The organism is Bacteroides faecium (assembly GCF_012113595.1).
GTDB classification, from domain to species: Bacteria; Bacteroidota; Bacteroidia; order Bacteroidales; family Bacteroidaceae; genus Bacteroides; species Bacteroides faecium.
Genome location: NZ_CP050831.1, coordinates 2,941,239 through 3,056,581, shown reverse-complemented (window position 1 = coordinate 3,056,581; position 115,343 = coordinate 2,941,239). Strand labels below are relative to the sequence as shown.

The 115,343-nt window shown below is 43.7% G+C and carries 67 protein-coding genes and 2 pseudogenes (2 of these 69 cut by a window edge); 26 read left to right on the top strand and 43 right to left on the bottom strand.

Annotated features, from left to right (window positions below; all coding sequences use genetic code 11):
- From BacF7301_RS10790 to BacF7301_RS10780, 3 genes are all read left to right on the top strand, one after another.
- A protein-coding gene (locus BacF7301_RS10790) for a S9 family peptidase (RefSeq protein WP_167962661.1) crosses the window boundary here: on the top strand, positions 1-1,860 show its 3' portion. 351 nt of this gene lie to the left of the window's left edge; only the last 1,860 of its 2,211 coding nucleotides appear in the window; the start codon falls outside the window, past its left edge; its stop codon occupies positions 1,858-1,860.
- A complete protein-coding gene (gene lipA / locus BacF7301_RS10785) occupies positions 1,860-2,708 on the top strand; it encodes a lipoyl synthase (protein WP_167962659.1) in 849 nt (282 codons plus the stop codon). The genes BacF7301_RS10790 and lipA overlap by 1 nt, the downstream gene beginning before the upstream one ends.
- Positions 2,709-2,770: 62 nt before the next feature.
- Positions 2,771-3,889 carry a hypothetical protein gene (locus BacF7301_RS10780; RefSeq protein WP_167962657.1) on the top strand — a complete coding sequence of 373 codons (1,119 nt, stop codon included), beginning with the start codon at positions 2,771-2,773 and terminating at the stop codon, positions 3,887-3,889.
- Here the strand turns inward: BacF7301_RS10780 and BacF7301_RS10775 are convergent.
- The 3 genes from BacF7301_RS10775 to BacF7301_RS10765 are packed head-to-tail and all read right to left on the bottom strand — an operon-like array spanning position 3,855 to position 6,485.
- Positions 3,855-4,559 carry an SAM-dependent methyltransferase gene (locus BacF7301_RS10775; protein WP_167962655.1) on the bottom strand — a complete coding sequence of 235 codons (705 nt, stop codon included), beginning with the start codon at positions 4,557-4,559 and terminating at the stop codon, positions 3,855-3,857. The two genes, BacF7301_RS10780 and BacF7301_RS10775, sit on opposite strands and share 35 nt — an antisense overlap.
- A 54-nt stretch (positions 4,560-4,613) precedes the next feature.
- On the bottom strand, positions 4,614-5,621 hold the full coding sequence (locus BacF7301_RS10770) for a gliding motility protein GldB-related protein (RefSeq protein WP_167962654.1): 1,008 nt from the start codon (positions 5,619-5,621) through the stop codon (positions 4,614-4,616).
- Between the two features lie 6 nt (positions 5,622-5,627).
- Positions 5,628-6,485, bottom strand: a complete 858-nt coding sequence (locus BacF7301_RS10765) for an enoyl-ACP reductase FabI (protein WP_167962652.1) — start codon at positions 6,483-6,485, stop codon at positions 5,628-5,630.
- 353 nt (positions 6,486-6,838) lie between these two features.
- Between BacF7301_RS10765 and BacF7301_RS10760 the strand changes: the two genes are divergently transcribed.
- From BacF7301_RS10760 to BacF7301_RS10745, 4 genes are all read left to right on the top strand, one after another.
- The gene (locus tag BacF7301_RS10760; protein ID WP_167962650.1) at positions 6,839-8,455 is read left to right on the top strand and encodes a glycoside hydrolase family 28 protein; all 1,617 of its coding nucleotides are present in this window, start codon (positions 6,839-6,841) and stop codon (positions 8,453-8,455) included.
- Positions 8,456-8,605: 150 nt separating this feature from the next.
- Positions 8,606-9,847 (top strand): DUF4861 domain-containing protein, encoded by a 1,242-nt coding sequence (locus BacF7301_RS10755; protein WP_167962648.1) that lies wholly within the window; start codon positions 8,606-8,608, stop codon positions 9,845-9,847.
- A 184-nt stretch (positions 9,848-10,031) separates the two neighbouring features.
- Entirely contained in the window at positions 10,032-11,708 is a 1,677-nt protein-coding gene (locus tag BacF7301_RS10750; protein ID WP_167962646.1) for a glycoside hydrolase family 43 protein, read from the top strand.
- 131 nt (positions 11,709-11,839) lie between these two features.
- Positions 11,840-12,490 carry an HAD family hydrolase gene (locus BacF7301_RS10745; RefSeq protein WP_167962644.1) on the top strand — a complete coding sequence of 217 codons (651 nt, stop codon included), beginning with the start codon at positions 11,840-11,842 and terminating at the stop codon, positions 12,488-12,490.
- Positions 12,491-12,752: 262 nt separating this feature from the next.
- Here the strand turns inward: BacF7301_RS10745 and BacF7301_RS10735 are convergent, their stop codons facing one another.
- The 11 genes and pseudogenes from BacF7301_RS10735 to BacF7301_RS10685 form a co-directional block, all read right to left on the bottom strand.
- Positions 12,753-13,076, bottom strand: a complete 324-nt coding sequence (locus BacF7301_RS10735) for a nucleotidyltransferase domain-containing protein (RefSeq protein ID WP_167962642.1) — start codon at positions 13,074-13,076, stop codon at positions 12,753-12,755.
- A 101-nt stretch (positions 13,077-13,177) separates the two neighbouring features.
- A complete protein-coding gene (locus tag BacF7301_RS10730) occupies positions 13,178-13,426 on the bottom strand; it encodes a hypothetical protein (protein WP_167962640.1) in 249 nt (82 codons plus the stop codon).
- 1,098 nt (positions 13,427-14,524) lie between these two features.
- A complete protein-coding gene (locus BacF7301_RS10725) occupies positions 14,525-15,655 on the bottom strand; it encodes an AAA family ATPase (RefSeq protein ID WP_167962638.1) in 1,131 nt (376 codons plus the stop codon).
- A 248-nt stretch (positions 15,656-15,903) separates the two neighbouring features.
- Positions 15,904-16,156: pseudogene (locus tag BacF7301_RS26155) on the bottom strand (AAA family ATPase); the annotation flags it as partial.
- Between the two features lie 142 nt (positions 16,157-16,298).
- Complete coding sequence (locus BacF7301_RS10715; protein WP_167962636.1) at positions 16,299-16,721, bottom strand: hypothetical protein; 423 nt, start codon at positions 16,719-16,721, stop codon at positions 16,299-16,301.
- A gap of 33 nt (positions 16,722-16,754) precedes the next feature.
- Positions 16,755-18,296 carry a right-handed parallel beta-helix repeat-containing protein gene (locus tag BacF7301_RS10710; RefSeq protein WP_167962634.1) on the bottom strand — a complete coding sequence of 514 codons (1,542 nt, stop codon included), beginning with the start codon at positions 18,294-18,296 and terminating at the stop codon, positions 16,755-16,757.
- 155 nt (positions 18,297-18,451) lie between these two features.
- A complete protein-coding gene (locus BacF7301_RS10705; protein ID WP_167962632.1) occupies positions 18,452-19,060 on the bottom strand; it encodes a WG repeat-containing protein in 609 nt (202 codons plus the stop codon).
- 7 nt (positions 19,061-19,067) lie between these two features.
- Positions 19,068-20,450 (bottom strand): T6SS effector amidase Tae4 family protein, encoded by a 1,383-nt coding sequence (locus BacF7301_RS10700; RefSeq protein ID WP_167962630.1) that lies wholly within the window; start codon positions 20,448-20,450, stop codon positions 19,068-19,070.
- A complete protein-coding gene (locus BacF7301_RS10695) occupies positions 20,437-22,236 on the bottom strand; it encodes an O-antigen ligase family protein (protein WP_167962628.1) in 1,800 nt (599 codons plus the stop codon). Before BacF7301_RS10695 ends, BacF7301_RS10700 begins: the two co-directional genes overlap by 14 nt.
- Positions 22,237-22,251: 15 nt before the next feature.
- The gene (locus tag BacF7301_RS10690) at positions 22,252-24,426 is read right to left on the bottom strand and encodes a discoidin domain-containing protein (RefSeq protein ID WP_167962626.1); all 2,175 of its coding nucleotides are present in this window, start codon (positions 24,424-24,426) and stop codon (positions 22,252-22,254) included.
- A gap of 533 nt (positions 24,427-24,959) precedes the next feature.
- Positions 24,960-26,423 carry a glycoside hydrolase family 28 protein gene (locus BacF7301_RS10685; protein WP_167962624.1) on the bottom strand — a complete coding sequence of 488 codons (1,464 nt, stop codon included), beginning with the start codon at positions 26,421-26,423 and terminating at the stop codon, positions 24,960-24,962.
- Between the two features lie 227 nt (positions 26,424-26,650).
- Here BacF7301_RS10685 and BacF7301_RS10680 point away from each other — a divergent pair, with 227 nt between their 5' ends.
- From BacF7301_RS10680 to BacF7301_RS10650, 7 genes are all read left to right on the top strand, one after another.
- The gene (locus BacF7301_RS10680; RefSeq protein WP_167962623.1) at positions 26,651-28,552 is read left to right on the top strand and encodes a rhamnogalacturonan lyase; all 1,902 of its coding nucleotides are present in this window, start codon (positions 26,651-26,653) and stop codon (positions 28,550-28,552) included.
- A 247-nt stretch (positions 28,553-28,799) separates the two neighbouring features.
- Entirely contained in the window at positions 28,800-33,146 is a 4,347-nt protein-coding gene (locus tag BacF7301_RS10675) for a hybrid sensor histidine kinase/response regulator transcription factor (protein ID WP_167962621.1), read from the top strand.
- 202 nt (positions 33,147-33,348) lie between these two features.
- Complete coding sequence (locus BacF7301_RS10670) at positions 33,349-36,312, top strand: glycoside hydrolase family 2 protein (protein WP_167962619.1); 2,964 nt, start codon at positions 33,349-33,351, stop codon at positions 36,310-36,312.
- A gap of 67 nt (positions 36,313-36,379) precedes the next feature.
- Positions 36,380-37,258 carry a sialate O-acetylesterase gene (locus tag BacF7301_RS10665; RefSeq protein WP_167962617.1) on the top strand — a complete coding sequence of 293 codons (879 nt, stop codon included), beginning with the start codon at positions 36,380-36,382 and terminating at the stop codon, positions 37,256-37,258.
- A gap of 205 nt (positions 37,259-37,463) precedes the next feature.
- Positions 37,464-40,595, top strand: a complete 3,132-nt coding sequence (locus BacF7301_RS10660; protein WP_167962616.1) for a SusC/RagA family TonB-linked outer membrane protein — start codon at positions 37,464-37,466, stop codon at positions 40,593-40,595.
- A gap of 15 nt (positions 40,596-40,610) precedes the next feature.
- On the top strand, positions 40,611-42,215 hold the full coding sequence (locus tag BacF7301_RS10655) for a RagB/SusD family nutrient uptake outer membrane protein (protein WP_167962614.1): 1,605 nt from the start codon (positions 40,611-40,613) through the stop codon (positions 42,213-42,215).
- A 256-nt stretch (positions 42,216-42,471) separates the two neighbouring features.
- A complete protein-coding gene (locus BacF7301_RS10650) occupies positions 42,472-42,672 on the top strand; it encodes a DUF3791 domain-containing protein (RefSeq protein WP_167967171.1) in 201 nt (66 codons plus the stop codon).
- A gap of 106 nt (positions 42,673-42,778) precedes the next feature.
- Here BacF7301_RS10650 and BacF7301_RS10645 read toward each other — a convergent pair whose 3' ends face one another.
- The 11 genes from BacF7301_RS10645 to BacF7301_RS10595 all read right to left on the bottom strand — a co-directional run bounded on the left by BacF7301_RS10645 (position 42,779) and on the right by BacF7301_RS10595 (position 58,883).
- The gene (locus BacF7301_RS10645) at positions 42,779-43,552 is read right to left on the bottom strand and encodes a hypothetical protein (protein ID WP_167962612.1); all 774 of its coding nucleotides are present in this window, start codon (positions 43,550-43,552) and stop codon (positions 42,779-42,781) included.
- Positions 43,553-43,594: 42 nt separating this feature from the next.
- Positions 43,595-44,875 carry a rhamnogalacturonan acetylesterase gene (locus tag BacF7301_RS10640; RefSeq protein WP_167962610.1) on the bottom strand — a complete coding sequence of 427 codons (1,281 nt, stop codon included), beginning with the start codon at positions 44,873-44,875 and terminating at the stop codon, positions 43,595-43,597.
- A 17-nt stretch (positions 44,876-44,892) separates the two neighbouring features.
- Positions 44,893-46,512: a fimbrillin family protein gene (locus tag BacF7301_RS10635; protein WP_167962608.1), complete on the bottom strand. Its 1,620-nt coding sequence runs from the start codon at positions 46,510-46,512 to the stop codon at positions 44,893-44,895.
- Between the two features lie 21 nt (positions 46,513-46,533).
- The gene (locus tag BacF7301_RS10630) at positions 46,534-47,421 is read right to left on the bottom strand and encodes a fimbrillin family protein (protein WP_167962606.1); all 888 of its coding nucleotides are present in this window, start codon (positions 47,419-47,421) and stop codon (positions 46,534-46,536) included.
- A gap of 30 nt (positions 47,422-47,451) precedes the next feature.
- Positions 47,452-48,402, bottom strand: coding sequence for a fimbrillin family protein (locus BacF7301_RS10625; RefSeq protein ID WP_167962605.1), 951 nt, complete (start codon positions 48,400-48,402; stop codon positions 47,452-47,454).
- A 172-nt stretch (positions 48,403-48,574) separates the two neighbouring features.
- Complete coding sequence (locus BacF7301_RS10620; RefSeq protein ID WP_369805648.1) at positions 48,575-49,711, bottom strand: glycoside hydrolase family 88/105 protein; 1,137 nt, start codon at positions 49,709-49,711, stop codon at positions 48,575-48,577.
- Positions 49,712-49,718: 7 nt separating this feature from the next.
- Positions 49,719-50,690 carry a polysaccharide deacetylase family protein gene (locus BacF7301_RS10615; protein ID WP_167962601.1) on the bottom strand — a complete coding sequence of 324 codons (972 nt, stop codon included), beginning with the start codon at positions 50,688-50,690 and terminating at the stop codon, positions 49,719-49,721.
- A gap of 143 nt (positions 50,691-50,833) precedes the next feature.
- Positions 50,834-55,138, bottom strand: coding sequence for a hybrid sensor histidine kinase/response regulator transcription factor (locus tag BacF7301_RS10610; protein ID WP_167962599.1), 4,305 nt, complete (start codon positions 55,136-55,138; stop codon positions 50,834-50,836).
- 155 nt (positions 55,139-55,293) lie between these two features.
- A complete protein-coding gene (gene rhaM / locus BacF7301_RS10605) occupies positions 55,294-55,608 on the bottom strand; it encodes an L-rhamnose mutarotase (protein ID WP_022138180.1) in 315 nt (104 codons plus the stop codon).
- A gap of 23 nt (positions 55,609-55,631) precedes the next feature.
- The gene (locus BacF7301_RS10600) at positions 55,632-57,038 is read right to left on the bottom strand and encodes a glycoside hydrolase family 88/105 protein (protein WP_167962597.1); all 1,407 of its coding nucleotides are present in this window, start codon (positions 57,036-57,038) and stop codon (positions 55,632-55,634) included.
- 3 nt (positions 57,039-57,041) lie between these two features.
- Positions 57,042-58,883 (bottom strand): rhamnogalacturonan lyase, encoded by a 1,842-nt coding sequence (locus BacF7301_RS10595; protein WP_167962595.1) that lies wholly within the window; start codon positions 58,881-58,883, stop codon positions 57,042-57,044.
- 233 nt (positions 58,884-59,116) lie between these two features.
- On the opposite strand from BacF7301_RS10595, the gene BacF7301_RS10590 reads away from it, so the two are divergent.
- From BacF7301_RS10590 to BacF7301_RS10580, 3 genes and pseudogenes are all read left to right on the top strand, one after another.
- Positions 59,117-60,259 (top strand): glycoside hydrolase family 88/105 protein, encoded by a 1,143-nt coding sequence (locus BacF7301_RS10590; RefSeq protein WP_167962593.1) that lies wholly within the window; start codon positions 59,117-59,119, stop codon positions 60,257-60,259.
- A gap of 123 nt (positions 60,260-60,382) precedes the next feature.
- Positions 60,383-62,017, top strand: a complete 1,635-nt coding sequence (locus BacF7301_RS10585; protein WP_167962591.1) for a rhamnogalacturonan acetylesterase — start codon at positions 60,383-60,385, stop codon at positions 62,015-62,017.
- Between the two features lie 410 nt (positions 62,018-62,427).
- A pseudogene (locus BacF7301_RS10580) lies at positions 62,428-63,487 on the top strand (AAA family ATPase).
- A 45-nt stretch (positions 63,488-63,532) separates the two neighbouring features.
- On the opposite strand, the gene BacF7301_RS10575 reads toward BacF7301_RS10580, so the two are convergent.
- From BacF7301_RS10575 to BacF7301_RS10545, 7 genes are all read right to left on the bottom strand, one after another.
- Positions 63,533-65,641, bottom strand: coding sequence for a rhamnogalacturonan lyase family protein (locus BacF7301_RS10575; protein WP_167962589.1), 2,109 nt, complete (start codon positions 65,639-65,641; stop codon positions 63,533-63,535).
- 48 nt (positions 65,642-65,689) lie between these two features.
- Complete coding sequence (locus BacF7301_RS10570; RefSeq protein ID WP_167962587.1) at positions 65,690-67,420, bottom strand: RagB/SusD family nutrient uptake outer membrane protein; 1,731 nt, start codon at positions 67,418-67,420, stop codon at positions 65,690-65,692.
- Positions 67,421-67,441: 21 nt separating this feature from the next.
- Positions 67,442-70,306, bottom strand: a complete 2,865-nt coding sequence (locus BacF7301_RS10565; protein WP_167962585.1) for a SusC/RagA family TonB-linked outer membrane protein — start codon at positions 70,304-70,306, stop codon at positions 67,442-67,444.
- Positions 70,307-70,343: 37 nt separating this feature from the next.
- Positions 70,344-72,359 (bottom strand): RagB/SusD family nutrient uptake outer membrane protein, encoded by a 2,016-nt coding sequence (locus BacF7301_RS10560; protein ID WP_167962583.1) that lies wholly within the window; start codon positions 72,357-72,359, stop codon positions 70,344-70,346.
- Positions 72,360-72,383: 24 nt separating this feature from the next.
- Positions 72,384-75,602, bottom strand: coding sequence for a SusC/RagA family TonB-linked outer membrane protein (locus tag BacF7301_RS10555; RefSeq protein ID WP_044655842.1), 3,219 nt, complete (start codon positions 75,600-75,602; stop codon positions 72,384-72,386).
- A gap of 82 nt (positions 75,603-75,684) precedes the next feature.
- Positions 75,685-77,310, bottom strand: coding sequence for a fimbrillin family protein (locus BacF7301_RS10550; protein WP_167962581.1), 1,626 nt, complete (start codon positions 77,308-77,310; stop codon positions 75,685-75,687).
- Positions 77,311-77,378: 68 nt separating this feature from the next.
- Positions 77,379-78,392 carry a fimbrillin family protein gene (locus BacF7301_RS10545; protein WP_167962579.1) on the bottom strand — a complete coding sequence of 338 codons (1,014 nt, stop codon included), beginning with the start codon at positions 78,390-78,392 and terminating at the stop codon, positions 77,379-77,381.
- 393 nt (positions 78,393-78,785) lie between these two features.
- Between BacF7301_RS10545 and BacF7301_RS10540 the strand changes: the two genes are divergently transcribed.
- From BacF7301_RS10540 to BacF7301_RS10530, 3 genes are all read left to right on the top strand, one after another.
- On the top strand, positions 78,786-79,964 hold the full coding sequence (locus tag BacF7301_RS10540) for a tyrosine-type recombinase/integrase (protein WP_167962577.1): 1,179 nt from the start codon (positions 78,786-78,788) through the stop codon (positions 79,962-79,964).
- 189 nt (positions 79,965-80,153) lie between these two features.
- Positions 80,154-83,285: a SusC/RagA family TonB-linked outer membrane protein gene (locus tag BacF7301_RS10535; protein WP_167962575.1), complete on the top strand. Its 3,132-nt coding sequence runs from the start codon at positions 80,154-80,156 to the stop codon at positions 83,283-83,285.
- 24 nt (positions 83,286-83,309) lie between these two features.
- Positions 83,310-85,394 carry a RagB/SusD family nutrient uptake outer membrane protein gene (locus BacF7301_RS10530; protein WP_167962574.1) on the top strand — a complete coding sequence of 695 codons (2,085 nt, stop codon included), beginning with the start codon at positions 83,310-83,312 and terminating at the stop codon, positions 85,392-85,394.
- Between the two features lie 503 nt (positions 85,395-85,897).
- Here BacF7301_RS10530 and BacF7301_RS10525 read toward each other — a convergent pair.
- Both BacF7301_RS10525 and BacF7301_RS10520 read right to left on the bottom strand, forming a co-directional pair.
- Positions 85,898-87,988: a beta-galactosidase gene (locus BacF7301_RS10525; RefSeq protein ID WP_167962573.1), complete on the bottom strand. Its 2,091-nt coding sequence runs from the start codon at positions 87,986-87,988 to the stop codon at positions 85,898-85,900.
- A 150-nt stretch (positions 87,989-88,138) separates the two neighbouring features.
- Positions 88,139-90,541: a family 43 glycosylhydrolase gene (locus BacF7301_RS10520; RefSeq protein WP_167962572.1), complete on the bottom strand. Its 2,403-nt coding sequence runs from the start codon at positions 90,539-90,541 to the stop codon at positions 88,139-88,141.
- A 242-nt stretch (positions 90,542-90,783) separates the two neighbouring features.
- Between BacF7301_RS10520 and BacF7301_RS10515 the strand changes: the two genes are divergently transcribed.
- The 6 genes from BacF7301_RS10515 (at position 90,784) to BacF7301_RS10490 (ending at position 101,268) form a co-directional block, all read left to right on the top strand.
- Positions 90,784-93,660 (top strand): exo-beta-1,4-galactosidase, encoded by a 2,877-nt coding sequence (locus tag BacF7301_RS10515; protein WP_167962571.1) that lies wholly within the window; start codon positions 90,784-90,786, stop codon positions 93,658-93,660.
- 133 nt (positions 93,661-93,793) lie between these two features.
- On the top strand, positions 93,794-95,032 hold the full coding sequence (locus BacF7301_RS10510; protein ID WP_167962569.1) for a rhamnogalacturonan acetylesterase: 1,239 nt from the start codon (positions 93,794-93,796) through the stop codon (positions 95,030-95,032).
- A gap of 21 nt (positions 95,033-95,053) precedes the next feature.
- Positions 95,054-96,577 carry a glycoside hydrolase family 28 protein gene (locus tag BacF7301_RS10505; protein ID WP_167962567.1) on the top strand — a complete coding sequence of 508 codons (1,524 nt, stop codon included), beginning with the start codon at positions 95,054-95,056 and terminating at the stop codon, positions 96,575-96,577.
- Positions 96,528-97,103 (top strand): DUF4450 domain-containing protein, encoded by a 576-nt coding sequence (locus BacF7301_RS10500; protein WP_167962565.1) that lies wholly within the window; start codon positions 96,528-96,530, stop codon positions 97,101-97,103. The genes BacF7301_RS10505 and BacF7301_RS10500 overlap by 50 nt, the downstream gene beginning before the upstream one ends.
- Complete coding sequence (locus BacF7301_RS10495) at positions 97,100-98,503, top strand: rhamnogalacturonidase (protein WP_167962563.1); 1,404 nt, start codon at positions 97,100-97,102, stop codon at positions 98,501-98,503. The genes BacF7301_RS10500 and BacF7301_RS10495 overlap by 4 nt, the downstream gene beginning before the upstream one ends.
- Positions 98,503-101,268, top strand: coding sequence for an alpha-L-rhamnosidase (locus BacF7301_RS10490; RefSeq protein ID WP_167967170.1), 2,766 nt, complete (start codon positions 98,503-98,505; stop codon positions 101,266-101,268). Before BacF7301_RS10495 ends, BacF7301_RS10490 begins: the two co-directional genes overlap by 1 nt.
- Before the next feature lie 286 nt (positions 101,269-101,554).
- On the opposite strand, the gene BacF7301_RS10485 is transcribed toward BacF7301_RS10490, so the two are convergent.
- The 9 genes from BacF7301_RS10485 to BacF7301_RS10445 form a co-directional block, all read right to left on the bottom strand.
- Positions 101,555-102,727: a MalY/PatB family protein gene (locus BacF7301_RS10485; RefSeq protein WP_167962561.1), complete on the bottom strand. Its 1,173-nt coding sequence runs from the start codon at positions 102,725-102,727 to the stop codon at positions 101,555-101,557.
- Positions 102,728-102,910: 183 nt separating this feature from the next.
- Positions 102,911-104,182, bottom strand: a complete 1,272-nt coding sequence (locus BacF7301_RS10480; protein ID WP_167962559.1) for a hypothetical protein — start codon at positions 104,180-104,182, stop codon at positions 102,911-102,913.
- Positions 104,183-104,306: 124 nt separating this feature from the next.
- Positions 104,307-105,980 (bottom strand): RagB/SusD family nutrient uptake outer membrane protein, encoded by a 1,674-nt coding sequence (locus BacF7301_RS10475; RefSeq protein WP_167962557.1) that lies wholly within the window; start codon positions 105,978-105,980, stop codon positions 104,307-104,309.
- A 29-nt stretch (positions 105,981-106,009) separates the two neighbouring features.
- Entirely contained in the window at positions 106,010-109,195 is a 3,186-nt protein-coding gene (locus BacF7301_RS10470; RefSeq protein ID WP_167962555.1) for a SusC/RagA family TonB-linked outer membrane protein, read from the bottom strand.
- A gap of 133 nt (positions 109,196-109,328) precedes the next feature.
- Positions 109,329-110,981, bottom strand: coding sequence for a GxGYxYP domain-containing protein (locus BacF7301_RS10465; RefSeq protein ID WP_245208435.1), 1,653 nt, complete (start codon positions 110,979-110,981; stop codon positions 109,329-109,331).
- A gap of 34 nt (positions 110,982-111,015) precedes the next feature.
- Positions 111,016-111,882 (bottom strand): hypothetical protein, encoded by an 867-nt coding sequence (locus tag BacF7301_RS10460; protein ID WP_167959397.1) that lies wholly within the window; start codon positions 111,880-111,882, stop codon positions 111,016-111,018.
- A gap of 56 nt (positions 111,883-111,938) precedes the next feature.
- Positions 111,939-114,215, bottom strand: a complete 2,277-nt coding sequence (locus BacF7301_RS10455; RefSeq protein ID WP_167962553.1) for a GH92 family glycosyl hydrolase — start codon at positions 114,213-114,215, stop codon at positions 111,939-111,941.
- A 27-nt stretch (positions 114,216-114,242) separates the two neighbouring features.
- Complete coding sequence (locus BacF7301_RS10450; protein ID WP_167962551.1) at positions 114,243-114,938, bottom strand: SGNH/GDSL hydrolase family protein; 696 nt, start codon at positions 114,936-114,938, stop codon at positions 114,243-114,245.
- Positions 114,939-114,946: 8 nt separating this feature from the next.
- Positions 114,947-115,343, bottom strand: the 3' portion of a protein-coding gene (locus tag BacF7301_RS10445; protein WP_044653449.1) for an FAD-dependent oxidoreductase. 1,061 nt of this gene lie beyond the right edge of the window; the window shows 397 of its 1,458 coding nt (coding positions 1,062-1,458); the start codon falls outside the window, past its right edge; its stop codon occupies positions 114,947-114,949.

The following is a 115,343-nucleotide window of genomic DNA, read 5'->3' as shown; positions in this document are numbered from 1 at the left end:
GCTGTACATTATATATACCCTTTGAAACGAAATGATAAGGGCGTTACGACAAACAACATTATTGAACGGCTGTCTGACGGCGGACCTCAACAGGTCCCCGTCTTTTCACCGGACGGCACAATGATTGCTTTTGTCCGTGACAATAACATCTTCCTTGTCAAGCTGCTCTATGGCAACAGTGAAAGCCAGGTGACTGAAGATGGCAAACAAAACTCTATCATCAATGGTATCCCCGACTGGGTGTACGAAGAAGAGTTCAGCTTCAACCGTGCTTTGGAATTCAGCGCTGACAATACGCAGATTGCCTTTATCCGTTTCGATGAATCGGCAGTCCCTTCCTACTCTTTCCCGGTATTTGCCGGAGAAGCTCCCCGCATAGACGCTCTCAAGGATTATCCGGGAGAATATACGTATAAGTATCCGAAGGCCGGCTACCCGAACTCAAAAGTAGAAGTACGCACGTATGATATCAAATCACGCGTTACCCGCACCATGAAACTTCCGCTGGATGCAGATGGATATATCCCCCGCATCCGCTTTACCAAAGATGCCAACAAACTGGCAATCATGACGCTGAACCGTCATCAAGACCGTTTCGACCTTTACTTTGCCGACCCTCGTTCCACGCTTTGCAAACTGGTATTGCGTGACGAATCTCCTTATTATATTAAAGAGAACACCTTCGATAACATCGAATTCTACCCCGAATACTTCAGCCTGCTCAGTGAGCGCGATGGTTATAGCCACCTTTACTGGTATAGCATGGGGGGCAATCTTATCAAAAAGGTGACGAACGGAAAGTTTGAAGTAAAAGACTTCCTGGGATATGACGAGGAAGATGGTTCTTTCTACTACACCAGCAATGAAGAAAGCCCGCTTCGCAAAGCTGTCTACAAGACAGACAAGAAAGGCAAAAAGATAAAACTGTCTCAACAAGTGGGAACGAACACCCCGCTTTTCAGCAAATCAATGAAGTATTATATGAACAAGTTCACCAACCTGAATAATCCGATGGTGGTAACATTGAACGATAACTCGGGCAAAACGCTCAAGACATTGATTACAAATGACAAGCTGAAAGAGACTTTATCAGGATATGCAGTACCGCAGAAAGAATTCTTCACCTTCCAGACTACGGATGGTGTAACCTTGAACGGTTGGATGATGAAACCCGTAGATTTCTCCGCATCGAAGAAATATCCGGTACTGATGTATCAATACAGTGGTCCCGGTTCACAGCAAGTATTGGACAACTGGGGCATTAGCTGGGAAACCTATATGGCAAGCCGCGGATTCATTGTTGTATGCGTGGATGGTCGCGGAACAGGTGGTCGTGGAGAAGCCTTTGAAAAATGCACATATCTGAAAATTGGCGTGAAAGAAGCCAAAGACCAGGTAGAAACCGCTCTTTACCTCGGCAAACAACCTTATGTAGACAAAGACCGCATCGGTATTTGGGGATGGAGCTACGGCGGATACATGACTCTTATGAGCATGAGTGAAGGAACTCCCGTATTCAAAGCAGGAGTAGCCGTTGCCGCACCGACCGACTGGCGTTTCTATGATACGGTTTATACCGAACGTTTCATGCGCACTCCGAAAGAAAACGCGGAAGGCTACAAAGCATCCTCCGCTTTCACCCGTGCCGACAAACTGCATGGTAACTTGTTGCTCGTACACGGTATGGCAGATGATAATGTACACTTCCAGAACTGTACCGAGTATGCCGAACACCTGGTTCAACTCGGAAAACAATTCGATATGCAAGTATATACCAACCGCAATCATGGAATATACGGTGGCAATACCCGCCAACACCTGTACACACGGTTGACTAACTTCTTCTTGAATAATTTGTAATGGCGGATAGAGTACGTAAGCCCGAATGGCTGAAAATCAATATCGGTGCCAACGAACGATACACCGAAACAAAACGAATCGTCGACTCCCATTGCCTGCATACCATATGCAGCAGTGGGCGTTGCCCTAATATGGGGGAATGTTGGGGAAAAGGCACTGCCACCTTTATGATTGGCGGTGACATCTGTACCCGCAGTTGCAAGTTCTGCAACACGCAGACCGGACGCCCTCATCCACTGGATATCAATGAACCTGCCCATGTAGCGGAATCCATTGCATTGATGAAGCTGGACCATGCCGTTATCACTTCCGTAGACCGGGACGACCTTCCCGATTTGGGAGCGGAACATTGGGCACGCACCATCCGCGAAATCAAACGCCTGAACCCTCAGACTACCATCGAAGTACTGATACCCGATTTTCAGGGCAGGATGGAATTGGTAGACCTCGTGATAGAAGCCTGCCCCGACATCATCTCACATAATATGGAAACCGTCCGCCGCATCAGTCCGCTGGTACGTAGCGCGGCCAACTATGATACGAGCCTGCAAGTGATCGGACGTATCTCCGCCAAAGGAGTCAAATCCAAAAGCGGTATCATGGTCGGGCTGGGAGAAACTCCCGAAGAAGTAAAAATGTTGATGGACGATCTATTAGCAGTCGGCTGCCAAATTCTTACTATAGGACAATACCTGCAACCCAGTCACCGTCATTATCCCGTAGCGGAATATGTGACTCCACAACAATTCGCAAAATACAAGACCATCGGTTTAGAAAAAGGATTTAACATCGTAGAGAGCGCCCCCCTTGTTCGTTCATCCTACCATGCAGAGAAACATACCCGTTAGCAAACAAAACACAGACACTATTTGTTTTATAAGTAGAACCGACAAATAAACATAAAGTAGAGATGGATCATAAAGGAATACTTTCTTCCGCATTCAACATGTCACTGGGATTTATCCCCGTTATTATTTCCATTTTATTGTGTGAACTTATAACGCAAGACACGGCCATTTATATCGGTACAGGTATAGGTATCGTAGGTATATATCTTTCCCACCAACGAAAGGGAATACTAATTCCTAACTTTATCCTATATATTGCGACCGGAATACTGGCACTAGTATCATTAGCCGCACTTATTCCCGGTGATTATGTTCCGGCTGGCGCACTTCCCATTACATTGGAAGTCAGCATCCTCATTCCCATGCTGATACTTTATATGCACAAGAAAAGGTTTATCAACCACTTCCTGAAGCAGATAGGTTCCTGTAACAAACGCCTGTACGCACAAGGAGCGGAAGCTGCCATCGTATCGGCACGCATCGCTTTAATCTTCGGCGTACTGCATTTTATCATTATCAGCATCGTTGTTGTCTTCCAAGACCCGCTGGGACAGACAAGCGTGCTTATTCTCTATAAGATACTGCCCCCTGCTATCTTTATACTAAGCATCCTGTTCAATCAGATTGCTATCCGTTTCTTTAATCACCTGATGTCTCACACGGAATACGTGCCGATCGTCAATACCAAAGGAGATGTGATTGGAAAAACACCTGCCATTGAAGCAATCAATTACAAGAATGCCTATATCAATCCGGTGATAAGAATCGCCGTGTCTACACACGGTATGTTATTCCTTTGTGACAGACCGTCAACAGCCATCCTGGACAAGAATAAGGTGGATATTCCAATGGAATGTTATCTCCGTTACGGAGAATCCCTGACAGCAGGCGCTACCCGTCTGATGAACAACGCACTCCCCCATGTCGAAGACATAAAACCGGAGTTCAACATCGCCTATCACTTCGAAAACGAAGTGACGAACCGCCTTATCTACTTGTTCATAGTCGATCTGGACGACGATTCCGTTCTCTGTACGCCCCGTTTTAAGAACAGCAAGTTGTGGAATTTCAAGCAGATAGAGGAGAACTTAGGCAAAAACTTCTTCAGCAGTTGCTTTGAAGACGAATACGAACATCTGAAAAATGTTATTTGTATAAGAGAAAAATACAAGGAATCTTAGACAAATCGGGCACGTGTCCTTTCCAGTCTTTCACCGTACGCGTCTGTATATATTCTCCTTCGCAAGTGATATTGGCAGCAATACACAGCTTTGTCTGCGGACGACAGCTCTGTAGGATATCTTCCACCATTTTATGATTCCGGTAAGGTGTCTCTATAAAGAGTTGCGTCTGATTCTCGGCATACACACGCTGTTCCAATGCCTTTAACTTCTTACCACGTTCTCCCGGTTCAATCGGCAGATAACCGTGAAACGCGAAACTCTGACCATTAAAGCCCGAGCCCATCACGGAAAGAATAATAGAAGAGGGTCCGACCAACGGAACCACCTTCAGCTTTTTGCGCTGCGCAATAGCCACTACATCCGCACCCGGATCGGCAACAGCCGGACAACCCGCTTCGGATATAACTCCCATAGAAGCACCATTCACCAAAGGTTTCAGATAACCGGAAATATCTTCGGGCGAAGTATGCTTGTTCAACGGATAGAACGTCAGCGCATCAATATCAATCTCCCTGTCCACCTTCTTCAGGAAGCGGCGGGCTGAACGGACATCTTCGACAATAAAATAACGGATACCGGAGATAATCTCCTTATTATAAGAAGGCAATACCTTTTCAACAGACGTATCACCCAAAGTCACGGGCAACAAATAAAGGGCAGTTTCCACTTTTTAAATTGAGAATTGAGAATTAAAAATTGAGAAATAAGAAAGAGAAACGATTCAGGAAGCCAAATAGTTGGATTCACTCAGCATTGTATGATAGTCCGTAAATTCCAGAAGGTCTTTCAGCTTCATGTCTTTATGCTTTTTCATATATGAAGCGACGATTCTCGCGCCTACCCACGTACCTATCAATGCAGGAGCCTGGCTACCTAACATTTCAACAGCCGGAGCAGGTTTCATATAATAACGAAACACCATCGGGTCGCGTGCGTTCAAATGGTCATTTGAGCAGATATAATCCCAAATCGCCTGTTCATTTTCCTTGCACCAGGCATTCTCTTCTTTCGAATACCCCATCGCTTCACCTATATTATTATATCCTAATAAGCTCTGCACCACATAATTGATTTTTCCGGAGTGCATCATCAGGTCGACAAGACAAGTCCCTTCATGGTAATTCATACCATAACGGCTCAAAAGATAAAAAGCGAAACAATCCGGCACAATTCGCTCAGGACGCATGGAGCGGCATTGGTAATCGTAATAAAAACGCTTGTAAAGAGGATAATCCTCTCCCATATATTTATCAAGGCTGATACCGAGCAAGGAATCAACCAGGATAATAGATTCGTTGAACGCAGATACCTGCGAATAGATAAACGGCACTTTCGTATCGGGAACTTCCTTCTTCAGTTTCTTGAACCCCTTGGTCAGTCCCTTTTCCACTTCATCCAAATTAGGGAATTTAGCTTCCACGTCCCCCATCAGACGAACCAGTGTCGTATCCGAATAGAATTTTTGCAGCCGTTGGGAGATAGTATCATCCTTCACCGTACCGATGGCCAACACATCTTCAATCAGAATCTTTGTCGGCATACGATAATCCATCGTCAACTTCTGCATAGCAGAAAAGCTGTTGGAGCGAACATATTCGCCCAACAGCTTATCGTATCTTAGAACAGAAATCTCCTCTTCCTTCTGCTCCGTACCGTTTCCTGTGCTTAACCCACAGGAGGTGAAAAGCATACTTATTACTATTATAAGAAGAGAAATCTGTAGTTTCATAATGTATTAACCGTAAATGATGTTACCATTTTCGTCCATGTACTCATCGAGTCCTTTCTCGTAAGTAGCCATCGCACGAAGACTCATACCTACGCTGGAGAATCCGCCGTCGTGGAAGAGGTTCTGCATGGTCACCTTGCGGGTGAGGTCGGAGAACATCACGATGCAATAATCGGCACATTCGTCGGCAGTCGCGTTTCCAAGCGGAGACATACGGTTGGAGAAGTCGAACAGTTTGTCCATACCCTTCACACCCGAACCGGCTGTTGTAAATGTAGGTGATTGTGAAATAGTGTTCACACGTACGCTACGTTCGCGTCCGTAGATATAACCGAAGCTACGTGCAATAGATTCCAGCAATGCCTTCGCATCCGCCATATCATTGTAGCCGTAGAAAGTACGTTGAGCAGCGACATAGCTCAATGCAACGATTGAACCGTAATCTGCAATAGCATTCAGTTTCTTGGCAGACTGAATCATTTTGTGGAATGAAACAGCCGAAATATCTAATGTCTTATCCAACATTCCATAGTCAAGGTCATCGTAAGTACGTTTCTTGCGCACGTTGGGAGACATACCGATAGAATGGAGCACAAAGTCTATTTGTCCACCCAGTATATCCATTGAGGTTTTGAATACATTCATCAGGTCCTCTACGCTGGTAGCGTCTGCCGGAACAATCTGGCAATTCAGTTTTTCGGCCAAAGCATCGACTTCACCCATACGGATAGCCATCGGAGTATTTGATAATGTAATAGTCGCACCTTCTTCTACAGCACGTTCAGCCACTTTCCAAGCAATGGACTGGTCATTCAACGCACCGAAGATAATACCTCTTTTTCCTTTCAACAAGTTGTAACTCATATCTTTTAATAGTTAAATTTTGTGCAAAGATAGCATCTTTCTGCATAAAATCATGAGAAGTGTGCAAATAATAGACAGAAATGACAAAAAATACACGTATTCTATCAATTAGTCCACATCCCTTTGGGGGTTCGCTCCTATCTTTGCATTCGATAATTAAGAGGTTTTTTCATAATATTTATTTAAGGTTAGAATTAGGTTAACATGAATTCGTCTTATTCCTCTCCTGCAGGCCGCCTGCGACAGATAGCCTGCGGAAGGACATAAGAATTATGAAAGACACCCTCATTAATATCCACGAAATACCATTGAAAACAATAAATGTATAACCCTATAGAAAATTAGATTACTAAATGAACACATTGACAAAAAGACTCCTCTGGATGACCGTATGTTGTTTGCCGTTCGTCGCAGGATGCCAATCCGGCGAAAAGGCAGTAAGCGAAAGCACAATAGACGATGCCATTTATCAGAACTTACCTTTCGAAATGCCGAAAGTACAACAACCGGCTTTCCCTGCCTACGAGGTAAGCATTGCAGACTTCGGAGCCAAAGGGGACGGCTTGTTCCTGAATACGAAAGCTATCAACGATGCTATCAAGGACGTGAACCAACACGGCGGGGGGAAAGTGATTATCCCGGAAGGTATCTGGCTGACAGGCCCCATCGAACTGCTGAGTAATGTAAATCTTTATACAGAGCAGAACTCACTGGTGCTCTTCACCGGAGATTTCGAAGCATATCCTATCATCGCCACTTCTTTTGAAGGGCTCGAAACCCGTCGTTGCCAGTCACCGATTTCGGCACGCGACGCGGAGAATATCGCTATCACGGGATACGGCACATTCGACGGAAACGGTGATGCATGGCGTCCGGTGAAAAAAGGGAAACTGACAGCTTCGCAATGGAAGAAATTAGTAAATTCAGGCGGTGTTCTCGATGAGAAGCAAGAGATATGGTATCCCACAGCGGGTTCGCTGAAAGGAGCTATGGCTTGTAAAGACTTTAACGTGCCCGAAGGCATCAATACGGATGAAGAATGGGCTGAAATCCGTCCATGGCTGCGCCCGGTGCTGCTCAGTATCGTAAAAAGCAAGAAAGTATTGCTGGAAGGCGTGACTTTCAAAAACTCTCCGAGCTGGTGTCTGCACCCGTTGTCCTGCGAAGATTTCACCGTAAATAATATCATGGTTATCAATCCCTGGTATTCTCAGAATGGTGATGCCATCGACTTGGAATCTTGCAAGAACGCGCTGATTATCAACAGTGTGTTTGATGCGGGAGACGATGCCATCTGTATCAAATCGGGTAAGGACGAAGACGGTCGCCGTCGCGGCGAACCTTGCCAGAATGTGATTGTGAAGAATAATACGGTGTTGCACGGGCATGGCGGATTCGTTGTAGGCAGCGAAATGTCCGGCGGCGTGAAGAATATCTATGTGGAAGATTGTACATTCATGGGGACTGATGTAGGCTTGCGCTTCAAGAGTACCCGCGGACGTGGCGGTGTAGTGGAAAACATCTACATCAATAACATCAATATGATTAACATCCCGAACGAACCGTTATTGTTCGACCTCTTCTATGGTGGAAAAGGCGCAGGTGAAGAATCGGAAGAAGATTTGCTGAACCGTATGAAAACAGCCATCCCACCGGTAACGGAAGAGACTCCGGCGTTCCGCAATATACATATTTCAAATATTGTGTGCAGAGGTTCGGGACGTGCGATGTTCTTCAACGGTCTGCCGGAAATGCCGATTAGCAATATCACCGTTAAAAACGTTGTGATGACGGAAGCTACGGATGGAGTTGTCATCAGCCAGGTAGACGGAGTCACTTTGGAGAATATTCATGTAGAGTCTTCAAAAGGCAACAATATCCTGAATGTCAAGAATGCAAAGAACCTGACCGTAGATGGAAAGGTTTATGAAGAATTAGGAGCAAAAGGCGAGATTTTAAGTCTCAAATAAAGTTCAGTGAGAAAAGAAAACCACAATATCATTATATAGAGTAAAAAGCTCAAATAGCAGACTATTTTATCTTCAAAAGATAGACAGTCTGCTTTTTTTTCAGTTACTTTTGCAGGGAGAAATACGACGTATAATATCAGTCTTAGAATCATGAAGAAGAATCTTTTTATATTTGCTTTCCTTTTAGGAAGTTTTAGCCTGCCGACTTGGGCTCAGAAACAGGAGAAGACCATTACAGTAGAGGTACACAACAATTGGAACCAGGCAAAAACGGATGCTCCGGTTGTCATCAATCTACACGAACTGCACGCAGGTTTCAAAATCAAGTCTGCCGTTGTCATGGAAGGGACGAATGAGATACCATGTCAATTGGACGACTTGAACAGGGACAAAAAGATGGATGAACTCGCCTTCGTAACCAATCTTCCCGCCCGTGGCAAAAAGACTTTCCAAGTGACGCTTTCTTCGGAAAAGAGTACAAAGACTTATCCTGAACGGGTATATGCCGATATGTTCATTGCTGATTTCCGAAAAGGAAAACATCAACGTGTACAGGCAATTACCGTTCCCGGAACCAGTAATATATACAGCATGGTACGTCCTCACGGTCCGGTTTTGGAATCGGAACTGGTAGGTTATCGTCTCTACTTCAATGAGAAACAGACACCTGATATTTACGGTAAATTCAATAAAGGGTTGGAAATCAAAGAATCGCAGTTCTATCCTACGGATGCACAGTTAGCCAAAGGATTTGGTGACGATGTGCTTCGTGTGTTCGACAGTTGCGGCCCGGGTGCGTTGAAAGGTTGGGACGGACAGAAAGCAACCCATATCACCCCGGTAGAAACCCGTACGGAACGTATCATCTCTTACGGGCCGGTGCGTGCGATTGCTGAAATTGAAGTAACCGGATGGCAGTATCAGGGTGCAGAACTCGATATGATGACGCGTTACACGCTTTATGCCGGACATCGTGACCTTCACATCGAAACATTCTTCGACGAGCCGCTCGATAAAGAGATTTTCTGCACAGGGGTACAGGATATTGTAGGTGCTTCCAAATCATTCTCCGACCATAAAGGCTTGGTAGGAAGCTGGGGTACGGACTGGCCTGTAAACGACACGGTGAAGTACGCAAAAGAAACCGTAGGGTTGGGAACTTGTATCCCTCAGCGTTATGTGAAATCTGAGGAAAAAGACAAGGCAAACTTCCTCTATACAATCACCGCTCCGGGAAACAATTACTTCCAATATCATACGACTTTCACTTCCATGAAGGAAACCTTCGGATATAAGACACCGGAAGCATGGTTCGCATATCTTCGCGAATGGAAAGAAGAACTGGCTCATCCTGTGACAGTGAAAGTAAAAGACAACCACGCTGCCAAATAAAGATAACCACACCACTAAATAAGGTAGAATACAAATACAACTAAACAAAAATTACGAGGTTTCTACCAATTTTTATACGACTCTGCACAATTATTACTCCCTGTGCAGAGTCTTTTTTTCTACCTTTGCCATCGTAAGACAAGCCAACGAATCATTTATATAAAACTATTAATCGACCTATATCATGAAACGATTGACACAGACTTTAGTTCTCTGCCTGCTGACTGCCTTTCCGGCATTGGCACAGAATAACTATGTATCCGAAGTATGGGTTTCCGACCTCGGAAACGGCAAATACAAAAATCCGGTTCTTTATGCCGACTACTCCGACCCCGACGCTTGCCGCGTGGGTGATGATTTCTATATGACTTCATCCAGTTTCAACTGTCTGCCGGGATTACAGATACTACATTCCAAAGATTTGGTGAACTGGACGATTATCGGCGCGGCAGTGCCTAACGCCCTCACTCCTATCGAAACGCCGGAACGCCCGGAACACGGTAATCGTGTATGGGCTCCCGCCATCCGCCATCACGACGGTGAATTCTATATCTTTTGGGGTGACCCCGACCAGGGAGCTTTCATGGTGAAAGCCAAAGACCCGAAAGGGCCGTGGAGCGAACCAGTCTTGGTTAAAGCCGGAAAAGGAATCATCGACACCTGTCCGTTTTGGGATGAGGACGGAAAAGTATATATGGTACACGCATACGCAGGAAGCCGTGCCGGACTGAAAAGTGTAATCACCATCTGCGAACTGAACGCAGAGGCTACGAAAGCTATCACTCCTTCACGTATCATATTCGACGGTCACGAAGCGCATCAGACTTGCGAAGGCCCCAAAATGTATAAGAGAAATGACTATTACTATATTTTCCATCCGGCAGGTGGTGTACCGACTGGCTGGCAGGTGGTTTTACGTTCCAAGAACATTTACGGCCCTTACGAATGGAAAACTGTACTCGCACAAGGCAACTCTCCCGTCAACGGTCCCCATCAGGGAGCATGGGTAGACACTCCTACGGGCGAAGACTGGTTCCTTCACTTTCAAGATGTAGGCGCTTACGGCCGTATCATGCACTTGCAACCGATGAAATGGGTGAACGACTGGCCCGTTATCGGCATTGATAAAGACGGTGACGGCTGCGGTGAACCTGTATTGACTTACAAGAAACCGAATGTAGGTAAAACATATCCTATCTGTACTCCGCAGGAAAGCGATGAATTCGACGGCTACACGTTGTCCCCACAGTGGCAATGGCACGCCAACATTAATGAAAAATGGGCATATTATGCAGGAGACAAGAGTTATGTCAGATTATACTCTTATCCGGTGGTAGAAGATTATAAGAACCTGTGGGATGTAGCTAACCTCTTATTACAGAAAACTCCTTCCGACAATTTCACCGCAACAATGAAACTCACGTTCACTCCTAATCAAAAGAATAAAGGCGAGCGAACCGGACTGGTCGTTATGGGCAGGGATTATGCCGGACTGGTTTTAGAAAATACAGACAAAGGGCTTGTTTTGTCGCAAGTAGAGTGTAAAAGGGCGGACAAGGGAAAACCGGAAGAAGTGAAAGCTGCCGTTGACCTTTCCCAGAACACGGTTTATCTGAAAGTACGTTTCAGTTGTGACGGAAAGAAAATCAAAGCCAGCGAAGGCGGACACGACCTTATTGTAATGTGTAATTTCAGTTATAGTCTTGACGGAAAGAAATTCGAATCACTCGGTGCTCCTTTCCAGGCAAGAGAAGGACAATGGATTGGCGCTAAAGTTGGTATGTTCTGCACGCGTCCGGCTATTAAAACGAATGACGGCGGTTGGGCAGACGTGGATTGGTTCCGCATTACGAAGAGGTAAAAAAGAGTAACCAAATACTAAAAAGACGTCCCTGCACCATGAAAATCTTGCAGGGGCGTCTTTTCTTTTCTACCTTTGTAAACGAAGAGATTTTGAATTACAGGATTAACAATAAAATAATAAAGAGCTCAATGAAGAAACTAGCAATATTCGATTTGGATGGTACATTATTAAATACTATCGCCGACTTGGCACACAGTACCAACTATGCTTTAAATAAATTAGGATACCCCACACACGATGTGGAAAAGTATAATTTCATGGTAGGAAATGGTATCAACAAACTCTTTGAACGTGCATTGCCCGAAGGAGAAAAGACAGAAGAGAATGTACTCCGGGTTAGAAAAGAGTTCGTTCCTTACTATGATGTCCACAATGCAGATGACAGCCATCCTTATCCGGGTATCTCAGAACTTTTATCCTATTTACAATCCGCAGGTATCCAACTTGCCGTAGCTTCCAACAAGTATCAAGCAGCTACCGAGAAACTGGTTGCCCATTATTTCCCCGAAATCCGCTTCACTGCCGTTTTCGGCCAACGGGAAGGGGTAAATGTCAAGCCTGACCCAACAATCGTCTTTGATATTTTGAAATTAGCGAATGTAGAAAAAGAAGATATCCTCTATGTCGGTGATTCGGGAGTCGATATGCAAACAGCAGCTAATTCAGGTGTGACAGCTTGTGGCGTAACATGGGGCTTCCGCCCACGGACAGAATTGGAAGAGTTTAGTCCGGCATATATAGTGGATACAGCCGAAGAGATTAAAAAATTAATTCTTTAATACCAAATAGTTTAACAAAAACAATTATGATTCGGCAAGCAGAACTTCAATAGTCTCAATAAGTTCTCTTGCCGGTTTTTTTATTGTACTAATTTCATCCTCTGATATTGAATAAATACAATTATAATCCCCTTTCTGCCGCAATTGTTCCATACGCGCCAAAAAGCTTCCTAAATGTGCACTTATTTTACCTGTTTTAGAAATACTTTAGCTTTCTCCAATTGTAATACCACTAAAGAATTACGTTCTTCCTCTGTCAATTTCATACTAATTTAATTCCCTCCTGTTCGACATTTTTATAAAATGGTGTAATACAACTTGCAGCCCATTCTTTCATGGTATACATAATCGGATTAATCCGCGCTCCCAAGTCCCATCCCAACATAGTTAAAGGGAAACTTACCTTATCATAATCTTCAGGCTCCAGTTTTTCTTTATCGAGAATAATCAAAATATCCCAATCAGAATCAACCCGTGCATCCCCACGAGCTTGAGAGCCAAACAACAAAGCCTTTCCTCCTTTTGGCAAATGCTCCGTTAATGCCTGCTTAATAGATTCTAATACTTTATTTGCATGACTTTTCATATTCGTTTCTCCTTTACTTTTCTACAAATATACGATAAATATCAATTCAACGAATATGAGCTACGAAGAAATCGCTCTTGCAAATAACTCATACTTGGTTATTATCTATGATGAATCTGAATAAAATGATATTTCTTTTCGGATTTTCGCTTATTAGGGTATTCATCTATTTTAGTATTGTATTGGTTATCATCAATATACTTTAATGTATCAATATCTTCATTCTGCTGTGCAATAATCAATGACAGTACGAATATTACGAAAATTAATATTATGTAGCCCAATGCTATTAAATAAGCAAGCATTTTGTGCCAATAGAGAAACATTTTAAAATCATCAATTATGCCCATATTCTCAATTTTAGATAATTTATTGGTTTCCCGCAGCACCAATAAAAAAGGCGCGGAAACTATTACGATATTATCCTCTCAAAGGCTCTGGTAAGCCCGCACTTGAATAATAAGCAATAGCTCCGCGCCCATTGAGATATATAACAAAATTATATATAACATGGACGCGAAGACAAGTTACTTATTATCCGCAAGTGCAAAAATTTACCAGATTTATGAGAGCAGATAATAAAACACCGTCTTCAATATTTAAAAAATAAAAGCATCTTCCTTCGAAGACACACCACAAATATAAGTATATTTTTTCATTATAGATATTACTTTCTACTATTATTTAATGCAGATTATTTCATTCGGTTCTAGAATAAAAAAAACAAAATCATTTCTCATATTCTCATAGAAAAGCATATCCATTTGATTACTAACGACATAAAGCATGAGAATAAAAATATTTACATGCATTTCTCATACATATATAAAGAAAACGCACTTAAAACAATGCATTTCTCATACTATTATTGGCATTTCTCATACATCAAAAACATTATTCTCATAGTCTAATCATTAACGCTTAATGAACTGTAATAAAGCCACCGCTCATTTTCGTTATAACTAGCTGACAATCAAAGATTATACTACTATAATCAATAGATTTTCAATAAGACATCCCCATCGTTGCACTCTAGTGAACAGGCTTATGCACTCTAGTGCACAAGTCTATCCACTCGAGTGCAACGGTCTGTTCACTAGAGTGGAATAATACGGATGAAAGCAAAAAAACACAATAATGTCAGTTATGAAAGATATGTTATCTAGCGACTTAACATACAAACTACGCTTATATTAACCTATACATATTAGTTTCTTGAAACAAAAACAAGCATAATATGCAGCATGAGAAATACAAAATAAAGTATGAGAAATACCTTCTTTAAAGGCATTTTATAGCTATAAGCTATGAGAAATGCATGTAAACATTTTAATTCTCATAGTCTATATATCTAATTATCAACAAAATGCAATTATTTATGAGAATATGAGAAATGATTTTGCGAAATCGTTTCTAGTATATCCTAAGCCGCTGAATAAAACCCCAATTTATCCTCTTCCCAATCGCTGTCGAAGCCACATACTTAAAAAACGGTCACTAATAGAATAAAGTCCATTATTCTCTATAGTAATCAAATCATTATCCAACAATCTCTTAGCCGCTGATTGTACAGAACTGGCTGAAGGCAAATTATATTTCTTAATAAATACTCCAGACTGTATTTTATCGAATTTCCCTTCACAAGCCAAAGCCTTTAGTAATTCACGTTGCTTTTCAGGTATACCATAATAAATGGCTTCGTAGATTTCTCCATTGTCATCCAACTTCTTTTGGATAGCTTTCTGAATAATCTCACAGGTACAAACATCTATCGTCATATAATATGCCAAATAGAATACACTTTGCATATACCAAGTATGCCCCTCAAACAACTCATAAACATACTCAATGTCTTTCGCTGCAATCTGCTTACCGGCTTCATTAAAATGCCGAATAACAAATTCACTATACTTTTCCAAAGGAATAGGTTTCAGGCTCATTACGGAAGCACTATGATAGAATGGCTTCGAAGCACTGAAAAACATATTTTGCAACATATGCCTCTGACTGCCTGCAAAAATAAATGAAGCATTGGTACAATGCTGCACATGTGTACGTAACAAAGCCTCAGTATGAGTTTCAGGATACTTGCTTATTTGTTGAAACTCATCTATCGCAACGACACATCTTTTCTCCGAACTATTGATATAAGAGAATATTTCGTCCAATGTCCGCTGGGGATCTTTGATATCCCCAAGACCAAAAGAGGCTTCCAACTGTCCTAATGAATCAAAACTAATACGAAATTCCAAAGAACGAACTATCCGACAAAACGCTTCTATAGCATTCTTTCCTTTTGGCTTCAACACCTCGCAGATTTTATTGCCTAAAAGTACAACAAAATCCGATAAATTCAATGTGGGATAGATATCAATAAAAAAGCAATAATAGTTGTCACGAAGTTCCGGCTGGTTAAAACAGTGAAGTATCAATCCTGTTTTTCCCATACGGCGGGGAGAAATCAAAACCTTATTATTCCTACCCTCCACATCCATTATAACTTCTGCACTTTCTTGCTCTCTATCACAAAAATACTCCGAAGACACATAGCCCGAAGTGACAAAAGGATTCTGATTCATAAAGATAATGTTTATTCTTTGCCTCAAAGATAGCTATTTCTTCATTATCATGCAAAAAGAATGATGCAAAAAGAATGATAACCTATAATCGACAGGATATTATCTTCTACCATATCCCGTGGCGCCCTACCACTCTTAATATAGTTTTTCACAAAATAGAGCACCATATTAGAGTTATACATCGTGGTATCACCGTAACATTCTTGAGCAAAACAATAGTTGTCATACCACGGCTTCATTATTCCTATCATATATAAGTCTCCGAAGAGTTCATCAAATTTGTCTTTAGTACGTACATCGTAATAATGTTATAACAGATTCAGCGTCAGGCTTTTTTCGAAACGTCGGGGGGCGCATAAAGAAAAAGAAACGGTCTGCCTGTTCTATCAGAGGTATGAAATGGGTTTTGTCAACATAATAATAGTCTTCACGGCGAATTAATGCGAAGTTCATCATACCGTAGGGAATGCACTTTCTGTCCGGAAATAAATATTTTTCCATTACTTTATACTTTAAAGAAATGAGTACTCTGTAAATGACAGAAACAAAGATAATCTCTTTCTGCCATTCTCACAAACAAAAGCACTTCCTTTTTGGGATACTCTTTCACAAAGGGAAGGATTATCCCTCACATGATTTGTTTTTATTTCGTAAACACAATCTCCCCTTTACGTCCCCCACCACGAAGAAACAGTTCATAAATATTATTACCTGAATCTTTTACTTCAAGAATATCCAGTTCTGTTGTTTTAGTTTGTTCACCACGGACAATCGTCTTAAGGATAGCTTCCGACTTCTTTCCGGTCGAAAGTCCGCCTTTCCATGTCAACAGATATTGTTTGCCTTCGGCAATATTGGTTATGGCAACTTTCTCAGAAAATGCAGTTACAGACCAGTTATTCGGCTGTTCCAGTTCCACCGTAATGTCCCAGGTGAAATGGGGATTTGCATCTGTGTCTGTTCCTTCCGTTAGAAGTTCCTCTTTACTGCATGATGTGATAAAAACACATAGCAACAGTATGGCGGTTATTGTTCTCCAAAGCATATTCAATTGTACGGTCATCATCGTTTTACTATTTTTATAAGTCTGTATATTCCATTATCTGACTATTTTCAGTTTAGCAATTCCACCATTATCTGATGTCGCTTTTAAGTCTATCTCCCCGCTATATGAGGACAAGTCTATCTGCCCTTCGGATAATGAGCACTCTTTTCCATTGACATAAAACCGGGTGAATGCTTCTGCTCCGATACCTACTACCCTGGCTATATTTCCTTCAACAAGGATAGCGGCTTCTTCCAGCCAGTCGTAAGCAGTATCTTCATTTCCTTTTCCTGCAAAACAGCCGAGCCCGGCATTATACAATTTACCATTCGCCTTTAACCGCAGAAAATCTATCTCCGGGAGACTTCCGTCTGCTTTACGTGAAAAGGTAAGTTGACCAGCGTCCAAACTGATAAAATCATCATCTGTCACAGTCATTTCTACCGGAAGAAAAGAGTTATTGGTAATCTCACATTCCGCCTGATTGACATCTACGATATGTTTCCCCGATGACCTCGGTTTATGAGACAAGTTGTTCTTTATAATATGTCCATATCCCGGCACGTCAACAGCTTCCGATACAGTCTTCCTGTTCAGCATACAGAAATTAGAAGGGTTCTGATACCCTGTATTATTATGCCAGGCTATTCCGCCCAAATGATGATTCGCATAAAAACCTTTATTCTTGTTCATATACGCCAGGCAGTACTGAACCACATGCATAGGAATCACACTCGGAGCTTTCGGACTATCACTCATACCATAACCGCCCGACTTAAATCCGGTGCCGTCGCCCGCCTTTATTCCCTCTTTCGTATATCCATTCAAGAAAGACCAGCAATTCTCGATTGTAAAAGGCGCCTGACAGTTTATCAAATCAAATCCGTCATCGCTATTATACCAAGCACGGCATCCTCGAAACACATTGCCTGTATATTGGGGAGAAGTGAGATGTCCACCGAATCCGTCGACGTTTCCACCTTTACCGCCGTCGGATATAGGGTCATAATTATTATATGCATCACAATTCAGTATCAGATTATCTTTGCCTGTCACTATATAAAAACCGATAGCCATGCCGTCATGCATCGACAAATGCTCATAAATATTATTGCTTCCGCCTTCATTACGAAAACATTCGGACTGGGTATGACCTACGATAGTCACTTGCGTACCTATGACTTCTATATTTCTGAAATGCAGATAAGAGCCACTCACATAAAACACAATGACACGCTCATTTTCCGGTTTTACCCCTGAAAGGTCAAATACGGGACGTTCATTCTTATAACCGGAATAACAGATACGCTTATCAACCCCTGTCCCACTCTTCGACATCTTAAATACCCGGCTCCAAATCGTGCTGCCTGCCGTATAATGTTCCATTATTTCGGCTTCCGAAACTTTGTATGTCCCTTGCCGGATATAAACCGTATCTCCGGCTACAACTTTCGATTGAGCTTTGCCCAACGTGACAAAGGGTTTGTCAATCGTTCCGCTGTTCGAATCGCTTCCATTAGTGGCTACAAAATAGTTCGTAGCCGAAAGAGAAGATAGATACCCTATGAAAAAAAGAAAAAGAGTGATGCGTTTCATGGTATATTAAGTATTGTGTAGCGGCAAAGCTACTGTTTTTTATACCATAAGAACTGTAATATCGTACGCAAAGAATAGAAAATTGTCTCTAACAACATACTAAAAAACCTAGAGTGTACATTCAAGCACACTCTAGGTATCTCACTATTGCATAATTACTTCAAAATTAATTCACCTGCACTATTTAATCTATACCGTTTACCATCTTTCTTAAGATAATTTTCCGAACCACCGTCATAAACAGGAGAAATAATAACTGTTCCTTTTCTATCAATAGCTCCCCATTTCCCTTTTAACACGAGATGTTCATTATCCAATTTAGTCCAGATTCCATTCTCACAAAATATCGCATATCCATTTTTCTGAAACGGGTATACAAATTTATATTGAGGTTTAATCACAATCTGTCCATCCATATTAGCAAACCCCATTTTATCATTTTCTATAATTCGAAATAATCCATTAGTTATTTTATCCGGAAATACCTCATAATTATAAACCTGAAATAAAATCTGCTCATTTCTATCTATTGCATATATTCCTTGCCTACCTCTAATAGACACAAATGCTATTTTATCAAATTCATCAGTAAAGATATCAGCATATTTCCCCGCAGGTATTATTATTTTTCCATTCACATCCATAAAACCCGATAATGATTCATCCTTTATGAAGTCAGGATAATACTTATACAACTTAGAATCTTGAGCATATACACATGCTGAAAGACATAATAATACTATTAAAACAGTTTTCGTTTTCATATTTTAATCATTTAAATTCCCAAAAATATAAAGTTTCACATTCTGGATAAAGACGATCTGCTGATACTGTATTTGCATCATCCCAAATATCAACATGTCCTCCACCACCCCAGCCTTCACAATCTACCTGTCCAACAATTCCTTTTTTATCTTGAATCTCATCAACTGTTACAACTTCATGGATACCATATTTTTGATCAAGATAATCTATCATATCAACAACTTTATAATAATACCACTCTCTAGAGCCATCACGATCAGCATCACCAGAGCCTGTTTTTCCACTTGAATACGGTATTCGATGACTTCCCCCACACATATTCAAAGCATAACTAAGCCTCAGCGTACATGCATTCACATATGCAGGATTACTTAAATAATTTTGGTAAACTTTACCTCCTATTAGTTCATATACTTTTGGAGCTTCCATTTTTGCCACTACACCAAACTTAATATCAACCGTACTAAACGGTGGTAAATCTATTTGAGGAACTATACTAGGATCAACATCACCACCAATATCATCACCATCACCTATACCACTATCACCACTATCTTCATCTTCCTCCCACTCTTCTTCACAGACTTGATATTCAACGGGTGTCCATACATCATTACAGATATAATCGACACCACCACCTACACCCCATTCCTCGTCCTCATATCCAAAACCTTCCTCATAACATTCCTGAGAATATTCAAGAACAGTCTCTGTATAACATTCTGTGACCCAACCACGAGTAATAAGAAATTTAGCATCTTCACTTAATGGCATTATTTTAGCAACAATTTTACCATTACGATATTTCCAACCATTAATTAATCCACCATTAGGTTCAAAGAACAATACCTTACCGTCAAAATCTGGCTCTCTATATAAATATGAGTTACGTCCCATCTTCTTACTCTTCTTCATATACTCCAAAGAACCGACAAAAACAGTAATAAAACTTCTAATCTCTCCAGTCTTCAGGTCTTTCCGAATTACCATTCGAGCAGCGTTACGAAGATATTTCTGTCCGCGTATTTTTTCAAACTCACTTTGAGTCTCCGCATCAACAAACATTCTCCTGCCACGTGTTAGAATAGGGGTCTGAACAACTTCATACTTTCCACGATTAGCCTCATAAGCATCTTCCCATTTAGGTTTCACCATAGCAGCTTGTACATCTTTAGCTTCAGATGAACGCATAGTAACAACCGGAGTCATGTTAGCCTCAAACCATTGACGAGCTATCACTGTAGTCAACTCCTTGTTTTTCTTTTTTGATTTACCCGAACGACTTGATTTACCACTTGGGAAATCCACACCATCATAGCAGGCGTAAATGCATAAGCACAACACCGCTAAGATAATAAACATGAGACGGTTTCCTTTAATTTTTCTCATAAGCTTTACTTTTTTTAATTAAACTTTTAGTTAACTGTTCACTAAATACTTCTTTCAGTTTAAGGTGCAAATCATGTGTTGCAAAACCATAGACTTTAACCTTTTCTGTTAATAATTCATTTGCTAATAAAAGTGCCTCTTGCTTTCTTCCTGTTTCTTGATATAAAAAAGCAAGCTTTCCTCTGGGAGTTTGAAGTGTAGGCATCATCCAATGAGCCATTTTATATGATTCTTCTGCTTCGATAAATTCCTTTAATCGTTTGTGTACATCTCCTTTCAACACAAATACTGTCGGTGAAGGAAAACGGGATGTCAGAAAAGACAATTTTTCTTTTAGAAGTTCATCCTTTCTATATCTATTTAAAGTCAAACAATAGTGATAGTAAAAACCTATTTCGTCTGTCATCCGATGTTCCAATTTATTGTATTCACCAAGTACTTTTTCAGACATCATATTCGGAGAAGAATGAGCTAAAAGATACAGTTGATGATAATCCGGCAACATATTTGAAATACCATCACCCAATAGCAATACTAAAAATAAAAAGGTAACTTTGATAACTACAAAGCAACGAGAAGTTAAAAGTACTTTTTTCCGCTTTACTTTATCCAACCTGACCAACAATGCCAAAGCCAACACCGTAAACAGAATAATAGGAAATACACGATTAGGATAAGCGAAAAGTCCCCAAATAAGAATAGCCATCAACAACATCTGTGATAACCTAATAATCAAATGATTCCTCCTTGATTGCAAAATATAATATATCAAAATGACATAAATCAACAGCCCTGCAATGCCATATTCAACCAGTAATCTCAATGGTTCATTAAAAGCTAAATGAGTGCTTCCTGCCAAATATTTTTCATGTTCTGTTCCTTTTTCTTTCAAATAACGGGCTTGATAATACATATAATTTGCAGCAAATCCTCCTGCACCAAATCCTGTTAGAGGTTTATTTTTTATCATTTCAAGACCCACTTTTCCTATTAGTATTCGCCCATCTACTGAATCAGGTCTATATTTATAAAGACCATAAGAAGCCAACAAACTCAATGCAAAAAGAAGAACAAGCATCACTGGAACATAAGATTTATACAACATCCTTATCTGAAGTCTATATATTCTCAATATGCCCCAACATACACTTACAATTAAAGCTACCCATGCCGCCCTTGAATCAGCACAAATAAAAACCGGAAAACAAAAAACACAAAGGCAATATGATATATTTCGTATTTTCCTATAAAACGAATATCTAAAAGTATAGATAATAAATCCTACTATCACACAAAGAAGTAAAGACATAACACCTGCATAAACAGCCGGATTATGATAATAACCAGTGATAGAGAAATGAGAATTACCAGACGGCAAAATCTTGAAGAGTTGCAAATAGCCTATAGTAGCAAGCAAAAAGGCTGCCAGCATTACTCCTATATAAATCACAACATAATTTATTTTTCTAATCAATCGTAAAATACAATAGAGAATGAGTACACATAAACAACCAAGTTGCCACAAGTCACTATTCCCCAACAAATAATCTACTATCATACAAGTTATTCCCGCTCCTACCATTAAATCAATCCAATGGAGTTGCAAAAAAGACGCTATACGGGTGAATAGAGCAGAAAAGACCAAAATACCGCCAACCACTAATGTACCCAAAACAGGAAAAACAACAGATGCATTGTAAATTTCTGTAAAACAATTAATAACTAAAGAAATTATTAATATTCCCATCAAAGATGAAAATACCGTATTCCTGTCTAAATTAAACATAGAAAAAGAATATTTTTAATATATGGATTCGTTTATTGTGTCTGTGTGAAGGAAGTATTGTTTACCATTAGAATAGAAGAATGGAAGTTCTTCTTTTCCTGTTGTTAGATTCCGTAACCAATAAAGCGTAGCATACGGTACATCTTTAAAATCCAAATAACTATTTTCTGCATAAAGTATTTTAAACTCCTTCCAACCATTGGCATAATAAAAAAGAGCATAACTATCCCCCGGAACAATCCCATTATTCGCTGTTCGTGGAACAAACCGAATACGATTGATTTGTACAGGAGTTCCAAAATCCATACCTACCGAAGAAGTTGTCACATAGGTATCATAGTTTCCGTCAAAAGCATCCGCAGCATTATGTCCGGTATTAAGAGGAATTCCATTAATCCGATATAAGAATTGATTCTTATCTTCCGGTTGTTCCTTAGAAAAGACAGGTAGAGGTGTTGGAGAAGAGCATTTATGATTTCGTGAATATCTCCCCAAAAACTCCATATGAGCAATATTAACACCTTTTTTATCGGGATTTCGAAAGCGATAATATCGGTACTTCTTGTCATTTTTAAATTCGACTTCTTGGAAATATGGACATGGGACATAATCTAAGATATAAAGTGTGTCAAAATTCCGTTTTTCTTTATTACTTCCCAAGATATAAGAACCCTTAATCCTTTCCTGCAATGCTTTCAGCCTTTGCTTTTCCGGATATTTACGTAAAAGATGTAACGTTTCTTTTTTAGTTGTATCACATTTCAAAGTGACATATTTCATACCCGAAGACTGTTTATTTTCGCCTGTAACAAACAACTTTCCGTTTACCAAAGATATATCGAGCTTCTTTTTTTGCTGCTCATTAACCGTAAGAGGTTCTGGTATATCTTTCCTAAGTCGTGAAGATAATATCATAAACGGCTCATTGATTTCAAGCATTGTTTCTCCATCAAAAATAACGGGAAAGAACAAAGTATTTAAAGGTATCTGTTCAAAAATGATTTCACTTTTTCGATGATCGATTTTGCCCCAGCCTACAGGCGTAAGCCCTTTAGTAGTGAACATGCAGATATAAGCAATATTATTATCAATATTATCCAGTAATGGTAACCGTAAAGTTATGGTTTGATGATAACGGAAAGTCTGATCACTTAACAAAGGAGTACTAAAGTGTTCAGGAACAAATTCATCTTCTGCTGCCATAAAATAAGGAGTATTATATTGTACTCCAAAAGTTTTTCTATATACCTTCCCACAATATTTAATATTACTATCCCAATCTTCACGCAAGTTATTACCTGGTGCTGTATAAGGCTGAATTATTCCCGTCGAATCAGGAGAATTACACCAATAATGTTTGCTATCCCTATCCAACCATTTTGGAGTAAATTCATAAACAGCAGGGATACCACATGCCCGTAAGACATTACAACTCCAGTTCGTCATATTATGGCAATCCATTTTAAATCTAGGAACAAACAAATCATAAATCCCCATGTGTTCTTTAGGCTTTACATATTTATTCAGCCACCTACATTTATCAACATATATCTTATACCATTCCACAGATTCGTGTATAGTACCCAATAAAGAGTCCAATAATATCTTTTCATACATTTTCCGGATTTGACTACGTTTCATTAAAGGATATTCATTGGTAGTCCGATATGGTAAAATAAACTCTTTGAAAAAGTCAAAGTCTTCATCTGTTTTATAACCTTTTTCATTCCAGATTCTCAATGCTGATTCTATATTATCAACTAAGAAATCAGATTTTATGATTTGAATATCAGTCTTATCAACATTTAAGATTTTAGGAGCAACGAAACTATTAAAATTTTCAGCTAATGATATGCATAGTGAATCATGCTTTTTCTTTTTATATGGACGGATTTCTTCAATAGTCATATTGGAGAACAATTGAGAATAGATAGAATCAACCTTCTCAAAATAGGAATTGTATGCAGAATCAAGCAAAATCGTCTCTTTAGACTGATGATATGGCATATTCTCTATTAAAAAACAAGCTGACTGATAAGGTATTTTTCCTTGTTTTCTAAAATGTTCCAACACTTTTTCCAATTCCTTACGATTATCACCAGCCTGTTCTAATGCTTGTTCAACAGCATCAGGATACTTATGACAAGACATAAATAGACACATAAAACCTAAAAATAAGAGTATTCTCATATAGTATATGATTTATTAAATTACCATTCTATGAATTCCGAAGCAAAATTAGGCTATTTTAGATGTACAGTCCCTGTACGATTGTACGTAAAAGATAGAAATTTGTTACATTCACGTATATATCATTTACTTTTCATCAAGAATCTCCCATAAAGGGCATTTCATCCAATAACAAGGAAGAAAAAAGCAGACTCTTCTTTCATAAACAATCTTCAAGTTTTTAATAAACTATTGAAGAGTTTATTATAAACGGTATCCAAGTTTATTATAAACTATAAATTCGGGGATTAAGGATAGAATACTGATTTTTTGCAACAAAAAAAACTGCAAACCCTATAAAGATTCGCAGCCTTTAGCTTATACGGTAGTCCTCACAGCTTAACTACTGTAAGGGAGTCCTGCTATTTTGTTATAATATTGCACTATTTTCTTTTTCATTCTTTTTAAGTTCGTTCTTTATCCATCGATATTTGCGTCTACAAATATACAAAATAAAAAAGGCTTTGTCAAGAGTATCCTGCCTATAAGAAAGATTACTTGTAATTAATCTCAATCTTACTGTCTATATTATCCGTTTGCTGCAATCTGCTCTTATCTTTCACGGTCAACCGGATATCCTGCAACTGGAAATTCTTTCCATACGTTATTTTTCCGACAGATTCGACTTCTGCGTCAATGTTGGACAGATAGAAGTTCTCGATACGATGATTTTCATTCCAGCCTGATGCAGAGATGAAACGTTTCGCTCCGTCCGCTTTCACATGCGAGAAATATACATTGCGGAAATAAGGATAGCCTTTTTCTTTCGGTTCAACAGGAGTCAGCATCGTAGTCCAGTGTGCGGGGATTTCTTTTCCTTCATACTCTTTGGGTAAGGCGGAATAGCTATATTTCGGGTTCCAGTTCAAGTCGACAGCCAGGATACGGGTTACGCTATCAGCCTCAACACGCGTCATATAAATATTCTCAACCGTTCCGCCGCGGTTCATGGATGATTTCAAGCGTAAGGCAGTGCCCGTGCCACAGGCTTTGAGGTCATATGCCAGTACGTTGCGGATAGAGCCGGAAGTTTCACTTCCGCAAGTCAGCAATCCTGCACCTTTGCGGGCGATGCAGTTGCGGACTACCACATTCTCCGTCGGACGGTTTACACGCAGTCCGTCCGCGTCACGACCTGCCTTGATACAGATATTGTCGTCGTTGCAATCTACGTCACAGTTTTCTATCAGAATATTGGTGGACGAGTCAATGTCGATGCCGTCCGTGCTCGGGCCGTGTCCACCCACATTATTATTAATGGTAAGTCCGCTCACCGAACAATGGTCTGAATAGAGTATCTGGCAAGCCCAAAATCCGGTACGTACCAATGTAAAGTCTTTCAGAGTGATATGCTTGCTGTTGGAAACAAGGATTCCCCGTACCCGCTTGCAATCGTAGTCCACAATCCAGCGCAAGTTCTTTTTTTCGTACTCTTCGCGCATTGCCCAGTATTTGTCCCAAAACACCTTTCCACGGCAATCAATAAAGCCTTCGCCCGTCAAGGCGGCATTTTCCGCATCCATAATATTGATAACAGCCGAAGGCCAGGTCATCTCAATACCGGCGATACGGGAAGGAAATTCCGGATAATCCTCTATATCCTCACTTGCGAGTAAGGTTGTGCCTTTGCTAAGATGCAGGTTTACTCCGCTCTTGATAAACAGGGCGCCTATCTTATAATATCCCGGGGCAATAGTCACCGTTCCCCCGCCCTGCCGGTGACAAGCGTCAATGGCAGCTTGAATGGCGCGGGTGCTAAACGTAGAGGTGTCATTCCGCAGTCCGAACTTCCCGGCATCCCATGCTGTGTTTCCCGGAGTTGTCTGCGCTCCTACCTGATTAGCCCACGACAAATCCGGTTTGGCGGACACACTTCCCCAATCATAAGCGGGAGCTGTCTTTTTCGGAGCCGTAAAGCCAATCAATGCAACTAGTACAATAGATAAAAGATATTTCATAATTACTGCTTTTTGTTCACGTTGCAAAATTATCGCATATCACACAAGAGGACATGGACGGATGTACGTAAAAGATAGAAATTTATGTAGAGTGGACAATTAATAGGAACGGATGCACAATTGTATATAGTCTTTGTACATTTCTCCATTACATACATTTAAAAAAGGAGTAATTTTGCAAGAGAATAAAAAGAATAATAGGAAAAGTCCAAACCGATAAGACAAATATGAGAAAAATTACAATCTATCTATTGTGCCTGTTCCTGTCAGTCCCTATGATGACAATGACGGCACAGCCCGGTTATAACTACTCTAAGTTACAGCGGGAAAAACTGAACCGTGGCGTAATTGCTATCCGTGAAAACCCTTCGGAAGTAGTCGTTTCATGGAGATACCTGTCTTCCGACCCGATAAAGAGCGGATTCAATGTGTATAGGGACGGGAAGAAAATAACAGATACGCCTGTCACGGTGAGCACGATGTTTCGCGACAAGAACAGTAGCCGGAAAGCGGCTGTTTACGAAGTACGCCCTGTGGTAAAAGGAAAGGAGACGCATCATATTGACGGCAAATATACGCTTCCGGCGGACGCACCGCTCGGATATCTGAATATTCCTTTGCAAAAGCCGGAAGACGGGACGACACCGGTGGGAGACACTTACTCTTACACTCCCAACGACGCTTCTATCGGCGACGTGGATGGTGACGGTGAATACGAGATTATCCTGAAATGGGACCCGAGCAATTCGCATGACAATTCGCACGATGGTTATACCGGTGAAGTATATATAGATTGTTACCGTCTCAACGGCGAACGTTTGTGGCGTATCAACTTAGGCAAGAATATACGTGCCGGAGCCCACTATACCCAATTTATGGTATATGACCTTGACGGTGACGGCAAAGCGGAAATTGTGATGCGCACGTCAGACGGGACAATCGACGGAAAATGGAAAATGATAGGAAATCCCGATGCGGATTATCGCGAAGCGGGCACTTTTGATAAAAAAAGAGACAGGCTCGTCAATCAAGGACGTATTTTGACAGGCAAGGAATACTTAACCGTATTCTCCGGTCTTACAGGGGAAGCGCTGCACACCGTTGATTATATTCCCGAACGCGGCAATCCGAAAGACTGGGGAGATAACCGTGCCAATCGCAGCGACCGTTTCCTGGCTTGCGTGGCTTATCTGGACGGGATTCATCCGAGTGTGGTGATGTGCCGCGGATATTATACCCGTACCGTACTGGCTGCTTTCGACTGGAACGGGAAAGAGCTGAAAAACCGTTGGGTATTTGACAGCAACAATCCCGGATGCGAAGATTATGCCGGACAGGGAAACCATAACTTGCGGGCAGGCGACGTGGACGGTGACGGATGCGATGAGATTATCTACGGTTCATGCGCCATCGACCACGACGGCAAAGGGCTTTACTCTACCAAAATGGGGCACGGAGACGCCATTCACCTGACGCATTTCGACCCTTCACGCAAAGGTCTGCAAGTGTGGGACTGCCACGAGAACAAACGGGATGGAAGCACATACAGGGATGCGGCAACCGGAGAAATATTGCTGCAAATAAAGAGTAACACCGATGTAGGGCGTTGCATGGCGGCTGACATCGACCCGACGCATCCGGGCGTAGAAATGTGGTCGGGAGATTCGCAAGGAATCCGGAATGTAAAAGGAGAAATCATTGCTCCTAGAATGAGAAATATGCCGATGAATATGGCAGTATGGTGGGATGGAGACTTGCTGCGTGAGATGCTGGATAAAAACGTTATCACCAAATACGACTGGAAAAATAAGAAGTTTGTCCAGCTTGCCAAATTCGAAGGAGCCCTTTCCAACAATGGAACCAAGGCAAACCCGTGCCTGCAAGGGGATATTATAGGCGACTGGCGGGAAGAAGTATTACTCCGTTCCGAGGACAATACTTCACTACGGTTGTATGTATCGACTATCCCGACCGAATACCGGTTCCACACTTTCCTTGAAGAACCGATATACCGAATCAGTATCGCTACCCAAAACGTAGGTTACAACCAACCGACGCAGCCAGGATTCTATTTCGGCCCGGAACTGATAAAGATGAAAGGTACTTTCAGAGGTTATCAGTTTAAATAAGAGCCGCACCATGAACTAAAAAATGATAACTTAGAGTTCACCACAGATTACACAGATTCACACAGATTAAACAAAATAGATTAAATAAATATGTATATCGGTGCCCTAATTCACTATAGAGTATGCAATGAAAATAATCTGTGTGAATCTGTGTAATCTGTGGTGTCTCCCTGATACAAAGGGCAAATTTGTTTAAAATCCAAAGAAATAGCTATCTTTGCCTGCATATAACACATATAAATCCACTATGAAAAAGAATACATGGCTTATATTCTCGCTTTTATTTCTTTATCTGTACCCGCTGTCCGCTTCTGTCGAAATCCGTTCGAACAAGCTGACTACCGGAGACGGATTGGCTAATAATTCTATCCGCTACATGATGCAGGATAGTAAAGGATTTATCTGGTTGGGGACTCTCAACGGATTAAGTTATTATGACGGCAATTCTTTCGTCAATATCTATCCGGACATCAATAATCCGCTTTCCCTCGCCGACTCCCGCATCCGCAGCATGGAAGAAGACCCGAACGGCTTTATGTGGATTTCAACGATTTCCTCTTTTATCAGTTGCTATGATTTGCGTCACGGCTGTTTCGTTGACTTCACAGGCAAGGGGGAGTATAAAGAAAATTATTCCAAATTCATCATCGCTTCCGACAATTCCATCTGGTTATGGCACAATCAGAACGGATGCCGCCGAATCGTTTATCAGGATGGCAAATTTTCATCGCAAGCGTACAAAAAAGAATCGGGCACTCTGCCATCGGACAGGGTACAATTCGTTTTGGAAAGTGCCAAAGGAGAGGTCTGGATTGGCACTAACAAAGGATTATTGAAATATCAAAACGGGCGGATAGACAATCTCGACCCGCAGGAACAAAGTTGGGAGCATATCAACTCATATGACAAATATACCTGTATCATCACCAATAAGAATGAAATCTACCGTCACACCTATTCTGCGGACAAACTGGAAAAGGTAGCGTCGCTGGCGGAAAGTTTCGATGATATGAGTCATGTCACGGGAAACTTCCTCTTACAAGACAAATGGGTGTTGTTCACAGCCAACGGCAGCTATATATTGGATATTCCCACCGGAAAACTAAGCCGCTATTCCGAACTGAACATCAAGAACGGTGCCGTCACCCGCGACAACAAGAAAAACGTATGGGTGCACAACTATACCGGAGATATCTGGTATGTCAACATAACCACCGGGGAAATCAAGCCTTTCCGGTTCCTTTCTTCCAAACATATCGGGTACATTGACGTGGAACGTTACAGCATCGTGCATGACTCACGGGATATTCTTTGGATATCGACTTACGGCAACGGGCTGTATGCTTATGAGTTATCGACCGGCAATCTGCAGCACTTCACGTTTGAAGTCAACCAGTCCAGTCATATCAACTCCAATTATCTCCAGTTTGTAATGGAAGACCGTTCCGGCGGCATTTGGGTAAGCTCCGAGTTTTCGGGATTATCCCATCTGGAGATTCTGAACAAAGGCACGCAACGCCTTCACCCTAGCGGCGAAAACAGTTCCGACCGCTCCAATACCATCCGTATGCTCTTCCAGGCTCAAAACGGTAGTATCTACATGGCAAACCGCATGGGCAGCCTTTACGAATACAACCCTACCCTGACCAAGATAATCCGGCAGGAAGACTTCACACACAATGTATATAGCATGAATGAGGACTCCGAAGGCAATTTATGGTTGGGAATGAGAGGAATAGGACTCCGTATCGGCGCAAACAAGTGGTACAGGAACGACAGCAAAGACCCTCATTCACTATCCAACGACCAGGTTTACTCTATCTATCGGGACAAAAAAGGGCGTATGTGGCTGGGCACTTTCGGCGGCGGACTGAATCTGGCGGTAAAGACAGCCGATGGTTATGAGTTCAAGCATTTCTTGCAGGATAATTACGGCGAAAAGCGTATCCGCGTCATCGAAGAGGACAAGAACGGGCGCATGTGGGTAGGAACCAATAACGGCATCTACATCTTCCACCCCGATTCACTGATTGCTTCGCCCAAGAATTATGTGATATACAATCATGCCAACGGCACATTCCCCAGCAACGAGATACGTTGCCTGATGAACGACGACAAAGGCAATATGTGGATTGGGACTTCCGGCGCCGGATTTGCGGTCTGCCATCCGGGAGAGAATTATCAACATCTGACGTTCGACTGTTATGATATAAAAGACGGATTATCCAATGCCGTGGTGCAGTCTATTGTCCAGGACAAGGACAATAAGATGTGGATTGCCACCGAATACGGAATCTCCCGCTTCACTCCGGCAACCAAACAAATCGAGAATCATTTCTTTTCCTCTTATACTTTAGGAAATGTATATAGCGAGAACACTGCCTGCGTCAGCGACGACGGCAATCTGCTGTTCGGGACGAACTACGGACTGGTGGTGCTGGATGCCAACAAAATAGAGAACCTGGACAAACCTGCTTCCATCATCTTCACCGGACTTCAAATCAACGGCGCACATATGCTTCCGGGCGTAGAAGATTCGCCTTTGCAGGAAGCAATGCCTTATATCAACGAACTGAATCTGAAATATTATCAGAGTTCGTTCGTTATCTCTTTCTCCACTTTCAACTATCTCGACGGCGTATCCAAATACTCTTACAGCCTTCCGCCCTACGACACGGAATGGAGTTCGCCTTCCAGCCTGAACTTTGCCGGTTACCGGAACTTGCCGCCGGGCAAATACGAACTTCATGTGAGAGCCTGCAATGCCGCCGGTATTTGGGGAGAAGAAAATATCATGGAGATTGTGATAGCACCACCCTTCTGGAAGACCGGTTGGGCATATCTGATTTATGCGATTCTGATTGTCATAGCAGGTTATTTCAGTTTCCGCATTATCCGGAACTTCAATGCCTTGCGCAACCGTATTGCCGTAGAGAACCAGTTGACGGAATACAAGTTGGAGTTCTTCACCAACATTTCCCACGAGTTCCGCACGCCGCTGACACTGATTCAGGGTGCTTTGGAGAGAATCGTCAATATGGGGAATCATTCCAAGGATATGCAGCACTCGCTAAAAATTATGGACAAGAGCACAAAACGAATGTTGCGGCTTATCAACCAGCTACTGGAGTTTAGGAAGATGCAGAAAAACAAGCTCGCCCTTTCACTGGAAGAGACGGATATTATCGCTTTCTGCTATGAGATATTCCTTAGTTTCAAGGACGTAAGCGAATCCAAAAACATGGATTTCCGTTTCGAGCCTTCACAGAACTCTTATAAGATGCCTGTCGATAAGGGAAATCTCGACAAGGTGATTTATAACCTGCTCTCCAATGCCTTTAAATATACTCCTTCCAACGGCAAGATTGTATTCAAGGTAGACGTGCAGGAACAGAAAAAACAGCTCTGCATCCAGGTTATAGATACAGGACTGGGCATTCCGAAAGAGAAACGTGCGGAACTGTTCAATCGTTTTATGCAAAGCAGTTTCTCACACAGCAGTGTGGGCGTAGGTCTGCATCTGACCTACGGGTTGGTCAATATGCACAAAGGAACGATTTCTTATAATGAGAACGAAGGCGGCGGCTCTATCTTCACAGTCGAACTGCCAACCGATGCCGGTGTCTACGAAGAAAAGGATTTCCTTGTCCCCAACCAGCTATTGATTGAGGAAGAAGAACAACGCCACAAAGAACTTGCCACAGACGAAAAGGCGGACGAAAAGACAGGCGAAGAGCCGGCTACTCCTGCTGAACCATTGAACAAGCGGAAAGTATTAATCATTGAAGATGACAACGACGTCCGCGAGTTCTTGAAAGAGGAAATCGGACAGTATTTCGAAGTAGTGGCGGAAGCGGACGGTATCAGCGGATTCGAGCGTGCGCAGACTTACGATGCGGACTTGATTATCTGTGATGTATTGATGCCGGGCATGACCGGATTCGAAGTGACCAAGAAACTAAAGAACGAGTTTGCCACCAGCCACATCCCTATCATTCTGCTTACTGCGCTCAATATGGAAGAAAAGTACCTGGAAGGTATTGAATCCGGTGCGGACGCTTATATTACCAAGCCGTTCAGCATCTCTCTGCTACTGACGAGAATCTCCAAACTGATAGAGCAACGGGACAAGCTACGCGAGAAATTCTCCAACGAACCGGGAATGGTTCATGCGGCTATCTGTACGAACAACAAGGACAGCAAATTCCTTGCGAAGCTGAATGATATGCTGAACGAGCATATGGTAGAAACGGAATTTTCCGTGGATGACTATGCCAATCTTATGGGATTGGGACGTACCGTGTTTTATAAAAAAGTACGCGGTGTCACGGGATATTCGCCGAACGAATACCTGCGCGTCATCCGCATGAAGAAAGCTGCAGAGTTATTGTTGACCGAGGATTTGACCGTTTCCGAGATTTCATACAAGGTAGGTATCAACGACCCTTATTATTTCAGCAAGTGTTTCAAGAACCAGTTCGGGATTGCTCCCTCTGTTTATCAGAAGAACGGCGGTAAAGCCCCGGCTTCTACTGATACATCGGACGATACGGAGCAATCTGCCAAGGAAGAGAACAATGAAACGGATGCCTGAAAAAATACGCGATAACCGGCACATAATAGTATTCCATTCCCCTTTTCAACGGGGAATGTGTACTATTATCCGAAATTGTGTACAAATGCCCGTCCCGCTTTTTTCACCGGAAGATAAAAATTACATCCTTTCCGTACGGTAGTATAGGCGTGTTTTCTTTCAATGTACTTCCTTTGCAGCAGAACATTTTTAATTGATTATCATGAAACACAAATTATCTCTTTTTGTATTTCTGCTGGCTGCACTGCCTTTCATCAACGGACAGGCATCCGAACGCAAGAAATACAATTTCAATAGCGAATGGAAGTTACAGGTAGGAGACTTTCAGAAGGCTAAAAACGCTAAATTTGACGACAGTAAATGGAAACAAGTAACTTTGCCTCATGCCTTCAATGAAGATGAAGCATTCAAGCTTTCCATCGAACAACTGACGGATACGGTGGTGTGGTATCGTAAAAGTTTCCGGATACCGGAGCTGAAAAGTAACCAAAAGGTATTCATCGAATTCGAGGGAGTACGCCAGCGCGGAGACTTTTATCTGAACGGGCATAACCTGGGCAGACACGAAAACGGTGTAATGGCGGTAGGGTTCGACCTGACTCCGTACATCAAAGAGGGGGAAAATGTGATTGCCGTACGCACCGATAATAATTGGATGTACAGGGAAGAGGGTACAAACTCCAAATTCCAGTGGAACGACCGTAACTTCAATGCCAATTACGGCGGTATCCCCAAGAATGTATTTCTTTATGTGACTGATAATGTGTATCAGACTCTTCCTTTATACAGTAATCTGAAAACGACGGGGGTGTATGTATATGCCAGGGACATCGACGTAAAAGGACGCAAGGCGACGATTCATGCCGAGTCGGAAGTAAGAAATGACAGCAAGGCACCCCGGCAGTTCAGTTATCAAGTGACGGTACTTGATGCGGACGGCAAACTAATGAAAACTTTCCAAGGGGATAAGGTGACTTTGAAAGCCGGAGAGACAAAGACGGTAAAAGCTTCCGCACCTGTCGGCGGACTTCATTTCTGGAGTTGGGGATACGGTTATCTGTACACGGTAAAAACAGCATTGAAAGATGAAAACAACCAAGTATTCGATGAAGTAAGTACCCGTACTGGATTCCGTAAGACACGCTTTGCCGAGGGTAAGATTTGGCTGAACGACCGTATTATCCAAATGAAAGGATATGCGCAACGCACCAGCAACGAATGGCCGGCAGTAGGTTTGTCCGTACCTGCCTGGTTGAGCGATTACTCCAATGACTTGATGGTGAAAAGCAACGCGAATCTGGTTCGCTGGATGCACGTCACCCCGTGGAAACAGGATGTGGAATCTTGCGACCGTGTGGGACTGATACAGGCAATGCCTGCCGGAGACGCAGAAAAAGACCGTGAAGGACGCCAATGGGAACAACGGGTGGAGCTGATGCGCGACGCGATTATCTACAACCGTAACAATCCGAGTATCCTGTTCTACGAATGTGGCAACAAAGCTATCAGTCGCGAGCACATGATAGAAATGAAGGCTGTCCGTGACAAGTATGACCCATTCGGCGGACGTGCTATCGGTTCGCGCGAAATGCTGGATATCCGCGAAGCGGAATATGGCGGCGAGATGTTGTATATCAACAGAAGTGAGCATCATCCGATGTGGGCGACCGAATATTGCCGCGACGAAGGTCTGAGAAAATACTGGGACGAATACAGCTATCCTTTCCACAAGGAAGGTGACGGCCCGCTTTATAAAGGCAAACCGGCTACCGACTACAACCGTAACCAGGACGAACTTGCCATTACCATGATAGCACGTTGGTATGATTACTGGCGCGAACGTCCCGGAACAGGCAACAGAGTCAGCTCCGGTGGTACTAAGATTATCTTCTCCGATACCAACACCCATTACCGGGGTGCGGAAAACTACCGCAGAAGCGGAGTGACGGACGCTATGCGCATCGAGAAAGACGCTTTCTTCGCACATCAGGTAATGTGGAACGGCTGGGTGGATACGGAAGCAGACCAGACATACATCATCGGTCACTGGAACTATCCCGGCAATACGGTAAAACCCGTACATGTAGTATCTACCGGAGAAGAGGTGGAACTTTTCCTGAACGGTGAATCACTGGGTAAAGGCAAACGGCAATATAATTTCCTCTTCACTTTCGATAAAGTTCCTTTCAAACCGGGCAAACTGGAAGCTGTCAGTTATAACAAGGCAGGAAAAGAAATCAGCCGTTATGCAATTCAGACAGCCGGCGAAGCTGCCAAATTAAAACTTACCGCTATCCAAAACCCCGAAGGGTTCCATGCAGACGGTGCGGATATGGCATTGATACAGGTGGAAGTGGTGGATAAAGACGGAAGACGTTGCCCGCTGGATAACCGTACGGTTCAGTTCACGCTCGGCGGCAATGCCGAATGGCGCGGCGGTATTGCGCAAGGCGAAAACAATCATATCCTCGATACGAATCTTCCGGTAGAATGTGGCATCAACCGTGCACTCATCCGCAGTACGACCACTGCCGGAAAGGTGACTCTGACCGCACAAGCGGAAGGACTTCCCGCCGCTACCCTCACTTTGGAAACGGTGCCCGTGAAAGTGACTGAAGGTTTAAGCGGTTATCTTCCTCAGGCTACATTGAAAGGCAGACTGGATAGAGGTGAAACACCTTCTACTCCTTCCTATAAAGACAGTAAAAAGGGAGTACGCATCGTTTCGGCAAAAGCGGGAGCCAACAACCGGGATGCGGAAAAGAGCTTCGACGACATCGAACTGACCGAATGGAAGAATGACGGCAAACTCAGCACTGCATGGATTACCTATACACTGGAAAGAGAAGCTGAAATAGATGATATATGTATCAAGCTGCAAGGGTGGCGCTCACGCAGTTATCCGCTGGAAGTGTACGCAGGAAATACTCTGATTTGGAGCGGTAACACGGAAAAGAGCCTGGGATATATTCATCTCGATGTAGAAAAACCGGTACGCGCCAATACGATTACCATTCGTCTGAAAGGAAATACGAGTGATAAAGACGCTTTCGGACAGATAATCGAAGTGGAAGCCAAAGCCGCCAATAAAATGGAACTGGAAAAGAGCAGTAGCAGAAACCAGTTAAGAATCATCGAGGTAGAGTTTCTCGAAACTATCAGATAAATCAGTTTTCAACAGGTATTAGTTTTTTCAACAGGTATTAGTTTTTCCAACATATCATATTTCTATCATGAAGAATTTTATAATCCTTTTAATATTTGCATGCAGTTGTAACTGCATGGCAGGCAATAATGAGCCTGCGCACGTGATTATCACTGCCGGACAATCGAACACGGACGGACGCGTACCCAACGACCGCTTGCCGGATTATATCAAAGCTATGGCAACGGACACGGCTTTCACGACCGGCGCTTACAAGTATTGCAGAATTGCGCAGAACCGTACAGACGGAAAGTTCCGCCCTTTTTGGCCTAAAAGTAAAAGAAGAGCCAAGCCTACCACTTGGGGATATGACGCTATCACTTATTATTGGCTGGAACAACTGTGGCAGGAACCTTTCTACGTTATCAAATGGGCTATCGGCGGAACTTCCATCGAGCCTTCCACTACTTCGGACAAATCAGTCCACTGGTCGGCAAATCCTGAATGGTTGGCGAATAACGTGGCGACCAGCCAGAAAGGGCGTTCATTGCTCCTGTCTTTTATCAATGACATAGACGGTTGCATCGACCATACATTATCCAAGTTGAAAAACGGTTATCAGATTGACGCATTCCTGTGGCACCAGGGAGAAAGTGACCATGCTTATGGAGATAAATATTACGAGAACCTGAAAGCGGTAGTGACCTATGTGCGCAATCATTTAAGCGAAAAGACCGGAAAAGATTATTCCAAGCTTCCGTTTATCTTCGGTACGGTAGCCAGGAAGAACAAGCAGTATGGCAGTGAGGTGGAAGACGCCATGAAACGCTTTGCCAAAGAGGATAAGAATGCCTATCTGATAGACATGTCCGACGCGGAATTAATGGGCGACCGTTTGCATTTCAACCAAAATTCGGCCGAATATTTGGGCAAGCAGATGTACGAACGGATAAAGGCACTTCGCTGAAATGGCTATATTGTACTTTCATAGGGGGTAGCGTACAAATACCGGGTGTGTTTTTCTGCAATCAGTATGAAAATACATCTTTTCCGTACGAATACTTGAGCGTAATTTCTTCTAATACGCTTCCTTTGCAGAGGAAGTCAGACAAACAGTAAACCGTGTCTGCATCTTCCATTATTTACTAATTTAATCACTTAGAGATATTAACATGAAAAACATTTTGCATGGAAATGGCAGTTTGGGAAGAAAGATACAATATCTTCTTCTGACAACTCTGTTCGTAGTACAATCTACCCTGTCGTTCGCACAGAACCGGACAGTGACAGGTGTAGTGGTAGATGAGAAAGATGAACCGATTATCGGTGCAAACGTCATGGTGAAAGGAACCGCCAAAGGTACCATTACCGATTTAGACGGAAAATTCGTACTCTCCGCTCCCAAAGGTTCCAAACTGCTGGAAGTATCCTTTATCGGATATAATACTCAAACTGTAACAATCACTGATAAAACGCTCCAAATCAAGCTGACGGAATCTGCTATCGCGTTGGACGAGGTTGTGGCTATCGGATACGGTAGCGCCAAGAAAGGAAACGTGACCGGTGCTATCGCCAAAGTGAACGCCGAAAAGCTGGAAGACCGGGCATCGACAAACATCGCTGCTTCCCTACAAGGACAACTGGCAGGTGTGGAAGTGCGCAGCACGACCGGCGAACCGGGTTCCGAATTGCAGATTCGTGTGCGTGGAGCCGCTTCTATCAATGCGGACGCCACTCCTTTATATGTAGTGGACGGTATTCCCGTTGATGACCTCGGCAGCCTCAACCCCGGAGATATACAATCTATCGAAGTCTTGAAAGATGCTTCGTCATCCGCTATTTATGGTTCGCGTGGTGCCAACGGTGTAGTTTTGATTACTACCAAGCAAGCCGGTGCGGATGATAAGGTCAGAGTGCAGTTCCAGGCTTCATTCGGTATCCAGTCATTGGAGAGAAAAGTAGATGTGCTGTCACCGGAAGAATGGATTGAGTTCCGTACCGCTTATAATAATAACAGATATATTTCCCAATATGGAAGTAAGGGGGCAACTGTTGATGATGATTTTGCCACCCGCCTGGCAATAATGGGTGGGAAAGGTAACACTTACTACTTGAATGACCCTCGATGGTCAGAACCCGGCTACGGAAATCTTCAGTTAATTGACTGGCAGGACGAATTCTTCCGCCTGGCTCCGATACAGAATTATCAATTATCTCTTTCCAGCGGTCGTGGTAACACAAAGTATCGTGTATCTTTAGGATACACAGACCAACAAGGTATTGCTATCGAAAGCAATTACAAACGTCTGAACTTCCGCGCTAATGTAGAGTCTAAAATATCCAACCGGATTACTGTCGGAGTGAACTTGGCTCCTTCAGCCAACTGGAGCGAAGGCGGACGTGTAGACGGTAAAGACCGCCAAGCTACCAACGTATTGACTATGGCTCCGCTAGCTGAACCGGAAGACGGCATCCATACAGGTTCAGGTTCACACGGCTATTATTGGTGGACTAGCTCCAGTAAGATTAGCCCGATTGCTTATATGGAAGAAGTGACCAATCACGGTGAAAGTGTCCGGCTCAATTCGGCAGCCTATGTCAAAGCGGACATATGGAACGGACTCAAAGCCGAAGTCACCGGTTCATATAATTTCAGCAGTACTCAAAGCCGTTCGTTTATTCCAAGCAGTGTCACCAAATACAGAGCCGACAGTGAAGGATACAAAACAACCGCAAGCCGCTCCGAATCACGCAGCAACAAATTCCTTCTTCAGTCTATTCTGCATTATGACAAAACATTCGGCAAGCATACTGTCGGTGCAATGGCAGGTTACTCAATGGAAAGCTCCAGCGGTTCTTCCAGCAAATTAAGTGCCACCCAATTTCCTGACAACTCGTTGGAAGTATTCGATATGGCAGATGTTGTATTGACAGCCGCCTCTGCATCGCTATCTACTCCTTCCCGACTAATGTCTTACTTCGGACGTGTACAATACGAATATGACGACCGTTACCTGTTGACGGCAAGCATCCGCCGCGATGGTTCTTCCCGTTTCGGCAAAGCGAACCGTTGGGGTGTATTCCCTGCCGTTTCCGGTGCTTACCGTATTTCAAACGAGAAGTTCTGGCCGAAAGATTTCGTTATGAACTCATTGAAGTTGCGTGCCAGTTGGGGAGCAAATGGTAATAACTCCATCCCGACAAATACAGCCCTTGCTAAATTAAGCAGCGCCAATTATTCATCCGGTACCATCATCAACGGTTTTGCGCCGACCTCACTCGCCAATCCCGACCTCGGCTGGGAAAAGACTGAAAGTTGGAACGTTGCTTTCGATATGGGATTATTCAAAAACCGTATCTTTATCTCTGCCGACTATTATGTAAAGACAACCAAAGACCTGCTGTATCAAGTGACTGTTCCCGCATTGCTCGGCTTCACCAAAGCATGGGGAAACATCGGTTCTATCCGCAACAAGGGTTTCGAACTGGAAGTGACAACACAGAATCTTACAGGAAAATTGAAGTGGACTACTTCTCTGAACGTTTCTTACAATCAGAATAAAGTACTTAGTTTGGGAGATGATAACAGTACTGTATTTACAGGATACGACAGTACGACACAGGTATTTATGGTGGGAGAACCTTTAAGGTCTTTCTTCATGTATGATGCTGTCGGGGTTTACCAGACACAGGCTGACTTAAAGAAATATCCTGTAATGCAAAACACCAAAGTGGGTGACGTTCGCTATCGGGACGCAAACGGTGACGGAGTTATCAATGACGGCGACCGTACCTTAATGGGTAAACCCGACCCGGACTATACTTTCGGTATGACAAACACCTTCAAGTACAAGAACTTTGACCTATCTATCCTGATTACAGGACAAACGGGCGGACATATCTACGGAGTACTGGGACGTGCAATGGACAGACCGGGTATGGGAGCCAACGGCAACGTACTTTCACACTGGAAAAACATGTGGAAATCGGAAGCTGAACCGGGTGACGGTAAAACTCCGGGTATCGACAATGCCAATACAGGACAGTTCTATGACAGCCGTTGGTTATATAGTACCGACTTCATCAAAATAAAGAACATCACATTAGGCTATCGCCTTCCATTCAAAAAGAAGTTCATACAGAATGCACGTGTTTACTTATCAGGCGAAAATCTACTGATGTGGGACAAGTACGACGGTGGTTTCTCACCGGAAGCGAACAACGCCGGTTCGAGCGGTGACTATGATTACGGTTCATATCCGCAAGCACGGGTTATTACTTTAGGAGTTAATGTTACATTCTAATAAAAGAAAGAAACTATGAAACTATATAAATATCTTATAAGTGGGGGATTGGCTCTGACATTAGCACTGTCCTCATGTGAAAGCTGGTTGGAAGTAGAGCCTAACGACACGCGTACCACGGATTACTTCTATTCAACTCCAGGTGAAATGGAACAAGCACTGATTGGTATCTACAACGGCCTGCTCCCTATTTCGGACTATTCCTGGCTTATGTCCGAAGTTCGTTCGGACAATGCATGGACGGATAAAACAACGGATAAGCAACGTGACTATATTGATATAGGAACATTCAATCCGAATATTTCTACTTTAAGTACTCTTTCGGGTGCTTGGAATGATTTATACGAGATTGTAGCGCGTGCGAATATGTTCCTTAGCAAAACAGAAGAGGTAGCTTTCTCTTCAGAAGATATTAAAAACCAATTTATCGGTGAGGCCAAATTCCTGAGAGCACTCGCTTATTTCGACTTAGTACGTTACTTCGGACGTATCCCTATCGTGCTGGAGCCGGTATCTGTCAATGAAGCAATGGCTATCAAGCAGTCCGAACCCGTAGACGTCTATGAAACAGCAATTGTTCCGGACTTGGAAGATGCAGTAAAGAAACTGGTAGATACTCCACTGAATTATTTAGGAAACGGTGCTTCAGCCGGACGCGCTACACTGGCTGCCGCAAAATCCTTATTAGGTCGTGTCTACTTGACAATGGCGGGATACCCCGTACAGGATACATCTAAAAAAGCATTAGCCGAAGAATTATTCAGTGAAGTGATTGACTATGCCTTTGCCAATAATAAATATTGGGCTAGTACGTCCGATGAATGGATTAAGATATGGATTAGCGACAATGATAATAAATATCATATTTTCGAAATCCAGTATATTGCAGCCAAAAACTACGGCAATCCTATGGTCTTCAATTCCGTACCGGCAGTTAACGACTCATACACGAATATAGCAATGTCTGGAAACAGAATATGGTGTGAAAACCAATTGGATGCTATCTTCAAGCAAACCAACGAAGAGGGAGCGTTCATTGACAAGCGTTGTGCCGGAACTATCAATACAACAGAATTCATAGATGAAGACGGAACTCCCTATACCGGTGGTGATTTCTTCCTTAAATTCTTCGAGCATAAGATGAAACGTAAACTTTTGGGATATGAGGATATCGACGGCCAGATTGCCGACCGTACTTATTTCCCTATCAATTATCCGCTCATCCGCCTAGAAGACGTAATGTTGATGTATGCTGAAATCGCAGGGCCTACCGGCAAAGGCAAAGAAATGGTGAACAAGATTCGGACACGTGCCGGATTGGATGCTTTGGATGATGATATTACAATTGAGAATTTCGCAGATTCTGTAGATATTGAACGCCGCCGTGAACTGGCATCCGAAGGAATTCGCTGGCATGACCTGGTACGTCAAAACCGATATGTATCCGTATTACAGGATATGTTCAAACGCAATGGTTCTGATGCAAATGACGTTATTACCAAACCGGAGACATACGAAATGTACAAACAGGTCACTAAAGACTCATACATCTATCCGATACCCGATTCACAGATGAAGGTAAAAGAAGGACTGTATGAACAGAACAAAGGATATAATTAAGCGTGACAGATTACTATTTATAAATTTGTTTGAAGGTTAGTAGTAAAAGTCCTCGGGCGGTAGCTTTGAGGACTTTTACTTGTATATACAAGTAAAAGTTCCGGCAATGTTGTTTATTTCCTGCCATCAAGTATCTTTGTTCATAAACTGAATTTTAACGCTTATGTATAAACAACCGGATATCCTAGAAAGTGGAAAGATTCACTTTGCAGTCATGGCAATAGAAGCTGGAGCACGAGAAATGGGAATTTCTCCTATGGAAATGCGCCGACGTTTAGAGAGCCGCATCATCCTATTATTATCAACCCGATTGGAGATAAGCCCGGAACGGGCATTAAATCTGTTTTATGAAACAAATGTATGCGCCATGTTACACGATTCCCGCTACGGTCTGCATCTAATGAGTGACACCTATATTATAAATGATGTATTACGTGAATTGCAAGATAGGCAGTAGTCTTAATGTATATGGAAAATAAAAAGTCTGCCATTATTCAAAGAGGGGGAAAGTTGCCTGCAATGCAACTTTCCCCCTCTTCTTTTTAACAGATTTATCTATCCTATTATTTTCCTATAGCACCAGCCCAGTCTTTCGCAAAGCGAAAACTACCGATATTTCCCTTGAAACCACTACGGTTTCTAAATGAGATAGCTTTCAGACCAGCTTTCAAAGCACCTTCTTCACCAACTGCCACTGCATCGGCTTTCGGTTCATTCTGACCTAATTCGGGGTCAACGAATAAAGAAACCTCGTTCTTGTCATAATCAACTTTCAATACGAGCAGATGCGTTGTATTATAATCATATACCATAGGAGCCTCGTTACGTTCTTTCAGCAAGCCGACAGCAAATTTGATTTTATCATTTCCTTCGCGTCTGACATATACCTGTCCACGATTTCCGCCACCGACATAACTGGCACTTGCTGCCAAAAAGTCCGCCAAATTGCTTGAACCGACCTTAGCAAAATTCACCAAACAAGCCAGATAATAAGTTCCTTTGGAATACACTTTCCCAGATTCAACTAAGGAATACGCACTGATGCGGGAACCTTTCACACCTTGTGGAAAACCAAAATTAATAGATAATCCCGCTTCATTATACCCTGCATAAGACAGAGCCTTTCCGACAGTAGGACTTACCACTCCTTCGACCGGTTTGGCTGTAAAGCCGCCGCACCAGGTATCTACGTTAATAGGAGCCCGTTTATCATCATAAACCGTTTTCTCCAAAGTATCACCTACCTTATAACCTTTCAACAGGTCATTCTTCAAAACTTGCGCCTGGCTTCCCAATGCAAGTACCGCCAACGCCATTGATACAAATACTTTTCTCATAATTCCTCTTCTATTTTATGTTTTTAATCCGCGTTATTTATATTAATTACCGTCCGGTTTATCTATCTCCGTAAACGGGCAAAGATTCCATTTGAAGTCTTCGAATCTGTCGGGACGAGCAGGATTGAATCCTTTATAATCCTTTTTCAAGAACTTCACCGCATCCAAATCAGCTTTCTTCATACCTTCAATAATACATTTAGCCAGTTCATAAGCACCGAAAGTATTGGAGTGGGAATTATCTTTCAGTTCCTTTGTCTGTCCCGGATAAGTATTGGCAGGATAATGCACGAACGCATGTTTAGAGCCGTCTTCGCCCATTGCCTCATAAAGTGTACGACTGATTTCATTCAAATCAATCAAAGGTACGTTTTCTTTTTCTGCCAACCAACGAATCGCATCGGGATAATCAAGGTGAGTGTTCATTATCTTGCCATTCTTGTCGAAGCGACGGCGTTGCGTCGGAGTCACTAATACAGGATACGCACCTCTGGAACGTGCTTCATCAATATAAATTTTCAGATTATACATGAAAGAATAGAAAGCTCCTTTACCGGGGCCTTTCTGCTTCTGGTCGTTGTGCCCGAACTCCATAAAGAGATAATCGCCTTTCTTCATCTGTGTCAGGGCTTTTTTCAAACGTCCGGCACCAATAAAGGTATTAGCGGATTCTCCGGATTCGGCATAATTGGCAATAGCTATCCCGTCGGTGAACCAACGTGGGAACATTTGTCCCCAGGCAGCCCAAGGTTCGTTGTCATAATCCACTACGGTGGAGTTGCCGCAAAGGAAAATGGTGGGAACTTTATCTGTACGTTCAATAACTAAGGAAGTTATGCGTGGAGCATCACCGTTAAATTCGAGTGTCAGCTTTTCATCCCAGTTCAATTTATTCTTTTCACGCGGTTTGATTTTGACTTTTTGCTTCCCGTTGATATACATATTCCGTTTGTTGACAGTGAAAGATTCAACAAGCGTTTCTCCTTTCTTAGTTGGAAGATTCTCTATAAACAGACGGCGGGATTCGGCACGTACCGTAGTATTTCCGGCTGAGTCCTTACTGCCAAGAGTGACGGTTACTTTATAGTTACCGTCGGGAACATTGACGGAGAAGAAAAAAGGTTGGTTGCTTTTTCCGTCCCATGCCGGTTGCAGGTCGTATCCGTAACCTTGTTCTTCGTTGAACAAGGTTTCAGATGTCACTTTAGTATATCCCTCTTTTACTTTCTTGTCGGAAGTAAAGTCGAATTTATAGACTTGTGCCTGTGTATAAAAAGTACTTGCACACAATAATAATCCAAGAGTACAAACTAATTTTCTCATTTTAATAACCGATTATATTAAAAGGCTAAAACAAATCGATAAGCCCTGGCATCCACTTTCTTTCCACCTGTATTAACCGAAGAAGAAGTTGCAGTATAAGAGACATAATACATATTACTTGCATTCCGTTCCGTACTCGACCAATATTGAGTACCAATCTCAATAGATGCGCCTTGCACCTTAGCAATCTGATTGTTCAAAGTTGTCAATAATCCATTTTTATCCTGCATATTTCTCAATTCCTGAACAGAAGGTAAAAACCAATTAGTACTGATAGCAGGCGCAACTACCGTTTTCCGATAAGCATCCAAGACCTGCAAAACTTGTAAATCAGACGAGTTAGCATCATTATATGCTTCAATCACTCTTGTATTATTATATCCTAATATCCTATCCCGCTCGGCAACTGTTGTAGATGTAGTCTTGCTTCCGTCATAAAAATTGCCGGACAAGTCTATAAAATTGGCTGCATCTGTAAAGTTCTTCCTATACCATATTCTCATCTCGGCAGCAGTACCATTCACAAATTTATCATTAACAGTATTCAAAGATACTACCAAGCCATTCACACAATTAGGATGTTCCCTTGACAAAACATCTTGCGCAGACGTATATCCATCCTTTTCTGCAGCATACAATACCGACGGCTGAGGATTACCTACCCAACAAACAACCCCGATACATCTATCCGATTCAATATCCGCTTCTTTCGCATCTTTGGATATAAGGCTACCATCTGCATTATATAAATCACCCACCTGCAAATAGTGTGTCACCTCTTTATATCCACCATCAACAACAAAACGTTTGTACTTTCCTTCTTTCATCTTTTCCGCCGTATCAAGCGTACATTGCTTGTCATTGTAATGACCGATAATCTGATTCTCCGATGACGGTTTTCTTAATAAACGGTATTCATCCTGCTTTGCATCATAATAAGGAGCTATTTTATTTCCTTCGCCCACATTGTCAAGATAGAAAGCTACATCAACAGGCATGGCAACATAAGGAGTTTCTTCCGGCATTGCCACTCCTTCGGCATCCGTAAAGATATAACGGGTAGAAGGCAGCTTCACAACAACCAGACTCATACGGTGCGTCAACTGAAAGCTTAATGTGTAGTTGCCGTTCTCGCCAATCAACGCAGTTGCATTTGAGGTCATCAAATCCTGTTTCGCATACGCTTTTTGGTCACTCTGCTCCGTAGTCAGTTCCCAGGCGGCTACCAAAGGAGCAAAGAAATCATCGCCTGCCAAATCTGTTTTACCGCTCATATCCGGTTGATAAGGATAATAAGCATAGAAAGTCACTCCCGCCAGGCGCTCATCATACAATATCGGTTTGCCCGACCAGCTTGAACCATTGAAAGTAAAAGGCATATTATTGATTTCGTCCAATATCGCACCGTCCTTCACGGCAAACAATCCGATTTGGTCACCCTGAGTAAAGGTCGTGACGAATCCCGTATCTTCCGTACGTGTAGACGGTTCATTGCTAATCAGACCTGTGTCAGTCACATTCAGTACAATTCCGTTCCGTGCATTTCCCGGAACTTCTTCTTCATTCTGAGAACAACCAGCCCAACCGAACAACAGGATTGCCAGCAAAGCTACTTGTATAAGTTTATATTGTTTCATCTTCGCTTCAAATTTTGAATATTATTCCTTATCAGTTCCTTCCACTTCCTCATCATCACCATCCCACGAAACAGAATCTTTCTCTATGGTCACTTTCAGTCCCGGCTTACCAACTCCTACATTGTATGTATATTGGTGTCCGCCTTCCAAAATTCCCTCTCCATTGCCCGGTGTATGCCCGAAAGTCCTGCCGTCTTTCAACACAACCTTAAAGAACAATTTACCGGACATATCTTGTGGAATCGTCAACAACTGGAAAGAATAGGCATATCCCTCTCTAGCGTTTAACAGATAAGGTTTCATCACTGTCGTTCCGGCACCTGCGACCGATTGCAATTTACCCTCTGTCATTGTCCCCTTTGTCACTGCATTTACAGTAAAGACAACGCCATTCAAATCTTCTTCGGACACCGTATCGCCGTCACCCTTCACGTTGATAATCAGCTTCACCGTTCCATGACGGAATTTAAGCTTCCGTTCGCTACGGAATTTCATCTTCTCATAGGCATAAAGAAAATCCGAGTTTTGATAGGCTTCATCAGTAGTCTGGTCAGCGGCTACCGCCCATTCAGTCAATAAGGTTTCCGAAGAAGGATACCAGGCAAACAACGTTTCTTCCTCTGTGGTCGTGTACCAATAAAGAGGGTCGTTATTCTTGGCACTCATTTCTCCCGACTGAGAAACCTCATACAGTTTTTGTGAGAAACCGTCATAAAGGGAAACAGATTCTCCCCCGTTCCACTCAGTCTTTTCACCGATGCCGCGTGTGAAAGTCATACCGGACTTTTCCGCTGTCAACTCCAGCGGATATTTATTATTCTGAAACTCGTCTTCCACTACATTGGTACATGCTCCGAAGAAGCCTGCCACCGCCAATAAGCTGCCGAGCCATAAGTCTTGTCTTTTCATATCGTTCCTTTTTGAATCCTTATCACTCGTTTATTCAGTAACCGAAGCTGTCACATCTTTATCATCTTCGACTATCCAATCTTCAATCTCCGCTTTGGTGATTGTCATTGCCGGATTTTCGAATGTCACATTATAAGGATAAGCATGTCCACTCTCCAAATTCTGAACAGGCATATATTGAGTATATGTCTCATCATTCATCCTTACTTCCAGCAATACTTCCGCCGGCATATCCTGCGGGAAGAGAATAATAGACGCAGTCATTTCACCTTCTGCCGGTTTAGTAATATCCATACTCAATTCAGAGTTAGGGGTAGCGACGCCCTTGGCAACAGCCTCACCGGTAGTCACGTTGAAAGTTCCTTCGAGTTGCAGGCTTTTCAGATAGACTTTCATATTGTTCAGTGTGGCACCGTTGGTTGCCTTGAACTTCAGTATTATCTTGGTCATTTTGTGTGAGAAGTCAAATGTAACGGGAGCTTCGGCACGAATCCCGGTAGCCTTCGCGAATAAGAAGTCTATTTGAGGCTGTTTGTCCGCAGTCTGGTCTGAGCCGCTTATCGTTTTTGCTATCACACCTTCCGTACCCGGCAAAGTTCCATTCTCACCCTGATAAGGATAATAAGCATTCAAGGTAAACTCACCTTCTCCTTTCAAACGGATATTATTGTCTGTCGAACCTTCGTTCACAACACGAAACGCATTTCCGTTTTCATTGCGGTACTGGATATTAATATAGGTGTCCACTGCGTTAAGCGTCGCATTATCCTCGTCCGCTTCAACAGTCACTCCGATACGGTCGTCCGTCCCCCACGCCGCGCCGACAGCACGGGATTTCTGAACATTGTCCAACACTTCGTCGATATTTCCAAAAATTTCGATGGGCTTATAAGCGCGGTCTGCTTTTCCCGATTCTTCGTCACTGCAAGCTGAGAAAGCTAATGACACTAGCATAGCGGCTGCTAAATACATGTTTTTCATTGATGTCTTCATTTTAAGTTATTGTTCTTTTGATTTTTTACTTCCGCAAATGTAGACGTACTTATTGAAGTATACAATGGACGATTGTACGCAAATACCTTGGCAATTATCCATTCAAGGGAAGTAAGCCCGCCGGAGTATAATTACCTAGGGAGAAGTGTATATTATTCTATTATTTCAGCTTGTACACTTCCGTCCCGGCAAGCAGGAAACAACCTACACCGTAATCCTCAAAGTCGGGTACACTCTTATAAGTAACAGGCTGACCGTCTTTAGGCTCCTTACCCGTGCCTTGTACATATCCCAGGAATCCGTTCGGATGAACGGCATCTTTCACCATTGCATTCCATGCCTTTAAAGCAACCGGAAGATACTCCTTGCGGTCGAGCAGTCCGTCGCGGACTCCCCAAACCATTCCGTAGACAAACAGTGCCGTGCCGGAAGTCTCTTTCCCGCCGAAGTTCGTAGGGTCATGAAGGCTGACATTCCAGAAACCGTCTTCACGCTGGCACTTCTTCAATGCCTTGCTCATGGTCAGGAAGTCGTTAATATAGTCCTGACGGTGTTTCTCGTCAGCAGGGATTTCATCCAGTACCCGTACCAAGGCGGCATATACCCAGCCGTTTCCGCGGCTCCAGTAACAATCCTCGCCATTCGGCTCCTTATATGGCGGGTTAAAATCCTGGTCGCGCCACCACAGACCGTCTTTCTGATTGAACATACCCGTCTCGTCGTGCTGGCTGCGTGTATAATAATACATATCCCACATCTTGTCGTAGTATTTCTGCTCTCCGGTCATTTTGCCGAACTTGGCGAAGATAGGCATTGCCATTTGTACGGCGTCAATCCACCACCAGTCATTTACTTGCGGAGTGTTCACCACCATGTCGATGCTCGCCTTGATATTCCGAATCATGTTCGGGTCGGACGGACATATATTATACAGGTCGATATAAGTTTGTCCGCAGCAGTGGTCGTCCGCGTTGCGGGTGGTGTTGCCGTTTCTCATTCCCCATTTGTGGAAGTCCGCCCAGTCATAGGCATAGCGATAATAATCTTCGTGCGGATAAATGCCATATAAAGACATCAGTCCTTCATAATATACACCGCGTGTCCATATGTTGCTGGGGCGTACACGGCCATAAAAACTGGGGATAGTATAGTCAGCATACTTCTTCATAAAGTAACCGTTCACTTTCTTCATTACCGCCAACGTTTCTTTTTGGTCGGGTAATGTCTGAGCATTCACACTGACAGAACCTGTCAAGATGAAAAAGAATAATAGTACGAAAATATTCCTCATGTACATTCTTGGATTATTTATATTTAAAACTTACTTTAATTTTCCCTGCATACGGATTGAAATCGAAAAGGACTTTCTCTCCTGAGATATGTGCCGGCAGAGGCTTCCTGCCTTGTTTCACGGATACTTCCCCTACTCCTTTACATTCAATCACCATTGTCAACGGTTCTGTAAACAGTTTCTTGTCTACTGTCATTTCAGGAGTAATCGTCAAGCCTTTCTTTGTTTCCGATACTTTCAACCGAATATCGTCTCTCTCCCTTATATAAGCGGCCACTTCACGGAACGTACCTACCCAAATCTTATCTTCCAGGCTTTTCACCTTGTCCAAATGTTCCCAAAACAAGGACGGTTCCTTAAAAGCATCATATCCGTAATTGATTCCATGCGTCATGCCTACTCCCCATTCCCCTTTTTTCATCAAATCATCCAGCCATTTGGCAAATCGTTGGGGAGTCGATTTGCTACCGATTGAAATTTGCCTGGTACGTGTTCCTACTCTGTTTTTGGAAGCCAGTTCTACGATTTCATCGGTTTTATAATTATAGGGATAGCAGTAAGTGACGGGCATCACACCTATATTGGCAAAAATCGCACTGTCATTCTTTTCTATTTCCGTCTTCACCTGTTCCAGCGTCAGACGTTTCGCATTCTTATGTGTCCAGCTATGGTTGGAAATCTCGTGTCCGTTCTTTGCCATTTTCCTCAGTTCGCCCCAAGTCATCCGGGGTAATTTGGACGACGCCCCTTGTTCCGTATAATAGCCGCATATCCAAAATGTACCCCTAAAGCCACGCTTTTCCAATTCCGGCGCAGCTACCGTGGAATGTTCCGCCAAGCCGTCATCAAAAGTATAGGAGATAGCGCAAGCCTTGTCCTGCCTGTATTTGGCGACATAGACTTTCCAGTCCGCTGCCGACAAGGTGGTACCGGTACAGAAAATGCAGAAGAAAGAAGCTAGGATAAAGAAAGAAAGAGTTTTCATGGTTCTATCAGATGATTAAATATATGGATACAAAAATCTAGTGACGCACTATTTACTTTGCAAAAATAGGCGTACTTCCTCTCTTGTACAATAGACTATTGTACACAAATACAAGGAAAATTATCCAATATGTAATATTATCGCTATGAATCCGATTCCTGTGGCTCCGAAGAAGCAGCATCCGTATTCACCCCACGCTGATAAACAGACGGTGCCACGCCGAACTGCGCCTTAAAACATTTGCTGAAATAGAACGGGTCGCTGATACCAACTTTATAGGATACTTCCGCAACAGTCAGGTTATCTTCCGAGAGCAGCAGTTCCGCTGCTTTCTTCATCCGCACCACACGCAGGTATTCATTAGGCGAATATCCGGTCACGCCGCGCAGCTTCCGGTAGAATACCGTTCGTCCCAACTTCATAAGCTGCGCAAACTCGTCAATAGAAAATTCAGGGCGGGCGAGGTTCTGTTCAAGGATAGCAGCCAACCGGTCGGCAAATTCCTTATCCCGGTCGGTAGTGCACATGGCAGGACGCACGATACCCGGTTCGCTGGAGAACTTCTCACGCAGTTTGTCGCGTTGTTCTATCAAACGGAACACACGTGCCAATAGCAGTTTCACGCTGAACGGCTTTGCGATATAGGCGTCCGCCCCCGCTTCGATACCTTCCAAATGTTTTTCCGGTGAGCTTAATGCAGTCAGCAGGATGATAGGGATATGGCTTGTATCGAAATCCGATTTCAGTTTCCGGGTTACTTCAAATCCTGTCATTCCCGGCATAAGCACATCGCAGATTATCAGGTCTGCTTCGGACGTACGCGCTTTCTCAAAGCCGGATGTTCCGTCGGCAGCCACTTCTACTTCAAAATAGGCTCCCACTTCTTCTTTCAGGAATTCACGAATATCGTTGTCGTCCTCAATAATCAGGACTTTCCGTTTGTTCAAAGGAGCAGGTAGCTTTTCCGGGTCGGGAAGCTCTTCCGAGAGTTGCAACAAATGATGTGCCTGTCCGTCCGCTTCTTTCAGCAATACGTTGCCGGGAATCAAAAAGTCTTTCTCCGCATAAACCGTCTTGTCCGTCGGGATACATACGGTAAATACGGAACCGCCGCCTTCGTTGTCCTTATATTCAATCGTACCTTTATGCACCGACACCAGTTCGTGGCTCAAATGCAGACCTACACCGATACTGTCACCGGAGAAGTTGCTCTGCATAAAGCGTTTGAACAGTTCATTCTGTTTCTCTTTGGGGATACCGACTCCGGTATCCGAAACTTGAATCTGCAATGTTTTCCGGGCTTCGTCCACGTTCACCGAAAGGATGACAGTACCGTTGGAAGGCGTATATTTGAATGCATTGGAAAGCAGGTTGTAAGTCACCTTATCCAGATTCCCCTTGTCGATGAACATCTTATAGGAAGGCACGGAAGGCTGGAAACGGAAATTCATGTTCTTCTGTTCCGCCACGTCGCCGAAACTCAGGAATATTTCATAGAGGAAAGAGATAACATCGGTTTCCTCCAAAGAAAGTGCCAGTTTGTTGTTCTGCATCTTTCTGAATTCCAACAACTGGTTGATAAGCCTCAACATACGTTGCGTGCTCTTATCCATCGTCTTCAACGGATATATAAGTTCGCGCGGAATATCCGTGACGCGCTGTATTTTTTCCAGTGCTCCCTGAATCAATGTAAGCGGGGTACGGAATTCGTGGGAGATGTTGGTGAAGAATACCAGTTTATATTCGGTCAACTGCTTTTCCACATTGATGCGGTTGCGCAGCCCGTTAAAGTTGCGGACAATGCGGAAGGCAAAATACAAGGCTATAATCAACAGTAATACATAACACAGCATCGCCCAGGTAGTCTTCCAAAATGGCGGGACAACCACAATCTTCAATGTAGTCTCGCTATCGTTCCAAATGCCCGACCCGTTGCTCGATTTGACATGAAGCACATATGTCCCCGGATTCAAGTATTTGAAAGAAGCAAAATTCAAGGGAGAAGGCGCACTCCAATCCTGGTCGTAGTTCTCCAGCCAGTACATATACTTCGTATGTCCGCTATCGGAATAATCAAAGGTAGAGAAGTCTATCAGAAATGAGTTCTGAAAATATTTCAAAGTGATTTCATCCGAATAGGCAAGTGACTGCTTCAAGGGAGAATCTTCCATTTGCGGATTCATCTGGGTTCCGTTGACATACAAGTCGGTGAAGACCACCGGAGAAAAACTCTCACTATCCTGTATCTTTTCGGGGTCGATGACAATCAGACCGTAGTTTGTTCCAAACAATAACTTTCCGTCTTCGCGCATGCAGGCACTATTCTCGCTGTACACATTCCCCAAGGTATAGGAAGAGAAGAAATAATTCTCGAAAGAATGATTGGCCGGGTTAAACTTGGAGATACCATACTCGGTAGCCACCCAGATATTTCCGTTCTTGTCTCCGAGAATAGATTGAATCACATCGTTGACCAGTCCTTCGGAAGTGCCGTAATGCTCATACTTCAAAGAGTTGTAATTATCCTGAGGCTCACAAAGATTCAGTCCCGAACCGGATGTGCCAATCCACATACGTCCTTTCGTATCCCGGTAGATGCACTTGATTTCGTTACTGCAAAACTTGCCGTTCGTGTAGCTGAACAGGTGATAATTATCAGAATCGGCAATCAATGAATCAGGATGAAAGATGCAGATGCCCTCGCTGGTTCCTACCCAGACCATACCGTTCTCGTCTTCCTCTATCACACGCACCATTCGCAATCCGAATGTCTGTTGGAAGAAGTGACGGAATTTATACTTGCCGTCCGGCGTAGGTTCTGCCAGTTCAAGCCCGCCGCCGAATGTCCCTACCCACATACGTTCTTTGCGGTCGCGGTAAATCGCAAAGACATTATTGTCGGACAAAGCCGTGAGGTCGGAAGGATTATTATAATACCAGGTGTCCCCTACTTTCAGTCCGTTTCCACGGGTTCCCGTCCACATTCGCCCCTGCCCGTCTTCGGCAATGGCGTAAATATTGGAATGGAAATATTGATTGGTCATCTTCGAGCGGAGATTGGAATCGAAGGTGTAAAGCCCCCCTTTACGTGTGCCGACACAGATATCACCGTTCGACATTTTAGTGAGCATACGGATGGTGTTCGAACGGTCGAACAAATCACGGGATTCGGGATAGATACGGGAAGTTCCTTCATTCAAGACAGAGATGCGGGATAAGCCCGAATACTCGGAAGCTACCCAGATACCACCGGCACGGTCTTCCATGACATAAAGCAGGAAGTCCGAACTGATATGGCTTTGGTCATTTATATTGGCAACGAAGTGTTCCAGTTTGTCTTCGGCGGTATTATAGGCGAAAAGACCGTTACCGTAGGTCGAAATCCAGATAATTCCGCGGGAGTCATGGACGATGTGATAACGTTCGAAGTCGATGTAGCTTATCTTGTCCTGCGGAATCAACTGGAAGTCTTTGATTTCTCCCGTTTCGGCAAGTACATAGGTAAGATGTCCCGTATGGTTGTATATCCAATAGTCACCGTGATTGTCACGTATCAGTTCGCCTTTCTTGATGTCCATGCGGGAATCCGCCTGAACGTCACCGGTGTTAAAATCGTACGTATATACTCCGGTAGTAGTCAGAATGACCCATTTATCCTTTAGCAGAAAGTTGCCGGTGGGCGAAGTCTTTCCTGCTACAACGGCAAGAGAAGCCTGTTTCTGCATCTTTTGGGTGGCAGACTGATAAAGATAGATGTCCCCGTCGGCAGTCAGGAAATACATATCATCTTTATAAGCCAGGGAAGAAGTGAAATGGATTAGACGGTCTTCTATCCGGTATTGTCCGTTGGTGACAGAGACTAGGCCGCATTGCGTTCCAATCCAGATGCGACCGCTGGCATCCTCATTAACAAATTTCACTCTGTTGTCCGGCAGATTGCCACGTTCGGTTCTGAATACGGTAGAGGTCATTCCGCCGTCCGGTTGATGGTTCATTTGGCGACAGCCGTTTCCCGAATGGTGCAGCCACACATCTCCGTTGGCGGCTACGAATACTTTCGAATAGTTCTGTCGTGATTCGCCGCAACCCGTATAGTCAACAAAACGGGCACGTTGCAAATCGTAACAGCTATATAATTCCGGTGTGGTGGAAATCCACAGGAAACCGTTTTTATCTTCGGTCAGGTCATAAATCCGGTTATCTGCCAAAGAAACCATGTCTCCGGCTTCCGGTCGGTAAGTAAGGAAAGAGTTGCCGTCATAACGGCTTAATCCGTTCAAGGTAGCCAGCCAAAGGAAACCTTTGCTATCTTGGTAGATGTAGCGGACAGAGTTATTGGGAAGACCGTCACTGGTTCTCATTTGTGTGGAACGGAGTTCTATTGCACCATAAGCATTCAGCACAAAACAAACGAGAAAGAGGAAGAGTGAAAGGTGTCTTTGAGTCATAATAGATTCCAAGATTAATAATAAATGTTGGACAAAAATAATCAAGATAGTTGGAATAAGAAAGAAACACTCCATTAAAATAGTATGAGGAGAATGCTTGTATTTCCTACCAAACATTCCCCTACACTATCAATTCAACCTAATTACTAGAAAAATCAATCCATATGAAACACTTCCGGCAAAGGGATGGATACCGGCGAATTGTCCGGATTCACTTCCATGATGTCCGCCATATAATCCCACCATTTCTGTACAATCTCCGTATTGCCCAAATCCTGTGAACCTGCATCCCCTTCCGTCTTTTGGAAGGCGAAAAGGATATTCGTCTCCTTGTCCCAGTAAATGGAGTAGTCCGACACGCCGTTCTTTGAAAGCAATGCTTTCAGTTCGGGCCAGATGGCGGCATGTCTCTTTTCATATTCGGCTTCGCAGCCGGGTTTCAAATACATTTTAAATGCTTCTCGTTTCATGGTTACAATCTATTTAAAGTTAATTACTTAGTGTCTTCCGTATCGACGGCGAAGATAGGAGCCGTCGTCTTTTGTTTTACTTGATAATATTGAACGGCGCTGTCGTTCATCTGCGGATACTGGTTCTTCAGCAAGCGAATCATTTCCGCACCCGCCCAAAGCACCGGGCCGTATCCGTGCGCCGCATATACATTGACCGGACGGTAATAATAAAAAGCAGGGTCGAAAGCCATTCCCGTACCGACACAAGTACCTTCCACCTGACCTTCCGCATTGATTTTCCCGGCTACGGCATGCCAGCCCAGATGAGCGACAGGGCCATAAGCGATTGCATCAATCCAGCCTTTATTAATGGCATGCGCCAGGCAGTAGACATAAATTGCGGTAGCGGAAGTTTCGAGATACGAATCGTTGCGGTCGAGCAGTTGATGCCAAAGCCCTTCCCCACTCTGCAAGGCTGTCACGCCACGCACATGAGCACGGAAGTAGTCCATTATTTTCGCACGTTGGGGATAGTTTTCCGGCAATACGTCGAGCAGTTCGCAGGCTGTCAGCATTGCCCAGCCGTTGGCACGTGCCCAGCAGAAAGCAGGGTGTTCGGTACTGCTTTCCACCCAACCGTGGCGATACAGTCCTTTTTCGGGAATAAACATACGGTCGGCAAATTGCAGGAATTGTCTTACTGCTTCTGCCAAGTATTTCTCCTTTTGAGCCTTATCATAGCAGCTCATCTGCGCTACTGCGGGGATTCCCATAAACATATCATCCAGCCAGAGCGTATTGTGCTGTGGGCGATTACGGGCAAAAGTTCCGTCCGCCAGACGGTATTCCCTGTTTATGATAAAGTCGAAATAGTTGTCAATCAAGCCGTCCACAGGAAGCGAACCGTCTTTCAGGCGGACTTTTATCATGGCGGCGCATACCGCTCCTGCATCATCCAGTGCATGAGGAGTAAGGATTTGCAGCAGTTGGGGATCGGTTGTCCCATTCTCTTGATAGACACGTTTGAAATGCGGAGCTACTTCCGCCAGGAAACGGAAACGGTTCTGTACATAGTCCATATAACGCTGGTCACTGGTAGCTTCGGTTGCCGCTATCAAGGCGGAATAGGTCACTCCCCATTCGTAGCTTGCCAGACGGAAAGCACCGCGTTCCAGTTGCGCTTCCTCTCCCATTGCGGTGTAGTCGGTTATCAGTTTTCCCGTGTTCTTGTCTACTACACGGGCGGGAGTCTCCTTATCTATATAGGTAAACACACGGTCTACGTCTTTCTTCACTTGTTCTGGAGTCAAGTCACCGTAAGTACCCTGATAAGCAGGTTGCAGCAAATGCAAAGGTGTATTTGAGTCATTTACTACCGTTTTCTTTTTCTGCGCACTGACAGGCAAGGCTATCAGTAATGAAGCAATGGCTATGATACGGATATTCATATTTTATTTTTTAGGTATTTTACATCCTCTGAATACGGTACCCTTTAATTCGGGGCCGAAGTAGAATCCGGGTTGTGTGGGCTGGTTATAAGCGACGTTTTGGGTCGCAATGCTGATACGGTACACCGGGTCTTCCAGGAAAGTATGGAAACGGTAGTCCGTAGGAATGGTGGAAACGTAAAGTCTCAAAGCTGTGTTATCGGCTGTACGTAGCAGCACTTCTTCACGCCAGTCGCCGATAATGTCCCCTTGCAGGCAAGGAGTCGCTTTCGTTCCATTATTGGAGAGGGCGCCCTCGAAAATGGCGATGCGTTCGCAGATTCCTTTCTCCCTGTTGTATTTGCTCACGATATTCTTATCCAGCAATTCACGCAATAAATCACCGTCCCACCAAACAGCCATATTACAAGACAATCCCCTCACCCGTTCTTTTACGACTTCTCCTTTCACACTTCTGATTCCACCGGAAGCTAAAGACCACATTTCAACACCCGGATAAGTAGGGTCAATATCGGCCGCCATGCAGCGTCCGACATCTATATTACTCTTTATTTGAAACAGGATTTCTCCGGTTGCCGCATCCCTGTATGTACTTCCGTCCCGTTTGTTTTCGTGACAATCCCATACTTGCAAGCCTTTGCGTGAAGGGTCGAAATGAGTCATATGAATGGCGTCCCCATGTCCCATTTTGGTAGAATAAAGTCCTTTTCCGTTATGGTCGATAGCGCATGAGCCGTAGATGATTTCATCGCATCCGTCACCGTCCACATCGCCTACCCGCAAGTTATGGTTTCCCTGTCCGGCATAGTCTTCGCATCCGGGGTTGTTACTATCGAATATCCAACGTTGTTTCAGTTCTTTTCCGTCCCAATCGAAAGCAGCCAGTACAGTACGGGTATAATAGCCGCGGCACATCACCACACTCGGATGAACTCCGTCCAGATAGGCAACGCAAGCCAGAAAGCGGTCGCTACGGTTTGCACGGTTATCACCCCAGTCCATTAAGTTGCCCCGTTCGGGGATATAGTCAATTGTTTTCATGGCTGCTCCTGTCAGTCCGTTAAAGACGGTGAGATATTCAGAGCCTGTCAGGATACGCCCCTGCTGACTCCGATAGTCGGCATCGGCGTCACCAATCATTTTTCCTGTTCCGTCCACAGTTCCGTCTGAGGTTTTCATCACAACTTCCGCGCGACCATCACCGTCCAAGTCATAGACCATAAACTGAGTGTAATGCGCTCCGGCACGTACGTTCTTTCCCAAGTCGATACGCCACAGGTGCTGTCCGTTCAGTTTATAACAGTCAAAAATGACAGACCCCGTATAGCCGTCATGCGCATTATCATGCGCATTGCTCGGGTCCCATTTCAGAATAATCTCGTATTCGCCATCGCCGTCCACATCACCGATACTTGCATCATTCGGAGCATAGAAATAACTTTGTCCCGACGGGGTTGTTCCGGCTTCCGGACGATTTAACGGGATATTCAGATAACCTGCCGGGGCATTTGCCGGCAGTTGATAGCTGCCTTCGGTCTTTCCTTTGACAGCTTTAACGGTATAAAGGGCAGGCTCTGTCCCTGCATAAGTATCCTGAAAGAAAGTGGCGTCTTTCACCGGGTGCTTATTTATCTTTTCACCATTCCTATATATATCAAATGATTCATTCATCGGGTCGGAAGAAAGATAACGCCAGGAAACGGCTACCGTAGAAGGGTTCTCACGAATGGCAATCACGCCACGTCCCAAATGTTCACGTTTCAACTTCGTAAAGTCGTAGTTCGGCTGGGCTACTAAAGAAGCAGCTATCAGGCATAGATTTAAAAAGACAGTTATGTACTTCATAGTTTTATCGTTTATCAAATTACAACACAAAAGTAAGGGACGCAAGCTATTGATAAAATAGAATATCGTACAGATATATGTAGAAATATACTTTTAAAGCAAATTCCAGCCACTTTGTGAACGAAATTAAAGACATATGCACGGAAATCCATTGAAAAAGAAAAGAACGTCCCTTACCTTTGCGATTGGAATTTATTATAAACAATGAACTAATAAAACATAACTATTGCACCATGAAGAAATCACTATTCTCATTCTTTACAGTAACACTTCTTTTTTGCCTGACGCCCGCAAATCCGGTCGCGGCACAAGAGTCGCCTGCACAAAAAGAGACTTTAGAGACTATTATAAAGGTAAACGACTACTTTATGAAGAAGTATGCCGATTATACCATTCCCAGTTTCTACGGTCGTGTACGTCCCAGCAACATATGGACACGCGGTGTATATTATGAAGGACTGATGTCTTTATATGGCATTTATCCGCACGAAGATTATTATCGCTATGCCTATGACTGGGCGGACTTCCACAAATGGGGAATGAGAAACGGCAACACCACCCGCAACGCGGACGACCACTGCTGCGGACAAACTTATATCGACCTGTATAATATATGTCCGTCCGACCCGAACATGATTCGGAATATCAAGGCGAGCATCGACATGGTGGTGAACACTCCGCAAGTAAACGACTGGTGGTGGATTGACGCCGTACAAATGGCAATGCCTATCTTCGCCAAGTTCGGCAAAATGACCGGAGAGCAGAAGTACTACGACAAGATGTGGGACATGTATTATTATACACGCAGCCAGCACGACGAGACGGGTATGTTCAACCAGAAAGACGGTCTGTGGTGGCGCGACCAGGATTTTAATCCGCCATATAAGGAGCCGAATGGCGAAGATTGTTACTGGAGCCGCGGAAACGGCTGGGTATATGCCGCCTTGGTACGAGTACTGGATGAAATCCCTGCTGACGAGAAACACCGTCAGGACTATATTAACGACTTCCTAACCATGAGCAAGGCATTGAAGAAGTGCCAGCGTGAAGACGGTTTCTGGAATGTCAGCCTTCATGACCCTACGAACTTCGGTGGGAAAGAGACTTCCGGTACGGCACTGTTTGTCTACGGAATGGTTTGGGGAGTCCGCAACGGACTGCTCGACCGCAAGGAGTATCTTCCGGTTGCTTTAAAGGCATGGAATGCAATGGTGAAAGATGCCGTTCATCCGAACGGATTCCTGGGATATGTGCAGGGCACGGGTAAGGAACCTAAGGACGGTCAGCCCGTTACATTCAAGAGTGTGCCCGACTTTGAGGATTACGGTGTAGGTTGCTTCCTGCTTGCCGGAACGGAGATTTATAAATTAAAATAAAGATAGTTTTCAATAAGGTTAAAGATAATCATCCATTAGGTTTAAGTAGAGGTTAGTTTGTAGTTAGCTCCCTCACTGACAGGTTTCGGACAGGTCAGTGAGGGATTTCAAAGAAAACAGAAAATGAGAAACAAGTTGTTCCAATATGCATGCGGACTGATAATCATCGCATGCAGTCTGCAAATGCAGGCACAGAATAAGGTTGCTGCTCCTATGAAAGATGTCAACCAAGTGATTGACAATACGCTGGACAGCCTGAACAAAGCACGCACGTCAAGACCGGAAGCGGGTTCGAGCCGCAAAGGCAATAACCCTGTATTGTTTTTGGTGGGAAACTCCACCATGCGTACCGGAACCTTAGGGAACGGTAACAACGGACAATGGGGCTGGGGATATTATGCCGGCGATTATTTCGATTCGAACCGAATTACGGTAGAGAATCATGCGTTGGGCGGAACCAGCAGCCGCACCTTCTACAACCGCCTTTGGCCGGATGTAATCAAGGGAGTACGCCCCGGTGACTGGGTAATCATCGAACTGGGACATAATGACAACGGTCCTTATGACAGCGGACGTGCCCGTGCCTCTATTCCAGGAATCGGCAACGACACGCTGAACGTGACAATCAAAGAAACCGGAGTTAAAGAAACCGTATATACTTACGGCGAATATATGCGCCGTTTTATCCGCGACGTGAAAGCGAAAGGCGCGCATCCTATCCTATTCTCTCTCACTCCCCGCAATGCTTGGGAAGATAAGGACAGCACTATCGTCAAACGTGTCAACAAGACTTTCGGATTATGGGCGAAACAGGTAGCCGAACAGCAGAATGTTCCTTTCATTGATTTGAATGATATCACTGCCCGCAAGTTCGAGAAGTTCGGCAAGGAGAAAGTGAAATATATGTTTTATATCGACCGTATCCACACCAGTGCTTTCGGTGCCAAGGTAAATGCCGAATCTGCCGCGGACGGAATACGTGTGTATGAAGGACTGGAATTGGCCAATTATCTGAAACCAATCGAGAAAGATACCGTGACAGGTTCCAGCCGCAAGGAAGGGCATCCGGTATTGTTCACTATCGGCGACAGCACGGTCAGAAATGAGGATAAAGACAAGAACGGTATGTGGGGATGGGGAAGCGTGATAGCTGACGAGTTCAACCTGGATAAGATTTCCGTAGAAAATCGTGCGATGGCAGGACGTAGTGCACGTACATATTTGGATGAAGGTCGTTGGGATAAGGTATATAATGCCTTGCAACCGGGAGATTTCGTACTTATACAGTTCGGTCACAACGATGCAGGAGATATAAACAAGGGGAAAGCCCGTGCCGAATTACGTGGTTCGGGAGATGAAAGCAAGGTCTTTCTCATGGAAAAGACAGGAAAATACCAAGTTGTTTATACTTTCGGCTGGTATCTCCGTAAATTTATCAGGGATGTTCAGGAAAAAGGGGCGACTCCCATTGTGTTGAGCCACACTCCACGCAACAAATGGAAAGACGGAAAGATAGAACGCAATACGGAATCTTTCGGCAAATGGACACGCGAAGCTGCCGAAGCCACCGGAGCTTACTTTATCGACCTGAACAAAATTAGTGCTGATAAACTTGAAAAGAAAGGTGTAAAGAAAGCAGCCGCTTACTACAATCACGACCATACGCATACTTCTCTGAAAGGAGCGCATATGAACGCAAAAAGTATTGCGGAAGGGCTGAAAAAGAGTGATTGCCCGCTGAAGGAGTACTTAAAGTAAATACATAAGAGATAAGCTACACTACTTGCACTCAATCTATTAATACAAAAGTTGCTCTTACCCCTTTGCAAACTTCTCTTGAGTTAATCCTAAAGTTTTGTTTGCCTAAGAGTAAACTATAAACGCAAGTTCCGTTTATAAAAATGCAAGCTTTGTTTTTATAATCAAAGGCTTCATTTATAAAAACGGAACTTGCGTTTATAGTTTGCAATAAGTTGATTGCAAGTTTGGTAGTGAGGGAAAGGAAGTTTACCTTTAATACATAAGAACTTTTCCATTAATAGATTGGGGGACAGCCAGTGCTACTTTGTACGAAAACAAATAGTCACCTTTCCAGAATACAACCACAAATCATTGATTTATTCCACAGAATAAATTAACTTGCCTGTACTAATTAAAAGCCTGCCAATATGAGTCAAGTGAAAGGAATACCATACGGAATATCCGACTTCAACCGGATGCGGAACGAAAACTTCTATTTCGTCGATAAGACCATGTATTTGCCCCTTATCGAGGAAATGCCCAGTTATCTTTTCCTTATTCGTCCGAGACGTTTCGGAAAAAGCTTGTTCCTGAGCATGATGCGTACTTATTATGACATAATACAGAAGGATAACTTCGACAAGTATTTCGGTGACTTATGGATAGGAAGCCATCCAACCAAACAACATAACAGTTTCCAAGTCCTTTTCTTCGACTTCTCAAAAGCAGGCTGTTCTCTGCCGGGAGCAGATTAGCACTATCGAGGAAATAGCAGCAAAAGGTGAAATACTAGTAGACTTGCATACTTCATTCCCGTCAGAGAAGATAGCAGATATTGAGAACTTCCGAAGCCTGCTCTATTATTATGGCTTACTCACCATGTGCGGCACCCGTGGCGACCGTCTGAAAATGTGCATACCTAACAATTGTGTACGCGAGCAGTACCTTGGATTCTTACGCGACTACTATCAATAGGCCCATACCCTGAATCTTTCACATCTGAAAGACCTGATAGATGATTTCGCCTTCGACGGTCATTGGAAACCATTCTTCGAAACCATCGCCCGTGCCTATCGGGAGAACTCTTCCATACGTGACGCAATAGAAGGGGAAAGAAACCTGCAAGGTTTCCTGAAAGCCTATCTTGCCATTGCTTCCTATTATCTCGTACAACCGGAATTGGAAATGAACTATGATTATTGTGACTTCTTCCTGTTGCCGGACAAAATTCGTTATTCCGATATAGAACACAGCTATATCCTGGAACTGAAATACGCTACACGCACAGCTACCGATACTGAACTTGAAGCCCAGGCAGAAGAAGGAAGACAACAACTATTACAATACAGTAAGGATAAAGTTGTGAAGAAACTGGCTACTGGAACGACACTTCACCTATTATTAATTCGGTTACAAGGTTGGGATATGGTGAAATGTGAAGAAATAAAAGAATTGCCACTCATTACTTCATTGAATTCTCAGAAGTAATAAGTGGCAAGCCTCATCTTTAATTCAGAATAAAAAAATACACTTTTATTTCATCGTTTCAGCACCTACATAATAGCCCAGATTAGTTCCTTGGTTATAGCCTATGTTTTGCATTGCCTGAGACATATCATAAGTATGATCAGTCATCAGATGTCGAAGACGATGGGTAGTAGGATGATTAGTGGAGAAAATATAGATAGACCTATTATCGTTCGAACCTAAAATAACTTCTTCGCGATAGTCACCTAAGAAATCTCCATAATAGCAAGGATTAAATTTCGTACCATGGTTTCCGTCATTACTTCCATAGTGTCCGAAATATACCAAACGATTCTTATTCGTTTTATTTACATCCGGATTTCCCTTATAGCTTACAATACAAGCACGGTCATACATTTCCCTTGTCGGTTGACCGCTCCAATAAATAGCGGCATTGTACATCACACCGCTACCAATCCCTTTCGGATAGTCGGTTGAGACAACACGGCCACTGCTGCAACTATACATTCCCGACTGTAAAGACGAATAATACTCAAAATCCGGACTGTCCGGATCTACATCCGCTACGATACAACGTCCCACATCCCCGTTTTTACCTGCTCCATGCCCGGCAATCAAGTTCCCTGTTTTCGCATCAATCACCTGACAAGCATATCCTAATCCCTGTGTGCTATATGTATCCTGCTCTTCAAAAGAAGCTACAATCTGTTGTTTGCCGAATAATGGATTTATCTGCTGGGGATTCTGAATAAACCGTCCCACATACAAGCAGTCTCCATGTCCGTTTCCGGTACACCACAGCTCACTTCCATCATCATCAATAGCAGCCGAGCCATACAATATTTCATCCTTTCCATCATCATCCAAATCAGCCACACGGAAGGAATGTGAACACATTGCCAGCCATTTCTCACTATGGTCGGCAGTGTCAAACTTCCAACGATTAACCAATTCGTTTCCTTGTAGGTCAAGTGCCCACACTTGCCAGTTTTTATAAATGCCACGAGAAATAATCAAACTTGGATTACTTTTTCTTACACCAGTCGTCTCGTCAGGTATACCATCCAAATAAGCTGCTCCAATGAAGAAACGATCCATACGGTTTCCATAGTCATCTCCCCAATAAGAATTCCAATATTGGGCACGCGCTACCTTTGATTCGTCCTCATGGCCACGAGGTATATTGGGAGTACGGGTAATCTCACAACCGTCAAATCCACGACAGATAGAAATGTATTCAGGACCTTCCAAAACTAGTCCGGCAGTAGAATACAGACTTTTTCCGGAATACCACCCCACACCGTTCGTATCCCGCAAACGATAATCATTCACCAGCCCATTAGCATCGGTAATTATTCTTCCATTAGGAAATTTAGTTCCTTCAGATGAACGGAATGCAATTTCACACAAGCCGTCTCCATCAAAATCATATAAAATATAAGAAGTATAATGTGAGCCGGAACGAATGTTAAGACCTAAGTCTATACGCCACAAGAAGGTACCGTCCAGTTTGTAAGCCTCTAAAAGAGTGGTTCCATTGCGCCATCCTCCTTGATTGGCTCCATCATACGGCTCTCTCTTAATTACAATTTCCAGTTCTCCGTCTCCATCCAGTTCACCCAATTGAATATCATCAGGAGCATATGTCAATGCAGCATCGGGCACATCACTTCTTAGTATAATCTCCCGATAGAATTTTGTCGCCATCTCAGAAGTAAACGTGTAGTCACAGATTGTTTCCTCTTGACCAGCCAATGTCACCCGATAATAATTTGTTTTTGCGGGATTAATATTCTCATCTACCCAACAAGTAGTCTTCGTTATCGCCTCTTCATTTAACTTGACTTCTTCACCCCCATCTTCTGACTTATAAATATCGAAAGCTATATTTTCCGGATCGGTCAACAGCAATCTCCAACTAACTAACGCCGAAGAAATTCCTGTGGCATTATGTTGATCAGTTTCAGACATAGGGTCATAGCTCACCCACATAGCACGACTTCCCGTAATAACCTCCGTAGGCAGGTCTTTCAACGGTTCTTCCTTAATATTAAAATTAAATTCCGGTTCTTCATCCACTACCGGATCAGTATCCGAGCATGCTCCAAATGTCAATAATCCAAACAGTCCCAGTGTATATAATATTTTCTTCATATTCTGTCTTTAGTATTAAATAATCATTTTTCAATTCCGAGGTTAGTTCTACCACCCCGGATTCTGCGTCAAATTAGGATTCTTGGCTTTTTCACTTTGCGGAATAGGAAAGAAATACATTTTATCATCCCATTGCCTATCCACAGTGACACGCCTATATGAATATGAATCCCCACTCTTATATATTTTCATTTCATCAATGCTGCTGAAATGCTTGTCTCCTTCCTTCCAACGACGTACATCCCAAAAACGGTGTCCCTCGAATGCTAACTCTACCATGCGCTCATTCTGGTATTTCTCCCACCATAGCTGATTATTCAGGCCTGCGGGAAATTTAGGCATATTCACCTTCGTGCGCTGGCGAGTTTTATTCACCATCTCATTGGCAGGAATAGGAAATTCGTTATTGGTAGCGTAAGCAGTACCTAAATATTTGAATAATGCTTCTGCATAATTCAGGTAGAACTCTCCTAAGCGATATATAATCCATGTATGATTATCTGTAGTAGGCTTCGCTGTCGTCGTATTAATACTTGTCTGACAATACTTTTTCAGATAATAGCCGGTAGGCGTTCCCCCACTCAGTGGTTCAGCATTTGCACCTCCCTGATAGGTTTCTAACGCAGTTTCGTTCCAATTCGGCCATTTTGTATCACCATTCTTAGCAATCGTTTTTTCAAATCTAGGATCACGCCCCTCGTAATAAGGTTTATTTTTATCATAATCCGCCTTTTTATCTGGTCTTTCACCACCGTCCTTCAACTCATAGGCATCCACCAATGTCTGTGTAGGGCAGTTTCCACCTCGACAGTTTTCCAATCCGACAGGAAAATTATATTTTTCAAAAGAGTTGGTAGCACGTATGGCACGACAACCGAAAATGAGTTCATCGATGGCACTACTGTAACTCTTTGCATCCCATAAATTCTCGTAGTCATCTATCAATCTCATACCTGCTTCTTCGCAAGTCTCGATCAAGTCTTTATTAGCCTTGGCTGCACGATACCACAGTTCCTTGTACTCTTGGCTACCTTCCTGATGAGAATTGAACAACGGACTGGCGGCATACAAAGCCGTACGCGCTTTTAATGCCAATACTGTACGCTTGTTGGCTCGCCCTGTTTCCGCTGATTCGCCGGCAGGAACCAAAGCCCCCAAATTATTATAATCCGGTATAATCAGATCTTTTATCTCGTCACATTCCTTAATAATCCAGTCGAATACCTCTTGAGCTGGTTTACGTGTAAGCGTATTCACCTCAGAAGTTGACAAGACATGATCGGTAAAAGGTACATCTCCGTATTGTCTTACCAGATTAAAGTAGAAATATGCCCGCAGAAAACGGACTTCATATTGATAATTATTATAGCGATACATCTCAGCTTCATAATCGGAGATTTGTTCATACTCCGAGAACGTCAGTCCTGTAAATTCCTCTAGATAATTGTTACAATTGGCAATTGCTTTATAACTGGAAGTCCACATACTGCTCTGCGCATTCACCGGACTCCATGCTCCATTGTAAAAAGTCTCAATGGCATTACCTGTATAGGAATATTGCGATTCATCGGTAGCAGAACCCAAAATAGCACCACTATAATTTCCAAAATCAGAGTCAAGTGATTGGTAAATGTTAGATACCAACCCGCCTACATCATAAAAAGTACGCTTTACATAACCTGCGTCATAAGGATTATACTCTGAATAGTCCATCTGATCCGCACAAGAAGAAAAAGCGAAGATGGTCAGAACGCCATATATCAATTTATTCAGTTTCATTCTTTACCTCGTTTTTAATGATTAAAATCCTATCTTAACACCTACTACCACACTCTTGGTCAATGGATTTGTCGCACCGTAAGATTCCGGATCCGCCACGTCGATATGATCAAAACAAAGCAAATCCACTCCTCGTACATACAATTTAGCACTACCTAATATTTTTGTCCGTTTCATCAGATGTTGGGGAAATTTATAATAAACCTCCACATTGCGTAATTTCAAGAACGAACGGTCGGCAAGCCAGATTGTGTTAGTCTGATAATTATTGGCATTACTCTGCGAGCTCAGACGCGGATATTTTGCATTCAAGTTTTCGGGAGTCCAACGGTTCTCATAATAGTGTGTGGAAAGTGATGTATTGTTAATCAACGGCCAAAACATACTCTTGGTATTCAAGACGGCAGAATAGTTTCCTGTCCCCTGAAACATGGCATCCAATCCGATTCCTTTCCATTCGGCTCCCAAATGGAAAGAATAATAGATTTCCGGGGCAGCCGTACTATATCCAATAGCCGTCACGTCGTTTGCATCGATCACCTTATCTCCGTTCACATCCTTATATTTGATATCACCAGGAACTACCGTACTGAAGTTCTGTGCCAGACTGCTCTCAATCTCTGCCTCATCTTTGAAAAAACCTTCTGCAACCAAGCCGTACACCTGATTCAACCGATGTCCCGTCCGTTTCAAGTTATCATATAAACGTGGTTCTTCGCGTTGCTCCTTGATTTCGTTTCGGTTAAAAGCAAAGTTTCCTCCAGCATTAACAACCCAATCACCCCACCGTTTCGTATAGTCCAAACCGAACTCAGTACCCCAACTATCCACAATACCTGCGTTTTCATAAGGAGAATCCATACCAAGTACTGTTGAATATTGACCGCTAGAATCCACCCAAATATCTTTCCGACGTTGATAATATCCTTCTATCGTCAAATTCAATCCTTTGAACATCGTTGCATCCAACCCTACATTATATTTATAAGCTTTCTCGTGTGTCGAGTTTAATGTAGCCAATCGATTCATGTAAGTGGTTCCGAAATTGGATCCATAACCGACATCAAACAGATAGCGTGTACCCGTTGTCGTATAAATTTGTTCCCAATAGTTATATACCGAATTATCACCGTCTTTAGGCAGGTAATCAGCATTAATCACACCAAACGAAGCCCGTAATTTCAAAAGATCAACCCAAGAAAACGCTTTCATAAAGTTCTCTTCCGAAAGTACCCAAGCCGCAGAGATGGTAGGTGAGAAAGCCCATTTATGTCCCGGAGCTAATAAATTGGAAGCCGATCCGACCAATGCCAAATCTACATAATAACGCTTATTGAAACCATAGTGAGTATACCACGATACATTTTGGCGGTAGATACTGGTATTTACTCCATAAGTGTCACGAAACTCATACTCCCATTTCAACTGTGAATAAATATCATGTTTTCCGAATGAACGATTATAATCAAAACCTCCGGAGAAATTGAACTGACGTGCCCAATCATTCGTATCGGCACCGGTCGCCATTTCACTGGGTTTACCGCCCGTAACAACTGTATACAACGGGCCACCGGCGCTTGAATCCTGCCAGCTAGGCGTATATCCCCTATAAGCATATGTCTTACTGTGATCTTCCCAAATGGAAGAGTAGTTGTCGTATGCCAAACGGAAATTTACACCTAATCCTTTCATTAATCCGGACAAGTCCTGTGATAAGGTCAAGTCCGCCAACAAACTACGCGTATGTCCCTTGCTATAGGCTGCTCCTTGCGATTGCGCCACCGGGTTCAGCGTACCCGCCCAAGTGGAGCTTCCTCCCCACGAACCGTCATCCGATAGTATAGGAAAGGCGGCGGAAGGAATCGAATAAACCATATCCCACAAATCCGTACTGGAAGTTCCCGGACGACTTGATTCGGACAGTGAACCGAGAAGATTTAATTTCAGTTTAGTGGTACTCGTCAAGTCAATATCCAAATTTGTACGCAAATTAGCACTAGAATACTTGTCTTGTGTAGAATAACCGTCATTCATATTAGCATTGGCAACGAATCCCTTATCTGTTATCAACCCTAACATTGCATAATAACGAAATTTACTACCTCCTCCTGTAAACTCTATATTATATTTATTAGAGACTCCCATGTCACGGAAAGTTTCGTCAATCCAATCCACATTCGGATAAAAATAAGGTAATTGCGCATTGATACGATCACCCAACCCCTTCACTCTCCCATAACGGAAAGCATGAATTTCAAGAGGGGTATAACGCACATCTAATCCTTCGTAACCTCGTGCCTCGTTCACAGCTTCGGCATAGGTAGCGGCATTCACAAAATCAGGGCGACGCGACTGGAAGTTGATTACATGATCATAAGTAAACTTTATTTCCCTTGAATTGTATTTTCCCCGTTTGGTAGTTACCAGAACAGCTCCATTAATACCTTTATAGCCATATAACGCAACTGCTGCGGCATCCTTCAGTATAGATACCGATTCTACTTCTTCCGGTGACACAAGGCTCATGTCACGTTCCAACCCGTCTACCAAAACTAATGGAGAACTACTAGACAGACTTTGCAGGCCACGTACATAAAAAGTAGGCTCCGTACTAGAAAAATTACCCGCATTCTGCAAGGCGGTCAATCCCAGTCCCTGTCCGAAAAGAGAGTTAGAAATATTCTTTGAAGCCCTCTTATCAAATTCTTCATTATAAACGGTAGAGACTGCCGCAGTCGATTCGTGGCGGCTGAACACCCGGTTAGCCCCTACATCCACAGTGACGGAATCTCCAGACACTCTTCCTTTATTATCTATATTCTGCGCTCCTATCGGCATGCCCAAAGATGCCAACAGAATCAGTACCAGCATTTTATTATTTTTCATATCACTGTTCTAAAATCAATTTTACTCATGTTTCTCATCACCAGCCGGGATTTTGAATCAAACCGTATCCTTTGTTGATTTCATTTTGAGGAAACGGAGATAAATACCATTTCGAATCGAATCCTTGTGTCCACCAAACACGTGCTCTGTTATGCAATTCGAATCTTTCATATTCAAATCTCGTAGGCTGAATGGCATTTTTACCGAATTCATCAGTTCCGTCTCTCCAAGGTTTCTCTATACGCTTACCCGCATCATCCAAGCGATAAATCAATAAACCATGCAGTTTCTTTTCAAAACGGTCTGCACGTTTGTAACGAATCAAGTCGAAATAACGGCTGTCTTCCATGCCTAATTCACAAGCACGTTCACGAAGTATTTCCTCTAACAAAGCATCCTTATCAGTTGTCAGATTCTTATTCGGGATACATTCCTCCAATTTACCCAAGCCTACACGGGCGCGGACTTCATTTACCCAATAAAGAGCATCTGTGAAATTATTTTCGGCTTGCAGCAGAGCTTCTGCATACGTCAGAAAGAGATCGGACAAACGAAGATATGCCCAATGGATAGGTTGGCGTTCATAATCACTGTCACTCAAATAATATTTCATGTTATCATATCCAGTAGCAAAACGCATATTTTCCAATACAGGAGCTGTCTTTGCGTCCGTACCTCCCACCCATAATTCCCATGGATAGTCACTCATTTTAGGAGAAGACCATCCTAAATTTCGAGGTATATTGTTCACGATAACAGATTCATATAGTCGCGGATCACGGGTTAATATAAGATTGGAAAGAGTATTTTCTCCATTAGCAAATTCGCCGGTCAGAAACATATCGTTTAGCTTGCCTTCTGCTTCCGTCTCATTCCAGTCAAACGGGGTTCCGTCTGCCCAAGGAAACATCTCAACATACTCTTGGGTCGGAGTATAAGAGTTACGTCCATTGTTACACCAAGTACGCCATATATAAGTAGTCGACCCGCCCGGACGTTCATAGCCCGCTACACGTACGGAGTGTAATACTTCAGGACTATCCAAAAGGATGTACCCCATCCGGTAAGCATAGCGATACTCAGTGGGAGTAGGATTGCTGCCTGCTGCTTCCCGTAACTTATAAAAACCGTTTGCCTCTATGGCATTGAAAAACTGCCTGCAATATTCAAGACATTTATTCCACAATTCGGGACGTTTACTTCCATACCACACCAAATGTTGCTGTTCCGCTTCACTACGTCCACCAGCATATCCTTGAGTGTCGTTAAACAAAGGAGAAGCGGCAAACTGCCATAGTTTACATCTCAATGCCATAGCCCCTGCTAATGTCCAATGACCGCTATCGGAATTAAAATCAGCTCCTTCATATGCCCATTTCAAACCACCGGATTCGATAGCTTCCTCCAGCATTTTATCCATATAGTTCACGGTTTCTTCCACCGTAGCACGTGGTAATTGATAGTTGGTCTCCGTTCCCATGAACGAAGCATAAATAAGCGGTAATCCTCCATAATGACGGAACATATCAAAATAGCGAGCGGCAATAAGGCATTTCGCCTCTGCTTTCATCTTTACTTTTTCATCCTCTCCCATACCAGGCACTCTGTCTACATTTTCCAACAGCAGCCAGCACCACCGCACAGTCTGCCAGACACCTTCACGAGTATATCCGAAGATATCACCACGAATACCGTAATTAGCGGTATGCGTACCACTATAATAACTGTTATAAACCGTAGTTCCCGAATAGTGAAGTTGCCAACAGTCAGTCAATGCATCGAACTTTCCTGTATAGGGATTGGAAGAATCCGGAAAGTCATCAACAGATGAATTTACATAAGGCAAACCATAATATTGGCGGCTATAACAGGTATTCAAAAACTGCCGGGTATAAGTGACGCTGTTGAATATAGTATCTTGAGTAGCAGAGCCACCCGGCGCTTTTTCGAGAAAGCTGTTACCGAACTTAATCTCGTCTACACAAGAAGTAGTTCCTATACCAAGCACTCCTGCCATCATTACTCCGACAAACCATTTATATTTTTGTTTCATAATAATCAAATTTTAAATCTGTTTTTAGAATCCCAGTTTCAATCCTAATGTATATGTCTTTGTCAACGGGTACGAAGGTGCATTACTAGCTCTTGCTTCCGGGTCGCCCCATAAATAAGGTGTGAGAGTCCACAAATTATAGCCACTGAACGATAGCTGACAAGTACTCATTCCCAATTTCTTCATCAAAGGGAATTGGAAATTATAAGCAATTGTCAGAGTCTTTAGACGCAAATATTTGGAATCCTGTTCATAAAGAGTTGATTCTGCATAGTTATTATCAGCGTTCTTCCATGTAGCACGTGGATATTTCGCATCTTGCGACGGATTTTCTTTTGTCCATGTATTTGCCAGATGATAGGCAAGCAAACCACCTGCAACATTACCTGAACTAGATAAAAATGGCCGACGGAACACATCCGAAATCATTCGGCTCACATTCCACGCACCAGTCCATTGCGTATTTACTTCCAAATTCTTCCAAGAGAATCCGAGATTCATACCTACCATGTATTCCGGATCATCCGTAAATCCATAATCATAACCCATATCATTTGCGTCAATCTTCCGGTCGCCATTTAAATCGACATAAACAGCATCTCCATTTTGTAATACAACCGAATGAGTCGGAAACGGACGATGGAATGTCTGTTCATACAGTACCGGTGTTTGTTCATCGTAATAGCGCCAGAAAGCATATTGCTTGCGTGAGCCGATACGATGTCCTTTCTCGTACAAATAGTCGTAATCCTGAGGAGCTTCCTTACGCTCGATGATTTCATTCTGATTATAAGAAAGGTTTATACCCGCCCAATAGCGAAAGTTTTTCCCGACCTTATCGTTCCATTTCAACGAAAGTTCCCATCCCCAGTTATTTACTTCCCCTAAATTAGAGAAAGGTTGAGTAAAACCTAACATACCGGGAGCTGTTCCGTCTTGCAGAAGGATATCCCAACGGTGTTCTTTGTAATATTCTACTGTAGCAGATAAACGGTCGTTAAAAAAGTTGATATCAATACCATAGTTCTGCTTGAATGCTTTTTCCCATGTCACATTCGCATTATTAATCGCCCACTCATGTGCTCCTAAACTAACAGTGGAAGTTTGTCCTCCTTGCCCGAACAAGTATCCATAAGAGCCCTGTATCTGAGCAAGATTACCGCTTCCATAACCGGAATTACTAACATAACCGTTCAGATTAACATGATAAGGATTGGCAGTATACATAAAACGGGAGCCACCGATTTTATCATTACCTACCAAACCGAAGCTGGCACGTAGTTTCAGGAAGCTTATTACCGGTTTGATAGATTCCCAAAACTTTTCTTCACTCGCCACCCACCCTACGGATGCTGCCGGAAAGAGGGCAAACCGATTATCCGAAGCAAAGTTCTCCGAACCGTTATAACCCATATTAGCTTCTACCATATAACGGTTTTTCCAGTCGTAAGTTACACGTCCAACCAAACCGACATATCCTCGCGGAACATCCGAATATTCTTTTGGGTAATATTCTTTGGACTGATTATAAAGCACCAATGCCCCTATGTTGTGATTACCAAACGAGCGATTATAGTTCAGTGCAGCTTCCATATACCAGTTACGCGACTGTCCCCGAGAAACTCCATAGCTCACATCAGTGTATTTACTACCGTCTACCGGACGTAATCCTACACTCCCATCACTCTGTAATACCGGTGTATAAGTCATTTCCGTACCACCGGACAAATTCTTATTAATGGTAAATGAGCTATTGTACGAACCTTTTAACTTAAATGAAAGTCCTTTAGTGATAAAATCCAGTTTCTGATTCAAAATGAGGTCGGCATTCAATGAATTGTTGACACTATGGGCAGCTCCGCCTCCATAATAAGTGAATGGATCTGCATCACCGACAAAAGGCAAGCTCAACCCGTCAGACTGTGAGTCAGTAGTAGTATATACCAACTTATTATTTACAAAACCGGCACTTCTAAACGGAGTTGAATAATAGATATTCTTAACCATTCCGGATGATCCTTGGCTGGTACGTGGCTTTTCGGATGAATTAACGTTTCCTGCCACATTGAATGAGATTGTAGTGGTTTTCGTCACGTCTATATCCAAGTTACTTCGGTAATTAAAACGGCGATATTGATAGCTGATACCATAAGGCAGACTAAACTCATTGAAAAGTCCGCCTTGTGTATAAGCACCTGCCGAGATAAAATAACGCACCTTATCCGTACCTCCAGAAATATTCAGATTGTGCTGACTCTGCAGAGTAGCATCCCCCATAATATAATCAATCCAATTGACACTCGGAAAACGAAGGGGATCAGAACCATCCCGGAATTTTTGAATAACTCCATCTGAGAATGTCTTGGCTGGTATTTCCCCCACTGGTGTATCATTAGCTATCATTTGATTATAAAACATAGCATATTCATAAGAGTTAGCAGTTTCCACCATTTTAGTAGGCATTTGTATAGAAGCAGAAGTGCTGAAAGAGATATGTGCCTTTCCTTCCCTACCGCGCTTGGTAGTAATCAGAATAACTCCATTGGCTCCGCGTACACCAAACACAGCAGTGGCGGAAGCGTCTTTCAAAATGGATATAGACTCTATTTCATTGGGATCTATATCATTCATGCTACGTTCTACACCATCCACCTGAATCAATGGAGACGCATCTCCCCATGTCGCTTTACCACGGATAAAAACCTCTGCGGCATCTGCACCCGGTTCACCGGATGTTTGAATGGTAGTCAGACCTGCCATCTGCCCTCCTAATACATTAGAGACAGAACCGATGGAAGTACGTGTCAGGGCTTCGGTCTTAACACTTGCCACAGCACCCGTCATGGTTACTTTCTTCTGCACACCATATGCCACGATTTCCACTTCTTGCAAAGTGGTAGCATCTTCCGATAAAACCACTCGCATATTATTTTTGGCAACTAACACTTGCTCAGTATATCCGATAAAAGTAACTTTCAGCTTCGTCCCTGCTTTCGCATTGATTTTAAACATACCGTCGATATCGGTAATAGTACCGACAGAAGTACCTACAACAAGAACATTAGCTCCAATCACCGGTTCGCCTTTATCGTCCACCACCGTTCCCTTGATAATGCCTTGTTGCTGAACTATATCAACAGCAGCTATAGCCTGTCCTTGATTGCCGAAAGTCGGTATTAGGGCGAAAGAGAAAAACAGGGCAATAGGTAAAGTTGTTCCTTTTATTAAGTTTTTCTTATTCATATATTTCTATTTTCATGATAGAGAAGTTATGAGGCGGCGAAGTACGCCGCCCTTATTTACTTTGAAAAAACATTGTATGGGTTTAAAATGCAAGCATCAAACGGAAATAACCGGCAGCAGTACTTCCATACGAGTTTACTTTATTATAACTTCCACCATTCATAGCGTGTACCCATTGTGTATATCCATTTCGCAAAGTACTACTCCAATAAAAACCAAAATTTGCACTTGCTTCGACTGATTCCAATTGTGTAGCGGCCTCTACTTTCCCTAAGCTACTGTTCACTGCACTCAGATTTTTAGCAACCTGTTCCAAACAAGCAATAGATGGAAGATACCATGGAGTAGTATTCGCAGGAACAGATACATTGTCACGATAAGAGGTAATTTGCTTGTAGGCATCATCACACATGGTTGGCTGTCCTTTCCCTTCATAGCACATCGTCAACAACATTGTATTGTTATACCCCATAAAAGCAGGATATTGCTCCACCCATTTATCTTTAGTCGCACTATTATTACCCGTATTACAGTCAACGAACTTACCCATCCATTCTTCATCTTTGCTAAACCAATCACAATATGCTTCACCAACAGTTCTCCAACTACTAAATTTATTCGTATTATCTAATGTATTATTTAACGCTAATACCAACCCATGTCTACAATTCGAATAATCGCGTCTAAGAGCATCATTGTTTTCTGTATTACCACTTTGCATATGCGTTATAGATGGCTGAGGATTGCCGATATAGCATACAATACCAATTACATTATTAGGAATATCTTTATCCTCTACCTCTTTGCTTACAATAGAGCCATCCGCGCAATAATAATCTCCAATCGATAATGTATATTCTTTTTTATTAGTATCGCTAACTGTATATACTTTAGCAGTTCCTGCATTTAACGTAGCAGTGGCAGTATATGTCATTTCCCTTACCCCTGTATAAGTACCTTCAATTTTCATTTCTTCACCAGGTTTTACCAGAAAACGATATGTACTTGTAGCCTCTTGATAATAAGGCACCACTTCTTCATTATTCAGTTTGAAAGAAGCATTTGTAATCGGTAACTCATAATCATCGATAGTTACATCCGAATTAATAAAGTTATAAACAAGATTAGGCAGTTCTAGCACAGCTAAAGCCATACAATGCTGCATCTTAAAGTTGATTTCCCCTTTAAAACGATTATCTACCACAGCACTACTTGAACTTGTCATCAAATCGTATTTCGTATATTCCTCACCGCTTTGATCATTGCCAAGTGTCCACTCACTAATATACTCTGCAAAAGGATCATCCTGTGTAGCATTAAATTTCACGCTCACATTGTATGGATAATATGCATAAAACTTTATTTGCTTGAATTCAGCTCCATTATATTTGATCTGTTCGCCATCTATTTTCCAATTACCATCTGCTGTCATCACACATCTCCGGTTATTGATATTCTCTACTATTCCGTTATCATCCACCCCAAAAATACCGATTTCGTCTCCTTTGGTAAATTCAGTAGCATATCCTTTCTCTATAGCACGTGTACCCGGAGTCATATCAAAATATCCACTATCGGACACAGTAATTTGTAAGTCATTAGAAAAATTGCCTCCGTTCGTTACATTTACATCTTCCTCTTGTGAACAAGAAGAGAAACTTGCAATAGCTGCAATCAAAAGTGCTGATATATAACTATATATTTTCATATTCGTATTTTTTTATTTATTGAATGATTAATGTGTCGTATATATTAATAGGTATAGAAAATTAATTATCATTTTTCGGTAGCAGTAATCTCTTCTTCTTCTACAGTCCAATTAGGATTCTCCGTCGTAGCTCCTGTATCTGGAGAAGTCGAATCTGCTTTTATCTCCTCTTCTTCTGTAGTCCAGTCATTGATCTGTGTTCCCTCTTTCGTGATAGTAAATACATAATCCTTTTGGTCTACTGACATGCTGGCCTTAATAGTATAGTTATAGGAAACTCCCGTATCTAACTTAGTCAAGTTAGGGAATTGCACTTCATATAACCGCCCTCCCATTCTGGCCTGAATACTCACTTTGCTGCTCACAGTCTGTGGCAACAAGATAGCTTCCATCGTATGATTATTTACTTCACCTACATTTCCCCAATAGATATCCTCAGTCATCGCACTTTCGCTGACAGTCGTCGCTCCTGTGCTTGTATTGAATGTACCCTCCTGCTTCAATCCGATAAGATAACAGTCTATATCAGAAAGTGAAACTCCGTCGCCTGCTTCAAATTTTATCTTGATGCGGCTCATCTTATGGTTAAACACTAACTGTACATTTGGTTGAGTAGCACTTGCCGTAGCCGTAGCATAAAGAAAATCCAGATATTTTCTTTTTTCTGCCGTTGCTTGATTTTCAGTGTCAGTCAATACACTTACAATTCCCTCGGTCACTCCAGACGTACCCATAAACGGACAATAGGCTATCACATCATATTCTTGTGTTCCTAAAACCCAAATTTCTTCTCCTACACCTCCTTTGGCGGCAAACATATTATTTGCATCACCTATGTATTTGTAGTGGATATTCTGTTGATTACCTCCACAGGAAATTCCTATTGAATCTCCAATTTCCCATTCTGTATCAGTAGCTCGGGTTGGTGTCAAAGGAGTTCCGGTCTGACTGTTTATCACTGCATTGAAAGAGACCTTCACACCCGCCTCTCCTGCAAACTTGATGTCAGATTCTTTAACATCAGTGCTGCATCCCGCCAACAGCGACAGAACCAAAGCAGCCATTACATAGTTTTTCTTCATACCATGTCTTTTAAAGTTAAACAAATATTTCTTATTAATTAAATTCTCTATAAGTACTAAAGGGTAACTACCGAACTCATCCTTTCCGACAGCCATAAACGAAGGGTAGTGTTTTCCATTATTTCTCATACCTCAATATATTGAGTTAAACAAAAGTTAGATTCTCTATTTTGTTAAGTGCCTTTTCACATTATAGCTGTGAAAAAGTGTTGCAAACATAACGACTAAATTAAAATATAGCAATGCAGAATCGTACATATGCATGGAAAATACCGTCTTTTGCACGATATTCCATGCTACAAGCCGATTTTTTAATCTGCGGCTAATAGTTATGAGCTTTTATATTTCTATTTTATTGTATGGGAAATAGTAATTTATAAACCTAAAAATGATATGGCAAATTTTTCAATTGTAATTGTTCCAACTAAAAAACTATCAAATGGTAGACATCGAATAAGGATAGCAGTAGCACATCATTCGCAAACTAGATATATATCTACTCAGTTTACTTTGGATTCTGCCAGTCAGATAAAAAATGGTAGAGTTGTCAGGCACGAGAATGCTACTAATATGAATGCTTGTTTACGAAAACTGATAAACGAATACGAAGAAATAGTTACATCAATCAGTTATTTACCTGCAATCTCATGCACTGAGCTGATACGTATTATTAACTACGAACAGAAGAAAAAAGGAATAACTTTTCAATCTGTCGCAAAAGAATACATGAATTTCATGAAAGGAGAAGAACGGGAAAAATCTTATAAACTTTATATGATAGCTTCCGATAGGTTTATTAAATATATGAAAGGAGATTTTCCTTTAATTCAGTTAACCCCTCTGCATATACAAGAATTTGCAAAAGTTCTTCGCGAAGAGAATTTGTCAGATACAACTATCAGAATATATCTAACTTTGATAAAGGTGATATTGAATTATGCAAGAAAGATGAATTATGTAACCTATTCTATTCATCCTTTTATTCTATTTAAAATGCCGGCAAGTAATATACGGGAGCTTGATTTGTCAATAGATGAATTAAAGAGAATACGGGATGTTCATCTTTTAAAGCCTTCTTTGTCTATAGCAAGGGATATTTTTATGCTTACTTATTATCTAGGTGGTATTAACCTGAGAGACTTATTGACATACAATTTTAAGGATAAAGATTATATGCGCTATATACGTCATAAAACACGTAATAGTAAAAAAGGAGAGAATGAAATCGTATTTACTCTGCAACCTGAAGCAAAAGTAATTATAGATAAATATCTGACAAAAGAAGGCTATCTGAAATTCGGGAAGTATTCATCTTATAAACAGATATACAGTTTGATTTTCCGCCATATCGGCAAAGTCTCAATACTCTCGGGAGTAAAGAAAAAGGTCACCTATTATTCCGCTCGAAAAACCTTTGCACAACACGGATATAATCTAGGAATCCAAATTGAAAAAATTGAGTATTGCATAGGGCACAGTATGAAAAATAATCGACCAATATTCAACTATATTAAAATCATGCAGGAACATGCTGATAAAGTATTCAGGGAGATATTAAACCAATTATTGTAAAAGGTTATTTTTTTTGTCTCATCTTGAGGCATTTCTTTTATTGCTATATTCTTTTCTACTGTTGAAACGACTTCAATGGTTACCTCATCGTTGCCTAAAGATAACTTCCTCAATTTTATAACTACTTTATATACAGTGCTTTCATTTCAAATTATGAATCTAACTTTTGTTTAACTTAACAATTAAAGTATGAAAAGCAACAAAAAAGGTAATCACCTGTACGCCTATAAGGATACTATCCGACGGCTATTTTTCTTCACTTTGTTCTCCCTTTTAATAGTTGGAGCCTATGCCCAGAATAAAACGGTCACAGGTACAGTTATTGACTTTACAGGAGAACCGGTCATTGGTGCCAGTGTATTAGTCAATGGAACTACGAATGGTACTATAACAGATTTGGATGGCAAATTTACTCTCTCTAATGTACCGGCTAAAGGTACGATAACTGTTACTTACATAGGATATAAGAAACAAGAAATTTCTGTCGCAGGAAATACCAATTTCAGGATTACGCTTCAAGAAGATTCGGAAACGCTGGATGAAGTAGTAGTTGTAGGATATGGCGTTCAGAAAAAAAGCGATGTGACCGGTGCTATGGCACGGGTTGGAGAAAAAGAGCTGAAAGCAATGCCTGTAAAGAATGCTTTGGAAGGAATGCAAGGAAAAACAGCAGGTGTGGACATCACTTCCAGCCAACGGCCCGGTGAAGTGGGAAATATTAATATTCGCGGACAACGTTCTATCAATGCCGAACAAGGGCCGTTGTATGTTGTTGACGGCATGGTTATTCAAAACGGCGGTATTGAGAATATCAACCCTTCCGATATTGAAGCTATTGATATTCTGAAAGATGCTTCGGCTACGGCTATCTATGGTTCGCGTGGTGCCAACGGTGTCATCCTTGTCACTACTAAAAAAGGAAAACAAGGAAAAGTTACTTTAAACTATTCCGGTACTGTCACCTTTGAAACATTGCATGACGTAACAGAAATGATGTCTGCATCCGAATGGCTGGACTATGCCCGTATAGCTAAATACAATGCAGGTTCCTATGCATCCGCTACTCCGACGTACGAAGCGGATAAAGCAGCCTTCGGCAGTGTAGCCGCTTCCTGGAAAAATATCGACCAGGCATGGTCAAACGGGAATTACGACCCTTCAAAAGTAGGTTCTTACGACTGGGCTTCCCACGGCAAGCAGACCGGAATTACCCATGAACACACATTAAGCGCATCCGGCGGTTCGGATAAGTTCCAAGGTTATGCTTCATTCGGCTATATGGACCAGAAAGGTACACAACCCGGCCAGGCTTATGAACGCTATACCTTAAAGACTTCATTTGACTCAAACCCGGTGGAGTGGTTCAAGATGGGAACTTCCATCAACGCTTCTTACTCTACCCAAGACTACGGTTATAGTTTCTCTAAATCCGTAACCGGTTCCGGTGATTTCTACAGCGCATTGAGAAGCATGATTCCATGGACAGTGCCTTATGATGAAAACAATGAATACATCCGCTATCCGAGTGGTGATGTCAATATCATCAATCCTATCCGTGAACTGGATTATAATACCAATCAGCGTCGTACCTTCCGCGCATCAGCCAGCATGTATTCACAAATAGACTTCGGCAAAATATGGAAGCCGTTGGAAGGCTTGTCCTATCGCATACAATTCGGCCCTGAATTTCAATTCTATACATTGGGAGTTGCCAATGCAGCCGACGGTATCAATGGCGACGGTAATAACGGCGCACAATATAAAAACGAACAGAAACGTGCATGGACATTAGATAACCTTATCTATTACAACAAGACATTAGGCCAGCATAATCTGGGATTGACATTGATGCAATCAGCATCGGCTTACCATTACGAAATGGGAGATATGAGAGCTACCAATGTTGCGTCGGCAGATGAGCTGTGGTATAATATGAGTTCTGCCGGTACACTGAATTCTTTTGGTACAGGCCTGACAGAGACTCAAATGGCATCTTATATGATTCGCATGAACTATGGATATAAAGACAAATACTTATTAACTGCATCTATGCGTTGGGACGGTGCTTCGCAATTGGCCGAAGGACACAAATGGGCGAGCTTCCCTTCTGTAGCCATTGCATGGAGAATGGATCAGGAAGATTTCCTGAAAGATGTCAGTTGGCTTAATCAGTTGAAACTCCGTGTTGGTGTTGGTGTCACAGGTAATGCGGCTATCAAAGCCTACGCTACCAAAGGAGCAATCACCGGCTTATATTACAACTGGGGACAAAATGATTCTTCATTAGGCTATGTACCTTCGGATCCATCCCAGAAAGAACCGGCAAAAATGGCAAACCCGACTTTAGGCTGGGAAAGAACGACCCAATACAATGTCGGTGTTGATTACGGTTTCTTTAACAACCGACTCAGCGGTAGCATTGACGCGTACAAGACCAAGACGAACGATTTGCTGTTGGAAATGACAATTCCTTCATTGACCGGTTATGTTTCCACTTATTCGAATGTAGGCAAGACATCCGGTTGGGGTATTGACCTGCAAATAAACGCAATCCCGGTACAACTGAAAGATTTCTCATGGAGTACAACCCTGACATGGTCTATGGATAGAAACCGGATTGACGAACTATCCAACGGCAGAACGGAAGATGTAAACAACAAATGGTTTGTAGGAGAAGAAATCGGTGTTTATTACGACTGGGTATATGACGGCATATGGAAAACGGAAGAAGCTGAAGAAGCTGCCAAATACGGACGTAAACCGGGACAAATCAAAGTGAAAGATTTGAATAGTGACGATAAGATAGATGCTAATGATGATAAAAAGATTGTAGGTCATGTACGCCCTCGCTGGACAGGCGGTTGGAGCAACACTTTCAATTACAAGAACTTTGAACTATCTTTCTTCATTCTGTCACGCTGGGGATTCACCGTACCACAAGGTGCTGTCACACTTGACGGCCGCTATATGCAACGCAAGGTTGACTACTGGGTAGCGGGAACAAATGAAAATGCAAGATACTACTCACCGGGCTCCAACGGTGAAGGAGCAGATACTTACAACAGCGCCATGAATTACCAAGACGGTTCGTATATCAAAGTGCGTAACATTTCACTAGGTTACAACTTTACTCCGAAACAATTGGGCAAACTAGGTATCAATAACCTGAAATTATATGTTCAGGCAATGAATCCCTTCAATATCTATAAGGCGTGCGATTTTCTGGATACCGATTTAGTGAACTATGACAACAATACCAAAACGTTCGGTTCACCCACTACTTCAAAGAGTTTTGTCATTGGTGTCAATATCGGATTCTAATAAACAATTAAAAGTAAGAACATTATGAAAATAAATAAATTATTATTCGCAGCTATACTAACCAGTGTTATAGGCGGTTCGTTCACTTCGTGCAGCGAATCATTCCTTGACGAAGAGCTAAAGACCCAATATAGTACCGACCGTTTCAAGACACAGGAAGGTCTTGATGAATTAGTAACCGGAGCTTATCAAAAATTGAAATTCAAATTCAATTATATCTGGGGAATCCAATGTTATAACATGGGAGTGGACGAATTTACCGACGCCAACAATGTGATACCGGCATGGAATCATTACAGCCAGGACTTGAATTCTTCAGAAAATGCCGCTAACCAACCGATATGGGATAACTATTACGGATTGGTTGAACCGGCCAATATACTTATCCAGAACTTGCCGCAGTATTACAATACAAGTTCGCCTACTTACAACACCCGTCTGGGAGAAGCCCACTTCCTGAGAGCTTATGCCTATTTCGAACTGGTGAAGCAATTCGGTGGCGTACCCTTGAAACTGGAACCTTCTACAAGTGCGGAAACTTACTTCACACGCAACTCGGAAGAGGAAATATACACTCAGGTAATATCCGACTTCGGAGAAGCATACAGACTGCTGCCGGAACGAGGAGAATCTGTCGGACGTATCAACAAATATGCAGCCGCACATTTCTTGGCAAAAGCACATCTGTTCCGTGCTTCCGAATTGTATAGCGGTTGGAACGGGAATTATATATCTTCCGATTTGGACGCAGTAATCCAGTATGGTTCAGAAGTGGTAGACGCACATCCACTGTGCAACGACTATGTGGAATTATGGGATTACCAGCAGCCAAACGGTGCAAACGAAAAAGTCAGTGAAGTAATCCTGGCTGCCCAATTCTCCAATGACGAATCGACATGGGGACGTTATGGAAACCAAATGCATCTTTATTATCCATCTGTATATCAAGGCAATGATATAGGTGGTTGTAAGCGTGACATTTCCGGTGGACGTGAGTTCTCGTATGTCAGCGCAACAGAATATACCATGCAGGTGTTTGACCGTGTCAACGACTCCCGTTTCTGGAAATCATTCATCACTTGCTATGGAGCCAACGAAACAAAAAGTGCCCCGGAATGGACAGAAGAAGATATGCCTTATGCTCCGGCAGGTGTCAACAAGGGTGACAAGCGTTTCAAAGGCGGTGAACTGGGCATGAAATACATCGTAAACAATCCGGGTGACAACCGATATGAAGAATACCCTAACGCTCCGGCATATACAGCATTGAAAGACGGAAAGATGTGTAACACATATACTTATGTACGTTATTTTAAAGGACAATCCCATAGCTGGAACCTAAGTGAAAAGACCGGCAACTATTACAATATTATCCCGCACAAACGTTCGGTCGCTTTGTCTAAATTCCGTGACGGTTACCGCGTTTCTATCGCTTCACAATTTGGTACTCGTGACGCTATCATTGCCCGTTCGGCTGATGATGTGTTAATGGTTGCCGAGGCTTATATCCGCAAAGGTGAAGCTAGTTATGACAAAGCTATCGAGTGGATTAATAAGTTGCGCGACCGTGCCGGCTATGCTGACAAGGAAGACCGCAGCAAGAATGTAGACGGTGGACAAGCCTATAAGAACAATCCTTACTGTTCAGGAAAAGGTGGCGGTCACTCTGACGAAGGCGCTATTTATTGGAACAAAAACACATACTATGAATCCAATAATATGGAAGGTGCAGAGACTACGGCTTCAACCAAATCAGCGATGAAACTGAATAGCGTGGCAGACGTTTATAATTCAGCCGTTGATACTTCTATTTATAATGAATTAGGTTGTACGTCCAATGCCGAAAAGATGATGTGTTTCTTATTAAACGAACGTACCCGCGAACTTTGCGGTGAATTGCAACGTTGGGAAGATTTAGCCCGTACCAAAACATTGGATACTCGCTGGCATAAATTCAACGACGGTGCTACCCGGGGTATTGGCGAATTCAATCCAAGCAAACATTATTACCGCCCAATCCCACAGGCATTCTTAGACGGTATTACAAATGCAAGCGGCTCTGCCTTGACTAACGATGAAAAGAAAGCGATGCAGAATCCCGGATATTAATCTTAAATAGATATTGTCGATATTGCCACTTATGCATCTTGAATATAAAGGCTTATTCAAGAAATATAAGTGGCAATTCTTTTTATTTGTAATCAACAATAGTTTGTATTACTAATAAACACTTTTGTTGATTTCTAATAAAAGCAATAGCATCCTACAAAATAGAATTTTCGTAAGAATTAATTCATTTCCTTGCAAATATGAGTCAATTATAGCTAATCCTTCTATTAGCAGTTTTTAATCATTTCTTGTCCTATCGAGATGTTTTTAATAGCCTAATGAATTTTCGTTCAACAGTTGTCGAACGGACGTCCTACACATATCGAACTATCGTTCAACAATTGTTGAACGAAAATTTACCTGCTATTGGAAGAAATAAGATAAGCCAAGGAACAGACTAAGAATAGCATAGCAACAACCAATTGTTTGCAATGATAATACATTTAACTCATTTCCGAACGGAAAAAACTATTCAAAGATTAGAATTAGATGTTATTCTATATTCATATTGAAAAGACCAATACGCCAGCCGTGGGAATTTCCGGGATTCCTATCAATGCTTTACTACCTTTCGGCAAGTCGAAAGTATAAGGCTGGTCTGAATAGTTCAGAACAATTCCAAAGCCATTGCGGTATTCAAGGGTTACGCCATAAGGCAAATCCATTACCGGAATATCGAGTTGTGCATATAATTTCTTCAACAGGTCTTTTTCCAGTGCACCGTTATGGCTGTCGACTCCGACATAAGTAATCGTTCCTTTTCCCAATTTACGGAAAGTCACTACGGGGCTTCCTTCGTAAAATTCATTGGTATATGTCGCCCATACTTGTGCATCGGCTGGGGGATTCAGAATTTCTCCCCAAGTGTTCCAAGAATATTCCTTTCCGTTCATGACAACAGTGCCGGGGTCTTCGGGAAGAAGCAAGTCGTAGAAATTCATTTCGTTTCCGGTCAGCGGGGTAATCATAGAGCCGAAAGGGGCTTCCGGCAGACGACCATAACGGTCTTTCTGTGCAGTACGACAGGTAAGGACGAGATTTCCGCCATTCTTCACGTATGTAATCCATTTGTCTACCAATGCTTTATCAGCTAATTGATAGGCCGGGGCGATAACGACCGGGTAATCTGAGAGATTCTTGGCTTCTGAGATAAAATCAACAGGTGCTCCGAAGGATTTTAAAGTACGATAATATTTTTCGATGTGTGCAAAAGTATCCCATGTGCGGTTCTGTTTCTGGCGTTCGATGCTCCAGGAGTTTTCATGATTGAAAAGAATAGCCGTACGACGTGTGGTGTATGCGGCAGGTTTCGTTTCGCGGGGAGAATAGTGCTTGCGGAGTTCGCGAATCTCTTTTATAAAGGTTCCATATTCTCTTCCGCCGGGAGTTACGGTCACTCCGTCCGTGCCTACTATTCCATAATGATATTGCTCTGTGCCGTAGAGAGGCTGACGATAGCGGTAGGTGCAGATAAAATCCCCACCACCGGCAAAGACACTCCACATCCACAGGCGGACTGCTCCCGGAAGCGGTTGGGGATTGATGCCGCCCCAGTTTACCTGTCCCGGCTGAAGTTCCATTACGCCGTAGGTTCCCTGTATAGGACGGAAGAAATCATTTGCCCATGCGATACGCAACGGATTGCCGACACGATAGCCACGACGACCGATACCTTCATTATCTCCATATACCATATAGCGGGTGTAACTCTGAAAGTCAAGGGAAGGGCTACCCCCGATATGTCCTTCGTCATAGTTCGGTATATAGTTGGTAGTAACCCATTGGTTTCTGGCGTATTTCTTGATTAATAGGCATTGTTCGTTCAGGAAATTATTGGTTTGCGTTGCCGCAAAACGGCGGTAGTCCAGGATTTGATGATGATTCATAAACATTTGGGCAGGTTTGGGAAGGGTTATTTCGTCAAAAGACGAATAAGCTTCGCTCCAAAAAGCGGTTCCCCATGCATCGTTCAATTGCCGGATGTTATTATGGTATTTGGCACGAAGGAAATCACGGAAGGCAAGTTCCGCTTTCGGGTTATAGTCGAATTGTACGGCAGGCTCGTTATCGAGTTGCCAGCCGATAATACGGGAGTCATTACCATAATGCTGCGCCAGTTTCTCTATCATTTTATAAGATAGTTCCCGATACAGGGGGGAAGCAAATGATGCGTGCTGGCGGGCGCCGTGGTCGAGGATTGTACCGTCTTCGTTCTTCAGTAGGATTTCGGGATATTTCCTGCTCATCCATACGGGCGGTGTGGCGGTAGAAGTACACATGATTACTTTCAAATCATATTTGGCAGCTAAAGCTACGGCTCTGTCAAGCCAGGCAAAGTCGTAACGCCCCTCTTCGGGTTCCAGTTGCGCCCAGGCAAACTCGGCAAAATGGGTAAACTCAAATCCCAGTTCATGCATTTTCTTGAAGTCACGCTCCCATTGGCTTTCATCCCAGTGTTCGGGATAATAATAGACGCCTGTCAATGTCAAGTCCTTGTCATTAAACCAGGAAGAGGTTTGTGCTGTGGCTGAAAGAGTCAGCAGGCAGGCAGCACAAAAAGCTGCCAGCATTTTACTTTTTATCATATATTTCATAAATTCGATGAGGTTATCGGTGTGATTATTAGTTCAATATTAGTTTTATAAATGGAGAATTAGGCACGGATTACACGGATTTCACGGTTTTTCCTAAATATGTGTGCATATTGCAACAGCGTAATCCGTGTAATCCGTGCCTAAAAATCATCATTTCTCATAGATTTTCCATTCCCATAATCCGGCATCTCCCCTGCGGATATGAAGGCGAAGATAACGGGCTTTGCCGATACCGTTGGCAATATGAGGAGAGCGTACCTGTACTTTTCCTTGTTCGGCGCACGTTTGCCAATGCTTTCCGTCCATTGATTTCTCCAGTCTCCACGTATGTCCTTCGGTGGGGCGGGTAAAGTAGAACTGACATTCGCTGATGTTGCGGATTTCTTTCAAGTCGGCCGTGATATAGGGGCTGCTGTCTGTATCGGCAGCCATCCAGCGGGTTCCATTTGATTCGTCCGCTACATAAGCTGCTTGATATGTATGTGTACGTGTATAGCTTTTCACCGAGCCTTTATCCGGCAAAGGTTGGTTGGGCTGGGTTTCGATATTAACAACGGAAGTTCGGGGAGCTTTCTCGCTGGAAGCATAGAAATGAGCCTGCAAGGCGAGGTTTGTCCGTGTCTCTTGCGGAGTTGCCAGATAGCCGACACCACGTATATCGGGGATTAAAGTCTTAATCGTTCCGTCGTCATTAAACTCCATGCGGTTGGCATACACTTGGCGGGTAGTTCCGCCATCCCCATATTCAAGATAGAGGAAGATATATTCATCCGTTCCTTCATCATAGAACACATTACCGTGTCCCGGCCCCCATACCTGATTCTCGGGAGAGGAAAATAAAAAGATGTCATTGCCTTCCGGCTTCACGAAACCGGTAAGAGGGGATTCACGGCTCATCATATAGGCATTTGCATAATTCTGATGTCCGCTCAACGTATAAATATAGTAATAGATACCTTTGCGCTTGAACAGAACAGGGCCTTCGGAATATCCCTGACGGGGTGTTTTCAGTGACACCGGTTCACCTTCCAAATGAAGCCTGTCCGCAGAAAGGCGTGCCGCATTCCGGCGACGCCAGTAAATATATCCTGTACCGTCATCGTCAATAAAAGGTTCTCCGTCAATATCATCAATGAGAGCCGGGCTGTCAATACCGCCTTCTCCGGGAGCTAAGAGTCCCTTACTGTCAGCCAAGAAGCCCTCTCCGGGAGCAAAAAGCCCCTTACCGTTGGCAAATCGGAAAGGGCCGTCCGGGCGGTCTGCCACAAGCACATACGTCCCCATTTTCTCGTCCGGCTTCACAAAGGTAGTGTACAGATAATATTTGCCGTCCTGTTCAATTACCCGTCCGGGAGCCCAGTAACGGAAATATCCTTTCTTCTTTTCGCCTTTATCATTCGTATATTCATATTCCTTCGACCAGTCGAATCCGCTAATATGAGAGCCTTCAAAGCTCCAGTTCACAAAGTCCTTTGATTTCCATACGACAGGTGTTCCGGCACGGTTCAGACCGTAATCCAAATCGGTCGTTCCATACAGATAATACGTATCACCGAACTTGGCTACGGAAGGGTCTGCCACATTATCGGGAATCAAAGGGTTGTAGTTGCGGTTGGATTTCAGCGCTTCCACTACGGAAATATCGACAGCAAAAGCTGTTCCGTGGCGAATACCCCGCGGAAAGGAAACCTGTTCGGAAACATCTTCCCACGTTCCGCCGTAATCCAACGAACGGACAGCGCCATAACGGTGGTCACGGTATTTATCGAAATAAACATAGAGCGTATCACCTACAAAAAGAGGAGCCGGGCCTTCCGCCCAGTATTTTCCTGTAATGGGTGCAGATACTTTGGTAGGGAATCCTTTCGCTATCTTCTTCGTGCGTGTGACACGCAGATTCTTTTCCGGCGGATTGGAATTTTCGTTTTTCACCACCATTATCAAGTCTTCATGCTTCGGGTCTTTCACAATGGCAGCGTCAATTACGCTGAAATCTGGGTTGAAGAACATCTTTGTCTTTGAGAAAGTGCGGAAGTCTTTCGTCGTTACGTAATATATGCGATGATTCAGCCCCTTTTCACTTTCGCTGGTCGGCACTTCCTTGTGACGACCGGGGATGGTGGTAGCCCAAAAGATATAGTAAGTCTGCGAAGGCTCGTCATAGAACAGTTCGGGCGCCCAACAGTTATGGGCTTCCGGCTCGTGCATCATCACAGGGATGGCTTGCTGTTCACTCCAATGAACCAGGTCGCGGGAAGAGGCATATCCGATAATCCGGTCTGTCCAACTGGAAGTCCATACCATGTGGAATGTTCCGTCCGGAGCCTGGCAGATGCTCGGGTCACGCATTAATTTATCTTTACCGACAGAGGGTGTCAGATAAGAGCGTCCGCCATTCAGAGGCAGCCAGTTCAGACCATCGTAACTGTATGCCAAATGCAGTCCGTCTTTACTGCCATTGATAAAATAAGAAAAGAGATAGGCTTTCTCACCGGCAAAGATTGTCATTACCGACCAAAGGCTGAGAGCTATCCAGACAAATACTTTTTTCATGGTTCCTTTTAAGATTAAAAAGTTTACTTCGCAAATATAGGGCATCTCCCAAACTCCTCAAAGGCAAAGAGCATGGACAATATTTCAAATACATGTAGTTTTGTACACAAACCGCCCTGTACATCCATTTTGATACAATATTCTATGTATCTGTACATCTTTCTATTTACCAAACCCTTAAAAAGCCCTACTTTAGCGGCAGATTTTCAGAAGAAATGAAAAACATATCAATTCTATATATCATGAAACGACTTTTAGTAAGTATTGCTATCGTATTTGCCGCTATACTGACCGCAGTGGGGCAAAATCACTCTTTCAGCTTATCCGGCAAGTGGAACTTCCAGATAGACCGGGAAGATATCGGCATCAGGGAACAATGGTTCAAAAAATCCCTCGACGATTCTATCAACCTGCCCGGCTCCATGCCCGAAAAGCTAAAGGGGGATGAAGTGACCGCCCGCACCCAATGGACGGGAAGCCTCTACGACAGTTCTTACTACTTCAACCCATATATGGAAAAATACAGGATAGAGGGACAAGTGAAACTCCCCTTTTTCCTGACTCCCGACAAACATTATGTAGGCGTAGCCTGGTATCAAAAGAAAGTTACAATCCCTTCCAACTGGAAAGGGGAAAGAATCTCCCTTTTCCTGGAACGTCCGCATATCGAAACCACCGTTTGGGTAAACCAAAAGGAACTCGGTATGCAGAACAGTCTTTGTGTTCCCCACGTCTATGACCTGACTTCTGCAGTCGCCCCCGGAAAGACGTGTCTGATTACTATCCGCATCGACAACCGCATCAAGGAAATCAACGTAGGCCCCGACTCCCACAGTATCACCGACCAGACGCAAGGCAACTGGAACGGTATCGTCGGACGAATCGAATTGCAGGCCACTCCGAAAGTACACTTTGAGAACATTCAAGTATATCCCGATTTGAGCAATCAGAAAGCACTGATACGTATGAATGTGCAGTCCGCCTCTTCCGCCAAAGGAGAAATCACGCTTTCCGCCGAGAGTTTCAACACGGACATCCGGCACAAAGTCGCTCCCGTACAGCAAAGTTTCAGTATCCGTCCGGGAGACAATGCGGTTGAAATGGAACTTCCGATGGGAAAGGATTTCCTGACATGGGATGAGTTCAGCCCTGCACTCTATAAACTGACAGCCACGTTGAGCAACGGCAAACAGACGGATACGAAGCAAGTACAGTTCGGTATGCGCGACTTCAAGATAGAAGGAAAATGGTTCTATGTGAACGGCAGAAAGACAATGCTTCGCGGCACGGTAGAAAACTGTGATTTCCCGTTGACAGGCTATGCGCCGATGGACGTAGCTTCCTGGGAACGGGTATTCCGCATTTGCCGCAGCTACGGGTTGAACCATATGCGTTTCCACTCTTTCTGTCCGCCGGAAGCAGCATTTATCGCTGCCGACCTCGTTGGCTTCTACCTGCAACCGGAAGGGCCGAGCTGGCCGAACCATGGACCGAGACTGGGTAACGGACAGCCGATTGACAAGTATCTGATGGATGAAACGATTGCTCTGACGAAAGAATATGGGAATTACGCTTCTTATTGTATGCTGGCTTGCGGCAATGAGCCTTCCGGTCGTTGGGTGGCATGGGTAAGCAAGTTTGTGGATTATTGGAAAGCGACCGACCCGCGCCATGTATATACGGGAGCTTCCGTAGGAAATAGCTGGCAGTGGCAGCCTCACAATGAGTTTCATGTGAAAGCCGGAGCACGCGGATTGAGTTGGGCAGGTGCCCGTCCAGAAAGCATGTCGGACTACCGTGCAAGGATAGATACAGTGAAACAGCCGTATGTTTCGCATGAGACAGGTCAATGGTGCGTATTCCCTAATTTCAATGAAATCCGTAAATACACCGGGGTCAACAAAGCGAAGAATTTTGAAATCTTCCGGGATATTCTGAATGATAACCATATGGGAAGTCAAAGTTACGACTTTATGATGGCTTCGGGTAAACTTCAGGCTCTCTGCTACAAGCATGAGATTGAAAAGACATTGCGTACCCCCGATTATGCCGGATTCCAGTTGTTGGCTCTCAATGATTATTCCGGTCAGGGAACTGCATTGGTCGGTGTGTTGGACGTATTCTTCGAAGAAAAAGGATATATCAATGCAGAACAGTTCAGACGTTTTTGCAGTCCGACTGTGCCATTGGCGCGTATCCCGAAATTTGTATATGCCAATAACGAAACATTCCATGCCGACATCGAAGTGTCTCATTTCGGGGCAGCTCCTTTGCAGGAAGCAAAAACGGTTTATACTATCAAGGATAAGTTCGGAAAAGTATATGCCCATGGAAGTGTAGGTACTCACAATATACCTATCGGTAATCTCTGTTCTTTGGGTAGTGTAGATATGGATTTAGCAGGAATCACTACTCCGCAGAAACTTAATCTGGAAGTACGTATCGAGGGCAGCGACGCTGTGAACGACTGGGATTTCTGGGTATATCCCGCGCAAGTGGAACTGACACAGGGTGATGTATATACCACGGATACACTGGACGCCAAGGCTTTATCGGTATTGCAGGAAGGCGGAAACGTTTTGATTACGGCAGCCGGAAAGATTCAATACGGCAAAGAAGTCAAACAATACTTTACTCCGGTATTCTGGAACACTTCCTGGTTCAAGATGCGCCCGCCGCACACGACGGGTATCTTCGTGAATGAATATCATCCGCTTTTCCGCCAATTCCCGACGGAATACCACAGCAACCTGCAATGGTGGGAGCTATTGAATAAAGCACAAGTGATGCAGTTCACCGACTTTCCGGCAGAGTTCCAGCCGACTATCCAAAGCATTGATACGTGGTTTATCAGTCGCAAAATAGGAATGTTGTTTGAAGCAAAGGTATTGAACGGAAAGTTGCTGATGACCAGTATGGATATTACTTCACAACCGGAGAAAAGAATCGTTGCCCGGCAGATGCACAAAGCAATCCTGGATTATATGAATTCGGATGCTTTCCGCCCGTCAACGGTAATAACGCCGGAGCAGATACAAACGCTGTTTACTAAAGTAGCGGGAGATGTGAAGTCTTACACCAAAGATTCTCCCGACGAACTGAAACCGAAGATTAACTAAACGGAAATTATCAGGCACGGATTACACAGATTACGCTGTTGCTTTACGGAAAGCATAATTCTGAAAACCGTGAAATCCGTGTAATCCGTGCCTAATATTATCCAATAAACCAATATATATTAACTTATATTATATGAGAACTACTATCATAGGCTTACTACTCTTGGCTACACTAACCGTCAATGCTCAAGAAGAAGTCCGCACCTACCAACTGTCGGACGCACCCCGATATAGCGAAGAGACGGGATACGGATACGACCTCACCGCCACACCCGAAAAAGGAAACAAAGCGCCTTTCTTCTTCTCTGTCCGCGTACCGGATGGAAATTACAAAGTGACCGTTCGTCTCGGAAGCAAGAAGCAGGCAGGAGTGACAACTGTACGGGGAGAATCCCGTCGTCTGTTCGTAGAGAATCTGCCGACAAAAAAAGGCCAGTTCATAGACGAGACGTTTATCATCAACAAGCGGAATCCCCGCATCTCCGAGAAAGAATCCGTGCGCATCAAGGCACGTGAGAAAAAGAAACTGAACTGGGATGATAAATTGACACTGGAATTCAACGGTGACGCACCTGTATGCCAGAGTATCAGTATAGAACCTGCCGACCCGTCGGTTATCACTGTTTTTCTGTGCGGCAACAGCACGGTAGTAGACCAGGATAACGAACCGTGGGCCAGTTGGGGACAGATGATTCCTCACTTCTTCGGAACAGATGTCTGCATTGCCAATTATGCGGAATCCGGCGAATCCGCCAATACCTTTATCGGAGCAGGACGCCTGAAAAAAGCATTGAGCCAAATGAAGAAAGGCGATTATCTCTTTATGGAGTTCGGACATAACGACCAGAAGCAGAAAGGCCCCGGCAAAGGAGCGTATTACTCTTTCATGACCAGTCTGAAAACATTCATTGACGAAGCCCGTGCACGCGGAGCATATCCTGTACTAGTCACTCCCACCCAACGCCGGAGCTTTGACGCGACCGGACATATCCGCGACACGCACGAAAATTACCCGGAAGCCATGCGCTGGCTTGCCGCCAAGGAGAATGTGCCGTTGATTGACCTCAACGAAATGACCCGCACGCTCTATGAAGCCCTCGGCCCCGAAACGTCCAAACGTGCTTTCGTACATTATCCGGCAGGCACTTATCCGGGACAGACTAAGGATTTTGCCGACAACACCCACTTCAATCCTTACGGGGCTTATCAGATAGCCCAATGTGTGATTGAAGGAATGAAGAAAGCTGTCCCCGAACTGGCGAAGCATCTGAAAATCGACCCGGCATACGACCCGGCACACCCGGATGACGTGAATACATTCCATTGGAACGAATCACCTTTCACAGAGATAGAGAAACCGGACGGAAATTAAAGAATCCCAATATTGACCGATATGAAAAGAAAAAGCATCCTTCCCCTACTCGTAGCGGGCTCGTTTTTTATAGCATGTACTCCAGCCAAACAAGCAGGAAGCAACAGCTTCGAATGGGGACAGGTTCCGCAGCAACCGGATTTGTCGTGGGCGGACAGCGTAGGAAGCCGGAAAACTCCCGGAAATGACCTAATTTTATCCGCTAATTCTTTTGGCGCAGTAGCGGACAGCACAGTGCTCAGCACGGAAGCTATCCAGAAAGCAATCGACAGTTGCGCCGTCTCCGGCGGGGGAACCGTCACTCTCCAACCCGGATTTTATCAGACCGGGGCACTGTTCATTAAAAGCGGTGTCAACCTGCAACTGGACAAAGGCGTCACCCTACTCGCCAGCCCCCATATCCACCATTATCCCGAATTCCGTTCGCGCATTGCGGGTATCGAGATGACATGGCCGGCGGCAGTGATAAACATTGTCAATGAGAAGAACGCTGCTGTCAGCGGAGAAGGAACTCTGGACTGCCGGGGAAAAGTATTTTGGGACAAATATTGGGAAATGCGCAAAGAATACGAAACGAAAGGATTGCGCTGGATTGTAGATTACGACTGCAAACGTGTGCGGGGTATTCTTGTGGAACGCAGTTCGGATGTCACCTTAAAGGGATTCACGCTGATGCGTACCGGCTTTTGGGGATGCCAGATTCTTTATTCCAACTATTGCACCATAGACGGACTGACGATTAACAATAATATAGGCGGTCACGGCCCGAGTACGGACGGCATCGACATAGATTCTTCCTGCAACATTCTGATAGAGAACTGCGATGTAGACTGTAACGACGACAATATCTGTATCAAATCGGGACGGGACGCAGACGGTTTGCGGGTGAATCTTCCTACGGAGAACGTGGTGATTCGCAATTGCATTGCCCGTAAGGGTGCAGGACTTATCACCTGCGGCAGCGAAACTTCCGGCAGTATCCGGAATGTATTGGGCTATAATCTTGAAGCTGCCGGCACTTCCGCCGTGCTCCGTCTGAAAAGCGCCATGAACCGCGGTGGGACAATCGAAAATATCTACATGACCAATGTAAAAGCCGAAAACGTCCGCCACGTACTGGCGGCAGACTTGAACTGGAACCCCAGTTACAGTTACAGCACGCTGCCCAAAGAGTATGAAGGCAAGGAAATCCCGGAACACTGGAAAGTAATGCTAACTCCGGTGGAACCAGCCGAAAAGGGATACCCACGCTTCCGCAACGTATATGTATCGCGGATTAAAGCCGAAAACGTAGACGAATTTATCTCCGCTTCGGGTTGGAACGACTCTTTGCGTCTGGAAAATTTCTATCTTTACGCCATCGAAGCACAGGCTAAGAAACCGGGCAAAATCTGCTATACGAAGAATTTCAACCTGTCGGAGATTACATTGGACGTAACAGAGAAAGACGCTATCGAACTAAAGGAAAATGAACAAAGTAATATTAAATTCAACTATGCTGAAACAACTCCTGACCATCGTACTGCTGGGAATCTTGCTCATTGATGCGCAAGCACAGTCTCTGACACCGCCCGCCGGTACTTTCAAGCTGGGAATATCGAAAGGAAACGAAAGCCACTGGCTGAAACCTAAAGAAAAGACACCCGGGATTACTTTCCAATGGAAAGCCTTGCCCGATACCCGCGGATTTATACTGGAAATAGAGGTGGCATCCTCTCCCAAAGCCGATGTCTTATTCTGGAGCTTCGGCGATTGCCAACCGGATGCGGACGTGAATGTGTTTAGCGTGGAAGGACAGGCTTTCACCTGCTATTATGGGGAAAGCATGAAATTACGGACTGTACAGGCAGTCACTCCCACCGATGATATCCGTCTGAGCAACGGGCACAAGGACGAAACTCCCCTGATGCTTTATGAATCAGGTAAAAAGACCGACCGCCCCGTACTGGCGGGACGTTGCCCGCTCGTTCCCGGCAGCAGGATTTATTTCTGCTTCTACGAACAGAACGAGAAGGCGGATTATAACTACTATATGTTACCGGATATTTTTGCCCAAACCGACAAAAAATGAAAAGGATATATTTACTATTCAGTCTCTTAGTGGGTTGCATCTACAGCTATGCAGCCATCTACAACGTGAAGGATTTCGGAGCCAAAGCGGATGGAAAAACGATTGATTCTCCCGCCATCAACAGCGCGATTGAGGCTGCCGCACAAGCCGGTGGCGGAACTGTTTACCTGCCTGCCGGAGAGTATGCATGTTATTCCATACGGTTAAAAAGCAACATTCACCTGTATCTGGAACAAGGCGCACGCATCGTTGCCGCCTTTCCCGGAAAAGAGGAAGGATATGATACCGCTGAACCGAACGAGCATAATAAGTTCCAGGACTTCGGGCACAGCCATTGGAAGAACTCTTTGATTTGGGGAATCGGACTGGAAAATATAACCATCAGTGGTTCCGGACTTATCTACGGTAAAGGATTGACCCGCGAAGAAAGCCGTCTGCCGGGTGTAGGCAACAAGGCTATCAGTCTGAAAGATTGCCGGAATGTGACGCTCAAGGATTTGTCCATGCTTCACTGCGGACATTTCGCCCTGCTCGCCACCGGGGTAGACCATCTGACTATCTTGAATCTGAAAGTAGATACCAACCGCGATGGATTCGATATTGACTGTTGCCGGAATGTGCGTATCAGCCAGTGCACGGTAAATGCTCCCTGGGACGATGCCATTGTATTGAAAGCCTCTTACGGGTTAGGGCGTTTTCAGGATACGGAGAATGTGACTATCAGTGATTGTTATGTGAGCGGTTTTGACCAGGGAAGCGTAATGAACGGAACCTGGCAACTGGACGAGCCCCAGGCTCCCGACCACGGTTACCGCACGGGACGTATCAAGTTCGGCACAGAAAGTAGCGGCGGATTCCGTAATATTGCGATTACTAATTGTATCTTCGAGCATTGCAGGGGTCTGGCATTGGAAACCGTAGACGGGGGACGTCTGGAAGATATTGTTATCAGCAATATCACGATGAGGAATATTGTCAATGCTCCTATCTTTCTGAGACTGGGCGCACGTATGCGCAGTCCGGAAGGTACGCCCGTAGGTACAATGAAACGTATCCTTATCAGCGACATCAATGTATGGAATGCCGACAGCCGGTATGCTTCCATTATCAGCGGCGTGCCGGGTGCTTGCATCGAGGACGTCACTTTCCGTAATATCCACCTATATTATAAAGGTGGATACAGCGCGGAAGACGGCAAGCGTGTTCCGCCCGAACAGGAGAAAGTATATCCCGAACCGTGGATGTTCGGCACGATTCCCGCCAAAGGATTTTATATCCGCCATGCACGGAACATCACTTTCGACGGTATCCGCTTCCATTTTGAACAACCGGACGGACGACCGCTCTTTGTAACCGATGATGTAGAAAACATAGAATATTATAATACGCCGAAAGAATGATGAATAAGAAACAATTGATATTCCTCTGCCTGCTTGCAACAGGCGGAGTTGTACAAGCACAACAGTGGCCGGACGTTCCGGCAGAAGCACGTCCCGGCACCCGATGGTGGTGGCTGGGAAGTGCCGTAGACGAAAAGAATCTGACATACAACTTGGAAGAATACGCACGTGCCGGCATGGGTGCGGTGGAAATCACTCCTATCTACGGCGTGCAAGGGAATGACGCAAACGATATACAGTTCCTCTCCCCCCGTTGGATGGAAGTGCTCAAGCATACACAGGCGGAAGGTAAACGCACAGGTGTCGAAATCGACATGAATACGGGCACGGGCTGGCCTTTTGGCGGGCCGGAAGTCAGCATTGAAGACGCAGCTACCAAGGCAATCTTCCAAACTTATGAAATAGAGGGCGGCAAAGAGATTGCTCAGGATATCAACGTGACTGATAAAAAACAACAGCCATATTCCGTATTAAGCCGGGTAATGGCTTATAATGAAAATGGCGAGTGTCTTAATCTGACTTCTCATGTCAAAAAAGACAAGTTACAATGGAAAGCCCCTGCCGGTAAATGGAAAGTGGTAGCTCTCTACATTGGAAAGACACGGCAGAAAGTGAAACGTGCAGCACCGGGCGGGGAAGGATACGTCATGAACCACCTGTCAAAGAAAGCTGTCAAGAACTATCTTTCCCGCTTCGACCGTGCATTCAAGAGTAGCAAGACAAGCTATCCACATACATTCTTCAACGACTCTTACGAGGTGTATCAAGCAGACTGGACAGACGATTTCTTGGAACAGTTCGCCCGCAGACGGGGATATAAACTGGAAGAGCATTTCCCTGAATTTCTGGATGAAAGCCGTCCCGAAGTCAGCAGACGTATCCTGTCCGATTATCGGGAGACGATTTCCGACTTGTTATTGGAGAACTTCACCTGTCAATGGACAGACTGGGCACACAAAAACGGTAGCATCACCCGCAACCAGGCACACGGCTCACCGGGTAATCTGATTGATATTTACGCAGCCGTAGATATTCCCGAATGTGAAGGATTCGGACTGTCACAGTTCCATATCGAAGGATTGCGTCAGGATTCACTGACCAAAAAGAATGATTCGGACTTGTCTATGTTGAAATATGCGTCTTCGGCCGCACACATTGCAGGTAAGACCTATACTTCTTCCGAAACATTCACTTGGCTGACGGAGCATTTCCGCACTTCCCTATCACAATGCAAGCCGGATATGGACTTGATGTTTGTTTCCGGTGTCAATCATATGTTCTTTCATGGGACACCTTATTCTCCGAAAGAAGCCGAATGGCCGGGTTGGTTGTTCTATGCGTCTATCAATATGAATCCGACGAATAGTATCTGGCGTGACGCTCCTTCTTTTTTCAATTATATCACCCGCTGCCAGAGCTTTCTGCAAATGGGACGGCCGGATAATGATTTCTTGATTTATCTTCCGGTATATGATATGTGGAACGAACAACCGGGACGATTGTTATTGTTCACCATCCACCACATGGATAAACTGGCTCCCAAATTTATTGATGCTATCCACCGCATCAACAACAGCGGATACGACGGGGATTACATCTCCGACAACTTCATCCGCAGCACGCGTTTCAAGGACGGACAGTTGGTTACTTCGGGCGGAACGGGTTACAAAGCATTGGTAGTGCCTGCCGCCCATCTGATGCCGGATGATGTGTTGGCGCATCTTGTAGAACTGGCAAAACAGGGAGCTACTATCGTATTCCTCGAAAACTATCCGACAGATGTACCGGGATATGCCCGACTGGAACAGAAACGTAAGAGTTACCAACGTACGCTCCGTCAACTTCCGTCTGTCTCTTTCTCCGAGACAACCGTCACTCCGGTTGGAAAGGGAAAGATTATCACAGGAACGGATTATGCGCGCACATTGGCCAGTTGCCATATTCCTTGCGAGGAAATGAAAACTAAATTCGGCCTGCAAACTATCCGGAGAGTGAATGACACAGGACATCATTACTTCATCTCTTCCCTGCAAGACAAAGGAGTGGATGGCTGGGTTACCTTAGGAACGCATGCAATCGCAGCCGCCCTCTTCAACCCTATGACCGGGGAATGTGGAGAAGCCCTTATCCGCCAGGCAGACGGCAAGACACAAGTTTATCTGCAACTGAAATCCGGCGAATCGGTTATCCTGCAAACTTATCAACAGCCTTTACAAGCTTCCAAACCGTGGAGATATATAAAGGAACAACCTTTCAGTCTCAGCCTTGACCATGGCTGGAAACTGCACTTTGCCGAAAGCAAACCGGAAGTTCAAGGTACATTCGACATAGACCGCCCGTCTTCATGGACAAGCATCAATCATCCGGCAGCCAAAATCAATATGGGAACCGGAGTGTATTCATTGGATATCGAGCTGCCTGCTCTAAAAGCTGACGACTGGATACTTGACTTGGGCAATGTACGCGAAAGTGCCCGTGTCCGCATCAACGGACAGGAAGCGGGTTGTGTGTGGGCAGTACCTTATCAGTTGAGAGTAGGTCATTTGCTGAAATCCGGAAAAAACCACATCGAAATAGAAGTCACTAACCTTCCTGCAAACCGAATAGCAGAACTGGACAGACAGGGAGTGCAGTGGCGCAAGTTTAAAGAAATCAATATTGTCGATTTAAACTATCGCCCGGCTAATTACGGGCATTGGAGTCCGCTGCCTTCCGGCTTGAATAGTGAAGTGCGGTTGATTCCGGTAGATTTGATGCAGAAGTAAGTGTTTATCTTTATTTGATTTCTTAACTTCTTAATCCAAAAGACAAGCCCCTTTTCCGAATTTAGTAGAAAAGGGGCTTATTTTATAATTTAGGTTAGTCTCTACTTCTTTATCTCTGATTACAGGACAATACACAAGCATTTCTAGCTACATAGTAATCAACTGATTACGCTCTTATTTTTCTCAAAATATTTTCATACCTATGAGAAAATATTCTCATCGTGATGAGAATTATTTCTCATTTCGGTGAGAATAATTCTAGTGTAATAATCCCATTCCAAAGAGGTTACTTTAAGCTTATTACCGCCTGTTCCAACTGCTTCAACGCACGTTCTAATGTAGCACGCGGACAAGCAATATTCAACCGCATAAAGCCTTCGCCTTCCTTACCAAATGTTGCTCCGTCGTTCAATGCCAGATGAGCATCTTCTATGAAAAGGCGGTTCAGTTCTTCCTGATTTAGTCCTAATTCGCGGCAATCTAAAAAGATAAGGTAGGAAGCTTGCGGACGAATCATCTTGATGGCAGGAATATGCTCTTTCAGATAGTTTTCGGTGAAGTCTACATTTTCCTTGATATAAGCAAGTACTTGTTCAAGCCATTCCGTACCATGACTGTAAGCAGCCGCTACACTTAGGTAAGCAAACAGATGCCCTTCACTGAACTCGCTTGCTTCCATATATGTCTGGAAACGGTGACGAAGCTCCTCATTTTCTATGATTACATAAGAGCTTGCCAACCCCGGCATATTAAACGCTTTGCTTGGAGACATAAAGACGAGTGAATTCATCCGCGCTTTTTCCGAGATAAGAGCGAACGTAGGATGCTTGTATGGCGGCAAAGTCAAGTCGGCATGAATCTCGTCAGAGATGATTAATGTACCGCTTTCATAGCAAATATCGGCTATTTGAGCCAGTTCCTCTTTTGTCCATACACGTCCGCCCGGATTATGAGGGTTACTCAAAATAAGCAGTTTGCAGCCCTGAATATCTTGGCGGAAACGGTCAAAATCAATATAATATTGTCCGTCTTTCAGCACTAACGGACTGAATACGACTTCTCGTTCGTTCTTCTGAGTTACCAAAAAGAATGGATGATAAACAGGCGGCATCACCATGACCTTATCCCCTTTCTGCGTAAAGCAGTGGATAGCAAAAGCCAATCCACGAACAATGCCGGGAGTAAATGTCAGCATCTCCTCACTTACCGTCCACCCGTGGCGTGCCTGTAACCAGTTGATAATGGATTCCGACCATTCTTTGCAGGCAAAAGTATATCCGAGCACTTCATGCTCCAGGCGTTTTTTCAAAGCGTCTATCACAAAAGGGGCTGTACGGAAATCCATGTCAGCTACCCACATCGGAATCAAGTCCTTGCGTCCCCAACGACTTTCTACCGCATCCCATTTTACGGAATCTGTACCGTTACGGTTTATTATTTCATCAAAATTATAGTTCATACTGCATAATGTTGTTAGGTTATGTGTATAATAAACAGTTAGCAAAGATAGTTGTTTTCGTGGTATTACCGAAAGGCAGTCTCTAATTTTATATGCTCTATCAAAATATAGAGGGCCGGAGCAATATAGCATCCGACCCTCATATTCATACCCTGAAAAAAACTAAAAACCTATTTGTATTTATTATTCATTCCAACGATGCACTATAAATCCACGCTTACCATCTTCTGTTTTTAAAGAGATGAAATAGACATGCGGATGGCTCGTCGGACCTGTACCGATACGTTTTTCCAAAATAAACTCGGTCAGTTTAACGGCAGAGGCTGTTTTGTCTGTGTACGAAGTCTTAGTGTCATTGATAGTCGTTTCAAACTTCGGATTACGGTTAGCAGCATTCACACAATTTAAATTGTTTGCCCAACCACCGTTAAAGTAGACATAATATGTATCTTTCACTTCACCGTTTTGTTGATACCAGTACATATCTTTTGGCGTTGCATAAGATCCGTTACTGGAAACTCCGACCGTGTTAATATCGGCACGATAACCATCCCAATAAATACGTGGCGTCGGGTCGTCGAGATTGAGTGGTACCCATAAGTCTATAGAACGGCTTTCCTTTTCCTGGTCGGTCACAGTGATGGTTGTACCACCATCACCTACCACGGTAACAGTTACTGTGGTGCCGGATATTGCCACAGTAGCTACCCCCTCATTCTGAGATTTAACGGTATAGCCGCCATTACCGGAAGTGATATTGAAAGAAATCTGTTGAGGCGTACCCTCGTACACATATTCTCCCTCAAGAGTCCCCTCTTTATCAAACAGAACAGGGCGAATCGGATTCGTCACCCGCACTTTAAGAGTAGCTGACATGTTTCGGGAATCTATCACAGTAATCGTTGCCTGATCGACATTCGCTTTACCGCCAAGTATCAGTTTATATCCTCCTGTTACGTCGGGGTCTTCCACAATTTCAGCGCTGATGGCTTCAGGAGCTGAATTAGTTACTGTATAACCGCCATTACCGGTCAGGATTTTCATTTCACGAAGAATAACACCGTCATTATCCAGACGCAATACTTCCACTCCCTCCGGAAGCGATTCGAGTGTCAGTTCCTGAAGTTTACGTACTTCAACCGTCATGAGAGCACGATTGTAGCTATCATCCGAAAGGCGAACGATGGTGCTACCTATGTCACCGCCTGTCAACAGTATTTCGTTGCCGACCACCTCGGCAGTCACCACATCCTCATTATCACTCTCTACACGATAATTCACACCGTCCAAACCAATACCGATATGCAGGACTTCTCCCTCAACGAGCACCGGATTGTGCGTAGTAAGCGGAACATTGACATAAGGGTAATACACATCTTTGTCATTTTCACATCCCGTCATCAAGCAGAGAAGAGCCAGAAAAGGGATAAAGGATAAATATTTTATTTGTTTCATTGATTCAAGATTTTTAAAGCCCGATTAAATCTCCCCAAGGGAATATCCGGACAGACTGTTAGTTTTATCAAGTTCTGCAATATCCCGTCTTATTAAAACAGAAAGAAGCATAATTACTATCCCATTAATAATTAGGATTCTGATACATTCCGTCTTTATTCGTCGAGATCTGTATCTCGCTCAACGGAATGGGGAACAAATAATTCTTATCACTGTCGAAGCTGGTTTTCGTCGTACTAAAACCATTACGGTTTTCCAGGAAGTGCTCAAGCATACCGGTACGTGCCAGGTCATACCAACGCCAGCGTTCGAAGCAAAGTTCACGGGCGCGCTCCAACAAAACATCTTCGAGTGTATACGTATCGTAATTCCCAAATCCGGGGGTATCGTCTTCAGTGACAGCAACTCCCTGATTTAATCCGCGGGCACGTTGCACGATGCGATTCATTGCTTCCACACCCTCATCGGACGGTGAACCGTTGTTCAACATCAAATCGGCTTCGGCATACATTAGCAGTACATCGGCAAAACGCAGTACGAGGATATTGTTCGGACAGTTGGAATACACAAAGTTGGTATGTTCATCTTTCCAGGTAGCTCCCCAACGATATTTGGTGACACCACTGTTCGTTACAGACTTCGCATTGTCTCCGGGTTGCGGTTTACCGCTTAGCTCCGTCATGGGTTTCTGTGCTATCGGGCTATTATTGGTCTTATCAAAGTCAATCACATAATCGGCCAGATTCCACTCCCGACGCTTGTCGTAACCATTGGCATCATAATAGTTCCAGAATGAGGGAACATATTTAAGGTTACATTGTCCGGCAATGGCATTTGTACGCCAGCCGCCGTAAAGTTTCTGTCCGTCGGTATTAATTGCACGGGCACCATATTCTTTCGGCCATTGTGAGCCATAAGGATTCTGTGCGCTAAACTGTATTTCCCAAATCGTCTCTTTATTGATGTTCTTATTTTCAATTTTAAAGACATCTCCGTAGACCGGTTCCAGGTCACGTCCGCTGTTGGTGATTACATCTTGCAACAGTGCCAATGCATCACCATAAAGTTTTTTATCTGTCTGTTCAATCTGCTCGTAACCGGCTACACGATCGGCGGCACGTGCCGAAGCCATCGTAATATATACTTTTGCCAGCAATGTTTTGGCAGCCCAGTAATTCGCCCAACCGCCATCTATTTCTTTAGGCAGAACATCTTCGCCCAAACAGAACAATAAATCATCTTCAATGAGTTGATAAACTTCTGCTACCGGTGTACGTCCCATGTCGTAAGTCAGCTCCGTCACATGATCGGTCATCAAAGGCACGGCTCCGAAAGTCTGCACCAGGTTGAAATATCCCCATGCACGTAAAAAGCGTACATTAGCCACATAGCGGTTAATTAGTTTAGCTTCTCCTTCGATTCCCTGTGCTTTGTAGATAACAGTGTTGCAGGCGGTAATCAACCGGTAGTAGCGAAACCAGAATTGCTTGATACAGCCATCGGTAGGCGTATATGTGTAGCGGTCGATAAAACCACGCAGGTTCGTTTCATTGGGATACATACACTCGTCCGTACCCACCATACCGACAAATAACGGGGTATTGGTGCCGACGTTATACATATAGCGCAGCGTAGAAAACGCACCGACTGCCCCTACTTTCAAAGATTCGACAGTCTTATAGAAAGTTCCTTCATCGAATTCAGACTCCGGCTTCTCTTCCAAGAAATTGGTACAAGACGAAACGGAAGTTCCGAGTAGGAACGTAGTAGCCAATAATAGTATGATATATTTTTTCATGGAATTCAATATTCAGGGTGTTAAACAAATCAGAAAATAAAATTGAAACCGACAGAATAAGAACGATTGCGCGGATAAGCACTGTAGTCGAGACTCGGCATCAAGTCGCCCGTCTGTCCCTGACGAGTGTTTACTTCCGGGTCAAATCCCGTATATTTAGTAAATACGCAAAGGTTCTTGACCGAAGCAAACAGTTTGATGTTCTGCATACCGACTTTCTTGGCTACTTTCTTTCCAAGTGCGTAGGCCAGCGTGATGTCTCCAATACGGAGGAACGAACCGTCTTCAAGCATCTTGGATGTACAGTAGTTGAGTGCCACCCCACCCGGCATACGATATTTGGCTTCGTTGTTACCGGCAAAGAATACGTTACCATCTGCATCATAAAGTGTCGGCGACCAGGACTTGGTATTCATTTCAGCAATCTGATTATGACCGTCACGTCCACTTGTCAATGAATGAAGGTTGGCGTTGAAAACAGTTGCTCCGTAACTGAACTGCATAGCTACGCTCAATGACAGGTTCTTATAAGAAACTGTGTTCGTCAAACCGCCTGTGAAATCCGGTTCGCCACTTCCCAGTAATACGAGGTCGGCAGAAGTGATTTTACCGTCACCGTTCTGGTCGCGGAAGCGATAATCTCCCGGACGTATGCTGGCAATCTTCTGTCCGAGCACTTCGGTAAGCCCTTGTTCATTGATTTCGTGCTGTGAAGCATACACACCGTCAATCTTATAACCATACCACTGTCCGAGGCTCTTGTTCTTGCGGATCATGACAAAGTTTCCTGAACCGGGAATAACTCCCGGGTCGAATCCCATTTCATCACCAGGGCCGATATCAAGCACTTTCGAACGGTTGAAGCCGATGTTGGCATTCAAGGTCCAGTTCCATTTCTTAGTCAGAATAGGGGTAGCATCCAAGGTAATCTCAATACCCTGATTGCGGACTGCTCCGATATTGGCCCATCCCTTTTCGTATCCTGTAGCCAATGCTGCATTCTTTTCAATCAGCAGGTCGGTGGTCTTTTTGCGATAAACATCCACCGTCATTGCCAGGCGGTTTTTAAAGAAAGACATATCCAGTCCGAGATTGACCATATCCGTTGTTTCCCAACGTAATGACGCGTTTGCCGGCCTGTCAATGCTGGCGCCGTAAGAAAGATCGGAACCGTACATCGGATAGAATGAAGAAGCGATTGTTGAAAGGCTGCGATAAGAAGGAATGGCTGTGTTACCACTGCGACCATAACCGAAACGCAACTTAAGGTTATAGAAGACTCCCAAGTCTTTCACAAACGACTCTTCGTTGATACGCCATGCCAGACCAACTGACGGGAATCCCGCCCATTTATTACCGGCACCGAAACGTGAAGAACCATCGGCACGATAGCTGGCTGTCAGCAGATAACGTTCCTTATAATTGTATTCGGCACGTGCAAGGAATGATGCCATATTCCACTTGACAATTGAAGATGTCGGTATCTGTGGAGTGACGCCCATCCCCATTCCATTCACACCAAGGTTGAGTGAAGGGAAATTCTGCGTTTCAGTACGCACTGTATTATTGTTATAGGTTTCAAGCGTGCTACCTGCCAATACATTGAGACGATGTCCGCCTTTCCAAGAATTGGTGTAGGTAAGAAATGCTTCTCCAGAGAGCTTTTTAATTCCGGCATTGCTGACAATGGCACGTCCGTTCGCCTTAAATCCCTGTTCGGTATTAGCGGGATAAAACACATCTGTTTTTTGATGGTTGTCCTCATACGTACCTGCTACACGCAGTGAGAGTTCGCGAAGTATTTTCCATTCAACTTGCATACGTGCTGTCAGATTATCTTTGTAGCGATTGTTGGTAATATCACGCACTTGTACGTATGGGTTGGAAACCACTTGTCCCTCTTCACTACCTGTACCTTCGGTAATACCGGATGAGGTAGCAGAATTCAAAGGCGACTGACGTAACAATTTCACCATCAGACCATCGGAACTGCCGGTTGCCAAACCGGAATTTTTAGTTCTTGAACCTGATATGTTGGCGGTCAGAGTCACGTTAGTACTCAATTTCTGAACAAGGTTAATTCTTCCCGTGAAACGTTCGAAACCGGAATTAACAACGATACCTTCCTGGTTGAGATAGCCTCCGGATATCGAATAGCGGGTATTCTTATTACCACCTGAAACGTTGACGCGGTATTCCTGATACAGGGCATCGCGGAACATCAAGTCCTGCCAGTCGGTATTTGTACTACCTGGGGCACCATACGACTCCCAGTCTGCATAAGTTGAACTTTCGGGAAGTACCCAATAGTTACCGTCACCGTTCGGATTGTCACGATAGACAATGCCATCGCTCATGGTCGACGGATCGGTTCCGTAGGGGTAGTATTTCCATCCGGTCTTGTAACGCATTAACGCATATTCCGAAGAATTGAGCATATCAAATTGGCGTACTGCCTGCTGCATACCTAAATTAGCATACAACTCCACCCGTGTTTTTCCATCATTGGTTCCCTGGCGTGTGGTAATCATGATGACACCGTTCGCACCACGCGAACCATAAATAGCGGTTGAGGAAGCATCTTTTAGAATTTCAATGGATGCCACATCGCCCGGATTCAGAGAAGAAGCATCTTCACAAATCACACCGTCGATAACAAAAATCGGGGCACTTGAAGCATTAACGGACGATGCACCACGAATACGGATGGTGTAATCGGAACCGGGAGCACCGTCATTCTGCACAATCTGCATACCGGCTGCCTTACCTCTCATGGCATCTTCGAGTGATGTGATGGCACGTTCGCTCAATGCATCCTTACTAATAGATGATATGGAACCTGTCAAGTCCGAGCGACGCATAGAGCCGTAACCGATGGCTACCACCTCTACATCTCCTAAACCAATCACGTCCTCTTCCATAATAATATTGATCTGTGTACTATTGCCTACGCGATGATCTACAGTTTTCATACTAATCATCGAGAAAACAAGCACCGACTGTTTCGACGGTACATTTATAGAGTATGCTCCATCGATATTGGTAATCGTGCCGCGCGTTGTTCCCTGCACAACAACCGAAACTCCCGACAGTGGGTCTCCCTCCAGATCCGTTACTTTACCGGTAACAGTCAGAGTCGTTTTTTGTCCCATAACATCTATTGCCAGAACAGATGCCAGGAGCATAATCATACATAATGAATAGAGTTGTTTCATTGGGTATTAATTTTTTAGGTTACTAAAAGAATACTGTTTTTTTCTCAAATATATGGGTGAAATGATTAGAACTAGGGTTAATCCGTGGATTAACATCCTCAAAAAAGCATTAACCGCTATGATAAAAGAGGGATTAACCTCTATTGCCTTTCACATTCTTCCTGATAAGTTCGAGGAACTGTTCCGTATTCACCAATACTACATTTTCGTTTAATAAGTTTTTAAATGCAAGCATATCTTCCACCGTGTAACTGGACGGAGCATTGACGTGTACCACAATTGCCGAATAGGCATCTATACTGTTAATGTCACGCGGAGCCGAGTTCAAAGCCGCAGCGATGGTTTCGGGAGTATGAGGTTCCGTAAACTTATCATCATTCTTCATGAAATAGCGGAACGAAACGACCGGAACATCTCCTGCAAAGAAATAAGCGCCCTGCCATTTGGCATATCCCAGATAGTTCATATACAAGAATCCTTTCATATCGGGCAAGTTGCCGGTATGCCGCTTCATAAACGTTTCATACGAACCGGCATACGAACCGGTGAATAGTTCCGCATCGTCCATCAGTACCATATACTGCATTCCGCAATCTTTCAACATTCCATTCGTCATGCGGAAATAGTCGGCTACAAACTCATGATGAGACGGGAATGTATAACCCGCACCGGACAATGCCCCGACATAACAGTTGGTTGCCGGCAGATTTTTCTGATACCAGTTGTGCACCGGAACCATATTGGTGCGCAGAGTCGGGGGATACATCCAGGTAAGCGGAATCTCATGTGCACGCGGATGCGAGATATAGGTATTCCGGGAAAACAAATCGAGCATATAGGACGTATTGTCTCCGTCACTGAATACGATCGTGGCATAATGCACGCCTGTTCGTGCCGGGACTTCCACAAGCGAAGCCGGTCGGTCATACGGTTTCAACTGTTTGGACGACAGGATGGAAAGGCTCATGGTGTTAATACCCGGCACTGTATATACTCCATTATGTTCGCATCCGAACCGCACATCCATGCGTTCAAGATTATAGGGTACTCCCCAACCGTAATGAGGCGAATTGGGTTTCAACATATAATAAAGCTTTTGCAACACAGCACCGTCACTTTTGGCATTGCTACACCAGGGATATCGGTTCGCTATGGCAAAATCGACCATTGTCCACGGGAAAGAAGCATTGTTCACAATCGCATTCAGGTTGAATTGTGAAGAATGTTGTTTTATATAGTCGGCCAGCCAAGCCTCATCCTTACCTCTCACGTCGGCCAGTTTCTGCAGACTGTTATAAGGAGCTTTAGAGGCCAGATCCGTTGTCAGTATCACAGCATCAAGCACTCCTGCAAGGCTTGCAGCAATGTATGTTTTCTCCAATTTATCATCCACCAATACATACCCTTTCGCTCTGTTCAGGAACAAAGAAGTTATCTCCGACAGGCTTTTCTTCGTAAAGGTATAACCGGAGGCTTTCATTTCGTTCATCCATTTGGCGTATGCTTGACCGGAGTGAAGAAAGATTTCGGGACTGTTGCGATTCACAAGTCCGGCAAGCGAAGCCAGATAGAGCAGTTCTTCATAATTGCTGTTCCCCACTTCGGCACGCGTGATTTCAATCAAATCCCAGTTTTCAACCAAAGAAGGTTCTTCGGATCCTTCTCCCGGCTCTTTGGTCGGTTCTTCTGTCAGTGCCGATTCCGTATCAGCCGCGTCAGCCGGGCTGTGGCAACCTACCAAACAAAAGAAGAAGATGACGATCATCACGATACATGATGTTTTCATTGTATACATAGTTTCCAATTATAGTAATCAATGTTTAATTGTTATCTTTCGACGATGGTTTTAACTTCGAATTCCGGATAAACTTCCACAAGCCATTATAATATGCATCGCCCATATCTTCTAAAACTTCAATTTTATTCTCAATGCCCAGTTCCTGATACTTCCGGTATACTTTCCATCCATATTTGGGATGATGGATTTCCTCGGCGGGATGTGTGGACTGGTTGTATTTGTAAGTCAACCGGACATAAGGAGAAGCGTTCGTTATCGGCAAAATAATATCTGGGGAAGTTCCTGCCGGATAAGGCAAGGCCTCGGCAAACCAACCACCTTTGACCAACTCCGGATTCTCATGAATAAATCTCCAGGAAACAATGGAACCACGAGAACCGCCACCCACATAAAGGCTGTCGAGATTCAGTAGATACTCATCCGCATGTTCCTTCATCCAAGCATATACAAGTTTCATATCGGCTTCGCAGGTCTTGATGTGGGTGTTCGTCTCTACCTGATTGACCGATTCCCAACTGACCACTGCAATGCCGCGTTTCAACAAGGGTTCCAGAATATCTGTCGATACTTGTTCCGCCAGTTGAGGATGATTCACCGGGTCCCAGCTATTGGTATGCGCCCAGAGATAAACAGGACACTTGCGGGAAAGACCGGTGGTAAAAACCACCAGATATTGCCGGGGATCATCGTTAGCATAGTTCACACGTAATTGCTCACGTATTCCCGGAGTGACTATTAAATCATCGTCTTCGGGTGATTCCGGTTCCGGCTTCTCTCCCTGCCCTTGTTCTTTTCCCTGTTCCGTTCCCTGATCCTGCTCTCCCTGTTTTTCGCAAGAGCAGAAAACCGCCAATAAGACAATTCCCATGATATAAATAAAGCTTTTCATTTTCATAGTATTCAATTATAGTGTTCAATTAATATATGAAACGATCAGTCACCTGATTATTTCTGTTGGCCGGACATTGAATAAGGAGCATCTTGAGGCATTATACCACGCTTTTTGTTGGGCTTATCCCCCATCTTAAAGTTCAAGCTACCGCCTTTTATCAAATCATCATGTTTCAGGTAGTTACGGGTATAATCTTTCCCGTTCATCATCATTCGCTGTATATAGCGATTATTCTTATTGTTGTTTTCTGCTTGTATAGTTATCTTGTTCCCGTTCTCCAATGTAATGACAGCTTTGCGAACCAAAGGAGCTCCGACCACATATTGTCCGCTTCCGGGACATACCGGATAAAAGCCCAGGGCAGAGAATACGTACCAGGCCGAAGTCTGTCCGTTGTCCTCGTCTCCGCAATATCCGTCGGGAGTAGGTTTATACATCCGGTTCATCACTTCGCGTAGCCAATACTGGGTTTTCCAGGGTTCCTGCGCATAGTTATACAGATAAATCATGTGCTGGATGGGCTGGTTGCCATGCGCATAGTTGCCCATATCCATAATCTGCATTTCACGAATTTCGTGTATCACGAAGCCATAATAGCTGTCGTCAAACACCGGCGGCAAGGAAAACACAGAATCCAACATACCGGTAAAGGATTTCTTGCCATCCATCAAATGAATGAGTCCCTCCACGTCATGAAACACAGACCAGGAGTAATGCCAACTGTTTCCCTCCGTAAACGCATCTCCCCACTTGAATGGATTGAATGGAGCCTGGAATGTTCCGTCTTCATTCTTTCCGCGCATCAACTTATGAGAAGCATCGTACAGGTTCTTGTAGTTCATGCTACGCTGGCGATATAACTCCTGTTCTGCTTGGGGACGATCCAACAATTTAGCAATCTGCCAGATGCACCAGTCATTGTATGCATATTCCAGCGTGCGGGCTGCATTTTCTTTGATGCCTACGTTGTAAGGAATGTAGCCCAGTTTGTTATAATATTCATAACCCAGACGTCCTGTCGAAGTACTGGTAGGATGCTCACTATTGGCACTTTTCACCATTGCGTCGTACAATCCCGACCATAAATTCTTCGGCGTCACACCCTTCAGTATGCCATCGGCTACCACGGAAGCCGAGTTGTTACCCACCATGCAATCACGATGTCCCGGTGAAGCCCATTCCGGCAGGAATCCGCTTTCTTTGTACGTATTCAGCAATCCCTCCTGCATCTGTTGATTGACGGACGGATACACCAGATTCAGCAACGGGAACAAACAACGGAATGTATCCCAGAAGCCTGTATCGGTAAACATGTATCCGGGCAATACTTTGCCGTTGTAAGGGCTATAGTGGACCGGCTTTCCGGCTGAATCCATTTCGAAGAACATACGGGGGAAAAGTACGGAACGGTAAAGACATGAATAGAACACCTGTTTCTGATCTTCGTCGGCATCAATAGCAATGCGTCCCAATACATCATTCCATTTTTTCTCTCCATCGTCTTTCAGTTGTTCCAGACTTCTGCCGCCTAGTTCTTTCAGGTTCAACTCGGCTTGCTCGAAGCTGATGAAAGAGGAAGCCACCCGTGCTTGTACCTGTTCTCCCCGTTGAGTGGAAAAGCGAACAACAGCACCTACATGATTGCTTTCCAGCTCTTGTCCGGCAACGGTTTTTCCATTGTTCCACACGGAGAATGAAACGGGTTGCTTATCGAAGTGAATCACAAAATAGTTCTTGAAATTATCCGGTACGCCACCACTATTGCGGGTGGTATATCCTATAATCTTATTCTCTTCGGGAACGACACGTATATACGATCCCTTGTCGAACGCATCAATCACCACAGCAGCAGAGTCCGACTGTGGGAACGTGAAACGAAAGTGCACCGCCCGCTCGGTAGGAACCAACTCTGTTCTAATATCATAGTCGGCCAAGTATACACCATAATAATAAGGCGTCACCGTCTCGGCTTTGTGAGAGAACCAGCTTGCCCGTTCTTCTTCGTTTATTTTATTCCCAATGACAGGCATGAGTGAAAACTGCCCGTAATCGTTAATCCACGGACTGGGTTGATGGGTCTGTTTGAAGCCTCGAATCTGGTACTGGTCATATTTATACTGCCAGCCATCTCCCATCTTTCCGGTCTGTGGTACCCAGAAATTCATGCCCCATGGCATGGCCACTGCCGGATATGTGTTGCCGGCAGAGAGTTTAAAATCGGACAGGGTTCCCATCAACGGATTCACATAATCGACCGGTGCTTTTTCGGCCCAGACCACACTTACCTGCAAAAGACAGGCAACAATCCACATATTCTTTAATTTACGCATCTGTATAGGATGTTTTCAACTGATGAATCACTTCTTTGTACTGTCACGTCCCAATATCGCCTCCCACATCATCGGTACAAGAATTTCTTGAGCTGCTTTGCGAGTAGGCAAAATACCGTCACGCTGATATGGTTTTAATGCTTCTTCTCCTCCGGCATCGTAGATTTTGTTAAACTCTACCGAATAATCGACCAGAATGATACCTTTCTTTTTGGCAGCTTCGCGGCATGAAGCATTGAATGCTGCCAGTTCGGGACGAGTCTCCGCCGATTGTCCCAACGGACGTTCGGAAAGAATATACAATACAATGGTGGCATCGGGATTCTGCGCCCGCAGATTGTCAACCATGTATTCCGCACACTTTCCCGAATACCAAGGAGCATTGTTGAAACGAGTCACAGCATCATTCTCCGAAAAGCCGAATATCAGCAAATCGGGTTTGCGGCTCAATACGGAGTCCTTGAAGTTTTCCGTTGCCCAGAAAGAGCCGATTCCTGACTTCGAGCAGTTGTAGAACGTTATCTTTTCGGGGAATCTGCGTTCGAGTCTGGTGCGAAGCTGGTCCACCCAAACCCGGTTGGAGGTATTGATGGCTGCACTGGCACCGTAGAACACAACAGTCTGTTTTTCACCTTTCTTGAGTTTCTTCAGGAAAGTGGTTTGAGCACTAGCTGTGGAGACTATGAAAATTGATACTAATATCACAAGAAATATACGGTTCATACTTATTCTTATTTTTTCCATGGTTTATTATTCACATTCATATTCACATGACGATACCATTCGAACAGACCTTTCTCGTCCAAGCGGTTCTGCAAGCGGCGTACATCGAGATTGCGCACACTCGTCTTCTGTAAAGCCGCCATCGCTGCTGCCGTACCGGCTGCTTCGCCAATGGTTGCACATATCGGTTGCACCCGGTAAGAACTCATTGCCAGACGGGTTCCGCTGATAATGCGTCCGGCTGTCAGCAATCCTTCGGTGTTGACGGGAATCAAGCTGCGGTATGGGATGCCGTAAGGTCCTACGCTGTTCTTTATTTTGGGGTCTACATTCATTCCCCACGGGTCTAACGAGTACCAGGCATCAGCAATCTTATCATCGTGCATCACTCCTTTCAGTACATCA

What these genes read in the sequence shown, in the direction of transcription:
- BacF7301_RS10695 (WP_167962628.1), bottom strand. Translation starts at nt 22,236, where the DNA reads ATGTTTAATTTAGACAGGAATACGGTATTTTCATCTTTGATGGGAATA.
- BacF7301_RS10525 (WP_167962573.1), bottom strand. Translation starts at nt 87,988, where the DNA reads ATGAAATATATGATAAAAAGTAAAATGCTGGCAGCTTTTTGTGCTGCC.
- BacF7301_RS10495 (WP_167962563.1), top strand. Translation starts at nt 97,100, where the DNA reads ATGAAAAGGATATATTTACTATTCAGTCTCTTAGTGGGTTGCATCTAC.
- BacF7301_RS10530 (WP_167962574.1), top strand. Translation starts at nt 83,310, where the DNA reads ATGAAAATAAATAAATTATTATTCGCAGCTATACTAACCAGTGTTATA.
- BacF7301_RS10685 (WP_167962624.1), bottom strand. Translation starts at nt 26,423, where the DNA reads ATGAAATATCTTTTATCTATTGTACTAGTTGCATTGATTGGCTTTACG.
- BacF7301_RS10500 (WP_167962565.1), top strand. Translation starts at nt 96,528, where the DNA reads ATGCTGAAACAACTCCTGACCATCGTACTGCTGGGAATCTTGCTCATT.
- BacF7301_RS10455 (WP_167962553.1), bottom strand. Translation starts at nt 114,215, where the DNA reads ATGCGTAAATTAAAGAATATGTGGATTGTTGCCTGTCTTTTGCAGGTA.
- BacF7301_RS10755 (WP_167962648.1), top strand. Translation starts at nt 8,606, where the DNA reads ATGAAGAAGAATCTTTTTATATTTGCTTTCCTTTTAGGAAGTTTTAGC.
- BacF7301_RS10750 (WP_167962646.1), top strand. Translation starts at nt 10,032, where the DNA reads ATGAAACGATTGACACAGACTTTAGTTCTCTGCCTGCTGACTGCCTTT.
- BacF7301_RS10705 (WP_167962632.1), bottom strand. Translation starts at nt 19,060, where the DNA reads ATGAAAACGAAAACTGTTTTAATAGTATTATTATGTCTTTCAGCATGT.
- BacF7301_RS10470 (WP_167962555.1), bottom strand. Translation starts at nt 109,195, where the DNA reads ATGAAACAACTCTATTCATTATGTATGATTATGCTCCTGGCATCTGTT.
- BacF7301_RS10585 (WP_167962591.1), top strand. Translation starts at nt 60,383, where the DNA reads ATGAGAAACAAGTTGTTCCAATATGCATGCGGACTGATAATCATCGCA.
- BacF7301_RS10555 (WP_044655842.1), bottom strand. Translation starts at nt 75,602, where the DNA reads ATGAATAAGAAAAACTTAATAAAAGGAACAACTTTACCTATTGCCCTG.
- BacF7301_RS10560 (WP_167962583.1), bottom strand. Translation starts at nt 72,359, where the DNA reads ATGAAACAAAAATATAAATGGTTTGTCGGAGTAATGATGGCAGGAGTG.
- BacF7301_RS10595 (WP_167962595.1), bottom strand. Translation starts at nt 58,883, where the DNA reads ATGAAGTACATAACTGTCTTTTTAAATCTATGCCTGATAGCTGCTTCT.
- BacF7301_RS10780 (WP_167962657.1), top strand. Translation starts at nt 2,771, where the DNA reads ATGGATCATAAAGGAATACTTTCTTCCGCATTCAACATGTCACTGGGA.
- BacF7301_RS10610 (WP_167962599.1), bottom strand. Translation starts at nt 55,138, where the DNA reads ATGACTCAAAGACACCTTTCACTCTTCCTCTTTCTCGTTTGTTTTGTG.
- BacF7301_RS10485 (WP_167962561.1), bottom strand. Translation starts at nt 102,727, where the DNA reads ATGAACTATAATTTTGATGAAATAATAAACCGTAACGGTACAGATTCC.
- BacF7301_RS10675 (WP_167962621.1), top strand. Translation starts at nt 28,800, where the DNA reads ATGAAAAAGAATACATGGCTTATATTCTCGCTTTTATTTCTTTATCTG.
- BacF7301_RS10760 (WP_167962650.1), top strand. Translation starts at nt 6,839, where the DNA reads ATGAACACATTGACAAAAAGACTCCTCTGGATGACCGTATGTTGTTTG.
- BacF7301_RS10680 (WP_167962623.1), top strand. Translation starts at nt 26,651, where the DNA reads ATGAGAAAAATTACAATCTATCTATTGTGCCTGTTCCTGTCAGTCCCT.
- BacF7301_RS10545 (WP_167962579.1), bottom strand. Translation starts at nt 78,392, where the DNA reads ATGAAGAAAAACTATGTAATGGCTGCTTTGGTTCTGTCGCTGTTGGCG.
- BacF7301_RS10635 (WP_167962608.1), bottom strand. Translation starts at nt 46,512, where the DNA reads ATGAAACAATATAAACTTATACAAGTAGCTTTGCTGGCAATCCTGTTG.
- BacF7301_RS10735 (WP_167962642.1), bottom strand. Translation starts at nt 13,076, where the DNA reads ATGAAAAGTCATGCAAATAAAGTATTAGAATCTATTAAGCAGGCATTA.
- BacF7301_RS10625 (WP_167962605.1), bottom strand. Translation starts at nt 48,402, where the DNA reads ATGAAAAACATGTATTTAGCAGCCGCTATGCTAGTGTCATTAGCTTTC.
- BacF7301_RS10565 (WP_167962585.1), bottom strand. Translation starts at nt 70,306, where the DNA reads ATGAAAAATAATAAAATGCTGGTACTGATTCTGTTGGCATCTTTGGGC.
- BacF7301_RS10570 (WP_167962587.1), bottom strand. Translation starts at nt 67,420, where the DNA reads ATGAAACTGAATAAATTGATATATGGCGTTCTGACCATCTTCGCTTTT.
- BacF7301_RS10710 (WP_167962634.1), bottom strand. Translation starts at nt 18,296, where the DNA reads ATGAAACGCATCACTCTTTTTCTTTTTTTCATAGGGTATCTATCTTCT.
- rhaM (WP_022138180.1), bottom strand. Translation starts at nt 55,608, where the DNA reads ATGAAACGAGAAGCATTTAAAATGTATTTGAAACCCGGCTGCGAAGCC.
- BacF7301_RS10700 (WP_167962630.1), bottom strand. Translation starts at nt 20,450, where the DNA reads ATGAGAAAAATTAAAGGAAACCGTCTCATGTTTATTATCTTAGCGGTG.
- BacF7301_RS10490 (WP_167967170.1), top strand. Translation starts at nt 98,503, where the DNA reads ATGAATAAGAAACAATTGATATTCCTCTGCCTGCTTGCAACAGGCGGA.
- BacF7301_RS10520 (WP_167962572.1), bottom strand. Translation starts at nt 90,541, where the DNA reads ATGAAAAAAGTATTTGTCTGGATAGCTCTCAGCCTTTGGTCGGTAATG.
- BacF7301_RS10575 (WP_167962589.1), bottom strand. Translation starts at nt 65,641, where the DNA reads ATGAAGAAAATATTATATACACTGGGACTGTTTGGATTATTGACATTT.
- BacF7301_RS10665 (WP_167962617.1), top strand. Translation starts at nt 36,380, where the DNA reads ATGAAGAATTTTATAATCCTTTTAATATTTGCATGCAGTTGTAACTGC.
- BacF7301_RS10770 (WP_167962654.1), bottom strand. Translation starts at nt 5,621, where the DNA reads ATGAAACTACAGATTTCTCTTCTTATAATAGTAATAAGTATGCTTTTC.
- BacF7301_RS10730 (WP_167962640.1), bottom strand. Translation starts at nt 13,426, where the DNA reads ATGGGCATAATTGATGATTTTAAAATGTTTCTCTATTGGCACAAAATG.
- BacF7301_RS10645 (WP_167962612.1), bottom strand. Translation starts at nt 43,552, where the DNA reads ATGAGAAAAGTATTTGTATCAATGGCGTTGGCGGTACTTGCATTGGGA.
- BacF7301_RS10510 (WP_167962569.1), top strand. Translation starts at nt 93,794, where the DNA reads ATGAGAACTACTATCATAGGCTTACTACTCTTGGCTACACTAACCGTC.
- BacF7301_RS10670 (WP_167962619.1), top strand. Translation starts at nt 33,349, where the DNA reads ATGAAACACAAATTATCTCTTTTTGTATTTCTGCTGGCTGCACTGCCT.
- BacF7301_RS10655 (WP_167962614.1), top strand. Translation starts at nt 40,611, where the DNA reads ATGAAACTATATAAATATCTTATAAGTGGGGGATTGGCTCTGACATTA.
- BacF7301_RS10515 (WP_167962571.1), top strand. Translation starts at nt 90,784, where the DNA reads ATGAAACGACTTTTAGTAAGTATTGCTATCGTATTTGCCGCTATACTG.
- BacF7301_RS10660 (WP_167962616.1), top strand. Translation starts at nt 37,464, where the DNA reads ATGAAAAACATTTTGCATGGAAATGGCAGTTTGGGAAGAAAGATACAA.
- BacF7301_RS10620 (WP_369805648.1), bottom strand. Translation starts at nt 49,711, where the DNA reads ATGTACATGAGGAATATTTTCGTACTATTATTCTTTTTCATCTTGACA.
- BacF7301_RS10535 (WP_167962575.1), top strand. Translation starts at nt 80,154, where the DNA reads ATGAAAAGCAACAAAAAAGGTAATCACCTGTACGCCTATAAGGATACT.
- BacF7301_RS10550 (WP_167962581.1), bottom strand. Translation starts at nt 77,310, where the DNA reads ATGAAAATATATAGTTATATATCAGCACTTTTGATTGCAGCTATTGCA.
- BacF7301_RS10650 (WP_167967171.1), top strand. Translation starts at nt 42,472, where the DNA reads ATGGAAATGCGCCGACGTTTAGAGAGCCGCATCATCCTATTATTATCA.
- lipA (WP_167962659.1), top strand. Translation starts at nt 1,860, where the DNA reads ATGGCGGATAGAGTACGTAAGCCCGAATGGCTGAAAATCAATATCGGT.
- BacF7301_RS10640 (WP_167962610.1), bottom strand. Translation starts at nt 44,875, where the DNA reads ATGAGAAAATTAGTTTGTACTCTTGGATTATTATTGTGTGCAAGTACT.
- BacF7301_RS10630 (WP_167962606.1), bottom strand. Translation starts at nt 47,421, where the DNA reads ATGAAAAGACAAGACTTATGGCTCGGCAGCTTATTGGCGGTGGCAGGC.
- BacF7301_RS10715 (WP_167962636.1), bottom strand. Translation starts at nt 16,721, where the DNA reads ATGATGACCGTACAATTGAATATGCTTTGGAGAACAATAACCGCCATA.
- BacF7301_RS10725 (WP_167962638.1), bottom strand. Translation starts at nt 15,655, where the DNA reads ATGAATCAGAATCCTTTTGTCACTTCGGGCTATGTGTCTTCGGAGTAT.
- BacF7301_RS10540 (WP_167962577.1), top strand. Translation starts at nt 78,786, where the DNA reads ATGGCAAATTTTTCAATTGTAATTGTTCCAACTAAAAAACTATCAAAT.
- BacF7301_RS10615 (WP_167962601.1), bottom strand. Translation starts at nt 50,690, where the DNA reads ATGAAAACTCTTTCTTTCTTTATCCTAGCTTCTTTCTTCTGCATTTTC.
- BacF7301_RS10475 (WP_167962557.1), bottom strand. Translation starts at nt 105,980, where the DNA reads ATGAAAAAATATATCATACTATTATTGGCTACTACGTTCCTACTCGGA.
- BacF7301_RS10765 (WP_167962652.1), bottom strand. Translation starts at nt 6,485, where the DNA reads ATGAGTTACAACTTGTTGAAAGGAAAAAGAGGTATTATCTTCGGTGCG.
- BacF7301_RS10745 (WP_167962644.1), top strand. Translation starts at nt 11,840, where the DNA reads ATGAAGAAACTAGCAATATTCGATTTGGATGGTACATTATTAAATACT.
- BacF7301_RS10590 (WP_167962593.1), top strand. Translation starts at nt 59,117, where the DNA reads ATGAAGAAATCACTATTCTCATTCTTTACAGTAACACTTCTTTTTTGC.
- BacF7301_RS10465 (WP_245208435.1), bottom strand. Translation starts at nt 110,981, where the DNA reads ATGAAAACATCATGTATCGTGATGATCGTCATCTTCTTCTTTTGTTTG.
- BacF7301_RS10450 (WP_167962551.1), bottom strand. Translation starts at nt 114,938, where the DNA reads ATGAACCGTATATTTCTTGTGATATTAGTATCAATTTTCATAGTCTCC.
- BacF7301_RS10505 (WP_167962567.1), top strand. Translation starts at nt 95,054, where the DNA reads ATGAAAAGAAAAAGCATCCTTCCCCTACTCGTAGCGGGCTCGTTTTTT.
- BacF7301_RS10480 (WP_167962559.1), bottom strand. Translation starts at nt 104,182, where the DNA reads ATGAAACAAATAAAATATTTATCCTTTATCCCTTTTCTGGCTCTTCTC.
- BacF7301_RS10460 (WP_167959397.1), bottom strand. Translation starts at nt 111,882, where the DNA reads ATGAAAAGCTTTATTTATATCATGGGAATTGTCTTATTGGCGGTTTTC.
- BacF7301_RS10600 (WP_167962597.1), bottom strand. Translation starts at nt 57,038, where the DNA reads ATGAATATCCGTATCATAGCCATTGCTTCATTACTGATAGCCTTGCCT.
- BacF7301_RS10690 (WP_167962626.1), bottom strand. Translation starts at nt 24,426, where the DNA reads ATGAGAATACTCTTATTTTTAGGTTTTATGTGTCTATTTATGTCTTGT.